We start from the raw sequence: 112,497 nt of genomic DNA, 5'->3' as shown, positions 1-112,497 counted from the left end.
GAGCGCGCAGCGTGGTCGACTTGCCGCAGGCGTTGGGTCCGACGATGACGGTGACGCGGCCGTCGGGGACGGCGAGATCGAGGTCGTGGACGACGGTGCGGTCCTCGTAGGCGAGGGTGAGCGCGCTGGTGCTGAGCCGGGTCACCGGTTTCCTCCCGTGCGGCTGCGGATGATGAGCCAGATCAGGTACGGCGCCCCGACGGCGGCCGTGAGGACACCCACCGGGAGTTCGGTGGGGGAGAACAGCCGCCGGGCCAGCAGGTCGGCCACGACGACGATGAACGCGCCCAGGAGCGCCGAGCACAGGAGCGGGATCTGGGCGGTGCGGGTCACACGGCGGGCGATCTGCGGGGCGAGGAGCGCGACGAAGTCGACGGGTCCCGCGGCGCCGGTCGCGACGGACGCGAGGACGACGCCCAGGAGTACGAGGCCGAGGCGCACGCGGCCGAGGCGCACGCCGAGCGCGGTCGCCGTGTCGTCGTCCATGGCGACGGTGCGCTGGGCGCGGGCGGCCCACGCGACGAACGGGACGAGGACGAGGAGGGTCCAGCCGAGCGGGGCGGCCTCCGCCCAGCCGCGGCCGTTGAGGGAGCCCGTCATCCAGATCTGGGCCTGCTGGGCGACGAGGTAGTCGCCCTTCGTCATGAACAGCGTCGTCACCGACCGCAGCGCGATGGCGAAGCCGATGCCGATGAGGACGAAGCGCGTCGCGTGCAGCCCGCCGCGCCAGGCGAAGGCGTACACGAGGAGCGCCGCGAGGAGGCCGCCGAGTACGGAGAGGTAGGGCAGGACCGCGTACGACGTGACGCCGAACGTCATGGCGCCGACGGTCAGCGCGCTCGCGCCCTGGCTGATGCCGATGATGTCGGGGGAGGCCAGCGGGTTGCGGGCGACGGTCTGGATGAGCGCGCCCGCGACGCCGAACGCGGCGCCGACGAGGAGCCCGACGACCATGCGGGGGGCGCGCAGCGTGCCGACGACGAGTTCGTCCGGGGACGGCCGGCCGGTGATGACCTTGAGGACCTCGGCGGGGGCGATGAAGGACTCGCCGACGCAGAGATAGGCGAGGCAGGCGGCCGCGAGAAGGACCACGAGGAACACCGCGACGCCGGCGGCCCTGCGGTGCAGGAGGAACGCGGCGCGTCCCGCGCGGACGACGGAGTACCCGGCGGGGCGGACCCGGGGCGCGATGGTCGTACTCATGCGGGGACCGCCTTGCGCCGGACCAGGGTGACGAGGAACGGGACGCCGATCAGCGCGGTCATCACGCCCGCGGGCACTTCGCTCGGCGGGAAGACGACGCGGCCCACGGTGTCGGAGACGAGGAGCATGACGGGGCCGATGAGGGCCGCCATCGGCAGGACCCAGCGGTGGTCGCTGCCCACGACGGCCCGGGCTATGTGCGGAACGGCCAGGCCGATGAAGGCGATCGGTCCCGCGGCGGCCACTCCGACGCCGGTGAGGACGGTCGCTCCGAGGCCGCCGACGATCCGTACGGTCGCGACCCGCTGGCCGAGCCCCTTGGCGACGTCCTCGCCGAGCGCGAGCGCGTCGAGCCCCCGGGCGACGGACAGCACGAGGAGCACGCCGACGACGAGGAACGGCCAGACCTGGCCCACGATGTGGGCGTCCCGGCCGGACAGTGAGCCCACCTGCCAGAACCTGAACTCGTCCATGGCGGACGCCTTCGTGGTGAGGACGGCCGTGGTGACGGAGACCAGGAGCGCGTTGATCGCGGCGCCGCCGAGCGCGAGTTTCACCGGCGTCGCGCCGCCGCGCCCGCTGGAGGCGATGGCGTAGACGGCGACGGAGGCGAGCGCGGCGCCCGCGAACGCGAACCAGACGTAGCCGGTGAGCGTGTGGATGCCGGCGAAGGCGATCGCGAGGACGACGCCGACCGACGCGCCCTGGCTGATGCCGAGGATCCCGGGGTCGGCGATGGGGTTGCGGGTGATGCCCTGGAGGACGGTCCCGGCGAGGGCGAGCGCGGCGCCGACCATCAGGCCGACGAGCGTGCGCGGTAGCCGCAGGCCCCTGATGACCTCGGCGTCGTCGCTGTGGCCGCCGTGCACGAGCGCGTCGAGGACCGCGGACGGGGCGATCGCGCGGGCGCCCACGGCGAGGCTGAGCAGGACCGCGAGAACGAGGGCCACGAGCGCGGCCGCCGTCCAGACGATGCGTCGCCGCGCGGCGGGGGCGGCTGAGATCTGACCCATGGACCAATCCGAGGTTGGTAAGGCTTAGCTAAGCGGTAATCGTACGCCCAGGCACAATGGCCCTCATGGGTGCACACGAGAGCGCGAACGGATCAGCCGCGGGACCGACGGTCGGCTTCGACCTCGACATGACGCTGATCGACTCACGGCCGGGGATCAAGGACACCTGGCTGGAACTCGCCGACCGTACGGGCGTGCAGCTCGACGCCGATCTCATCGTGAGCCGGCTCGGCCCGCCGCTGGAGCAGGAGCTCGCGTACTGGTTCCCCGAGGAGCGGATCCCGGAGCTGGCCGACCTGTACCGGGAGCTCTACCCGGCGCACGCCATCACCGGGACGTACGCGATGCCGGGCGTGCACGAGGCCGTCGCCGCGGTGCACGCGGCGGGCGGCAGGGCGATCGTCGTCACGGCGAAGTACGAGCCCAACGCGAAGCTCCACCTCGAACACCTGGACATCGCCGCCGACGAGGTCATCGGCAACCTGTGGGCCGAGGGCAAGGCGACGGCGCTGCGCGAGTACGGCGCGTCCGTGTACGTCGGTGACCACACCGGCGACGTGCGCGGCGCCCGCACCGCCGACGCGCTGTCCGTGGCGGTCACGACGGGGCCGTGCGACGCGGCGGAGCTGCGCGAGGCCGGCGCGGACGTCGTGCTCGCGGATCTGACGGAGTTCCCCGCCTGGCTGGAGCGCTACGTCGCCGAGCGGGCCTGACGGCGCTGCACGGCGATCCCGCGCAGCACTCCGGCCGCGGAGATCAGGAAGCCGACACCCATCAGCATGCACACCGCGTAGGCGACGGGCGGGAACGGGTCGGTTCCGAGGAACAGAGGGGCCATCGTGGCCAGGGTGGCCACGGCTCCGACGATGAAGACGATGCCGCCGGCCTTGACGAGGCCGTCGCCGGGCCCGGCGGAATTCGCTTGGGTTTTGTCACGCACCCGACCAGGGTAGTTCCCAGCGCGAAGGAACAATCCGGGTTCCTCGGGCCGTCTTGTCACGGGCTCCTGGGCCATTAGCCTGGTGCCGGCGGGTCGGGCGGCCCGCTGCAGTGCTATCCAGAGCCGTTTCCAGCGCCGTTCTTCATCGCACGAGACGGCATGACGAGTACGAGGACGAGGACTTCACGTGCCTACCGGCAAGGTCAAGTGGTTCAACAGCGAGAAGGGCTTCGGCTTTCTCTCCCGCGACGACGGCGGCGACGTCTTCGTGCATTCCTCCGTACTCCCGGCCGGCGTGGACGCTCTCAAGCCGGGCCAGCGTGTCGAGTTCGGCGTCGTCGCGGGACAGCGCGGCGACCAGGCGCTCTCCGTGACCATCCTCGATCCGACCCCGTCCGTGGCCGCGGCGCAGCGCCGCAAGCCGGACGAACTGGCATCGATCGTCCAGGACTTGACGACGCTCCTCGAGAACATCACGCCGATGCTGGAGAAGGGCCGCTACCCGGACAAGGCCTCCGGCGCGAAGATCGCGGGCCTGCTGCGAGCGGTGGCCGACCAACTGGACGTCTGACCGCCCCTACGGGAACGCGAGCGCGCCCGGGCCGAGGCCGGGAACGACCCCCTCGGCCGCGGCGCGCGTCTGGGGCCGCGGATCGCCGCGGCCCTTCTTCTCCCCTTCTCTGCCGCCCTCGCGCCGCTTCGCGGGCTTCGGGCGGCTGTGCCGGACTCCGTCCGGCCGCTGGGTTCAGGGGAACGACAGGGCGCCCGGGCCGAGGGCGGGCACGATCCCCTCGGCCGCGGCGCGCGTCAGGAGGCCGCGGATCGCCGCGTAGCCGTTCTCGCCCAGGTCGGCCGTGAACTCGTTGACATACAGGCCGATGTGCTGGTCCGCCACCGACGGGTCCATCTCCTGGGCGTGTTCCTGGACGTAGGGGCGGGAGGCCTCCGGGTCGTCCCAGGCCATGCGCACCGAGGTGCGGACCGCCTCGGCGAGTCCGCGCAGCCGGTCCTCGCCCAGGCTCCGCTTCGCGATGATCGCGCCGAGCGGGATGGGCAGCCCGGTCGTGTTCTCCCAGTGCTCGCCCATGTCGGCGAGGGAGTGCAGTCCGTAGTTCTGGTACGTGAAGCGGGCCTCGTGGATGACGAGTCCGGCGTCGACCTTGCCGTCCCGCACGGCGGGCATGATCTCGTCGAACGGCATGACGACGACCTCGCCGACCCCGCCGGGCACGACGTCCGCGGTCCACAGGCGGAACAGCAGGTACGCCGTCGACTTCTCGCTGGGGACGGCGACCGTCTTCCCGGTCAGGTCGACGCCCGCCTCACGCGTGAGCACGAGCGGGCCGCAGCCCCGGCCCAGCGCGCCGCCGCAGGGCAGCAGCGCGTAGTCGTCGAGGACGTACGGCAGGACGGCGTACGACACCTTCAGCACGTCGAATTCGGGGGAACGGCGTTCGGCGACGCCGTTCGTGATGTCGATGTCGGCGAAGGTCACGTCGAGGGCGGGCGCCCCGGGGACGCGGCCGTGGGCCCACGCGTCGAAGACGAACGTGTCGTTCGGGCAGGGCGAGAAGGCGATCCTGAGATCTTCGGGGTGCGTCATGTGCGGTTCCAACTCTCCAGTACGGGCACGGACTTCCCGAACGCCTCGGTGAGCGCCGCGAGCGCGTCACCGATGCGCCAGGCCGCGCGGTCGCGGGGGCCGACGGCGTTGGAGACCGCGCGGATCTCCAGGACGGGCACGCCGTGCGCGGCGGCCGCCTCGGCGACCCCGAAACCCTCCATCGCCTCGGCGGCGGCGCCGGGGTGACGGTCCAGCAGCTCGGCGGCGCGGGCCGCGGTGCCGGTCACGGTGGAGACGGTCAGGACGGTGCCGGTGAGCGCGCCGGTGGCCGTGGCGACCTCCCGTACGAGGGAGGGCGGCGGGAGGTGCGTGACCGTGCCGAAGCCGAGTTCGGTGACGGGCAGGAAGCCGTCGGGGGTCTCGGCGCCCAGGTCGGCGGCGGTCAGCGCGTCGGCGACGACGACGGAGCCGATGGGCGCGTCCGGCTGGAATCCGCCGCCGATCCCGGCGGAGACGACCAGGCGGTACGGCCGCCCCGACAGGGCGGCGGTGGTGAGGGCGGTGGCGGTACCGGCCGCCGCGGCGGCGGGCCCGACGCCCACCGCGACGACATCGACGGCAGGGTGCGCGACGCCCGCCCCGGACAGGCCCCTGGCCACCGCGTCCCGCTCCGCGGGGACGGCGGTGGCGATCAGGACCCGCCCGCGCTCCGTCAGGCGTCCTTCTTGAGCTTGAACGACCACAGGCCGGTCGCGTTCGAGCCGCTGCCCTCGACGATGGAGACCGTCGTGGAGGTGCCCGTGGCGCCGTACTGCTGGTTGAAGAACACGCTGCCCGGGACGGTGCGATAGGTCTTCTTGCTGGCGTCGGTCAGCGGCTGACCGTTCATCAGCAGGGTCCAGCCCTTCTCCGCGATCTTCGGGTCGACGCCGAAGCGGACCGTCGCGTCGGGGTCGACCTTGATGGACTTGATGTCCTTGTTCTTGAGGCAGTCCTTCAGCGCGGAGGCGTCGAGCGCCTTGCCGTCGTTGTAGCAGGCGGCTTCCGACGTCACCGTGGAGCGGCCGACCGTGATGGTCGCCAGCGGCGTCGGCTTGTCGCAGGCCGAGAGGACGAGCAGCCCGGCAGCGACGGCGCCGGCGGCTGCCACGGTGCGGCGGTTGCGCACGGTGAAACGCAGGGAGGTCATGCGGGCAGGCTATCTGGCGGCCCGCACACACTCGCCATGCGGGTACGGCGTGCCGCATGCTCACGCCATCCGTGGTGGATCTCCCGCTCTCCCGGCCGTCCCTCACGCCACGCGGCTGCGTGCCTGGCCGCCGTGGCGCGCGGCGGCCAGCAGGCCCCGTACGGTCGTCAGCCAGCCCGTTCCGACGATCGCCGCGGCGACGCCGAGGCCCAGTGCTCCGTTCAGGGGCAGTGCGATGCCGATGGCGCCGCCGAGGACCCACGCCATCTGGAGGAGGGTCTCGGAGCGGGCGAACGCGGAGTTGCGGACCTCTTCCGGGACGTCGCGCTGGATCAGGGCGTCCAGGGACAGCTTGGAGAGGGCCTGCGCGAACCCGGCGACGGCCGCCAGACACGCCGTGAGGGCAGCGCTGAAGAACAGCGTGGCCGTGATCGCCACGCCCAGGACCGCCGCCACCACCGTCACGATGATGATCTCCGGCGCCCGTGATTTGAGCCACGCCCCGACGGCCGTGCCCAGCGCGTTGCCCGCGCCCGCCGAGATGCCGACGATGCTGAGCGACACGGCGGCGCTCTGCCCCGGCATGGGGTGCTCGCGCAGCAGGAACGCCAGGAAGAAGATCAGGAAGCCGGAGAGGCAGCGCTGCGAGGCGTTGACGAACAGCGCGTGCGTCACGGCCGGGCCGACCGTGCGCAGACCGGGGCGCTTCTGCTTGGTCGTCTCCTTGTGCGGGCCGTGCAGATGCCGCTCGTCGGCCGCGAGGAGGGCCCTCCCCTCGCCCTTCGCGGAGTCCACCTTGTGCGGCAGCTGAAAGGACAGGACCATCCCCGAAATGAAGATCACGAAGGCGCCGTAGAGGGGCCAGCGCGGCCCGAGCATCTGGAGCCCGGCGCCGACCGGCGCGGCCACACCGGTGGCCAGGAGCCCGCCCAGCGTCACTCGGGAATTGGCCTTGACCAGGGAGAAGCGGGGTGGCAGCAGGCGCGGCACGACGGCGCTGCGGACCACGCCGTACGCCTTGGACGCCACCAGGACGCCCAGCGCCGCCGGGTACAGCTGCACGCCGCCGCTGATCACCGCCCCGGACAGCACGATCGCGAGCAGCGCCCGCGCCAGCATCGAAGCGGCCATCGCGGCGCGCCGCCCGTGCGGCAGCCGGTCCAGGAGCGGCCCGACGACGGGCGCGAGGAGGGTGAAGGGCGCCATCGTGATGCCGAGGTACAGGGCGACGCGCCCGCGCGCCTCGTCCGTCGGCACGGAGAAGAACACCGTGGACGCGAGCGCGATGGTGATCATGACGTCGCCGGCGCCGTTCACCGCGTGCAGTTCGATCAGTTTTCCCAGACCCGACTCGCCCGCGCCGTGCGCGTGGGTCGCTTTGCGGATCCCGCGCGCCGTGCCGGTGAACGGCAGGTGCAGGGCGCGCCCAAACCCGCGGACCGCCCTGCGTACCGGGCCCGATCCGCCTGCTGCGCGCGACGACGACCTCGCGGAAGTCACTCAGCCATAGTGCCCCCGGAAGGTGGTGACTAGTGCCGATATCGGCGGAGCGGGTCGCCGCCGCGGCCCCCCGGAACCGCCCCGCCACGTGGTGCAGGACACAGCTACTTGTACGTCGGTGTGGGCGCACGGGCCGGGAGAAGGTAGCGTGCGTAACGCGCCTGCGGCAGCTGTGCTCGGCCGCGCGCCTCTCGGTCATCCCGCAGAATGGGTGACGTAGGTGCGCCCGAGGACGTTCGGGCGCGGACGTCGACGCGGCCCCCTGGTCCGCTCCGTCCGTACCCCCGCGCAAGGGTGGCGCACTCGTGAGACGGCGTAGGAGAGAAGCGATACCTGTGAGCGCAGCGACAACGCGAAGCCGCACCCCTGACCGTCTGTGCGCCGAGGCGGTAGGCCTCGCGCGGACCGCGGCCGAGGAAGCCGCCGCGCCAGGAGTCGTGGGCGAGCACGTCGACGTGGTCGTCGAGGGCGACCGGGTCGTCACGCACCTCTTCGAGTGCAAGGAGTTCGGCTACCGCGGCTGGCGGTGGGCCGTGACGGTCGCGCGGGCCTCGCGCGCCAAGGTCGTCACCCTCGACGAGACGGTTCTGCTGCCCGGACCCGACGCGCTCCTCGCCCCCGAGTGGGTGCCGTGGAGCGAGCGTCTGCGGCCCGGCGACATGGGCCCCGGGGACCTGCTCCCGACCGACGCCGAGGATCTTCGGCTCGAGCCCGGCTATTCGGGTGAGGACGCCCCGCCGCCGAACTCCGTGGTGTCCCATGAGATGGCCGAACTCGTCGAGGCGGAGGACGCCGAGCTGACGGTGGGACCGCCCGCGGAACTGCCCGTCGCGCCCGAGCGCGGCTCCATCGCGTCGGTCGCCGAGGAGCTCGGCATGCGACGCGCCCGGGTCCTGTCCCGATACGGCCTCCACATCGCGGCCGACCGCTGGGACGAGGCGTACGGGGCGAAGACACAGATGGCTCAGGCGGCGCCCGCCACCTGCGTGTCCTGCGGATTCCTCGCCCCGATCGGCGGCTCGCTCGGCCAGGCCTTCGGTGTCTGCGGCAACGAGTTCTCCCCGGCGGACGGCCGGGTCGTCTCCCTCTCGTACGGCTGCGGCGGCCACTCCGAGGCGGCCGTCATGCCGAAGCCCCCGCGCCCGGCCCCGCCGGTGATCGACGAGACACGCGTGGACCCGTTCCCGCTCCGCCCCGCGGCGGACTCGGGCTCGGTCCCGAGCGCCCCGGACGGTACGGAGGACCTGGGGCACTCGTAGCCCTCGCAGTTCTCTTTCCGCCCGCGCGGTAGCGTCTGCGTCGCCAGGGTTGGCCTGGGTGAACGGCAGAGGGAGACCACACCGTGAGCGTGAGCAAGATCGTGCGCCCGGCAGCCGAGGGGATGGACCCGTTCGGGACGGCCCGCCTGCGGCGTGGGGTTCTCGATGCCTGGGCGGGCAGCCCGGCCCGCTTCCGTGAGGACGCCAACGCCGAGGAGGACCTCGCCCTCGGCGGCTACCGCGACCGCCTCGTCGTCGAGCTCGCCCAGAACGCCGCCGACGCGGCCGCCCGCGCAGGTGGCACCTCAGGTGGTCGCTTCTCCCTGACCCTGCGCGACGGAGTGCTCGTCGCCGCGAACACCGGCGCGCCGCTGGACGCCGCCGGTGTCGAGTCGCTGTCCACGCTGCGTGCCTCCGCCAAGCGCGAGCAGGGCGCCGGCGCGGTGGGCCGGTTCGGCGTCGGGTTCGCCGCCGTCCTCGCCGTGACCGACGAGCCCGCGGTCGTCGGCCGCACGGGCGGGGTGCGCTGGTCGCTCGCCGAGGCGCGCGGCCTCGCCGCCGACACGGCGCGGCACAGCCCCGGCCTCGGCGACGAACTGCGCCGCCGGGACGGCCATGTGCCGTTGCTCAGGCTCCCGTTCGCCGCGGAGGGCTCGGCCCCGGACCCGTACGAGACCGTCGTGATCCTGCCGCTGCGCGACGCCGCGGCACAGGCGCTCGCGGCGCGGCTCATCGACGCCATCGACGACTCCCTCCTCCTCGCCCTGCCCGGTCTCGACGAGGTCGTCGTGGAGACCGAGTCGGGGACGCGCATCCTGCGCCGCAGGACCGACGGGCCGTACGTGGCGGTGGACGACGTGCGCGAGGACGCCGCGTCCGGCGGGCGCGAGAGCGTCACGACCCGCTGGCGTGTCCTCGTCCGCAACGGCCCGCTCGAAGCCGCGCTCCTCGCCGACCGGCCCCTCGAAGAGCGCCTCCGCCCGCACTGGTCCGTGACCTGGGCCGTGCCGGTGGACGCGGACGGCGCCCCCGAGCCGCCCCGCAGCGCGCCCGTGCTCCACGCGCCGACCCCCAGCGACGAGCCGCTCGGCGTGCCCGCGCTGCTCATCGCCTCGTTCCCCCTCGACACGACCCGGCGGCACGCCGCCCCGGGACCGCTCACCGACTTCCTGGTGGAGCGCGCCGCCGACGCCTACGCCGAACTCCTCGCCGGATGGCGCCCGGTGAGCACCGCCGTCCTCGGCCTGGTGCCGGGCCCGCTCGGCCGGGGCGAGCTGGACGGCAGCCTGCGCGGGGCGATCCTGGCCCGGCTGCCGCGCACCGCGTTCCTGCCGCCCGCGCTGCCGCGCACGAAGGACGACGCCGACGGACTGCCCGAGACGCTGCGGCCGCGCGAGGCCGAGGTCGTCGAGGGCGCCGGCGCCGAGACCGTGCAGGTCCTCGCCGAGGTCCTGCCGAGCCTGCTGCCCGCCGGACTCGAACGCCGCGTCGAGCTGCGGACCCTGGAGGTCGCCCGGGTCCCGCTGACGGAGGCGGTCGACCGGCTCGCCGGTCTGGAGAAGGAGCCGGGCTGGTGGCGGCGCCTGTACGACAGCCTCGCGGGCGTCGACCCGGACCGGCTCACCGGGCTCCCGGTGCCGCTGGCGGGAGGGCGTACGACGATCGGGCCGCGGCAGGTGCTGCTGCCCATGCCGGACGCGACACCGGGTGAGACGCTCGCCCGGCTCGGCCTCAAGGTCGCCCACGTGGACGCCGCGCACCCCCTGCTCGAGAAGCTGGGCGCGCTGCCCGCGACGCCCCGAGCCGTCCTGACGACGCCTCAGGTGCGGGCGGCCGTCGCCGGTTCGCTGGACGACGACGCCTGGTCCCTCGACGACGACGGCCCGGTCGGCGTGGACGAGCTCGCCGAGCTGGTCCTCACCCTCGTACGGGACGCGAACCTGGAGCCCGGGGACGAGCCGTGGCTGGGCGCGCTCGCGCTGCCCGACGACGAGGGTGAGCTGGCGCCCGCCGGTGAACTCCTGCTGCCCGGAAGCCCGTTCGCGCAGGTCGTCCGCGAGGGCGAACTCGCCATGGTGGACGGCGACCTCGCCGAGCGGTGGGGCGAACAGCCCCTCGCCGCGTGCGGCGTCCTCGCCGGGTTCGCCCTGGTCCGCGCCGCCGACGTGGTCCTCGACCCGGACGAACTCGACCCGCGCGACAGCGACTTCGCGGAGCCGGACGACGCGGGCCTGCTCGACGCCGTCGACGTGTGGTGCGAGGACGTACTCGACCGGCTGCCCGACACCCCCGTGCCGCCCGTCGCCACCGAACTCGTCGCCGTGCGCGACCTGGACCTCGTCGACGACGACCGCTGGCCCCAGGCCCTCGCCCTGCTCTCCCGCCCGCCGCTGCGCGACGCCCTCACCCAGCCCGTACGGGTCCTGCTGCCCGACGGCACGCACGAGATCGTCCGCCCGTACACGGCCTGGTGGCTGCGCGACCACCCCGTCCTCGACGGCCGCCGGCCGGCCGGCCTGCGCGCGGCGGGCGGCGACCCGCTGCTCGCCGGGCTCTACGACCCGGCGGACGCGACCGGGTTCGAGGACGAGCAGGTGCTGCGCGCGCTCGGCGTACGCACCTCCGTCGCCGCGCTCCTCGACGAGCCCGGCGGCGCGGCCGAGCTCCTCGACCGGCTCGCCGACCCGGAGCGCGAGGTCGGCGCGGCCCAACTCCACGGCCTGTACGGGGCGCTGGCCGACCTGGACCCGGAGCAGGTGACCCTGCCCGACGAGCTGCGGGCCGTGGTGGACGGAGAGGTCAGGGTCGTGGACGCGGCCGACGCCGTCGTCGCGGACGCGCCCGATCTGCTGCCCCTGGCCGGAGGGCTGGCCCTGCTGCCGGTGAGTCCGGGGCGGGCCGCGGACCTGGCGGACCTGTTCCAGGTGCGACGGCTGAGCGCGACCGCGGACGCCGAGGTCACACAGGAGGGCGCCGAACATCCGGTGCCGGAGTCCGTACGGACCCTGCTCGGACCGGCGACCCCGCAGACGTACGTCGAGCACGAGGAGCTGTTCGTCGCCGGGGTGGAGGTCGACTGGCGGCGCACGTCCGACGGCACGGTCCACGCCTCGACCCTGGAGGGCGTGGCGGCGGGCCTGGCGTGGGCGGCGGGCCAGTGGCCGCGCCGCTTCGAGGTCGCGGCCCTGCTGGAGGACCCTTCCCGCACAGCGGAGTTGGCCCGGGACCGCTGGTTCGACTGAGGCGGAATTTTGTGATCGTAAACCGGTCACAAAATCTTCACCCCGCGTACAACCAGAGGCCCGCATCGCTCGTCTGATCTTCCGAGTCAACAGACTCCTAGATCACTTGGGTCCCGCGTGACAGCAGCAGCACCGCGGGACCCCTTCTCCAACTTGGGGAACACATGCGCATCCGTGCCACTGTGGCCGCCGCGACCGTCTCCGGCGCCCTGGCTCTCACCGCGTTCGCCGTGCCCGCCGCGCAGGCCGCGGACCAGCCCACCCCGGCGCAGGCCCGCGCCCTGGTGCAGCAGCTGACGGCCCAGAAGTCGGGCCAGCAGGCGAAGTCGCTCCGCGCCGCCGACGACACCGCCACGCCGTATCAGCTCGACCTGTCCTTCTCCAAGGTGAGCGTCAACGGCGGCAAGCCGATCGTCGCCGGCACCACCAAGCAGGTCACTGTCCCTGTCACCTACACCGTGACCCACGGCGCCGATGTCGACATCTTCGCCGACGACTTCATGCTCGACGTGGACATCTACCGCGGCACGATAGACGCCCCGGACAACGTCCTCATCGGCGACAACTGGCCTGCCTGCTCGGTCGTCTCCTCGACCGTCGCCACCTGCAAGGGCACGCTCGACATCTACCCGCAGGAGGAGCTGATCAACGACGACGCCGGCGCCAAGTGGAAGGCCGAGGGCTACGCCATCGCCTTCAACGGCCAGGACCCGGACGCCGCCGACTTCGACGCGAGCAAGGTCGGCGTGGCCGAGCAGTACGGCCTGACCGCCCCTGCGCTGCAGCGTTACTCCAAGCTGACCACCAACGCCGCCCCGGAGCCGGTGAAGAAGGGCAAGACCATCACGGTCACCGGCTCGCTCACCCGCGCCAACTGGGACACCAGCAAGTACATGGGCTACACCAAGCAGTCCGTGAAGCTCCAGTTCAAGAAGAAGGGCGCCGCCAGCTACACCACCGTCAAGACGGTGACGTCGTCCTCGACCGGCGGCCTGAAGACCACGGTGACGGCGGCCACGGACGGGTACTGGCGCTACAGCTTCGCCGGCACCTCCACCACCCCGGCCGTGACCGCCACGAGCGACTTCGTCGACGTGCAGTGACCACCCCGCGGTAACCCCTGACGGGGCCCCCTCGCTGACGGGGCCCCTCACACGGGAAAGCGGCGGTCGACCCAGCGCCATGCGTATTCCAGGGCGACCGCCGCCACCGCCGCGATGCCGACCGCCGTCCACGGCATCGACGCACCCACCAGCTTCAGCGCGAAGAAGTCCTGGAGCCACGGCACCACGAGGACGAGCAGGAACGCCGCGCCCATCGCGGCCACCAGGCACACCCGCCACCACGTGTAGGGCCGCGCGATGATCGCGAGGACCCACATCGAGACGAGGAACAGCGTCAGCGTCGCCGAACTCGTCTCGGCGTCGAGCGCGCCGGAGCCCGTGTAGTAGTGCCGGGCGATCACGTACGTCACGAAGGTGGCGGTCCCGGCGACGACGCCGCCCGGGATCGCGTACCGCATCACGCGCCTCACGAACTGCGGTTTGGCCCGCTCCTTGTTGGGCGCGAGCGCCAGGAAGAACGCGGGGATGCCGATCGTCAGCGTCGACAGCAGCGTCAGGTGCCGGGGCAGGAACGGGTACTCGATCTGGAAGCAGACCACGAGGACGGCGAGCAGTACCGAGTAGACCGTCTTGACCAGGAACAGGGACGCGACGCGCGTGATGTTTCCGATGACGCGGCGGCCCTCGGCGACGACCGACGGCAGCGTGGAGAAGCTGTTGTTGAGGAGCACGATCTGCGCGACGGCGCGGGTCGCCTCCGAGCCCGAGCCCATGGAGACGCCGATGTCGGCGTCCTTGAGGGCGAGCACGTCGTTCACGCCGTCGCCCGTCATCGCGACCGTGTGCCCGTGGGACTGGAGGGCGCCGACCATGTCGCGCTTCTGCTGCGGGGTGACGCGACCGAACACGGTGTTCTCGTCGAGGGCCTTGGCCATCCCGGCCTGGTCGGCGGGGAGCGTGCGGGCGTCGACCGTGTCCTGGGCACCCGCGAGGCCCAGCTTCCCGGCGACGGCGCCCACCGACACCGCGTTGTCCCCGGAGATGACCTTCGCGTGGACACCCTGGTCGGCGAAGTACCGCAGCGTGTCCGCCGCGTCGGGCCGCAGCCGCTGCTCCATCGCGACCAGGGCGACGGCCTCGGCGCCCTTCTCGACCGCACGGTCGTCGAGGTCGCCGCGGGCGCGGGCCAGGAGCAGGACGCGCAGGCCGCGGTGGTTGAGCTCTTCGGTCTCGGCGAGCACCGGGTGCCCGGCCGGCAGGAGAACGTCGGGCGCGCCGAGCAGCCACGCGCTGGTGGTGCCGTCGCCCTCGCTGAACGCGGCGCCGCTGTACTTGCGGGCGGAGGAGAAGGGCAGCGACTCGGTGCAGCGCCACTCCTCGCTGTCGGGGTAGGCGTCGATGATCGCCTGGAGCGAGGCGTTGGGCCGCGGGTCGGACTCGCCGAGCGCGCCGAGCACCTTGCGTACGTAGCCCTCGTCGGCGCCGCCGAGCGGACGCAGCTCGGTGACGTCCATGCCGCCCTCGGTGAGGGTGCCCGTCTTGTCGAGGCAGACGGTGTCGACGCGGGCGAGGCCCTCGATGGCGGGGAGTTCCTGGACGAGGCACTGCTTGCGGCCGAGGCGGATCACGCCGATCGCGAAGGCGACGGAGGTGAGCAGGACGAGCCCCTCGGGGACCATCGGCACGATGCCGCCGACGGTCCGCGCGACGGAGTCCTTGAAGTCGTTCTCCTTGACCACGAGCTGGCTGATGACGAGGCCGATCGCGGTCGGGACCATCATCCAGGTGACGTACTTGAGGATGGTGGAGATGCCGGTGCGCAGCTCGGAGTGGACGAGGGTGAAGCGGCTGGCCTCCTCGGCGAGCTGCGCGGCGTAGGCCTCGCGGCCGACCTTCGTGGCGGTGAAGGCGCCGCCGCCGGCGACGACGAAGCTGCCGGACATGACCTGGTCGCCGTGGTGCTTGACGACGGGGTCGGCCTCGCCGGTGAGCAGGGACTCGTCGATCTCCAGCCCGTCGGCCTCGGCGCACACACCGTCCACGACGATCTTGTCGCCCGGCCCGATCTCGATCAGGTCGCCGAGGACGATGGCGGAGGTGGAGATCTCGGTGGCGCGCCCGTCGCGGCGGACCGTCGGTTTCGCCTCACCGATGACGGCGAGCGAGTCGAGGGTCTTCTTGGCGCGCAGCTCCTGGATGATGCCGATGCCGGTGTTCGCGAGGATGACGTAGCCGAAGAGGCTGTCCTGGAACGGCGCGACGAACAGCATGATCAGCCAGAGGACGCCGATGATCGCGTTGAACCGCGTGAAGACGTTCGCGCGGATGATCTCGGTGGTGGAGCGGGAGCTGTGGACCGGTATGTCGTTGATCTCGCCGCGCGCGACGCGCTCGGCCACCTCGCCGGTGGTGAGCCCCCTCGCCCGCTGGGGGAGCGGCACCGGGTGGACGGGGTCCAGCTCGGAGCCCGCGTCGATGTGCGTCATGCAAACGACAGTACGGGCGGATTTGCGGCTTCACCCCTCGGGTGCGCCAAAGATCCGACTCCGGGAGGACGTGGCGGGGCGGGGACCGGTCCCGTGGTCGTACGCGGACGGGGCGCCGGCCACTGCCCGGGGGCCGGGCAGGCCGCTACTCGGGTGCCGGGCCCGCTTCGGCGGCCGCGCGCTTGAGCGCCGCGTCGCGTCCCCGTACGTACCAGATGCCGATGAGTCCGAGTCCGGCGCCGGCCAGGCAGGTCCACACCCACCAGGTGTGGCCGTGGTCGTCGAACCAGCCGTAGAACGGCAGCTGCACCAGGAAGAGGACGAACCACAGGATCGTGCCGCCCGTGATGGTGGCGACCACGGGCCCTTCAAGGGGCTCGGGTGCCTCGTGCTTGGGGGTCCACTTCTCCATGGGCACAGCTTACGAGGAGCACGAAACGACATCTTCAGTCGCCCCGGAACCCTTATGGGTCAAGGGTCTACGCGCGGAGATAGCGAATTCTTGCTCATATGTTCATACTGAAACGGCCTGAGTCTGGCCACTTCTGTTCGTAGAAAACGCCAAACAGCGCCCCCACAAGCACACGATCCAGAGGTCATCCATGTCCAGCTCGGCCCCCGCCCCGGTCGATCTCATCGAGCCGCCGTCGGCCCCCAAGAACGGCCTCGACCGCTTCTTCAAGATCTCCGAGCGGGGCTCGACGGTCAGCCGGGAGATCCGTGGCGGCTTCGCCACCTTCTTCGCGATGGCCTACATCATCGTGCTGAACCCGATCATTCTCGGCAGCGCGAAGGACATGTACGGGCACCAGCTCGACAACGGCCAGCTGGTCACCGCGACCGCGCTCACCGCCGCCTTCACGACCCTGCTCATGGGTGTCATCGGCAACGTCCCGATCGCGCTCGCCGCCGGCCTCGGCGTGAACACCGTCGTCGCCCTCCAGCTCGCGCCCCGCATGTCGTGGCCCGACGCGATGGGCATGGTCGTCCTCGCGGGCTTCGTCGTGATGCTCCTGGTGGCGACCGGTCTGCGCGAGCGCGTCATGAACGCCGTGCCGCTCGGCCTGCGCAAGGGCATCGCGATCGGTATCGGCCTGTTCATCATGCTGATCGGCCTGGTCGACTCGGGCTTCGTCTCCCGTATCCCGGACGCCGCGCACACCACGGTGCCGCTCCAGCTCGGCAGCGACGGTCACCTCAACGGCTGGCCCGTCCTCGTCTTCGTGCTCGGCGTGCTGCTCACCCTCGCGCTGATCGTGCGCAAGGTGCCGGGCGCCATCCTGATCTCCATCGTCGTCATGACGCTCGTCGCGGTGTTCATCGAGGCGGTCGCCAACGTCCCGAGCTGGGGCCTGACGACGCCCAAGTGGCCCGGCAACCCGGTCGAGATGCCGGACTTCGGTCTGGTCGGCCAGGTCAGCCTGTTCGGCGGCTTCGACAAGGTCGGCCTGCTGACCGGCATCCTCTTCGTCTTCACCGTGCTGCTGTCGTGCTTCTTCGACGCGATGGGCACGATCATGGGTATCAGCGACGAGGCCAAGCTGACCGACGAGAACGGTCAGATGCCCGGCATGAACAAGGTCCTCTTCATCGACGGCATCGCCGTCGCCGCGGGCGGCGCCTCGTCCTCGTCGGCCACCACCTGCTTCGTGGAGTCCACCGCCGGTGTCGGCGAGGGCGCCCGCACCGGTTTCGCCAACGTGATCACCGGCGGTCTCTTCGCCGTCGCGCTGTTCCTCACGCCGATCGCCACGATGGTCCCGTCCCAGGCCGCCACGCCCGCGCTGCTCGCGGTCGGCTTCCTGATCCTGTCGGGGTCGATCGGGGCCATCGACTGGAGCGACTACACGATCGCCATCCCGGCCTTCGTGACGATGCTGATGATGCCGTTCACGTACTCGATCACCAACGGCATCGGGATGGGCTTCATCACCTTCACCCTGCTGCGGGTCGCGGCGGGCCGCGCCCGTTCGGTGCCGGTCGCGATGTACATCGTCGCGGGGGTATTCGCCTTCTACTACCTGATGCCGGCGCTGGGTCTGACCTGAGCGCCCTGACGGGGCGCGGGAAACCGCGCACCCGGCTCCTGACGGCCCGCAGGTCCTACGCGGCCCCGTAGAAAGCCTCTGTCTTCTCGACGGACGTCGCGAAGCGTTCGTCGAAGTCGTCCCGAATGAGCGTCCGGACCACATAGTCCTGGACGCTCATTCCTCTTTTGGCGGCGTGGGCCTTGAGCCGCTCGAGCAGCTCACCGTCTATCCGCAGGCTGAGCACTGTCGATCCCATGCGCAACAGGGTCGCGGGCCCCTGTCCGCCCGCGTGTCACTTTTCGTGGCCACGTCACTCATATGGGTGACGGAGGGGGTCGCGGAGGGTTCAGTGGGCGGAGTCACGGGAATCCGAGTGGTCTTTAGAAAGAGTAATGAGTTAAGCTAAGGACATGCCGGACCTCTCCCATGGCGACGACGCAGCCGCCGTGAACGCCTTGCGCTCAGCGGTGATGCGCCTGTCGCGCCGACTCAAGCACCAGCGGGTCGACGAGTCGCTGAGCCCCACAGAAATGTCGGTGCTCGGCACCCTCGCCCGCTGCGGCAGCGCGACTCCGGGCGAACTCGCCCGCAAGGAGCACGTGCAGCCGCCGTCGATGACCCGCATCGTCGCGCTGCTGGAGGCCAAGGGGCTCGTCCGGCTGGAGCCGCATCCCGAGGACCGGCGACAGAAGGTCGTCACCTCCACCGAGCAGGCCGAGGCCATGCTCGAAGAGAGCCGCCGCAAGCGCAACGCGTGGCTGGCCTCGCTCGTGGAGAACCTGGACGAGGACGAGTGGGCCAAGATCCGCGCCGCCGCCCCCGTCCTGGAGAAGCTCGCCCACCTGTAAGCCCCTGTGCCATGCCCTTCGGGGCGTCGTCGACCTGCCGTTCACGGCCGCCAAGGAGGCGAACCCGCATTGAGTACGGGACCCGGAGCAGACTCCGCCCCCGCACCAACCGCCCTCGACAAGACCGACCGCCCCCGCAAGAGCTCGATGTTCAGCTCGCTGAAGATCCGTAACTACCGGCTCTTCGCGACCGGGGCCGTCGTTTCCAACACCGGCACCTGGATGGCCCGCATCACCCAGGACTGGCTGGTGCTCAGCATCACCGGCTCCTCGGCGGCCGTCGGTGTCACCACGGCCATGCAGTTCCTGCCGATGCTCCTGTTCGGCCTCTACGGCGGCGTCATCGCCGACCGTTTCGCCAAGCGGAACCTCCTGTTCGTCACCCAGGGCGCCATGAGCCTGTCCGGGCTCTTCCTCGCCGCGCTCACCCTCACCGGGAACGTCCAGGTCTGGCACGTCTACCTCGCGGCCTTCTTCACCGGCCTCGTCACCGTCGTCGACAACCCGACCCGCCAGTCCTTCGTCTCCGAGATGGTCGGCCCCGACCAGGTCCGCAACGCGGTCAGCCTGAACTCGGCGAACTTCCAGTCGGCACGCCTGATCGGTCCCGCGGTCGCGAGTGGACTCACCGCTGCCGTCGGTCCGGGCTGGGCGTTCCTTGCCAACGGCCTCTCCTTCCTCGCCCCGCTCACCAGCCTCTGCCTGATGCGCACCCGCGAGCTGCACCACACCCCCCGCGCCCCGCGCGGCAAGGGCCAGCTCCGCGAGGGCCTCGACTACGTCTCCAAGCACCCCGAGCTGATCTGGCCGATCGTCCTCGTCGGATTCGTCGGCACCTTCGGCTTCAACTTCCCGATCTGGCTGAGCGCCTACGCCGACGACGTCTTCCACGGCGGGGTCGGCATGTACGGCGTGTTCAACACCCTCATGGCCCTCGGCTCGCTGGCCGGTGCGCTGCTCGCCGCGCGGCGCCGCTCCACCCGGCTGCGCGTCCTCGCGGGAGCCGCGGTCGGCTTCGGTGTCCTGGAGGTCGTGGCCGCGTTCGCGCCCGACGTCTGGGTCTTCGCGCCGCTGATCGTGCTGCTCGGCATCCTCGGCCTCACGGTCAACGTGACCGCGAACTCGTCCGTCCAGATGGCCACCGACCCCGAGATGCGGGGCCGCGTCATGTCCCTGTTCATGATGGTGTTCACGGGCGGTACGCCGCTCGGCGGGCCCCTGTTCGGCTGGATCGCCGACCAGTACGGGGTCCGGATCAGCTTCGCGCTCGGCGGCCTCGTGTGCGCCACGGCCGCGGTCGGCGTCGCACTGATGCTGGCCCGCGCCGCGAACCTGCGGCTGAAGCTCGACCTGCGCCGCGGACAGCAGCACGTGCAGTTCGTACCGCGCGAGCAGCTGGCCACGGCGGCGTGAGCCGAGGGGCCTGACCGTCAGACGCGCCGGGCGAGCACCTGGCCCGGCCAGACGCCGTCGGGCCCGATGAACGACTCGGTGCGGACGAAGCCGTTCGCCTCGTAGAACGCGACGAGCTTGCCGTCGTCGCCCGCGTAACAGTCGACGCGCAGGAGCGGGACGCCCGCCCTGCGCGTCTCCTGTACGGCGTGGGCGAGCAGCGCGGCGCCCGCCCCGCTGCCGTGCCGGGCCGCGAGCAGGTGGACGTAGCGCTCGGGCTCACCGGCCGGCTCCACGTACGAGCCTGGCCCCTTCGAGAGCGTCAGCGTGCCGACCGGGGTGCCGTCGATCTCCGCGATCCACGGTTCGCCCTTGGCCACGTACTCCTCGACCATCTCCACGGCCCGCGGACGCTGCGACCACGGCCTCTCGCCCCACTGCCCCGTACGTCCCTGTGACACCAGCCACTCCATGGCCCCGTCGAACAGGCCGACTATCGCCGGGATGTCCGCTGCGCCGCCCTTTCTGATCTCCATACGGGGACACTAACCCCGTGAGACTTTTCGCAGCAGTGCTTCCGCCGGACGAGGCGGTGGCCGAACTGGAGCGCGCCGTCGACCAGTTGACAGGTTCCGAGGGGGCCGAGGGCCTGCGGTGGACCGGCCGCCCCGGCTGGCACTTCACGCTGGCCTTCTACGGCGAGGTACCGGACGAGACCGTGCCCGAGCTGTCGAGGCGCCTGGAACGGGCGGCGGCCCGCACCGCGCCCTTCCCGCTCGCCCTGCGCGGCGGCGGGCACTTCGGGGACCGGGCCCTGTGGGTGGGCGCGTCCGGTGACGTGGCGGCGCTGCGGCGGCTCGCCGAGCGGGCCGGGGCCGCGGCCCGCAAGGCCGGCCTCGACACGGAGGACCACCGCCACTACCGGCCGCACCTCACGCTGGCCCGTGGCTCCGGAGCCGTCCACCTCACGCCGTACGCGGCGGCCCTCGACACCTTCACCGGCGAACAGTGGACGGTCGGCGAGCTGGCACTCGTCCGCAGCCGGCTGCCGACGTCCGGGGTACGCGGCGAGCGGCCCCGCTACGAGAAGGTCGGCGGCTGGCCTCTTTCGGCCACGGGTTAATCTCGAAGCGTGGACCCGAAGAGCCGTAACCGGATCATGGCCGTTGTGCTGGTACTGATGTTCGCCGTCGTCGCGGTGGCGGCCGCGGTCGGAAAGTGACCGCGGCCGCGCCGCGCCGTACCCGCAGCCGCACCGCTACCAGGCCGCGCGAGGCCCCGGCTCTACCAGGCGAACGCCTCCGGTGAGGGCCCCGGGCCCGGGAAGATCTCGTCCAGGCCCGTGAGGACCTCCTCGCTCAGTTCCAGCTCGACCGCGCGCAGCGCCGAGTCGAGCTGCTCCGAGGTACGCGGGCCGACGATGGGCCCGGTGACGCCGGGACGGGTCAGCAGCCAGGCCAGCGCCGCCTCGCCGGGCGCGAGGCCGTGCTTGTCGAGCAGGTCCTCGTAGGCCTGGAGCTGGGCGCGCGTCTCCGGGTTCGCGAGCGCGTCCGCGGCCCGGCCGCTCGCGCGACGCCCGCCCTCGACCTCCTTCTTGATGACCCCGCCCAGCAGACCGCCGTGCAGCGGCGACCAGGGGATGACCCCGAGGCCGTACTCCTGCGCGGCCGGGATGACCTCCATCTCGGCGCGGCGCTCCGCGAGGTTGTAGAGGCACTGCTCGCTGACGAGCCCGAGGGTGCCGCGCGCGGCCGCCTTCTCGTTGGCCTGGGCGATCTTGTAGCCGGGGAAGTTCGACGATCCGGCGTACAGGATCTTGCCCTGCTGGATCAGGACGTCGACGGCCTGCCAGATCTCCTCGAAGGGGGTCTCACGGTCGACGTGGTGGAACTGGTAGATGTCGATGTAGTCCGTCCCCAGCCGCTTGAGGCTGGCCTCGACGGCGCGGCGGATGTTGACCGCGGAGAGCTTGTCGTGGTTGGGCCAGGGCGAATCGGTGCCCGCGCCGGCCATGTTGCCGTAGACCTTCGTGGCCAGGACCGTCTTGTCCCGCCGGTCGCCCCCCTGGGCGAACCAGCTGCCGATGATCTCCTCGGTGCGGCCCTTGTTCTCGCCCCAGCCGTAGACGTTGGCGGTGTCGAAGTAGTTGATCCCCGAGGCCAGCGCCGTGTCCATGATCGCGTGGCTGTCGGCCTCGTCGGTCTGCGGACCGAAGTTCATCGTGCCGAGAACGAGCCGGCTGACCTTGAGTCCTGTGCGTCCGAGCTGCGTGTACTTCATGAGTCCCCAGCCAACGGCGTGGAGTGGACTCTAGGCAAGGCCCCCGGGCCGGGCGTTCAGCGGACCCCACGCCTGCCGCATCGCCCGCGCGAACGTGTCCGCGAGCTTGCGCTCACCGCTCGCGTTCGGGTGCGTGCCGTCGTACGTGTCCACGTGGATGTCGTACGACTCCGGCACCGATGCGAGAAGCAGGGGGGAGTGGCCCGAGTCGAGGTCGGCGACCGCCTTCGCGAGGAGGGTGTTGAAGTGCGCGACCTCCGCGGCGAACGGCGCGTCCGTCTCGGCGCGCACGTTCGGGATGACCGGCAGCAGGACCATCCGCACCCGCGGGTTCGCGGCGCGGGCCCCGGCGACGAAGCGACGCACGTTCTGCGCGGTCTGCTCCGCATTCGTGTAGAAGCCGAGATCGATCAGGCCGAGCGAGATGAGCAGGACGTCGGTACGCGCGAGCGCGACCGCCTCCTCGATGACGGGCGCCATGTGCAGCCAGCCCTCGCCCCAGCCCGCGAGGTGGGCGCGCGGGAACGCGGGGTCCGCGTCCGCGTAGTCGTGCGACACCGCGGCGTTCGCCGTCTTGTCGTAGAGCGTCTCGCGCGGCCCGGCGATCTCGAACACGCCGTCGCCGTACGCGGCCCGCAGATGCTGCCACATCCGGTAACGCCAGGTGAGTTCGCCCGCGCTGCCTATCGTCATCGAGTCGCCGACGAAAGTGAACCTGAGCATCCGCTCATCATCGCGGATCACGGGCGGGCGGAGTGTGTGACGCTGAGCACGCCCTGGCAAGCTGGGGGCATGCGTTCGTTTCTGGGTGCGGCCGGAGCCGCCGTCGTTCTCGCGTTCGGTGCCACCGCTCCCGCCGTGGCGGACGACCCCGGCAGCGACGGGTTCACCATCAAGGACCCCCGGATCACCGAGTCCAGCGGCCTCGCCGCGTCCCGGATCCACCCGGGCATCTACTGGACCCACAACGACAGCAGCGACGGCGCGTACCTGTACGCGATCGACGGCAGGACCGGCGAAACCGTCGCCACCCTCACCCTGACCGGCGTCGGCGCCCCCCGTGACGTCGAGGCCATCTCCATCGGCCCCGACGACAACCTCTACGTCGGCGACATCGGCGACAACCTCGGCGGCAAGTGGTCCCACGTGTGGATCTACAAGCTGCCGGAGCCGAAGGAACTGCGCGACCAGACCGTGCGGGCCACGCAGTTCACCGTCCAGTACGCGGACGGGCCCCGCAACGCCGAGGCGCTGATGGTCCATCCGAAGACCGGGCGCGTCTACATCGCCGAGAAGAACGAGGACGGCGGCGGCCTCTACGAGGGCCCCCAGAACCTGTCCGCGTCGGGCACGAACGTCTTCCGTCGCGTCTCCGGCATCGACCTGTGGGTGACGGACGGCGCGTTCTCGCCCGACGGCAAGCACCTCGCCCTGCGCGGCTACTTCGGCGGGATCTCGTACGCCTGGAAGGACGGCAAGCCCGAGCGCGAGGGGCAGTTGAACGTGCCGATGCAGCCCCAGGGCGAGTCCGTCACGTACACCGTCGACGGGAAGACGCTGCTCTACGGGAGCGAGGGCCGGGGCAGTTCGGTGGAGCCCGTACAGGTCGGCGGCGAGTCCGGGGACGACTCGAAGTCACCCTCGGGGAGCGGCGATTCGGGCGACGGGCGCATCGGCACGGGCCTCAGCGCGAGCGCGGTCGGGCTCGTCGCCGTGGTCATCGTCGTCTTCGGGATCGGGCGGCTGCTGAGGCGGCCGAAGAAGTAGCGCAGCCGGGGCAGGCACTCCCCGGGCGCTCTGTCACCCTCTACGCGGATGGGGCGCCCGGCGAAGTGCCGGGCGCCCCATCCGCGTAGAACCGGTGCGACTAGAGCTTCTCGATCACGTAGTCGATGCACTTCGTCAGTGCCTCGACGTCCGCCGGGTCGATCGCCGGGAACATCGCGATGCGCAGCTGGTTGCGGCCCAGCTTGCGGTACGGCTCCGTGTCGACGATGCCGTTGGCGCGCAGCACCTTGGCGACCGCGGCCGCGTCGATCTCGTCCGAGAAGTCGATCGTGCCGATGACCTGCGAACGCTTCGCCGCGTCCGTGACGAACGGCGTCGCGTACTTCGAGTCCTCGGCCCAGCCGTACAGGCGCGACGAGGAGTCCTTGGTGCGGGCCGTCGTCCAGGCGAGACCACCCTGGCTGTTCATCCACTCCAGCTGCTCACCGAGCAGGAACAGCGTCGCGAGCGCCGGGGTGTTGTACGTCTGGTTCTTGCGGGAGTTGTCGATCGCCGTCGGCAGCGAGAAGAACTCCGGGATGTGACGGCCCGACGCGTGGATGCGCTCGGCGCGCTCCAGGGCGGCCGGCGAGAACGCCGCCAGCCACAGGCCGCCGTCCGACGCGAACGACTTCTGCGGAGCGAAGTAGTAGACGTCCGTCTCGGCGATGTCGACGGGCAGACCGCCGGCGCCGGAGGTCGCGTCCACCAGGACGAGGGCGCCCTCGTCGGCACCCGCCACGCGCTTGATCGGGGCGGCGACACCGGTGGAGGTCTCGTTGTGCGTGAGGCCGTACACGTCGACGCCCGCCTCGGCCTGGGGCTCGGGGTGCGTGCCGGGCTCGGAGGCGATGACGGTCGGCTCGGCCAGCCACGGGGCCAGCTTCGAGGCCTTCGCGAACTTGGAGGAGAACTCGCCGAAGTTCAGGTGCTGCGACTTGTTCTCGATCAGGCCGTGCGTCGCCACGTCCCAGAAGGCGGTGGAGCCGCCGTTGCCCAGGATCACCTCGTAGCCCTCGGGGAGCTGGAAGAGGTCCTTGACCCCTTCGCGCACCCGGCCGACCAGGTTCTTGACCGGGGCCTGGCGATGGGAGGTGCCGAGCAGGGACGTGCCGGTGGCGGCCAGGGCGTCCAGCGCCTCCGTGCGCACCTTGGAGGGGCCCGCGCCGAAACGTCCGTCGGCGGGCTTGATGTCAGCGGGAATCTGGATCTCAGCCACGGGGCGAGCCTAGCGGCTCGCGGGAGCCTGGAATCACCGTGTCCGCCCGGTGAGACTCATGGTCCCGTCACGGGGCTCCGCCCCGGACCCCGCTCCTCGAACACCGGAGGGGCTGAAATGACGTCCCGACGATTCGCGTCAGCCGAACAGCCGTACCGGCAGCTCGAACAGGTCGTTCTGGGTGACCACCGGCTTGTTGCGCAGGGCGGTGGGCGGGACGGCGAGGGTGAGGTCGGGGAAGCGGGCGTACAGGGCGGGCAGCGCCACCGCCGCCTCCAGGCGCGAGAGCGCCGCCCCCGGGCACACGTGCGGGCCGTGACCGAACGAGATGTGCCGGTTCGGGGAGGTGCGGGTGATGTCGAAGTCACCCGCGCCGGGACCGTGGGCGGCCTCGTCCCGGCCGATCGCCCCGTACGACACGATCAGCGCGTCGCCCTTCGCGATCACCTTGTCGCCGACCGGTACGTCCTCGGCGGCGAAGCGGATCAGGACGTGCGACGTCGGTGTGGCGTAGCGCAGCGTCTCCTCGACCACGGCCTCCCACGGCACCTCGCCGGAGAGGACCTGGGCGAGCTGCTCGGGGTGGACGGACAGGTTCACCACGGCGTTGACGATCAGCGAGATCGTCGTCTCGTGGCCCGCCGCGACCATGAGCTGGAGCGTGGAGACGATCTCCTCGTCGGTGAGCCGGTCGCCGTCGTCGCCCGCCGCCAGGATCAGCGCGCTCGTCAGGTCGTCGCCGGGCTCGGCGCGCCGGGCCGCGACCGTGGCCGCCATGATCCCGGCCAGCTCCGTCAGCGTCGCGACGACCTCCGCGGGCGGGGTCTGCGTCGAGAAGAACTTCTCGAACAGGACCTTCAGGCGGGGCAGCGCCGAGTCGTCGATGCCCATCAGGTCGGCGATCACGTACATGGGCAGGGGGTAGGCGAACGCGGCCTTGAGGTCGACGGTGGTGCCGTCCTTGGGCAGGGCGTCCAGGAGCTCCCCGGTGCGCCGCGCGATCCGGTCGCGCATCAGCTCCACCCGGCGGGGCGTGAGGGCCTGCGCGACGAGCGTGCGCAGTCTGCGGTGGTCCTCGCCGTCGACCGTCAGCATGGAACGGCCCGGGTTGGCGAGCCCGATCAGCGGCCAGTCGGCCGGGATCTCGCCGCGCCGCCACGCGTCCCACACCTCGATGTCCTTCACCAGGCGCCGGTCCGTGAGGAGTTGGCGCGCCTCCGCGTGGTGCGTGACGGCCCATACGGGTACGCCGCCGGGCAGCTCGGCCTCGGCGAGGGGTCCCGCGGCGCGCAGTGCGGCGCTCTCGGCGTCAAGGTCGGTGACGAACGGGTCGAGGGCTATGCGGGGCATGGGCGTTGCTCCTGTCGTGGCGAACTGTTGTTGTTCCCGGGGGAGATGCATGCTGGGGGACATGGCTGCCACCGTGGGAAACCAGGACCCGGAAGGTATCGCGAGGGCATTGCGCGGCGTCGTGCGCGGAGAGGTCGACTTCTCCGCTGCCGCGCGGGCCCTGATGACCATGGACGCGTCGAACTACCGGAGAGTTCCCGTCGGCGTCGTGGCGCCGCGTGACGCCGAGGACGTGGCGGCCGCGCTCGCGGTCTGCCGGGAGCACGGGGTGCCGGTCGTGGCGCGCGGGGGCGGTACGTCGATCGCGGGGCAGGCGACCGGGACGGGCGTGGTCATGGACTTCACGCGGTACATGAACCGCATCGTGGACGTTGATCCGGACACGCGAACTGCCGTGGTGCAGCCGGGAGTTGTGCTCGACCGACTCCAGGAGGCGGGCGCGCCGCACGGCTTGCGGTTCGGGCCCGACCCGTCCACGCACAGTCGGTGCACGCTCGGCGGCATGATCGGGAACAACTCGTGCGGGTCGCACTCGGTGGCCTATGGAACGACAGCTGACAATATCCGTTCTCTGTCATCTGTCATCTGTCAATCCAACGGTGACATTCGTCAGCGCACCCTGGCCCGTGGCTGGCAGGGCGCCCCCGACGGCCTCCGCCCGTTGATCGAGGGCGAGTTGGCGCTCCTGCGCACCGGATTCCCCGACCTGCCGCGCCGTATCTCCGGGTACGCCGCCGACGCCCTGCTTCCCGAGAACGGGGTCGACCTGGCCCGTTTCCTCTGCGGCACCGAAGGCACCCTCGGCATCGTCACCGAGGCGACCGTCCGGCTCGTCGAGGCGCCACGCGCGTGTGCCCTGGCGGTACTCGCCTACGCCGACGAGAGCGCCGCCGCCGAGGCCGCCGCGGGGCTCCTGCCGCACGGGCCGCTCACCGTGGAGGGCATGGCCGCCGACCTCGTACGGGAACAGGCCGGCCTGCCGAAGGGCGGCGCCTGGCTGTTCGTCGAGACCGGTGGCGACACCCCGGCGCAGGCACGCGCGCACGCCGAGGCGATCGTGCGGGCCGCGGCCGACGGCACCACGGACTCCCTCATCGTCGACGACGCCGCGGGCCGGCGCGCCCTGTGGCGCATCCGCGAGGACGCCTCCGGCACCGCGACCCGCATGCCCGACGGCACCGAGGCCTGGCCCGGCTGGGAGGACTGCGCCGTGCCACCCGCCCGCCTCGGCCCGTATCTGCGGGACTTCCGGGGGCTCCTGTCCCAGCACGGCCTGCGCGGCACCCCGTACGGGCACTTCGGCGACGGCTGCATCCACGTACGCATCGACTTCGACCTGCTCGGCGAGGCCGGTGTGCGGCGCTTCCGGCAGTTCTCCGAGGATCTCGCCGAACTCGTCGTCGCCCACGGCGGATCGCTGTCCGGGGAGCACGGCGACGGGCAGGCCCGCGCCGAACTCCTGCCGAAGATGTACGGGCCCGAGCTGGTGGACCTCTTCGGGCGGATCAAGGACGTGTGGGACCCGGACGGCCTCCTCAACCCCGGCGTCCTCGTGCGCCCCGCCCGCCTCGACGAGAACCTGCGCTTCGCCGTCCTGCCGCGCGGCCCCGTCGACGTCGAGTTCGCCTACCCGCACGACGGCGGCGACTTCTCCGCCGCCGTACGCCGCTGCGTGGGCGTCGCCAAGTGCCGTACGGAATCGGCCCCTTCGGGTGGTGTCATGTGCCCGTCCTTCCGGGTGACCGGTGAGGAGGCGCACTCCACGCGCGGGCGCGCGCGCCTGCTGCACGAGATGCTCGCCGGCGAGGTCGTCACGGACGGCTGGCAGTCCACGGAGGTACGGGATGCGCTCGACCTGTGCCTGTCGTGCAAGGGGTGCCGTACGGACTGTCCGGTCGGCGTCGACATGGCCACGTACAAGGCGGAGTTCCTGCACCACCACTACGAAGGCCGCAGGCGCCCCGCGGCGCACTACTCCATGGGGTGGCTGCCGCGCTGGCTGCTTCTCGTGCAGCACGCGCGCGCGGCGGGCGTCGTCAACACCCTCGCGCGCGTGGGGCCGTTGGCCGCTCTCGGCAAGCGGCTCGGCGGGATCGCCTCGGAGCGGAGGATTCCGCGGGTGGCCACCGAGACGTTCAGCGCGTGGTGGCGGCGGGATCTGCGGCGAAGGGTGCGGGTGGCCCGGCGGGGCGGTGCGGCGCGGTTCGGGGGTGACGGGCCCGAGGTGGTCCTGTGGCCGGACACGTTCACGGAGCACCTCGCGCCGCAGGTCGGGCAGGCCGCCGTGCGGGTCCTCGAAGAGGCGGGGCTCTCCGTCCTGCTGCCCCCGACGCGCGTCTTCGATTACAGGCCGGACGGGCTCTCGGCGGTCGCCGGGCTCCTCCCGTCGCGCCGCGGCCGTGTCTGCTGCGGCCTCACCTACGTCTCCACGGGCCAGCTCGACCGCGCCCGCGCCGTCCTGCGCCGCACCCTCGACCTGATGCGGCCGGTCATCGACTCGGGCCTGCCCGTCGTCGTCCTGGAGCCGAGCTGCGCTGCCGCGCTGCGCACCGACCTGCCGGAACTGCTGCCGGACGAACCGCGCGCCCGGCGTCTCGCCGAATCGGTCCTCACCTTCGCCGAGGCCCTCGAGCGGCTCGCCCCGCACTGGGACCCGCCCCGCGTCGACCGCCCCGCCGTCGGCCAGACCCACTGCCATCAGCACGCGGTCCTCGGCGACGCGGCCGAGCGCCGCCTGCGTGAACGGGCTGGTCTGGACGGTGAGTTGAGCGGCGGCTGTTGCGGCCTCGCGGGCAACTTCGGCTTCGAGGAGGGGCATTACGACGTGTCGGTGGCCTGCGCGGAGGAGCAGCTCCTGCCGGCCGTCCGCGCCGCCGGCGACGGGGCGGTGGTCCTCGCGGACGGCTTCTCGTGCCGCACGCAGCTGGAGCAGCTGGAGCGCGAAGGGGGCCGGCCGGGGCGGCATCTGGCGGAGGTCCTCGCGGAGGCGCTGGGGATCGCTCCGTAGGGCGCGCGTTCCGTCGGACGGGCTTGTCTTCTTGGGGCACTCCAGGGGGCGCGTTCCGTCGGACGGGCTTGTCTTCTTGGGGCACTCCGGCGGGCGCGTTCCGTCGGACGGGCCTGTCCTCCTGGGCCGCTCCGTGGGGCGCGTCTCGCCCCGGGCGGCACGCCTCCCCGCGTCACTCCGTAGATCGCGCCCCGTCGGACGGCACGACCTCGTGGGCGAGTGCGACCAGGTCCCGCACGGCCGGGTGGCGTGGGCCGTCGCGCCAGGCGAGGACGACGGGCAGGTCGGGGGCGTCGGTCAGCGGGACGTAGACGACGCCCGGGTGCGGGTGCATGCCGGGAGTGGCCGTCGTCGTGACGCCCACCGCGCGGTCGGCCGCGATGGCCGCGAGCCAGTCGTCCGTGTTCGCCACGGTGATCGTCGCGGTGGGCCGGGCGGCGGGCGGCCAGAGGTCGAGGGCGGTGGTGCCGGAGACGGTGTTCACGGCGATGGTGTGGCCGGAGAGGTCGGCGAGGGTGAGCGCGCCGCGCGCGGCGAGGGGGCTGTCGGACGGTACGGCCGCGACCCGGCTCTCCGTGTGCAGGAGTTCAGTGATCAGGCCCGGCGCGTCCACGGGCCCGCGCAGCAGTGCGAGGTCGACGGCGCCGCGGGTCAGCCCGGCCGTGCGGTCGTCGATGCGCAGGAGTTCGAGCGGCACGTCGGGGTACCGCTCGCGCCAGCGCCGCAGCAGGGGTGTGGTGTACGGGCCCGCCGCCGACCAGGCGTGCCCGAGCCGCAGCGGGCGCCGCACGGCGCGGACGGAGTCCAGGGCGTCCTCGAACGCGGCCACGGCCGCCGCCGCGCTCTCCTGGAACGCGCGCCCTTCGGCGGTCAGGGCGAGGTGGTGGGTGGAGCGGTCGACGAGCCGGACGCCGAGCGCGTCCTCAAGGGTCGCGAGGGTGCGCGAGACGGCGGGCTGGGTGAGTCTGAGCCGGGCGGCGGCGCGTGTGACGTTGCCCTCCTCGGCGATGGCGAGGAAGCAGCGCAGATGGCGCAGCTCCAGCGAGTGGAGGGCATACGGACCGCTCATGCCTGCGGAGCATAACGGGAGCACAGTCGGCATTTCACGGACCGCGCGGGGCGGTCTTAGCGTGGCAGGAGGGCTCGCGTCGCGCCGAACGTACCGGCGGTGGAACGTCAGCCGTAAAAGGGGTCCACGATCATGACGTGGTGTACTACCTTGGACGTTGAAGTCCACCCTATTGAACTGTGAGGGGTGGCGGTGAAAGGGAAGGCTCAGACGTGAACGTCTCACGGACCGACCGGGCGGCGACCGGCGCCGACGCGGCGGCCGCCGCACTGGTGCAGCCGGAGGTCGCGGTGGCGCAGCCGGAGGTGGCGGGCGCTCCCGCCGCACCCGAGGGCGCGCCGAACGGCTCCCGCTGGGGCGCGCTCGGCCCGGTCGGACTCGTGCTCGGCGGCTGTGTGTCGGTGCAGTTCGGCGCGGCCGTCGCGGTCACCCTGATGCCGCGCGCCGGTGCGGTCGGCGTGGTGACCCTGCGGCTCGTGTTCGCCGCGATCGTGCTGCTCATCGTGTGCCGGCCGAAGCTGCGCGGTCACTCGCGCGCCGACTGGGGCACCGTCGTCGCCTTCGGCGTCGCCATGGGCGGCATGAACATGCTCTTCTACCAGGCGGTGGAGCGGATCCCCCTGGGCCCGGCCGTCACCCTGGAGGTGCTCGGCCCGCTCGCCCTGTCGGTCTTCGCCTCCCGCCGTCTGGTCAACGCCGTCTGGGCCGGCCTCGCGCTCTGCGGCGTCTTCCTGCTCGGCGGGGGCGGTTTCGGCGGACTGGACCTGGTCGGCGCGGCCTTCGCCGTCTCGGCGGGCGGCATGTGGGCGGCGTACATCTTCTTCAGCGCCCGTACGGGGCGCAGGTTCCCGCAGGCGGACGGGCTCGCCCTGGCGATGGCGGTCGCGGCTGTGATCTGCCTGCCGCTCGGCATCGCGGAGTCCGGCTCGAAGCTCGTCGTGCCGACGACGCTGGCCCTCGGCGCGGCCGTCGCCGTCATGTCCTCGGTCCTCCCGTACACCCTCGAACTCCTCGCGCTGCGCCGCATGCCCGCGTCCACCTTCGCGGTCATGATGAGCCTCGAACCGGCCATCGCCGCGCTCGCCGGATTCCTCATCCTCGACCAGGCCATGTCCGCCCTCGGTGCCCTGGCGATCGCCCTGGTCATCGCGGCCAGCATCGGCGCGGTGCGCACGCAGGTCGGGCGGGGGCGGGCGAAGATGCCCGAGCCGGAGGCCAAGAACGTGCCCGCGCCCGAGACCAAGGGAATGCCCGCGCCGGAGACCAAGTAGCCCGAGGGCCGAAGTGGGCCGAGCGTCAGGCTGGTTGACGCGCGGGTGCGGCGGACGTCGGTGAAGGGCTGAGCAGGGCCCCCGACGTCCGCCGCACCCGTTTCGCACCCCCTCCCTCTGGCCAATTTTCATACAAGCACGCTTGATTGTTTCTCCGGGCGCTGCCATGCTCCGGGGCACGCCGTCGTGCCCCGAGGGGAGCGCATCGTGTCCGACCCGTTGGCCGTGCTCGAGGATCTGCGCAGTGAGAGCGCCGAACTCGACCGGATCGTCAGTGAACTGAGCGAGGACCGATGGGCCCTCGCCACGCCGGCGCCCGGCTGGAGCGTGGCCCACCAGATCGCGCATCTGGCCTGGACCGACCACTCCGCCCTGCTCGCCGTCACGGACGCCGACGCGTTCGCCGCCCTGGTGCGGGAGGCTGTCGCGGCGCCCGACGCCTTCGTCGACGCGGGGGCGGAGGAGGGCGCCGCGCTGCCGCCCGCCGAACTCCTCGCCCGCTGGCGCACGGGCCGCGAGGAACTGCTCCGGGCCCTGGTCGCCGCCCCCGCGGGGACGCGTTTCCCCTGGTACGGGCCACCCATGTCGGCCGCCTCCATGGCGACGGGACGCCTCATGGAGACCTGGGCCCACGGGCAGGACGTGGCCGACGCGCTGGGCGTCGGCCGCAAGCCCAGCGACCGGCTGCGGCATGTGGCCCGCATCGGGATCCGGGCCCGCGACTTCGCCTTCGCCGTACGCGGGCTGACCCCGCCCGCCGAGGAGTTCCGCGTCGAACTGACCGCCCCCTCCGGCGACCTGTGGACGTACGGGCCCGAGGACGCGGCGCAGCGCGTGACGGGATCCGGGCTCGACTTCTGCCTCCTTGTCACCCAGCGGGCACACCGCGACGACGTCGACGTGCGGGCCGAAGGCGCCGACGCCGACCGGTGGCTGGACATCGCCCAGGCCTTCGCGGGACCGCCGGGACCGGGCCGTGAGGCGAAGGGAGACGGGCGGTGACCGAGGACGTGCTGCGCATAGGCAACGCCTCCGGCTTCTACGGCGACCGCTTCGACGCCCTGCGCGAGATGCTCGAAGACGGCCCCCTCGACGTCCTGACCGGCGACTACCTCGCCGAACTGACCATGCTCATACTCGGCCGCGACCGTCTGAAGGACCCCGCGCGCGGCTACGCCCGCACGTTCCTGCGCCAGCTGGAGGGGACCCTCGGCCCGGCGCTCGACAGGGGCGTGCGGATCGTCGCGAACGCGGGCGGGCTCAACCCGGCCGGGCTCGCCGACGCCCTACGGGAGTTGGCGGGCCGGCTCGGTCTCCATGCGCGCGTGGCGCACGTCGAGGGCGACGACCTCTCCCCGGGCGGGCGCTTCCCGGGCGCCCTCACCGCCAACGCCTACCTCGGCGGAGCCGGGATCACCGCCTGTCTCGCCGCCGGCGCCGACATCGTGGTCACCGGCCGCGTCACCGACGCCGCCCTGGTCACCGGGCCCGCGGCCTGGCGCTTCGGGTGGGAGCAGGACGCGTACGACCGGCTCGCGGGGGCCGTCGTCGCCGGGCACATCCTGGAGTGCGGGACCCAGGCGACGGGTGGCAACTACTCCCGCTTCGCCGGGCGGGCCCGCGATCTGCGGCGCCCCGGCTTCCCGCTCGCCGAACTCCACGCGGACGGCTCCTGCGTCATCACCAAGCACCCCGGCACGGGCGGGCTCGTGACCGTGGGGACGGTGACCGAACAGCTCCTCTACGAGACCGGCGGCGCCCGCTACGCCGGACCGGATGTGACGGCGAGACTGGACACCGTACGGCTCGCGCAGGAGGCCCCGGACCGCGTCCGCGTCGACGGCGTACGCGGCGAGGCCCCGCCCCCCACCCTCAAGGTCGGCCTCAACCGGCTCGGCGGCTTCCGCAACGAGGTCGTGTTCGTGCTGACCGGTCTCGACATCGAGGCCAAGGCGGCGCTCGTGCGGGAGCAGATGGACGAGGCGTTCGGCCGTGCCAAGTCCCGCCCTGATCAGGTCACTTGGGAGCTGGCGCGCACGGATCGGGCGGACGCGGACACGGAGGAGACCGCGAGCGCGCTGTTGCGGCTCGTCGTCCGGGACGGCGACGCGGACGCGGTGGGCCGCACGCTCAGCAGCGCCGCGATCGAGCTGGCCCTCGGCAGCTACCCCGGCTTCCATGTGACGGCCCCGCCGGGCAAGGGCGCGCCGTACGGGGTGTTCGAGGCGGCGTACGTGGACCGGGCCGAGGTCGAGCACGTCGCCGTACTGCCGGACGGGGAGCGGAAGGTGATCACGTACGGCGGCGCCACCCGCGCCCTCGCGGACATGGCCGCACCACCCCTGCCCGCACCTCTGCCACCCGGCCCCACCCGGCGCGCCCCCCTCGGCCTCGTCGCGGGCGCCCGCAGCGGCGACAAGGGCGGGGACGCGAATGTGGGGGTCTGGGTGGGCGGAGACGGGGTCGGCAGCGGGGACGGAGGCGGCAACGGGGACGGCGCCGGCAATGGGGGCGGGGCCGGCGAGGGGGACCGGGCCTGGCGGTGGCTCGTCCATGAACTGACAGCTGACAGATTTCAGAGTCTGATATCTGAAAGTCGTCATCTGACAGTTGTCCGGCACGTGCTGCCCAACCTCCGCGCCCTCAACTTCACCGTCACCGGCCTCCTCGGCCAGGGCGTCGCCTCCCAGCACCGTTTCGATCCTCAGGCCAAGGGGCTCGGCGAGTGGCTGCGCTCCCGTCATCTGGACATACCGGAGGTCCTGCTGTGACCGTTCTCGCCTCGGCTCTGGACGTCGGCGGTGCCGACTTCGCCGTTCACCGCGAGGCCATGCTCGGCAAGCTCGACGCGCTCGAAGCCGAGCACGCCAAGGCGCTCGCGGGCGGTGGTGAGAAGTACGTCCAACGGCACCGCAAGCGCGGCAAGCTGCTCGCCCGCGAACGTATCGAGCTGCTTCTCGACCCCGATACCCCCTTCCTCGAACTGTCCCCCCTCGCGGCCTGGGGCAGCGACTACACCGTCGGCGCCTCCCTCGTCACGGGCATCGGGGTCGTCGAGGGCGTCGAGTGCCTGATCACCGCGAACGATCCGACGGTGCGCGGCGGAGCCAGTAACCCGTGGTCCCTGAAGAAGGCCCTGCGCGCCAACGAGATCGCGTTCGCCAACCGGCTGCCCTGCATCAGCCTCGTCGAGTCCGGTGGCGCCGACCTGCCGTCCCAGAAGGAGATCTTCATTCCGGGCGGCGGCATCTTCCGTGACCTCACGCGCCTCTCCGCCGCCGGGATCCCCACCGTCGCCGTCGTCTTCGGCAACTCCACCGCCGGCGGCGCCTACATCCCTGGCATGTCCGACCACGTGATCATGGTCAAGGAGCGGGCGAAGGTCTTCCTCGGCGGGCCGCCCCTGGTGAAGATGGCGACCGGCGAGGAGAGTGACGACGAGTCGCTCGGCGGCGCCGAGATGCACGCCCGTACGTCCGGGCTCGCCGACTACTTCGCGCTCGACGAGCGGGACGCGATCCGGCAGGCCCGCCGCGTCGTCGCCCGCCTCAACCACCGCAAGGCGTACGCGGATCCACAGCTTGTGGAGCCGCCCGAGTACGACAGCGACGAGCTCCTCGGCATCGTGCCCGGCGACCTCAAGGTCCCCTTCGACCCGCGCGAGGTCATCGCCCGGATCGTGGACGGCTCCGACTTCGACGAGTTCAAGCCGCTGTACGGGTCGAGCCTCACGACCGGCTGGGCGTCGCTGCACGGCTATCCGGTCGGCATCCTCGCCAACGCGCAGGGGGTCCTGTTCAGCGAGGAGTCGCAGAAGGCCGCCCAGTTCATCCAGCTCGCCAACCAGCGCGACATCCCGCTGCTGTTCCTGCACAACACCACCGGCTACATGGTCGGCAAGGAGTACGAGCAGGGCGGCATCATCAAGCACGGCTCGATGATGATCAACGCGGTCAGCAACAGCCGTGTGCCGCACCTGTCCGTCCTCATGGGCGCCTCCTACGGCGCCGGGCACTACGGGATGTGCGGGCGGGCCTTCGACCCCCGTTTCCTGTTCGCCTGGCCGAGCGCCAAGTCGGCCGTGATGGGGCCGCAGCAGCTCGCCGGCGTGCTGTCGATCGTGGCCCGCCAGTCCGCTGCCGCGAAGGGGCAGCCGTACGACGACGAGGCGGACGCCGCGCTGCGCGCGATGGTGGAGCAGCAGATCGAGTCCGAGTCCCTGCCGATGTTCCTGTCCGGGCGGCTGTACGACGACGGGGTCATCGACCCGCGCGACACCCGGACCGTGCTCGGCCTGTGCCTGTCCGCGATCCACACGGCGCCCGTGGAGGGCGCGCGCGGTGGATTCGGCGTGTTCCGGATGTGAGGCCCATGACCACGCGAATGATCACCTCTGTACTCGTCGCCAACCGCGGCGAGATCGCCTGTCGTGTCTTCCGCACCTGTGCCGAGCTGGGCATCCGGACCGTCGCCGTGTACTCGGACGCCGACGAGGACGCCCTCCACGCGCGGGTGGCCGATGCCGCCGTGCGGCTGCCCGGGGCGTCGCCCGCCGAGACGTATCTGCGCGGCGACCTGATCGTGAAGGCGGCCCTGGCCGCGGGCGCGGACGCCGTGCACCCCGGGTACGGGTTCCTGTCCGAGAACGCCGACTTCGCGCGGGCCGTCGCCGACGCGGGCCTGACCTGGATCGGCCCGCCGCCCGAGGCGATCGAGGCGATGGCCTCAAAGACGCGCGCCAAGGAACTCATGGGCATCGAGCCCCTGAAGACCGGTGACATCACGGCGGGAGACCTGCCCGTCCTCGTGAAGGCGGCGGCCGGCGGCGGCGGTCGCGGCATGCGCGTCGTACGGGAACTGACCGATCTGGAAGAGCAGTTGGCAGCCGCCGGCGCGGAGGCGCTGAGTGCCTTCGGGGACGGTGAGGTGTTCGTCGAGCCGTACATCGAGGGCGGCCGGCACGTCGAGGTGCAGGTCATGGCCGACGCGCACGGCACCGTGTGGGCGTTCGGCACCCGTGACTGCTCGCTCCAGCGGCGCCATCAGAAGGTCATCGAGGAGGCGCCCGCGCCCGGTCTCACTCCTGAACTGGAGGCGTCTCTACGGGAGATGGCCGTGCGGGCCGCCCGCGCCACCGACTACCGGGGCGCCGGGACCGTCGAGTTCCTCGTCGCCGACGGCAAGGCGCACTTCCTGGAGATGAACACCCGCCTCCAGGTCGAACACCCCGTCACCGAGGCCGTGTTCGGCGTCGACCTCGTGGCGCTGCAACTGCGCGTGGCCGAGGGTGAGCCCCTGGACGAGGAGCCGCCCACCGCGCGAGGCCACTCGGTCGAGGCCCGTCTGTACGCGGAGGACCCGGCCGCCGGCTGGGCCCCGCAGACCGGCACGCTGCACCGGCTGTCCGTCCCGGAGGCCGTACGCCTGGACACCGGGTTCACCGACGGCGACCCGATCGGGGTGCACTACGACGCGATGCTCGCCAAGGTCGTCGCCCACGCGCCGACCCGCGCCGAGGCCCTGCGCAAGCTGGCGGGTGCCCTGGAGCGGTCCGTGGTGCACGGCCCGGTCACCAACAGGGAGCTGCTCGTACGGTCGCTGCGGCACGACGAGTTCATCGCGGGTGGCGCGGACACCGGGTTCTACGACCGGCATCTGGCCGCGCTCACGGCGCCGGGCCCGGACCCATACGCACCGCTCGCCGCGGCCCTCGCGGACGCGCACGGCCGGTCCCGGTTCGGCGGCTGGCGCAATGTGGCCTCGCAGCCGCAGGTCAAGCACTACCGCACCGAACCCGACGGGACCGAGCACGAGGTGCGTTACCGGCACACCCGCGACGGTCTGGCCGCGGACGGTGTACGCGTCGTCCGCGCGACGCCGGCGCTCGTCGTGCTCGAAGTGGACGGCGTGGTGCGGAAGTTCGACGTCGCGGTCCACGGGGAGCGCGTGTACGTGAACGGTGCCGCACTCACCGCCCTGCCCCGCCTGCCCGAGCCCGTCGCACGCCAGGAGCCGGGATCCCTGCTCGCGCCCATGCCCGGCACCGTCGTCCGGCTCGCCGAAGGCCTCGCCGAGGGCGTCACGGTCGTCGCGGGACAGCCCCTCGTCTGGCTGGAGGCGATGAAGATGGAGCACCGCATCACCGCTCCCGCCTCCGGCACGCTCACCGCCCTGCACGCCGCGCCCGGCCGCCAGGTCGAGGTCGGCGCCCTGCTCGCCGTCGTACAGGAGGATCAGTCGTGAACGCTCCCGTCCTCGAATCCGAGGAGCACCAGGCCCTGCGCTCCGCCGTCGCCGCTCTCGGCAGCCGCTTCGGCCGCGACTACATGACCCGCGTCGTCCGCGAGGAGGGCCACCCCGAGGAGCTGTGGGCGGAGGCCGCGAAGCTCGGGTACCTGGGCGTGAACCTGCCCGAGGAGCACGGCGGCGGGGGCGGCGGCATGTACGAACTGTCGCTGGTCCTGGAGGAGTTGGGCGCCTCTGGTGCGCCGCTGCTGATGATGGTCGTGTCGCCCGCGATCTGCGGCACCGTCATCTCCCGCTTCGGCACGCCCGGGCAGAAGGCGGCCTGGCTGCCGGGTCTCGCCGACGGCAGCCGCACGATGGCGTTCGGGATCACCGAGCCCGACGCGGGCTCCAACTCGCACCGCATCACCACCACCGCCCGCCGCGACGGGGACAGCGGCGACTGGATCCTGTCCGGGCGCAAGGTGTTCGTGTCCGGCGTGGACATAGCCGACGCCACCCTCGTCGTGGGCCGTACCGAGGACGCCCGTACGGGCAGCCTCAAGCCGTGCCTGTTCATCGTGCCCCGCGACGCCGAGGGGTTCGGGCGGCGGCGGATCGACATGGAACTCCAGGCGCCGGAGAAGCAGTTCGAGCTCGTGCTCGACGACGTACGGCTGCCGGCGGACGCGCTCGTCGGTGACGAGGACGCCGGCCTGCTCCAGCTGTTCGCGGGCCTCAACCCCGAGCGCATCATGACGGCCGCGTTCGCGATCGGCATGGGCCGCTTCGCGCTGGCCAGGGCCGTCGGGTACGCGAAGGAGCGCAGCGTCTGGAAGTCGCCCATCGGCGCGCACCAGGCCATCGCGCACCCGCTCGCGCAGGCCCACATCGAACTGGAGACGGCCCGCCTGATGATGCAGAAGGCGGCCCACCTGTACGACGCGGGCGACGACATCGGGGCGGGCGAGGCCGCGAACATGGCGAAGTACGCGGCCGCGGAGGCCTGTGTGCGGGCCGTCGACCAGGCGGTGCACACGCTGGGCGGCAACGGGCTCACTCGCGAGTTCGGCCTGGCCTCGCTCATCACGGCGTCCCGCGTGGCCCGCATCGCTCCCGTGAGCCGGGAAATGATCCTGAACTACGTGTCCCACCAGACCCTGGGACTGCCGAAGTCGTACTAGCGACCTGAGCCGGAGATCCGGGCCCCTGGGAGTGTCCGGCGGATCGTGGCCGGGCTCTCCCCGTGGGGCGCCGTGAAGTACGTCATAGTTCCGTCGGCGGATCGTGCCGGTCCCTTCGTGGCTGTCATCGGCAACGGCCCACTCCCGTAGGTGAATCCGAGGCCGCCCCGTCGACCGGCCGGGCGGCATATCACTCCCGGTCACGGCGGGGCGACTTAGGTAACCCTTCCCTGTGGTCGGGGGTGCCTGGTACTGATGGTCGGGTTCTGCTCAGCTCATCGGAAGTCTCGCCATGAACCAAGACAATTCCCCTGGCCTCATACCCTTCACGATCGACCTGACCTTCGAGGAGGCCCGGCGCCGTGCCGAGGTCGTGGCCGCGCTCGGCCCCGACTGGGATCCGGTGGCCGTCCTGCGGGGCGAGGACGAGGCGCACGCCCTCCTCTACTCGGGTCTGGACGCCGGGCAGCAGCGCACCTACGACCTCTTGGTGGAAGCCGGTGTCCTGCCGGGAGAGGAGCCGGGCCGTGCGGCTTCCCATTGATCCGCAGGCGGACATCGCCCGGCGCGCCTGGGTGGCCTGCCCCGTCTGCGACGACGCCCGCCACTGCACACCCTGCGCCGACCGCCGCAACTGCCGAGAGCACTGGCGCTACCTGATCTCCAATCAGGGGCCGGTCCTCCACCTCCAGTGCCCGCAGTGCACTCATATGTGGTCCCTGAACACCCGGCCGGGCGTGACCGGGCCCGACGGCAGAACACTCTGACCCGCGGCCGGACGGCCGGATCCTGATTCATGCAGGCATGCTTGATTGTTTCTGTGCCCGCTGCCACCCTCTGAACGTCACGCCCACGTGACCGGAGAGGGGCCGTGCCGCGCGCCGCCTCGGGAAAGATCCTCCGCCGACAGCTCAGGGAGACATCGTGAGCACGGAAAAGACCCTGGTCCACTCCTCGCACGAGCGCGGGATCACCACCCTCACCCTCGACTCCCCGGCCAACCGCAACGCCCTCTCGGCAGCGCTCGTCGCCGAGCTGGCGGACGCGCTCACGGCGTGCGGCAAGGACGACGCCGTACGGGCCGTCGTCCTCACCCACACCGGCAACACGTTCAGCGCGGGCGCCGACCTGAAGTCCCCGCCCCCGCCCGAGGCCCTGGTCGCTCTCCTGCGGCAGATCGTCGCGCTCGACCGGCCCGTCGTCGCGCGGATCGCCGGGCATGTGCGCGCGGGCGGGCTCGGTCTGCTCGGGGCCTGCGACATCTCGGCCGCCTCGCACGCCGCCTCGTTCGCGTTCACCGAGGTCCGCATAGGGGTCGCGCCGGCCGTCATCTCGCTGCCCCTGCTGCCCCGCACCGACCCGCGCGCCGTCGCCCGCTACTACCTGACGGGTGAGCGCTTCGACGCGGCGGAAGCGGTCCGCATCGGGCTCCTGACGACGGCCGGCGACGACGTCGACGTGGCCCTCGCCCCCGTCCTCGACGGGCTGCGCAGGTCGTCCCCGCAGGGCCTGGCCGAGACGAAACGGCTGCTCACGGCTAAGGTGCTGGAGGCCTTCGACCGGGACGCGGCCGACCTGAGCGTGCTCTCGGCCCGGCTGTTCTCCTCCGCGCAGGCAAGCGAAGGGATGACGGCCTTCCTCGAACGACGGGATCCCGCATGGGTGCTGTGACCTCATCCGGTACGGCGGTGGAGCGCGCCCCCAAACAGGACCGCAGCCGCGCCACCCGCCGGCGGCTCCTCGAAGCGGCCGTGTCGTGCCTCGCCGAACGCGGCTGGTCGGGGTCCACGGTCTCCGTCGTGGCCGAACGGGCCGGGGTCTCGCGCGGCGCCGCCCAGCACCACTTCCCGACCCGCGAGGACCTGTTCACGGCCGCCGTCGAGTACGTCGCCGAGGAGCGCTCGACCGCGCTGCGCGCCCTGCGTCCCCGTGGCCGCACCGAGGTCGTCGCCGCCCTCGTCGACCTGTACACGGGCCCGCTGTTCCGGGCGGCCCTGCACCTGTGGGTGGCCGCGTCGAACGAGCCGCAGCTGGGCGGCCGCGTCACCGAACTGGAGGCCCGCGTCGGCCGCGAGACCCACCGCATCGCCGTGGAACTCCTGGCCGCCGACGAGTCGCGGCCCGGCGTCCGCGAGACCGTGCAGGGGCTCCTCGACATGGCGCGCGGCCTCGGCCTCGCGAACCTCCTCACCGACGACGGGCCGCGCCGCGAGCGGGTCGTCGCGCAGTGGGCCGCGATTCTGGACGGGGCGCTGGGGTGACCCGGGGCAGGTGACGCAGGGGAACGGCGCCGCACGGGAATCCGCGCGGCGCCGCTCGCTCCGCCGAGGGCGCTGCTCAGCCCGACATCTCCCCGTACCCCTCGATGTCGCGCGGGTCGCGGGTGCCCGGCCCGATGTAGCGGGCCGAGGGGCGTACGAGGCGGCCCGTGCGCTTCTGCTCCAGGATGTGCGCCGACCAGCCGGCCGTGCGGGCGCACGTGAACATCGACGTGAACATGTGCGCCGGGACCTCGGCGAAGTCCAGCATGATCGCCGCCCAGAACTCCACGTTCGTCGCCAGGACCCGGTCGGGCCTGCGGGCGTGCAGCTCCGCGAGGGCCGCCTTCTCCAGCGCCTCGGCGACCTCGAAGCGTGGCGCGCCCAGCTCGCGGGCCGTGCGCCGCAGCACGCGCGCGCGGGGGTCCTCGGCGCGGTACACGCGGTGCCCGAAGCCCATGAGGCGCTCGCCCTTGTCGAGCGCCCTCCGGACGTACGCTTCCGCGTCGCCCGTGCGCTCGATCTCCTCGATCATGCCGAGGACGCGGGAGGGCGCGCCGCCGTGCAGGGGGCCCGACATGGCGCCGACGGCGCCCGACAGGGCGGCCGCGACATCGGCGCCCGTGGAGGCGATGACGCGCGCGGTGAACGTGGAGGCGTTCATGCCGTGCTCGGCGGCGCTCGTCCAGTACGCGTCGACGGCGGCGACATGCTTCGGGTCGGGCTCGCCGCGCCACCGCTTCATGAACCGCTCGACGACGGTGTCAGCCTTGTCGATCTCGCGCTGCGGCACCATCGGCCTGCCCTGCCCCCGGGCCGACTGGGCGACGTACGAGAGGGCCATGACGGCGGCGCGGGCGAGGTCCTCGCGGGCCTGCGCCTCGTCGATGTCGAGCAGTGGTTTCAGGCCCCACACGGGCGCGAGCATGGCGAGCGCGGACTGTACGTCGACGCGGATGTCGCCGGAGTGGACGGGGATGGGGAACGGTTCGGCGGGCGGCAGGCCCGGGTTGAAGGCCCCGTCGACGAGCAGGCCCCAGACGTTGCCGAACGAGACCTGGCCGACCAGATCCTCGATGTCGACGCCCCGGTACCGAAGGGCGCCGCCCTCCTTGTCCGGTTCGGCGATCTCCGTCTCGAACGCGACGACTCCCTCGAGGCCGGGCACGAAGCCGGGGGCACTGCCGGGGTCAAGGCCGGGGTCGGACATCAGGCGGCTCCTCTGAATGTGTACGACTCTGCGGGTGTACGGCTTCTGCGGTGTACGGCTCTGCGGGTGTACGACGCAGGACCGCGGCGGTCGGGTGCGGTCCGCATGGGCGTAACCGTTCTGCGGCGGTGAACTCACGGGCCGGATCGGTCACCCCGGTGATGCCCCGTTCGGCAGGCGGTCACCCAACCGAAGGGGCGGCGGGACCGACGACGATATCCGTTGGTGCCACCCTTGGGGAGAGCACGCGGCACTCAGTGCCACTCAGTGATGAACTCCACGCGGCCGACTGCCCCACGCGTACGGCAGGATGACCGCGTGAGCGACCACGACCACCACGCACCCCAGAATCCCGCCGTCATGCGTGCGCAGTACCGCCCGCCGGGTGAGGGACTCCTGGAGGAGGACGTCCCCGCTCGCCCGATGGAACTGTTCGAGCTCTGGTTCAACGAGGCCACGCGGGCGCGCGGCGTCCTGTACGAGCCGAACGCGATGGTGGTCTCCACGGCGGACGCGGCCGGCCGGCCGAGCTCACGCACCGTGCTGCTCAAGGCCTACGACGACCGGGGCTTCGTCTTCTACACGAACTACGGCTCCCGCAAGGCCCGCGACCTGGCGGCGAACCGCGAGATCGCGCTGCTCTTCCCCTGGCACCCGATGGCCCGCCAGGTCATCGTCTCCGGCACCGTCGCCCACACGAGCCGCGAGGAGACGGCCGCGTACTTCCGCTCCCGCCCGCGCGGCTCCCAGCTCGGCGCGTGGGCCAGCGCCCAGTCGCAGGTCCTCACCTCACGCGCCGAACTCGACACCGCGTACGCCGAACTCACCGAGCGCTACCCGGAGGGCGAGAACATCCCGGTGCCCGACCACTGGGGCGGCTTCCGCGTCACCCCGCGCACGGTCGAGTTCTGGCAGGGCCGCGAGAACCGCCTCCACGACCGGCTGCGCTACGTCCGCGAGCCGTCCGGCGCCTGGCGCGTCGAACGCCTCGGCCCCTGACCCCCGGGTCGGCCGCTACGAGGTTCCGCCGCTGGTGAGCACGCCGTCCAGGAAAGGCTCGATGGCGGAGCGCAGCGCCTCCGGCCGGTCGTAGTGGACGAGATGCCCGGCGTCCGCGATCTCCGCGTACTCGCCCCTGGGCAGGACGCGGACCATCTCCTGCGCCTCGGCGCGGCCCAGCTCGCCGTCGAGGCCGCGGACGACGAGGGTGGGGCAGCGGACCTGGGCCAGCTCCTCCCAGTGCGCGTCGTAGACCCACGTGGCCCGGGAGACCAGCATCTGCCGGTGGTCGAACACGGGCCGCCAGCCGTCGGGGCTCTCCGTCATGACCTCGGCGTAGAACTCACCGCGCGAGGGCTGGGGCCGCTCCACCCACGGGTCGTCCTCGCCGAACCACTTCCGTACGTCGGCGAGCGTGGCGAAGGGCGAGGGCCAGGCGTCGAACCAGTCCTCCCACTCGCGCTGGGACGCCGCCCCGAGCGCGGAGGCCCGCATGTCGCAGATGATCACGGCCCGGACGAGGTCGGGGCGGCGCGCGGCGAGCTGCCAGGCGGTGAGCGCGCCCATGGAGTGGCCGATGACGACGGCCGGCGCGAGGCCGAGCTGGACGAGGGCGGCCTCGGCGTCCTGGATGTACGCCTCGCGGTCGTAGGGGCCCTCGGGGGGCTTCTGGCTCTGGCCGTGGCCGCGCTGGTCGAGCGCCACGGCACGGTGGCGTTCGGAGAGCCAGCGGGCGGTGCCCGCCCAGTGCGAGGCCCGGCCCATCAGGCCGTGCAGTAACAGCACGCCGGGGGACTGGTCGACCTCGCCCGTCTTGGGAGGGTCGGCGAACTCCCACGCGGCGAGACTCACGCCGCCCGCCCCGGTCACGTCGATACGCCGCGCCATAGGCCCTGGCACCCCCTTGTGGTCGCGCCTGCAATCGCGTACCCGCGCACGTTATCGAACTCTTTTTCGAAAACGCGGTCGTTCTCGGCAACACCCCTCGTTCGAGTGACCACGCTCAAGGATTGACCGCCGCCGCCGAGGGGAGATCTTCAACGGGAGGCGGACCGCTCGGGGAAATCGGTCCGAAGGGGATGACCCTGGGAGCTCGGGGCTCCGGGTCAGCACAGGGGAGGACAGGCCCCGGCGCCGTAAGGCGCCGGGGCCCTCTGTCTGTCTGCGCCCTGTCTGTCTGCGCCCCGTCTGGGTACGTCGGCACATCGTCCTGCCCCCCTCCCCGCCCGCGCGGCCGGACCGGTGGGGACCCGAAACCGAGACGGTCAAGAGTCCTCAGGTCATATGCCTCTCGCGACAGCCTTGCACGCAAAACGTCCGCGCGCTGCGATTCCGCGCAGTGAATCTTGGTTTCTGCGAGAGTTCTCGGGGAATGCGAGGAGGTCCCAACTGCGCCTGTGGGAACAGGAGTTGACGCGCCAGTAAGTTACCCCGGGTCAGGGCGCCCGGCGCCGGCTCAGCGCTTGGCGACGAACACGTGCGAGGCGATGTCCGCCTCCAGCTCCGCCGCCTCACCGCTGCTGCCCACCAGGACCCCGCCCGGCGACGCCGTCACGCTGACCACGGAGCCCGGCTGGATGCCCGCACGCCGCAGCGTGTACATCAGCTGAGCGTCCGTCTGGATCGGCTCACCGATCCGGCGCACCACGACCGTCTTGCCGTCCGTGCCCGGGTCGAGATCGGCGAGGGACACCATGCCCTCGTCGAGGAACGGGTCCGCGCCGTCCTTCTCGCCCAGCTCCTCGAGCCCCGGGATCGGGTTCCCGTACGGCGACTCGGTCGGGTGCCGCAGCAGCTCGAGCACGCGGCGCTCGACCGCCTCGCTCATCACGTGCTCCCAGCGGCAGGCCTCCGCGTGCACCTGCTCCCACTCCAGGCCGATCACGTCGACGAGCAGACACTCGGCGAGGCGGTGCTTGCGCATCACGCGCGTGGCCAGCCGGCGGCCCTCGTCCGTCAGCTCCAGGTGGCGGTCCGTGGCCACGGCCACCAGGCCGTCGCGCTCCATGCGGGCCACGGTCTGGCTCACCGTCGGGCCGCTCTGGTCCAGCCGCTCGGCGATCCGGGCGCGCATGGGGACCACACCTTCCTCTTCGAGCTCGAGGATGGTGCGGAGATACATCTCCGTGGTGTCGATCAGTCCGGACATACGTGCCCCTCGATTAGCTCTGCTAGCTCACCGCTAGCTCGTGCGCTGGCCCTGAACCCAATTCTGACGCATAGCGCTGACAACCGTGCCGCGCCGGGGGAACCGGGCTCCGTACGGCAGGAACGTATTGACAGGGCACTGGTCCGGACCGCAACGTGATGCGCGGCATGCGGGCAGTAACGACGAAGGGGCTCCGCCGATGAGCGACAGCAAGCTGGCCGGTCAGTACCTCGACGCCGCGATCGGCCTGCTGAGGCGGGTGCGCGACGAGGAGGACCGCAACATCGCGGCCGCCGGCACGCTGCTCGCCGACACGGTCGCCGACGGCGGCCGGCTCTTCGCGTTCGGCGCGGGGCACTCCTCGCTCGCCGCGCAGGACGTCGTCTACCGCGCGGGCGGCCTCGCCCTGATGAACCTGCTGTCCGTACCCGGGGTCGTCGGAGTGGACGTCATGCCCGCCACGCTGGGCTCCGCCCTGGAACGCGTCGACGGGCTCGCGGGCGCCGTCCTGGACTCCAGCCCGGTCCGCGCGGGCGACGCCCTCGTGATCATCTCGCTGTCCGGCCGCAACTCCCTGCCCGTGGAGATGGCGATGAACGCCCGCGCGCTCGGCCTGCGCGTGATCGGCGTGACGTCCGTGGCGTACGCCGAGGAGACGAAGTCCCGCCACGCGTCGGGCACGTTCCTCAAGGACCACTGCGACATCGTCCTCGACTCCAAGATCGCGGTCGGCGACGCGGAGCTCACGTACGACACCGTCGACGCCCCCTTCGGGCCGGCCTCCACGATGGTGGCCAGTGCCCTGATGCAGGCCACCATGGCGACGGCCGCGGCCGAGCTCGCCGACCGCGGCATCCAGCCGCCGCTCCTGCGCTCGGGGAACGTGGACGGCGGCCACGAGTGGAACGGCCGCGTCTTCAGCGAGTACGGCGACCGGATCTTCTACCGCCACTGACGGCAGGGGCGCGGCTACCGGTCGAGGACCCGCGCCAGGTCGAGCGTCCCGGCGATCCGGGCCGCGACGCTCTCCGCGTACGTGGCGTCGGCCCGCTCGAACTGTGTGCGGCTGGGCCCGCGCAGGAACGTCACCACGCCCAGCGTGCGCGCCCGGCTGCGCAGCACCGCGCACAGGGCGTGCACCGTGCCCTCCGGCCACTGTCTGGCCTCGGCCCACTCGTGCGCCCGCGCCGCCTCACGCCCGCTCGCGCTCGCCCGGACCGAACCCGTGCGCTCCACGCACTGCAGCGCCGGGTGGCCCTCCGGATAGCGCACGGGCAGCGTCGTGCGCGACACCAGCAGGCTCGGCCCCGGCGCCCCCGAAGGCGTCGCGGCCGCCCGCGCGAGGCGCACCGGACCCGTGGGGTCCCCGTCGGCGTCGCGCTCCGACCGGCCTGCCTGCTCGTCGCCGACGACCAGGTCGATCAGCGCGTGGTCGGCGAACCCGGCCAGCGCGAAGTCCAGATGGATGGTCGCCGCCTCCGCCGGGTCCTCGCACTCGGCGGCGGCCCGCGTGGCCCGGTGCAGCTGGTTGGCCCGGAACCGCAGCTGCGCCGCCTCCTGCTCCGTCTGCTTGGCCTCGGTGACGTCCTGGAACAGCCATCCGACGCCCAGCGGTACGGGTTCCTCGGCCAGGGGTGAGGCGAGCCGGACGAAGCCGCTGCGCCAGCACCTGCGCGCGTCGCCCTCCGGGAGCCGCACCGTCACCCACAGCTCGGCGGGGGCCGGCGGGGCGCCCTCCGCGAGCACATGGGCGAGCACGCTCTCCAGTTCCTCGACGCCCTGCGAGATCAGGTCGCCGAGGGGGCGTCCGAGCAGCGCGGTGCGGCCGGAGCCGAGCGCCCGCGCGGCATGGACGTTCACGACGGCGGGCCGCAGGTCGGCGTCGACGAGGACGACTCCCCAGGACGCGTCCTCGAAGAGGGCCTCGCTCAGGGCGATCGACCGTTCCAGGTCGATCTGCGTGTGGACCTCGCTGAACGCGCAGTACAGCCCGGCCGGCTTGCCGTCGGGCCCGCGCACCGCGGCGGACTGCGTACGTACGAGGATCCGCCCGCCGGCCTTGGTGAGCAGCGCGAACTCGTGGACCTGCCGGCCCGGCGCCCGCATCGCGGCCATCAGCCGGGCCTCGACGTCGTCGGCGTCGGCGGTGCGCACCGCCCACCCGGAGAATCCGCGCCGTCCCACGGCCTCGGCCGCGGACCAGCCGAGGATCCGCTCGGCCTCCCGGTTCCAATGCGTCACGATCCCGTCGGCGTCGAACGCGCAGAGCGCGGCGTCCATCCCGTCGAGCAACGCGGCAAGAAGATCGGCCCCGTCCCGCTCGGGCTCGTCGGGCCCGAGCTCGTCGGTGGCCCCACTACGCCGGGAAGCACTCACCTGGCACCCCCTGCAGGCTGTGTCCGCGTGTTCCGCACTTCAGATCATTCAACTCGAACGTGACGCAGCACACACGGAGTTCGGGGAAATCGTTGCGTCCCGGAGGTCCGGGGGAACGTTCCTTCCTTGATCACAGCCTACGACCTCGGGCACGGGCCCAGCGGTGGGCCCGTTAATTCGCTTGAAGGCTGCCCGGACCCTTCTTAGGGTGGGGGTACACACGAAGGGAGGTGGTTCGGCAGATGTATGCATACCGGACGCGTGAGGTGACTGCGGGCTAGCAGCCCGGCGTCGCATCTCGGTTTCGGCGCCGGACCAGCACGTGAGAGTTGCGTGCAGCCGGCCCAATCCCAAGCAGTCGCCCGACCCGCGAGCCGCCGGTACGTCCGGCCGGCTTCCGCCCGTCCCGTACGGGAGGAGACCTGGCTCGCGGGTCGTCTGCGTGTGCGGACGGCCCCGCCCACCTGAGATCAGGTGAAGACGACCGTCCGGCGCCCGTTCAGCAGGATCCGGCGCTCGGCGTGCCACTTCACGGCGCGGGCCAGTGCCTGGCACTCCACGTCGCGGCCGATCGCCACGAGCTGGTCCGGCGTCACGTCGTGGCCGACGCGCTCGACCTCCTGCTCGATGATCGGGCCCTCGTCGAGGTCGGCCGTCACATAGTGCGCGGTCGCGCCGATCAGCTTCACGCCCCGTGCGTGTGCCTGGTGGTACGGCTTGGCGCCCTTGAAGCTCGGCAGGAACGAGTGGTGGATGTTGATGATCCGCCCGCTGAGCTCCTTGCACAGGTCGTCCGAGAGGACCTGCATGTAGCGGGCCAGGACGACCAGTTCGACGCCCTCGGCACGCACCAGGTCGAGGATCTGCGCCTCGGCCTCGGGCTTGTTGTCCTTCGTCACCGGGATGTGGTGGAAGGGGATGTCGTACGACTTCACGAGCTCCGCGAAGTCCGTGTGGTTCGAGACGACCGCCGCGATGTCGACGGGCAGGGCGCCGATCCGGGCGCGGAACAGCAGGTCGTTCAGGCAGTGGCCGAACTTCGACACCATCAGGACGACGCGCATCCGCTCCGCGGAGCGGTGGATCTGCCAGTCCATGTGGAAGGAGTCGCCGATCGCGGCGAAGCTGGCCCGCAGCTTCTCCGCCGTGACGGGCGCGTCCGCCGAGAAGTGGACCCGCATGAAGAACAGGCCCGTGTCGTGGTCGCCGAACTGCTGGCTGTCCTCGATGTTGCAGCCGGTCATGAAGAGATAGCTCGACACGGCGTGCACGATGCCCTGCTTGTCGGGGCAGGAGAGAGTCAGGACGTACTGCTCGGCGCCGGACGCGGGGGACTGCTCATTCATGCAGGCAAGGGTCCCATACACGTAACCCCCGCGGGGCCGCCGTCCCGCTGTTCGGACGGCAGCCGGGCGGCGCTCAGGCCGCGCGCGTCATGATCCGCAGGACTTCGAGGGTGCGGGGCGCCGCGTCGGGGTCGTCGCCGTCGCTCGTGGCGAGCGCGACGTGCGCGGCCCGCGCGGAGTGCACCGCTTCCGGCCACGCGTGATGGTCGAGATAGGCGGAGACGGGGGCGTCGGGGCCCACCTGGTGCATGATCCGCAGCACGCGCAGCACGGCGGTGTCGACGAGCTGAGCCTCCTGGGAGTCCCGGAAGATCGTGCCGACGTACTTCTCGGCGGACCAGTTGTCGAGCCAGGTGTCCTCGACCAGGCGGTACACGGCGTCGGTGACGTCCCCGAACCCGTCCACACCCGCGAGCCAGACGTTTCGCTGGAACGCGGGGTCGGAGAGCATGTGCAGCGCGGAGCGCACATTGCTGCGCCAGCGCCACCACGGCATGTCGTTGAGTGGCATGCCGCCCATGGTGGAGGAGCGACGGCCGCGACGGGAAGACTTCTCCGAGCTTTGCACGGTCATCGATCGTACGTGCCGTCCCCTTCGGCCCGTCCCGCCCCCCGTAATTCACCTCCGCGTCACCGCACGTTGACCACAGGTCACTCGCAGGTTAGGGATGCGGCGGAATCGTGCAGGTTCATGACTGGCCGGCGTCGCACCACTGTCCCGCGTACCTCCCGCACCCTTCGTTCCACCGTGCTTTCGGCGGCGGTGTGGGCGGCTTGTGCGTCGCTCGCCGCCGGATGCGGAATCGTCTCCGACGTCACGGGGGGCTCCAAGGACCCCGTCACGGTGATGACATGGGCGCCCGAGAAGACCCAGGCGACCAACATGCCCGGCATGCCCGCCATGGCACGCGCCTACGCGCGCTGGGTCAACGCCCACGGCGGCATCGGCGGCCGCGACCTCAGGGTCATCACCTGCAACGACAACAACGACACCGTGGGCGCCGCCCGCTGCGCCAGGGACGCCGTCGAGCAGAAGGCCGTCGCGGTCGTCGGCTCCTACAGCCAGCACGCGCGTTCCTTCCTCGGGCCCCTGGAGTCCGCCGGCATCCCCTACATCGGTGGCTACGGCGTCACCGACGAGGAGTTCGCCAGCCCCCTGTCGTATCCGGTCAACGGCGGCCAGCCCGCCCTGATGGCCGGGAACGGCCGGCAGCTGGCCGCCGCGGGCTGCGACCGCACCTCGCTCGTGCGCCCCGACACCGTCGCCGGCGACCAGTTGCCGCTGCTCCTCGACACGGGCCTGTCCGCGGGCCGCAACCGCGCGTCCGACGTGCGCGCCGCCGAGGACGCCACCGACTACACGGAGCAGGCCCGCCAGGCGCTCCTGCGGGCCGGCGCCGACCCGGTCGGGAAGGGCTGCGTCACGGCGGTCCTCGGCGACCGCACGGACACGTTCTTCGACTCGTTCCGCCGCACCCGCGACTCCTATCCGAAGGTGCGGATCTCGACCGTCCTCGGCAGCGTCGACCAGACGGTCATAGACCGCTCGGGCGGCAAGTCGGGCGTCTACGAAGGGGCGTACGTCACCGGCTGGTACCCGGTGGCGACCGACCGGCGGTGGGCGACGATGCGCAAGGTCATCAGCGAGCAGGCGTTCGGCGACAACCGGATCGACCCGGCGGACGCGGGCGTGCAGACGACATGGATCGCGTACACCGTCCTGAAGCAGGTCGTCGAGTCGCTCGGCGACGGTGACGTGACGGCGCGCACGGTGCGCGGGGCGCTCGACGGCGGCCTGAAGGTGCGCACCGGCGGTCTCACGCCCACGTTGAGCTGGCGCTTCGAGGACATGATCGCGGCCAGCGGCTTCCCGCGGCTCGTCAACGCCGACGTCACCTTCCAGGTGGTGCGCGACGGGCGGCTCGTGGCCGCGCGCCGCGGACTCGTCGACGTGTCGCGGACGCTGGAGGCGACCCCCACGGGCTGATCCCGCCCAGGCCGCCTCCGTACCGGTCGGAGCCGGCACATCGGCTAGAGCTGGTACGGCTTGCGCTGCGGGAGGTTCCACTGCGTCGCGATGCTGTTCCACAGCTTCGACGCCTGGGTCTTCTGCGTGGAGGCCGTGCCGCTGGCCTGGTCGCCCGCGCGGCGCTGCGGGGTGGGCTTGGCGTGGCCCTTCTTGCAGCCGTTCTTGCCCGCGGCCTGGTCGGCCCACGCCGCGTAGTGGCTGTCCGCGGAGGCGGAGGCCTGCCACGCCTTGGTGAGGGCCTGCGTGAGCGCCGCGTTGTCGGGCAACTTGTCCACTTCGAGCGCGGCGAGCCGGGTCACGAGCCCGGTGCGCTGGGTGGCGGCGCCGCGCAGGTCGCCGGCGGCCTTGCCGAGGTCCTTGCAGGCACCGATGTTCGCGACGGCCCTGATCACTGTGTCGCGGCTGTTGTTCGAGTCGGCGAGGAGCTTGTCGAGCGCGACGGCCTGCGCCTTGGCGGGGTCGGCGGGCGTCGGGGACGAGCTGTCCGGGGCACCGGTCGCGGCGGCCGGCTTGGCGTCGTCGCCCTTGTTCTCGTCGCCCCCGCTGCTGATGAGGGCGCCCGCGCCGATGCCCACGACGAGGATGCCGACGCCGACGGCGGCGATGAGCGGCACCTTCGAGCCGGTACGGCTCTGACCCTTGCGGGCGGCGGCCCGCCCGGTGGGCTCGTACGGGGCCTGCGGCTGTCCGGCCGGGCCGGGTCCGCCCGGTCCGCCGGGGCCCGCGGGTGCGCCGGCGCGCGGGTCGAAGCGGGGCATCTGCTGCGTCGAGGCGGGCGCGTCCGGCTCCGGCTCGGTGCGGAAGAGACTGTCGAACTCGGCCGGGGGCTGGCGGTCACCGGGGGCGCCGGGGCGGATGCCGTAGGGCGCGCTCGGCGGCGGCGACGAGGGCACGGGCGCGATGTACTGCGTGGCGTCGCTGTCGGTGCCCGCGGGCGGCACGGGCGCGGAGCCGTACGGCTGCTGCTGGGGCGGCATCTGGCCGGGGGCGTTCGCGCGGCCCAGGTACTGGGTGGCGTCGGCGGGCACCTCGGGCGGCAGGGCCCCGGGCGCGACCGGCGCGATGTACTGCGTGGCGTCCGCGTCGGAGGGCGCGGTCGGGGCTATGTACTGCGTCGCGTCCGAGGCGGAGGCCGGCGGCATGGGCGCGGAGCCGTACGGGGCGTCCGTCGGCAGCGGGGCGGCCGGGGCGCCGGCGGGCGGCAGCGGCGCGGAGTAGTGCTGCTGCGGCGCGGCCGGGGGCAGCGGGGCCGCGGCATGCGGCGCGTTCTCACCCGGCAGCGCGGGCGACGCGGACGGCGCGCCCCACTCGTACGTGGGCATCGGGCCGCCGGAGGCCGCCTGCGCGGACTCGGGGCCCCACGGCTGGCCCCAGGGGCTGCCGCCCGAGGGGGCGACGTGCGACTGGTCGCCGAAGGTACCCGGCAGCAAGGGCTCGCTGCCGTCGGCGGGCAGCACGACGCCTTCATGTGCCTGCCGCACCGAGGGAAGGTGCGGATCCTCGCCCTGTCCGCTCTGCTGCGTCACCGGGACTCCTACGACTGGGGGACCTTCGGAATCGTCGGCTCACGCTACCGGGTCCCCGCACAGACGTGCCACGCAGCTCAGAACCCCACAGCCTCCCCACACCCTCAAGTAACAAAACAAGCCCGCGGAACGCTGATTAGCGCTCTCCCCAAGCGGGTTGAGGCGTCCGTCACACAAGCTTCACGCGTACGTCTCCTGCACGCCGCTCACAACTCCTCACGCCGCCTGAAGATCGAGGCGCGCACCGAACTCCCGGACCACGGGTTCGTCCCGGTACGGCTCCAGGCGCTGCCGGAAGTCGTCCAGGTACTCGGCGCCCCGGTTCGAGCGCAGCGTGCCGAGGAGTTCCACCGCGCGCGTCCCCGTCTGGCAGGCCTGCTCGACCTCACGCTGCTGTACCTGCGCCGTGGCGAGCAGCACCAGACCGATCGCCCTGCGTCGCGCCCGCGACTGAGGGTGCCCGGCCAGGGACGCCTCGGCCTGCCGACGCGCCGCCTCGGCCTGCCCCAGGTCCCGGTAGCAGTGCGCCAGTTCGTCCGCGAGATACGCGGCGTCGAAGTGCGCGATCCAGGCCGGGTCGTCGCCCGAGTCCGGCTCGGCCCGCTCCAGCGCGGCCAGCGCGCTGCCCGCCACCGCCTGCGTGGCCCGCGCGTCCCCGAGCAGGGCGTGGCCGCGCGCCTCGGCCGCGTAGAACATCGCCTCCGCGCGAGGGGTCACCCGCCCGCGCGCCCCCTCCTGCGCCGCGCGCGCCAACTGGGCGATCTCGCGTGGGTTGCCGAGCTGCGCCGCCAAGTGGCTCATGGACGCGGCCAGTACGTATCCGCCGTACCCGCGGTCCCCGGCGGCCTGGGCGAGGCGCAGCGACTGGATGTAGTACCGCTGGGCGAGGCCCGGCTGTCCCGTGTCGACGGCCATGTACCCGGCCAGCTCCGTCAACCGGGCCACCGCCGCGAACAGTTCACGTCCCACGGCCTCCCGGTACGAGCCCGCGAGCAGCCCCGACACCACACTGTTCAGATAGTGGACGACCACCGGCCGCACGTGTCCGCTGCCGTACTGGTGGTCAAGGTCCGTCAGCGCCTGGGTCATCGCCCGCACGGCCGCCACGTCCGACGTCCCGACCCGCGGCCCCGCCGACCGGGCGACCTGCGAGTCGGGCACGGAGATCAGCCAGTCCCGGCTCGGCTCGACCAGGGCGGACGAGGCCACCGACGACCCGGACAGGAAGTCCCTGCGCCCCACGTCGCTGCGCCACAGCTCGCACACCTGCTCAATGGCGCCGAGGACGGTCGGCGAGAACTGGAGGCCGACGCCCGAGGCGAGGTTCTTGCCGTTGGCCATGCCGATCTCGTCGATCGTGACCGTGCGGCCGAGCTTGCGGCCGATGGCCTCGGCGATGATGCCGGGCGCCCGGCCGCGCGGCTGCTGGCCGCGCAGCCAGCGCGCCACCGACGTCTTGTCGTAGCGCAGGTCGAGGCCGTGCTCCGATCCGCACATGTTGACCCGGCGGGCCAGTCCGGCGTTCGAGCAGCCGGCTTCCTGGATGAGCGCCTGCAGCCGTTCGTTGGGCTGTCGCGCTACGAGAGGCCTTGCGGCCATGGCGTACCCCCTGTGTGCACCGTGGACCATCGGGCGGACTCGGGCCTGTCGTCACGCTCCCGGTCGGGCCCGCCTTGAGGTGATCAATGCCCTGAGATCAAACGGAAGATGCGCCACAAAGAAGGGCAAAAGAAGCAAGAGCCCCAACTGGTGGCCGGTCGGTGGACAGCACCCTCGTCTGGTCCTCCGGGCTGGCTACCCCCCGGCCGGGGCCGTTCCTCCCGCGCGCCCCCGCCCATGCATCCATGCGCCCCACGTGCAGGATCGGTGCTGCGGGCCCCCGCGCGCGTGCGCCCGTAACCCCGGGTGGCGGCGGGAGTTGAGAACGTCGTGGAAGAGACCATCGGAGTCACCTCGGCAGTCACCTCGTCCGTCACCTCGCCTCCCCAGATCCCCCAGCAGCGCGGAGAGGCCCTCCTCGACGCCGCCGTGCGCTACGCGGAGGAACGCCACTGGGACGTGTTCCCCGGCACCTGGCTGGAGGTCGACGAGGGCAGGCAGCACTGCTCCTGCGGCGACGCCAGGTGCGCGGCCCCCGGTGCCCACCACGCGCGCGAGGACTGGGCGAACCAGGCCACCGGGAGCGCGACCGCCGCCCGCCGGCTGTGGTCCAAGCAGCCCGCCGCCTCGATCCTGCTGCCGACGGGCCGCACGTTCGACGCGATCGACGTGCCCGAGACCGCCGGGTTCCTGGCCCTGGCCCGCATGGAGCGCATGGAACTCACCCTCGGCCCGGTCACCTGCACCCCCGACCGCCGGATGCAGTTCTTCGTCCTGCCGGGCGCCGCCGCGAAGGTCCCCGACCTGGTCCGCAAGCTGGGCTGGCCGCCCGCCTCCCTCGACCTGGACGCGCTCGGCGAGGGCTCCTACGTCGCCGCGCCGCCCACCCGCTTCGGTGGCCGGGGCGCCGTCCAGTGGGCCTGCCGCCCCACCGCCGCGAACCGCTGGCTGCCGGACGCCGAGGAGCTCATCTCCCCACTGGCGTACGCGTGCGGGCGGGAAGGCCGCCGCTAGAACACAGCAGCGCGTCCCGCGGCCACGTATCGTGCGGACGGGCCCCTGCTCGCGCGGAGTTCGAGAGCTTGGGGGAGGGCGACGGCGACGAAGGACGGCGGGCTGCACAGTGACCGAGGCGGGGACCGAGGCCGGTGCGCCGGCCGTACGCGTGAAGGACCTCTGGAAGGCGTTCGGCCAGAGCGTCGCCGTCGCGGGGATCGATCTCACCCTTCCCGCGGGCAAGTTCATCGGCCTCGTCGGGCCGAACGGCGCGGGAAAGACGACCACCCTGTCCATGGTCACCGGACTGCTCCGGCCCGACCGGGGCGCCGTCGAGGTCGTCGGCCACGACGTGTGGCGTGACCCCGTCGAGGTGAAGGCCCGCATCGGCGTGCTCCCCGAGGGCCTGCGCCTGTTCGAGCGGCTCTCGGGGCGCGAACTTCTCGCGTACACGGGCAGGTTGCGCGGCCTGCCCGGCGCCGAGGTCGACAAGCGCGCCGCCCAGCTCCTCGACGTGCTCGACCTCTCCGGGGCCCAGCACAAGCTCGTCGTCGACTACTCGACCGGCATGCGCAAGAAGATCGGGCTGGCCGCCGCTCTCCTCCACAATCCCGAAGTCCTCTTCCTGGACGAGCCGTTCGAGGGTGTCGACCCGGTCTCCGCGCAGACCATCCGCGGCGTCCTGGAGCGCTACACCGGTTCCGGGGCGACCGTCGTCTTCTCCTCCCACGTCATGGAGCTCGTCGAGTCGCTCTGCGACTGGGTCGCCGTCATGGCCGCCGGCCGCATCCGCGCGCAGGGGCCCCTTGCCGAAGTGCGCGGCGACGCGCCCTCCCTCCAGCAGGCGTTCCTCGAACTCGTCGGCGCGAACGGCCGCGACACGATCTCCGACCTGGACTGGCTGGGAGGCGGCCGGTGACCACGACGACCGTCACCCTGGTCCGCCTCAAGCTGGCACTCCTGCGCAACGGCCTGCGCGGGTCCACGGGCCGCCGCGCCGCCTACATCGCCACGCTCGTCGTCGTACTCCTCGTCGCCGCGCTCCAGCTCATCGGCCTGATCGCCCTGCGCGGCAGCGCGCACGCGGCGACGCTCTGCGTCATCCTCACCGCCGTACTCGCCCTCGGCTGGGCGGTGATGCCGCTCTTCTTCCCCTCCGGCGACGAGACCCTCGACCCGACCCGCCTCGTGATGCTCCCGCTGCGGCCGCGTCCGCTCGTGAGGGGCCTGCTCATCGCGTCCCTCGTCGGGATCGGCCCCCTGTTCACGCTCTGTCTCGCGGTCGGCGCGGTGATCGCCCTGGCGCACGGGGCGGCCGCGTCCGCCGTCGCGGTGGTGGCCGTCGCCCTCACCCTGCTCACCTGCGTCGCCCTCGCCCGCGCCGTGGCCGCCGCCAACATCCGGCTGCTCACCAGCCGCAAGGGACGCGACCTCGCCGTCCTCAGCGGGCTCGTCATCGCCGTCGGCGCCCAGGTCGTCAACTTCGGTGCGCATAAGCTCGGTTCGTCCGGCGGGCTCGGGGCGCTCGACCCGGCGGGCGACGTACTGGCCTGGATCCCGCCGGCGTCCGCGATCGGCGCCGTCGACTCGGTCAGCCACGGCTCGTACGGTGTCGCGGCGGCCCGCCTCGTCCTGTGCGCGGCCGCCCTCGCCGGACTCCTGTACGCCTGGCAGAGCGCCCTGACGCGCCTCATGACGTCCCCCGACGGCTCCACGCTCCAGGCCGCCGAACCCACCCGCCGCAGGCGCACGTCCCGCGGCCCCCGCCTCCTGCCCGACGGCCGCACCGGCACGGTCATGGAGCGCGCCCTGCGCTATGTGTGGCGCGACCCGAAGACGAAGGCTGCCTGGGTGACGTCCCTCGCCATCGGCCTGATCGTGCCGGTCTTCAACGCGCTCCAGGGCACCGGCTCCATCTACTTCGCGTGCTTCGCCGCCGGAATGCTCGGCATCCAGATGTACAACCAGTTCGGGCAGGACACCTCGGCGTTCTGGATGGTCGCCATGACCATCTCCTCGCCGCACGACGCCTATGTCGAACTGCGCGGCCGCGCCCTCGCCCTCCTGACGATCACCCTGCCGTACGCGACGCTGGTCACCGTCGTCACGACGGCGATGCTCGGCGACTGGCGGGCCCTGCCCGAGGTCCTCGGCCTCTCCTTCGCGCTGCTCGGCGCGATGCTCGCGACCGGCGCCTGGTCGTCGGCCCGCTTCCCGTACTCGATCCCCCAGGAGGGCTACAAGAACGTCGCCCCGGGGCAGGCGGGCCTCGCCTGGATATCGATCTTCGGCGGGATGGTCGCGGCGGCCCTGCTGTGCGCCCCGGTCATCGCCGTCGCGATCTGGCTGCACGTGTCGGGTGCCGGGTCCGCGGCCTGGCTGCTGCTGCCGGTCGGCGCCGCGTACGGAGCGGGGATCACCCTGGCGGGCCTGCGCCTGGCCGCCCCGCGCACGGCGGCCCGCCTGCCGGAGATCCTCGCGGCGGTCAGCAAGGGATGACGCGTGCCGCGGGGCGCCGTCACATCCTGCTGAGCGACGCCGTCGCGTAGAGGACGTCGTGGATCGCCTCGCGGTCGCCGTCCTGTCCGGCGGCCGCCTCCTCCGGCGTGACGTGACCGGCCGCCAGGCGGCAGAACTCGACGCCGTCCAGGGCGACATGGGCCACCTCGTGCTCCGCCGAGCCGACCGCGCCGGGGGAGTCCAGGGAGATGAGCCACTCGCCGCCGCCCGCCCCCTCGACCTCGAGGCGCAGGCTGCGGCCGGGCGCGCCCGCGGCGACGAGGCCGCGGGCGGGTGCGGCGAGGCCCGCGCGGCGGCGCCCCGCGAGCGAGTCGGGAAGCAGCCGGGCCGCCAGGTCGATCATGCGGTTCAGATGGCGGGGCGACGGCGGCTCGTACGGGTAGTCCACCGCCTCGGCGATGTCCTCGGCGTGCACCCAGCACTCGAAGGCGCGGTCCAGCATCGAGTCGCGCAGTGGCAGGGTGAAGTCCCCGTACGGGACGGCCAGCTGACCGGACGTGCGGGTGCGGCCCGCGGAGCCGCTCGTGTCGGCCGCGAACGACACCGTGCGGATCACGGCGTGCGACTGCTCGCGCCAGGGGCCGCGGACGGCGCGGGTCGGCGGGAAGTGCGAGGCCTGCCAGAACGTCTCCGTGCGGCTCTCCGGGGTACGGCGCTCCTCGGGCGTGACGCCGAACAGAGGGTCGTCGAGGCCGAGTGCGACGGCGACCAGGCCGTCCACGCTCATCAGGTGTGTGAGCACCCCGGCGACGGTCGTCTTGCGGCTGACCCGGTCGTCGCCCTCGTACCAGCGAAGCCGTATGGGCGCGTGCCACTCGGAGTCGCCGATGTCCTGGAGCAGGGCGTCGAGGCGGGCGGTCTCCGCGTCGTACGGAGCGGCCCACTCGGGGACCGGGATGCGGGGCGGACGCCGGGTCAGGCAGCCCTCGAGGACGCGGGAGCGCAGCATCGGGTCGAGGTCGAGGCTCTCCTCGGAGTGCAGCAGGCCCACGGCGTCCCGCAGCCGCAGCGCCTCCTCGGCGCACGGGCCGCAGCCGCCGAGGTGCTCCTCCACGGCGACGCTCTCCTCGGCCGAGCACGCGGCCAGCGCCCACGCGCCGAGGAGGGACTTCAGGACACGGTGCTCCAGCACGAGCGGCTCGGGGACGTGGTCCGGCAGCGGGCGCCCGGTGTCCTCCACGGACGAGCGCGGCGTCGGTATCCGGGCGCTCGCGGCGGCGTCGGAACGCCCGGCGCCCCCGGGCTCGCCGGAGCCGTCACGGTTGTCGGGGTCGTCGGGCTGTTCGGCGTTGCCGAAGGGGTGGGGCCCGCTCACAGCGCCCTCCCGTGTCCGTGAGGCCCCGGCGGGGTGCCGGAGGTTCCGCTGTCGTGGGCCGTGGACAGGAGCTGGAGGCCGAGGCGCAGACGGCGGCGCGCCTCGTCCTCGGTGACGCCGAGGTCGACCGCGGTCTGGCGGTAGTCCCTGCGCTGGAAGTAGGCCAGCTCGAGCGCGGCGCGCAGCGGGGCGGGCATCGACGTGACGATGTAGTCGGCGCGGGCGGCGGCGGAGGCGTGCCGCACCCTGCGCTCCAGATCCTCCGTGGTGCCCTCTCCGCTGCGGACGAGCGCGGCGGACTCGGTCTGGCGCAGGCGGTGGACCGCGCGCCGGTGGGTCAGCGTGGCGATCCAGGAGCGCAGCGGCCCCTGCTTGGGGTCGTACGCGTCGGGGTTCTCCCAGACATGGGTGAAGACGTCGCGCGTGATGCGGTCGGCCGCGTCCTCGTCACCGAGCACGCGGTGCGCGAGCCCGTGCACGAGCGACGCGAAGCGGTCGTACAGCTCGCCGAGCGCGGCGGCCTCCCCGTGCGCGAGCCGCTGCTGCATCCTCCGGTCCCACCGGGTCGGAGTCTCCTTGGCCATGCGGCCCCCTCACCGTGTGCCTTCCCTCGAATGTAGTCGGGCCCGCCGACAACGCACGTGTCTTTGTGGCAAAGGTCGACCTGCCCGGATGCGGATGGTAAGGAGACGGTCACGATGCGCGGACCTTTGGCGCCGGAAGCGACCCAAAATCCGATCACTTGGGTCTTAACCGGGCCATATGTGATACGTCTGCAGTGGTGTTTCAGCGCCACGCGGTCGGGCAGCCGCGAAAGAAGACAACCGTAAGCAGGGGTTCCGGATCAACGAGAGGCGTAGCGCGTGACGCTCAGAGTGACCGAGGGACAACAGGATGGCTGGGCCGTCGTGCGGGTGTCCGGCGAGATGGACATCGCCACCTCTCCCGCGCTGCGCCAGCAGGTGCACGACGCGGTCGCGGACGGCCGGCACAGTCTCGTCCTCGATCTCTCGCAGGTCCTTTTCTGCGATTCGAGCGGGGTCGGCGTGCTGATCGCGGCCCGCCGACTGATGCGTTCGTGCCGCGGCGAGCTCCGGCTGATCCTGCCCGCCAAGGGAGCCGAGGACGGCTCGCACGTCAACCGTGTCCTGTCGGCGCTCGGTGTGCGCCGCCTCTTCGAGGTGTACCCGGACGTGCTGACCGCCGTGAACGACGAGGCGTCACCTCTCTCTGCCTGACGCACACCCGCGCGTCCGGGCGGCCGAGCACGGAAGTTGTTGCGGAATTCCTCCGGTCTTGGCACAAGCGTCGCGGTGAGGGCCCCCGCCGCCGCTCCACGACGTACGCTCCCTGGCGAGAGGACGGGCAGAACCCGTACCACCACCGATGCGAGAGGCGGTCGAGGGGACATGGACCACGCCGAGAGCACCGATCACGCCGAGTACGAGCGCAGGATCACTGCCCGCTTCGCCGGCTTCGACCAGGACGGCAACGGCTACATCGACCGCGAGGACTTCGTGACGGCGGCCAAGGGCCTGCTCGCCGAGTTCACCACGACGGCGCGCTGCGACAAGGGCCAGGCGCTCTACGCCGGCGCCGAGGCCTTCTGGCAGGGCATGGCCGGCATAGCGGACGTGGACGGCGACCAGCGCGTCACCCGCGAGGAGTTCGTGACGGGCGCGGTGAAGCGGCTGCGGGACAACCCGGACCGGTTCGCGGAGATCGCCCGCCCCTTCCTGCGGGCCGCCATCGCCGTCGCGGACCAGAACGGCTCGGGCTTCACCCCCACGGCCGCGGAGCGCGTCCTGCGCGTCCTCGGCGTCGACCCGTCCCTGGTGGGACCGGTCGCCGCCGCGCTGGACGCGGACGGCGACGGGCGGATCTCCGAGGAGGAGATCGTCACCGCCTTCGCCCACTACTTCACCGTTTCGGAATAGCGCTCTCCGGGCTTGTGCCCGCATAGCGCTCGCGCAGCTTGTACTTGAGCACCTTGCGCAGGGTGTCGTTGCGCGGAAGGGCGTCCACCAGCTCCAGCTGTTCCGGCAGCTTGTGCGTGGACAGCCCTTCCGACCGCAGATGGGACGCCATCGCCTCCAAGGTCAGCGGCTCGGTGCCGTCGCGCTGGACGACGACCGCGCACACCCGCTCGCCGCGCTCGGGATCCGGGAGCCCGACGACCGCCGCGTCACCCACCGCGGGGTGCGCGTGCAACAGGTCCTCGATCTCCTTCGCGGAGATGTTCTCGCCCTTGCGGATGATGATGTCCTTGGCCCGCCCGGTGAGCACCAGATGCCCCGTGTCCCTCACGTGTCCGAGGTCGCCGGTGACGAGGAATCCGTCGCCGTCGAAGGCGGCCGCCGACTGCACGGGGTCCAGATAGCCCTGGCAGACGGCCTCCCCGCGCAGCCTGACCTCGCCGTCCACGCCGCATGGGACCTGCTTGCCGTCCGCGTCCGTGACCCGGATCTCCATGCCCTCGGGGGGCTTCCCCTCCGTCGTCGCGAGGTTCTCCGCGGTGTCGTCGGGGGCGCCCATCGTGATCATGGGGACCTCGGTCATGCCGTATCCGTGGGTGAGCTGACAGCCCATCTCCCGTACGACCGCGTGGTAGATCTCGGGCGGCTTGGGCGCGCCGCCGCCCGCGAGGAGCCGCAGCGTCGGGATGAGCCGGTCCGCCGGGGACTTGCGCTGTTCGGTCAGGAACATCGAGTAGAAGGCCGTGGAGCCGCCCGCGACGGTGACCCCGTGGCGCCGGTAGCCGTCGAGCGCGTCCGGCAGCGCGAACTGCTCGAACATCACCGCGGGGAACCCGTACAGGAGCAGCATGACCGTGTAGTCGGGGCCCGCTATGTGCGCGAAGGGGAACGCCATCGAGCCCACGTCGGACGCCGACAGGTGCAGGGCGTGCGCGAGGCAGGAGCCGCCGGCGATCAGTGAGCGGTCGGTGTGCAGGACGCCCTTGGGGTCGGAGGTCGTGCCGGAGGTCCAGTAGATCCAGCGCACGGACGTGCCGTCGGAGGGCGGTGGCGGCAGTACGGACGGGTCGCCGTCGGGCAGCGTGTCGTACGCCTCGAAGATCCCGCGCGCGCCGAGGCGCCGGGCCATCTCCGTGTGGTCGAAGCCGCGCCACACGCCCGGGGTCGCGAAGAACTCGGCCTTCGACTCGCGCAGCGCGAAGCCGACCTCGCGGTCCCGGTAGAAGGGGATGACGGGGGACTGGACGGCGCCGATGCGGGCGAGGGCGAAGGACAGCAGCGCGGTCTCGATGCGGGTCGGGAGCTGCCAGGCGACGACCGTGCCGGGGCGTACGCCCATGTCGTACAGGCCGGCGGCGACCCGCTCGCCGCGGTCGCGCAGCTCGCCGAAGGTCAGGCGCCGGTCGTCCTTCGCGTCGGGGGCGGACTGGATCAGTACGGGGGTGTGGGGGGTGAGGGCGGCGCGGCGCTCGATCAGCTCCCAGAGCGTCCCGGCGGCGCCCAGGGCGTGTGCGGTGTCGTTCACTGCTCCCCCTCGGAAAGACAGGCCGTACCTGACGGATAGTCAGATCGTGCGGAGAGCGTAGAGCGCTGCGCCTTGTCGGTCCAGGGGTGCGGGGCTAGCCTGCTATCTGACGACCCATCAGAAACAGTGCCAGAAGCAGCATCAGAAACGCCATCAGAAACTGTCAGGTGAGGGGACACGATGGACCCGATGGAACTGCCCCGGATCATCAGCGTCGACGACCATGTGATCGAGCCCGCGCACCTCTTCTCGACCTGGCTTCCGGCGAAGTACCGGGACCGGGGGCCGCAGCCGCTCACCGCCGGGATCGGCGAGCTCGCCTACGTGGCGGGCAAGTACCAGATCACCATGGACCCGGACGGGCCCCCGACGGACTGGTGGATCTACGAGGACCTGAAGTTCCCGTACAAGCGCAACATCGCCGCCGTCGGCTTCGACCGGGACGACATGACCCTCGAAGGCATCACGCGCGCGGAGATGCGGCGCGGCTGCTGGGACCCGAAGGCCCGCCTGGCGGACATGGACCTCAACCATGTCGAGGCCAGCCTCTGCTTCCCCACCTTCCCGCGCTTCTGCGGCCAGACGTTCGCCGAGGCCAAGGACAAGGAGGTGGCGCTCGCCTGCGTGCGGGCCTACAACGACTGGATGGTCGAGGAGTGGTGCGGCGACAGCGGGGGCCGCCTCATCCCGCTCTGCATCATCCCCCTGTGGGACATCGACCTCGCCGTCGCCGAGATCCGGCGCAACGCCGCGCGCGGCGTCAAGGCCGTGACGTTCTCCGAGATCCCCACCTACCTGGGGCTCCCGTCGATCCACTCCGGCTACTGGGACCCGTTCTTCGCCGTGTGCCAGGAGACCGGGACGGTCGTCAACATGCACATCGGCTCCAGCTCGCAGATGCCCGCCGCGTCCCCCGACGCCCCGCCCGCCGTGCAGGCCTCGCTCAGCTTCAACAACGCGATGGCGTCGATGATGGACTTCCTCTTCTCCGGGGTCCTGGTGAAGTTCCCGACGCTCAAGCTCGCCTACTCCGAGGGCCAGATGGGCTGGATCCCGTACGCCCTGGAGCGCGCGGACGACGTCTGGGAGGAGCACCGGGCCTGGGGCGGGGTGCGCGACCTCATCCCCGAGCCGCCGTCGACGTACTACTACCGTCAGATGTTCTGCTGCTTCTTCCGCGACAAGCACGGGGTGGCGTCCCTCGACGTCGTCGGCCGGGACAACGCGACCTTCGAGACGGACTACCCGCACGTCGACTCGACCTTCCCGCACACCAAGGAGGTCGCCCTCGACCATATGAAGGGCCTCGACTCCGAGACGGTCTACAAGCTCATGCGGGGCAACGCGATCCGCATGCTCGACCTGGACCTCGACAGGTAGCGGGCCGCGCCGTGGATCTCACGTACACGGACGAGGAAGAGGAGTTCCGGGCGCGGCTGCGGGAGTGGCTCGCGTCCGTGCTTCCGGGGCTCCCCCCGAAGCCGTCCCCCGACGACTGGCCGGGCAGGCGCGCCTACGACCTCGGCTGGCAGCGCAGGCTGTACGACGCCGGGTACGCGGGCCTGCACTGGCCCGCCGACGCGGGCGGCCGCGGTGCCACGCCCACGCAGCACCTCATCTTCCTGGAGGAGACCGAGAAGGCGGGCGCGCCCTATGTGGGGGCCAACTTCGTCGGGCTGCTGCACGCAGGGCCGACGATCGCGGCCGAGGGGACACCGGAGCAGCGGGCGCGCTGGCTGCCGCCCGTCCTGCGCGGCGACGAGGTGTGGTGCCAGGGGTTCAGCGAGCCCGACGCCGGGTCCGACCTCGCGGCGCTGCGCACGCGCGCGACCCGGGACGGCGACCACTATGTGGTGAGCGGGTCCAAGATATGGACCTCGCACGCGGAGGTCGCCGACTGGTGCGAGCTCCTCGTGCGCACCGATCCGTCCGCCCCGAAGCACCGGGGCATCTCCTGGCTCGCCATGCCGATGGACGCGCCCGGGATCACCGTGCGGCCGCTGCGCACGCTCGCCGGGTCCGCCGAGTTCGCCGAGATGTTCCTCGACGACGTACGCGTCCCGGTCGCCAACCGGGTCGGTGAGGAGAACGACGGCTGGCGCGTGACGATGGTGACGCTGTCCTTCGAACGGGGCACCGCGTTCGTGGGCGAGGTCGTCGCCTGCCGCCGCGTCCTCGGCGAACTGGCCGCGCAGGCCCGCAAGAACGGCCGCTGGGACGACGCCGTACTGCGCCGCAGGCTCGGCCGCCTCAACGCCGAGTTCCGCGCCCTGTGGCGGCTCACCCAGTGGAACGTCAGCGAGGCGGAACAGGCGGGCGGCGTACCCGGCACCGGCGGCTCGGTCTTCAAGCTGCGGTACTCGCACGCCCGTCAGGAACTGTTCGACGCCGCCGCCGAGGTGCTCGGCGTCGCCGGAGCCCTCGACACGGACCACGAGTGGACCCTCGACCGCCTGTCGTCCCTCTCGTACACGATCGCCGCCGGCACCTCCCAGATCCAGCACAACATCGTCGCCGAACGCATCCTCGGTCTGCCGAAGGACCGGCCGAAGGATCTCCAGAAGGGAGGGCGGTGAGCATGCGCTTCCAGCTCACCGACGACCAGCGCGCCCTGCGCGACGGCGTACGCGACCTGCTCGCCGGCCGCTTCGACCGCGACGCCCTGCGCACGGCCGTGGACACGCCCGGGCACCTGGACCGGGCGCTGTGGCGGGCCCTGGGCGACGCGGGGTTCTTCGCCCTGTGCCTGCCGGAGGCGGACGGCGGCGTCGGCCTGGGGCTGCCCGAGGCCGTCCTCGTCTTCGAGGAGGCGGGCCGGGTCCTGCTGCCGGGCCCGCTCGTCGCCACGCACCTCGCCGCGGGCACCGTGCCGGGTGCCGCGACCGGCGAGAGCGTCGTGACGGCGCCCGCCGGGGAACTCCTGCCGTGGCGCGACGCGTCGGACGTCGTCCAGGGCGACGCGACCGGCGCCGTGCCCCTGTCCTCCGTCGACCCGCTCACGCCCCTGCACAAGCTGCCGGGCCCGCACGCGCCCCGCAGCCCCGAGGCCGTACTCCTCACCGCCGCCGAACAGCTCGGCTCCGCCACGCGCACCTGCGAGCTGGCGGTCCGATACGCCGGTGAACGCGAGCAGTTCGGGCAGCCCATCGGCGCGTTCCAGGCCGTGAAGCACCTGTGCGCCCAGATGCTCGTACGGGCCGAGCTGGCCCGTGCGGCCGTGTACGCGGCGGCGGTCACGGCCGACCCGGTCGAGATCGCCACCGCCGAGCTGCTCGCCGACGAGGCGGCCGTGCGCAACGCGCGCGACTGCGTCCAGGTGCACGGCGGCATGGGCTTCACCTGGGAGGCGGACGTGCATCTGCATCTCAAGCGGGCCTGGGTGCGTGCCGCCGCGGGCCGTACGACGCGCGAGACGGAGGAGGAGCTGGCGGCGGCGCTGTGACGTCCGGGGCCGTGTACGGCGCGGGGCGAACCCGTGTACGGACGGTCACGGAACGTCGATATCGGGTTGTGTCCTGCGCGGGACTCGTCACGGCACGGAGTCGGGGTCCCGCTCGGGTACCTTGTGTGGGATGCGAGTGGTTCCGAGTCCGAGCCATCCCGGTGTTGCCCCTGAGGCGGCTCCGGATCCGGCGATGCGCGCCGTTCGCAGCGCACGGGAGGGCCGCGCGCCTGCCCGTTCGACTCCCCACAGCACGCGTCGCACAGTATGGCGCACGCGTACTCCTTCGCGCTGGAATATGCCCGAAGCGCTTGTTGGGGTGACTGTACGTCAACCATGCTGTCTTCCAAGGGGATCACGGTCCGTGAGCTCCTTGACTTGTCACAGTCCCGAGGCGATGTGTCCGCCGGTTCGGATGGTGTGAGCGGTGCAGGTGCTTCAAGTTCAGCTGGAGGTCGGGGCGGATCCCGCGGAGGTGGGCCGAGCCCGCAGGTGGGCGCGCTCGCGCCTCGCAGGGTCCGGGATAGAGGCCGATGAGCCACTGGCGGAGACGCTCATCCTGATCGTCTCCGAGCTCGTCACCAACGCCGTGGTGCACACCGGCTGTCCGGCCGTGCTGCGCATGCTGCTGCCGGGCGTCCCGGCGGAGGCCAGTATCGGCACGGTCCGCGTGGAGGTGGCCGACGCCAGCGACCGGCCCCCCGCGCCGCGGCACGCCGACGGGGAAGAGACCAACGGCCGCGGCCTGGAACTCGTCGACGGCCTGGCGGACCGCTGGGGCTGGCGGCCGGAGGGCACGGGCAAGGCCATCTGGTGCGAGATCGACCGCTGCGGCGCTCAGGGCGCGGGGGCGGGGGCGTATCCGGGGATGGCGTACGAGGCGGTGTAGTTCGCGCTCCCGGTGCCTCTCGGGGTGGCAGTGGGCGTCCCCGTGCGCCCGAGTGCGCCTGAGTGCGTCGGTTCGAGCCGGGCGTGCGCCGTCATAAATGTCACATAACTGGCAAATCTCCTTGCGGGTGTTGACGCCGAGTGTCCGTTTGATCACGCTTGTGGTCAGCGATTCGTGGCGAGGGGACGCCAAGGGTTCCGGTGACGGGAGCCCTCGGCGAGTACGGGTCGTGCCGCGGCGGCCGGCTCTCCCAGGGGCCGGGGGAGCAGGGCCCGGGCGCCGGGGGCCGGGCGGCGGTGCGGCTCGCATCGCCGTCCGGTTCTGAACTCCCGTACGGGACAAGCCACTTGCGCCCTACAGGATCGCGACCGGGGCCACGGGTGTGCCGGTGCCGCCGACGAAGGGCTCGGGCATCGCCGACAGCAGGAACGCGTAGCGCGATTCTTGTGCACAGGCTGTGGACAAGTTCTCCAGATTCCAGTTCTGGCCCTGGAGCATGCCCATGTCGACCAGGTCGAGGGCGTGCACCGGCAGCCAGAGGTTCTCGATCTCCGGCGGGAAGATCTCGAAGGTGAGGGTGTCGTTCGCGACCGCGGCCACGTCGCGCGCGTGGAACCACTCGGGTGTGCGCACGGACAGGCCGGGCGACGGATAGCCGTACGCGTGCTTGTCGCCCGCCAGGTACGTCTGGATCTGGCCGGTGCGGACGAGGACGATGTCGCCGGCGCGGACCGTGACGTGGCCGAACTCCGCTGCCTCGTCCAGGTCTTCGGGTGTCACGGCGTGGTCGCCGGGCAGCCGGTCCACGCCCTTCGCCGCGGCGACGTCGAGCAGGACGCCGCGCGAGACGATGTGCGGGGCCTTGTCGATGCCGCTGAACTGCGCGCCGCCGTGCGCCGTGATCGTGTCGGCGGGGCGGCCGTTGTAGATCCGGCCCGAGTGCGAGACGTGTGTCAGGGCGTCCCAGTGGGTGGCTGTCTGGAGCCCCATGGTCACCGCGTCGTCGCTGGTGGCGACGGTTCCGGGGCCGAACAGTTCGTGGTTGATCTGGACCATGGTGTGGAGCGGGTTGACGCGGCCGGGGATCATCCCGGTCTGCACCCCGTCCTCCTTGAGGGGCAGTGCGAGCGGAATCCGGCGGCCGGTGCGGACGGTCGCCGCGGCCTCGCGCACGACCTCGTCGGTGACCAGGTTGAGCGTGCCGATCTCGTCGTCGGCGCCCCAACGGCCCCAGTTGTTGACGCGCTTGGCCATCTCGTGGAACTCGGCAGGCAACGACATGAGTGCTCCCCGGGGGCTTGTCTTCGGGTATCTGACGGGTCATAGAATCTAACGATCCGTCAGAAACCGCGGGAAGGGGCCGGACGTGGGGAACTTCTTGGCAGGCAAGGTGGTGGCCGTCACCGGGGCCGGACGCGGCATCGGCAGGGCCGTCGCGCTCGCCTGTGCCGCCGAGGGCGCACGGGTCGTGGTCAACGACTACGGGGTGTCCATCGAGGGCGGCGAACCGGCGAGCGAGATCGCCGAGTCCGTCGTCAAGGAGATCGAGGCGGCCGGCGGCGAGGCCGTCGCCGTCGCCGACGACATCTCGACCATGGCGGGCGGACAGCGGATCGTCGACGTGGCGCTCGCCCATTACGGACGGATCGACGGCGTCGTCTGCGTCGCCGGGATCCTGCGCGAGCGGATGCTGTTCAACATGTCCGAGCAGGAGTGGGACCCGGTGGTCGCCACGCACCTGAAGGGCACGTTCACCGTGTTCCGGGCCGCGTCCGCCGTCATGCGCAAGCAGGGGTCGGGCACGCTCATCGGCTTCACCAGCGGCAACCACCAGGGCTCCGTGGCGCAGGCCAACTACAGCGCCGCCAAGGGCGGGATCATCTCGCTCGTGCGCAGCGCCGCGCTCGGACTGCACAAGTACGGGGTGACGGCGAACGCGGTCGCGCCCGTCGCCCGTACCCGTATGTCGGCGAACGTGCCCATGGAGCTCAAGGAGATCGGGGAGCCGGAGGACGTCGCCGCGCTCGTCGTCTATCTGCTCAGCGAGCGCGCCCGCGCCGAGAAGATCACCGGGCAGGTGTACACGATCGCCGGGCCGAAGATCGCGGTGTGGGCCCAGCCGAGGGAGCTGCGCTCGGGCTACGCGGAGGGCGGCTGGACCCCGGACAAGATCGCGGACTTCCTGCCGGGCACCGTCGGCGTCGATCCGATGCCGATGCTCGCGCAGCTGGAGGCGATGGCCGAGGCGGCCGCGGCGAAAGCGCGGCCCAATCAGTGACGTCGAGGCCGGGGGCGGAGGCGCGTTGTGGAGTTCGGGTTCGAGGATGAGGACGAGGCGTTCCGGCGGGAGGCCCGCGCGTGGCTCGCGGAGCACCTCACCGGCGAGTACGCCGTCGCCCGGGGGCGCGGCGGGCCCGGGAGCGAGCACGAGGACGCCGGCGTACGGCGGTCCTGGGAAAGGGAGTTGGGCGCGTCCGGGTGGATCGGGCTCGGCTGGCAGCGGGGCGGGTACGGCAACCGGGTCGCCTCGCTGACGCAGCAGGTCGTCTGGGCCGAGGAGTACGCGCGGGCCCGGGCGCCCGCACGCCACGGGCACATCGGCGAGAACCTGCTCGCCCCGACCCTGATCGCCTACGGCGACGAGGCGCAGCAGCGGCGCTTCCTGCCGCCCGTCGCCTCCGGCGAGGAGCTGTGGTGCCAGGGGTACAGCGAGCCCGGCGCCGGTTCCGACCTCGCGAACCTGCGCACGGCCGCCGTGCGCGACGGGGACACGTACCGCGTGAGCGGGCAGAAGGTGTGGACGTCGCTCGCGCACGAGGCCGACTGGTGCTTCGTGCTCGCCCGCACCGAGGCGGGCTCGCGGCGCCATCACGGCCTGTCGTTCCTCCTCGTGCCGATGGACCAGCCGGGCCGGATCGAGGTGCGGCCCATCCGGCAGCTGACCGGCACGAGCGAGTTCAACGAGGTGTTCTTCGACGGGGCGCACGCGCGCGTGGAGCACGTCGTCGGCGGCGAGGGGAACGGCTGGCGGGTCGCCATGGGGCTGCTCGCCCTGGAGCGCGGCGTCTCGACGCTCGCCCAGCAGATCGGCTTCGCCGCCGAGCTCGCCGAGGTCGTACGGACCGCGGTGCGTACGGGCGCGGCCGACGACCCGCTGTTCAGGGACCGCCTCGTGCGGCAGTGGGCCGAGCTGCGCGTCATGCGGTTCAACGCGCTGCGCACGCTCGGCGGCGCGCAGGACCCGGGCGCCCCGAGCGTCGCCAAGCTCCTGTGGGGCCGCTGGCACCAGCGCCTCGGCGAACTCGCCGTCCGGGCGCGGGGCGCGCTCGCCGCCGCCGGGCCCGGGGACTGGACGCCCGACGGTACGTACGAACTCGACGCCGCACAGCGGCTGTTCCTCTTCAGCCGGGCCGACACGATCTACGGCGGCTCGGACGAGATCCAGCGCAACATCATCGCCGAGCGCGTGCTCGGGCTGCCCAGGGAGACGAGGGAGTCGTCATGAGGGGTGTCGTGTTCGACGGGGTCCGGGCCGACGTGGTCGACGATCTCGAGATACGCGATCCGGGGCCGGGGGAGGTGCTCGTCGCCGTCGCGGCCGCGGGGCTGTGCCACAGCGACCTGTCGGTGATCGACGGGACCATCCCGTTCCCGGCGCCGGTCGTGCTCGGGCACGAGGGCGCGGGGGTCGTGGAGGCCGTCGGCTCGGGCGTCACGCATGTGGCGCCCGGGGATCATGTGGCGCTGTCCACGCTTGCCAACTGCGGCGCCTGCGCGGACTGCGACCGTGGGCGGCCGACCATGTGCCGCAAGGCGATCGGGAGGCCCACGCAGCCGTTCTCGCGGGGCGGCACGCCGCTCTACCAGTTCGCCGCGAACTCCTCGTTCGCCGAACGGACCGTCGTGAAGGCCGTGCAGGCCGTGCCGATCCCCGCGGAGATCCCGCTGACGTCGGCCGCGCTCATGGGGTGCGGGGTGCTGACCGGCGTCGGGGCCGTCCTCAACCGGGCGCGCGTCGGCCAGGGCGACACCGTCGTCGTCATCGGGACCGGCGGGATCGGCCTCAACGTGCTCCAGGGGGCGCGGATCGCGGGCGCTTCTCGGATCGTCGCCGTCGACGCGAACCCCGACAAGGAGGCGGTGGCACGGCAGTTCGGCGCGACCGACTTCCTGACCTCGGCCGACGGGGTCAGGGACGTCCTGCCGACCGGCGCCGACCACGTCTTCGAGTGCGTCGGCCGCGTCGAGCTGGTCCGTCAGGCCGTCGACCTCCTCGACCGGCACGGCCAGGCCGTACTCCTCGGCATGCCGGGCGCCGACGCGGAGGCGTCCTTCGTCGTCGCCTCGCTCTTCCTCGACAAGTCCATCCTGGGCTGCCGCTACGGCTCCTCGCGGCCTCAGCGCGACATCAGGCTCTACGCCGACCTGTACCGCCAGGGCCGGCTGCTGCTCGACGAGCTGGTCACGGAGACGTACCCCGTCGAGGACTTCGCGAAGGCGGCGGAGGACGCGCAGCAGGGGAGGGTGGCGCGGGGGGTGCTGGTGTTCTGACCCGCGCCTGCGCTGCCTGATCAGCGCCTACGTCGGCTGACCGTACCTACGCCGGTGACCCGCCCCTACGCCGGCCGGCCCGCGCCCGCGTCGGCCGACGGTGCCTGTGCTGTCCGGCCCGTGCCCTGCGGGTTCGTCGCGTGGAACGTGCGGCGGTAGGCCGTGGGGGTCACGCCCAGCGCCGTCTGGAGGTGCTGCCTCATCGACTGCGCCGTGCCGAAGCCCGACTCGCGCGCCACCTGGTCCATCGACAGGTCGCTCGACTCCAGCAGGTGCCTGGCCCGCTCCACCCGCTGCTGGGTCAGCCACTGGCCCGGGCTGACGCCGGCCTCCTCGCGGAAACGGCGCGTGAAGGTGCGGACCGACATTGCCTCCTGGGCGGCCAGGTCCCGCAGCTGGAGCGGTTCGTGGAGGCGGGCCAGGGCCCAGGCGCGGGCCTTGGTCGTGGTCGCGAGCTGGGGTTCGGGGACGGGGCGGTGGATGTACTGGGCCTGCCCGCCGTCGCGGTGGGGCGGGACGACGGTGCGGCGGGCCACCTCGTTGGCCACCGCGGCGCCGTGGTCGCGGCGGACCAGGTGCAGGCAGAGGTCGATGCCCGCGGCGACCCCGGCCGACGTCAGGACGTCCCCGTCGTCGATGTAGAGGACGTCGGCGTCGACCTTGATCTTGGGGAAGAGCCGCTGGAAGTGCTCCGCCGACGCCCAGTGCGTGGTCGCCGGGCGCCCGTCCAGATAGCCCGCCGCGGCGAGAACGTAGCTGCCGGTGCAGATCGACACCATCCGCGTGCCGGGCCTGACCCGCGCGAAGGCCGCCGCCAGCTCGTCGGTGAGCACGCCCTCGTCGAGGACGGGCCCGTGCTCGTACGACGCGGGAACGACCACCGTGTCCGCGGTCGCGAGCGCCTCCGGGCCGTTCCTGATCAGGACGGCGAAGTCGGCGTCCGTCTCCACGGGGCCGGGTTCCCTGACCGAGCACGTCACGACCTCGTACAGCGGCCGGCCCTCGGGGTCCTTGGCGCGGGTGAAGATGCGCTGGGTGATGCCGAGTTCGAAGGGGAGCACGCCGTCGAGGGCCAGGACGACCACGCGGTGGGGGCGCCGGGTGCGGGCTGCGGGAGTCTCGGGCATGACTCCGAGTGTATGGCCCGATCCTAACGAAGGCTGTCTTTCGGGCCACTCGTCCGGGGTGGGCCCGTGATCCGATGCTGTCTGCTGTGACGCACCCAACGGACATGACACCGACCACCGCGGCCGAGGGCTCGCCCGGCGCGGGCGCCTCCCGTCCGCCGCGCCCCCGTCCCCGTATCCACCGCGCCTGGTTCGTGGCCGCCGTCACCTTCGTGACGATCATCGGCGCCGCCGCCTTCCGGTCCCTGCCGGGGCTGCTGATCGACCCGCTGAACGCGGAGTTCGGCTGGTCCCGCGGCACCATCGGGCTCGCCGTCTCCATCAACCTCGCGCTGTACGGGCTGACCGCGCCCTTCGCCGCCGCCCTCATGGACCGGTTCGGCATCCGGCGCGTGGTCGCCGTCGCCCTGGTCGTCATCGCGGCCGGCTCCGGTCTGACCGTGTGGATGGACTCGGCATGGCAGCTCCTGCTGTGCTGGGGCCTGCTGGTCGGGCTCGGCTCCGGCTCGATGGCCCTCGCGTTCGCCGCGACCGTCACCAACCGCTGGTTCACCGCCCGGCGCGGGCTCGTGACCGGCATCCTCACGGCCGCGTCCGCGTCGGGGCAGCTCATCTTCCTGCCGCTGCTCTCATGGATCGTCGAGACGCACAAGTGGCGGCCGGCGGCCGTGACGGTGGCGCTCGCGGCGCTCGCCGTCGTGCCGTTCGTGTGGCTGCTGCTGCGCGACCACCCGGCCGACGTGGGCACCACCCCGTACGGCGCCGAGGAGTTCGTCGAGAAGCCGCCGCCCGTCACCGGGGCCGCCCGCCGCACCGTGGGCGTGCTCTTCAAGGCCGTCCGTACGGGACCCTTCTGGCTGCTCGCCGGGACCTTCGCGATCTGCGGCGCCTCCACGAACGGGCTCGTGCAGACGCACTTCGTGCCGGCCGCGCACGACCACGGGATGCCGATCACCGCGGCGGCCTCGCTGCTGGCCGTGGTGGGGGTCTTCGACGTCGTCGGAACGGTGGCGTCGGGCTGGTTCACCGACCGCTTCGACGCGCGGCGGCTGCTCGCGGTGTACTACGCGCTCCGCGGCATCTCCCTGCTGTTCCTGCCCATGCTCCTCGCGCCGTCCGTCCACCCGCCGATGATCTTCTTCATCGTCTTCTACGGGCTCGACTGGGTCGCCACCGTGCCGCCGACCCTGGCCCTGTGCCGCGAGCACTACGGGGAGGACAGCGCGATCGTGTTCGGGTGGGTGCTCGCCTCGCACCAGGTGGGCGCCGCGCTCGTCGCCTTCCTCGGCGGCGTCGCCCGTGACACGTTCGGCTCGTACGACGTCGTCTGGTACGCGTCCGGCGCGCTGTGCGCCGCGGCGGCCCTGATGGCGCTGGTCATCCGGCGCCGGAGCGCACCCGGCCCCCTGGTGGCCGGACTCGCCTGATCACTGCTCGAAGCGGCCGAACGCGCCCTTGTGGAACAGCAGCGGGGACGCCTCGCCGTCCCCCGTCCCGAGCGCTTCCACCCGGCCCACCACGATGAGGTGGTCGCCGCCCGTGTGGACGGCGTGGATCGTGCAGTCGACCCACGCGGGCGCGCCCGCGATCCGCGGCGAGCCCGTCACGGGCGCCGCGTCGTGCTCGACGCCCGCGAACTTGTCCGCGCCGCTCACCGCGAAGGACCGGCACAGCGCGCCCTGGTCCGCGCCCAGTACGTTCACGCAGAAGACGCCGGCGCTCGCGATGCGCGGCCAGGTCGTGGACGTGCGGGCCACCATGAACGCCACCAGCGGCGGGTCCAGGGAGAGCGAGGAGAAGGACTGGCAGGCGAAGCCCGCGGGGGGAGCGCCTGGATGTGCGGGCGGCGCCGTGACGACGGTGACGCCGGTGGCGAAGTGCCCGAGGACGCGGCGGAACTCGCCGGGGTCCAGTGGCGCCCGCTCGTCCTCGCCCACGGCCCGTAGCTCCGGACGCGGCAGTGCGTCCACCGGCTCGGCCGACGTGGGCGCACCGACCGACCGGAGGTACCTGACCACCGTCGCTGCCATTCCTGCGTGTCCCATCACACCTACGATTGAAGCTGACGATGCGTCAGATAGGAAGTGGCGGGCCTGAATTCGATGACGGCCACCGGCCGCGGAGTCGGCTACCGGCCCTCGTACGTCGCCTCGCGCCGCTCCTTGAAGGAGGCGACGCCCTCCTGCGCGTCCGCCGTCGTCATGTTGATCTCCTGCGCCGCCGCCTCCGCCGCGAACGCCGTCGCGCGGTCCGACTCCAGGGACGCGTTGACCAGCTGCTTGGTCATGGCGATGGCCCGGGTCGGACCGCTCGCCAGACGCGCCGCCCACTCCTGGGCCGTCTTGCGCAGCTCCCCGTCCGGGACCGTGCGGTTGACCAGGCCCAGACGTTCCGCGTCCGCCGAGGAGAGCGCGTCGCCGAAGAACATCAGCTCCTTGGCCCGCTGCGGCCCGATCAGGCGCGGCAGCAGATAGGCGCCGCCCCCGTCCGGGACCAGGCCGCGGCGCGCGAAGACCTCGATGAACCGGGCCGACTCCGCCGCGAGCACCAGATCGCAGGCGAACGCCAGGTGCGCGCCGATGCCGGCCGCCGTCCCGTTGACCGCCGCGACGACCGGCTTCTCGCAGTCCATGACCGCCGCGATCAGACGCTGCGCGCCGAGCCGGATCGTGCGGGCGACGTCGCCGGGCACGCGGGGCCCGGTGGCCGGAGCGCCCCGCAGGTCCGCGCCGGCGCAGAAGCCCCTGCCGGTCGCCGTGATGACGACGGCGCGCACGTCCGGGTCGCCGGAGGCGCTGTTCAGGATGCCGATGATCTCCTCGCGCTGGTCCCAGGTCAGCGCGTTCATGGCCTCGGGGCGGTTGAGCGTGATCCAGGTGACGGCGTCGGCGGTCGTGCACTCGATGGTGGCGGACATGACCTCTTCTTCTCTGTGCGGAGGGCGGGCACGGGCGGTGGGCGGTACCGGCGGATCTCAGTGGCAGACGGCGAGCGCGTCGAGCGCCACCGCGCCCTGGCCCCGGGGGAGCACCATGAGCGGGTTGATGTCCAACTCGGCGAGTTCGTCGCCCAGTTCGAGGGCCATGCGCTGGACCCGCAGGACGACCTCGACCAGCGCGTCCAGGTCCACGGACGGCGCCCCCCGCATCCCGTCCAGGAGGGGCCTGCCCCGTAGTTCGTCGAGCATCGCCCGCGCCTGGTCCTCCGCGAACGGCGGCACCCTCACCGCCGTGTCCCGCAGCACCTCCACGAGTACGCCGCCCAGGCCCACCGTCACCGTCGGGCCGAACAGGTCGTCCTGGGTGACCCCGACGACCATCTCGACGCCCCGCTCGACCATCTGGCAGACCAGGACGCCGTCCAGGTCGAGACCCTCGTAGCGGGCGATGTCGGTGAGTTCCCGGTAGGCGTCCCTGACCTGGCTGGCCGAGGTCAGGCCGACCTTGACCAGGCCCAGGTCCGACTTGTGGGCCAGCCGCGCGCCGGACGCCTTCATGACGACGGGGTAGCCGACCTGCCCGGCCGCCCGTACCGCCGCCGCGGCGCTGGTCACGAGCTGCTCGCGCGGCACGCGGATGCCGTACGCGCGCAGGAGCTGCTTCGCGGCGTGCTCGCTGAGCTGGCGGCCCGGACGCATCAGGGCCTGCGCCTTGCGGAAGGAGGGGGAGGGCGTGCGGGGCGCGTCGGTGAACGGGGAGCGGTAGGCGGCGGTGAACCGGTGGTGGTCCAGATAGGCGCGGACGGCCGTGATGCAGTTCCCGAACGTGCGGAACGTGGCGAGGCGCGAGGAGCCGAGGAGCGTCTCGCGGTAGGCGTCCTCGGTGCCGAGGGGCGAGCCCCAGACGACACAGATCAGCTTGTCCGTGCGCTCCGCCGCCTCCGCCAGGTCCCGGGCCAGCTTGTCGCTCATCGGCGGGAACGGGCCGGTGATCGGGCAGATCAGCACGCCTATGGACGGGTCCTGGAGGATCGACTCGATGATCTTCGGGCCGCGCCAGTCGCCGACCGGGTGGCCGCCGTTGTCGATCGGGTTCGCGACGTTGAGGTACTCCGGGATCCACTGGTGCAGCTCCTGCTGCTTCGCCTCGGACAGCGAGGGCAGGGTCAGGCCGGCGCGGGTGGCCAGGTCGGCGAAGTGGGCGCCGGTGCCGCCCGATATCGAGTAGACCGCCACCCCGTCCGCCCGCGGGGGCCTGGCCCGCGCCAGCAGGGCCGAGGTGTCCTGGAGTTCGTCGAGTCCGTCGACCCTGATCACGCCGAACTGCCGCATCGCCGCGTCCACCACCGTGTCCGCGCCGGTGAGCTTGCCCGTGTGCGAGGCCGCCATGCGGGCGCCCGTCTCGGTCCGGCCGACCTTGACGGCGACGACGGGTACGCCGCCTCGCGCCGCGCGGTCCGCCGCGAGGAGGAAGGCGCGGCCGTCCTTCAGGCCCTCCACGTAACACGCGATCGCCCCGACCTCGGGCTGCTCGGCGAAGTACGAGATGAAGTCCGCCGTCTCCAGGTCCGCCTCGTTGCCCGTGGGCGCCCAGTGCGAGAGCCGTACGCCCAGCTCCTGCATCGTGTAGAGCGGACGGCCCTGGTGGCCCGACTGCGTGATGAGGGCGATCGCGGGTCCGTCGAGGTCGTCGCGGAACTCGGAGAACGCGTTCAGGTTTGTGTTCGGGCCCAGCAGCCGCATGCCCGAGCGGCTGACCGCCGCGGACAGGGACGACTGCGCGGCCGCCCCTTCCTCGCCGGTCTCCGCGAAGCCCGACGCGAACGCCACCGCGAACTTCACCTTGGCCTGGGCCAGTTCCTCGATGACCGGCAGCGGGTCCGAGATGAGGAGTACGGCGAGGTCGACGGGTTCGGGCAGCGCGGAGACGCCCGCCGAGCACGGGATGCCGAAGACGGTCTCGCGCGTGGGGTGCACGGGGTGGAGGCGGGCGCCCACGCGCTCCGCCCACGCGATCAGCTGGCGCGTGATGCCCGTGTTCGGGCGGCCCTCGGCGTCGGACGCGCCGATGACCGCTATCGCTTCGGGCCGGAAGAAACGGTCCAGGTCGGGCACCTCGCGGTGCAGTGGCCTGCCGCTCACGTCCAGGTCGTCCGCCCTGCCGTGCACGGCAGGTGCCGGCTGCTCTCCGCAGGCGATCGTGCGGGCCCGGCGGGGGTCGGTGGTCAGGGTGCCGTATGTCGATCCAAGCATCGGGTCCGCCCGCTCCTCGACTGGTGCTCACTAACTGACGTAGTGTCAGATTACTGAACTGACGCTGTGTCAGGAACAGGGCTGCACGCAAAGGCTGTTACGGGTGTTCCCACGGGCGGGCGGGTTGGAACGGCGGGATGTGGCCACTGTGGGCGGGTGTGGCGGAGGGGATGCGGGCGGATGACGCCATGCGGGCATGCGGGCATGCGGCCCTGCGGGCGTGACGGCGGGCATGTGGAGAGGTGACGGGGTGGCGGTGGCCGGGGTCAGCCCGCGATCGCCTTCGCGATCTTCCGTGCGTCCAGGGCCAGTTCGCGGAACATGCCGCTGATCGGGTTCGAGTACCCCGTGAAGTAGAGGCCGGGCGCGGCGGGGTTCGTCCGCCGGCCGTGCGTGGTCGGGCGGCCCCGGTCGTCCAGGACGCCGAGGTGACCGACCAGGTCCTCCAGTGCGCGGCGGTAACCCGTCGCCGCGATCACCGCGTCGGGGGCGATGTGCGTGCCGTCTGCGAGGACCACCTTGCCGTCCTCGAACGCCTCGACGGCCGCGACGGGTTGGACCTCGCCCGTGCGCACGGCGTCGATCAGGCCGACGTCCTGCACGGGGATCGCGCCTTCGCGCGCCCGCGAGTAGAGGCCGGTCGTAGGTCTGGGCAGGCCCTGTTCCGTCAGGTCGGGCACGCTGAGCCTCGCCATGGGGCGGGCCAGGCGGTCCACGATCGCCACGGGCAGCCTGCGGCACAGGATGCCCGTTCGCTGCGCGGGCCAGCCCGCGGTGGACCGGCGCACGATGTGGGGCGCCGTGCGGACCGCGAGCCTGACGCGGGACGCGCCGCCCTCGGCCAGGTCCACGGCGATCTCGGCGCCCGTGTTGCCGACGCCGACGACGAGCACGTCGCGGCCCGCGTACGGCTGGGCGTTGCGGTAGTCGCCCGCGTGGAGGAGCTCGCCCGTGTACGAGGAGCGGCCCGGCCAGTCCGGCAGGCGCGGGGTGTGGTTGTAGCCCGTGGCGACCACGACGGCGCTCGCGGCCAGTTCGCGCCCGCCCGAGGCGCGTACGAGCCAGCCGTCCTCCGTGCGCTCCACGCGGGAGACGGTCACGCCGGTGACGATCTCCAGCCGGTGGAACTCGGCGTACTTCTCCAGGTAGCGCACGACGTCGTCGCGGGACACCCAGCGGCCGAAGCGGCGCGGGATCGCGAGGCCGGGGAGCCCGGAGAGCTTGCGGGTGGTGTGCAGGTGGAGGCGGTCGTAGTGGCGGCGCCAGGACGCCCCGACGTGCTCCGACTTCTCCAGGATCACGGCCCGTACGCCCCGCTCGCGCAGTGCCGCGGCCGCGGCGAGGCCGCCCGGGCCGCCCCCGATGACGTACACGGGGCGGTCCTGGGGGCGTGCGGCGGGCGCGGGCTCGGTGACCATGAGTGCGAGCGTAATCACGGTTCGATTTGATGGGTCTCGGTCAAGACCGGAATCGGTTGCGAATTCATCACGGCGTACGCCCCTTGCGGTGGTGCCCCCGCGTGCGCTGAACTGACGTTCCGTCAGAAACGGAGAGGAGGGCCCCGGTCGTGGACTCGATCTGGCTCGACGGCGTCGAATGGCTGGCCGTGCTGCGCATAGGCCTCGGACTGTGGTGGCTGGAGAGCTGGCGGCACAAGGACAAGAAGGGCTGGTTCGAGCGGGGCACCGGCATCGCCTGGGCCGCCGACGTCGCCGCGAAGCACCGGTGGAACGCCGTACGCAGCGGCTTCGGCGCGGTCGTCACCCCCCGGCCGAAAGCGATGGCGTACATCGTCGTCTACGCCGAACTGGCCCTGGGACTCGGGCTCGTGGTGGGCCTGCTGACACCCGTGGCCCTCGTCGGCGGGCTGCTCCTGAACCTCCTGTACCTGGTCCTGATGATCCACGACTGGGCCGAGCAGGGACAGAACGCGATGATGGCCCTCATCTCGCTCGTGGCGCTCTTCGCCATGTCCTGGCAGGCCTGGTCCCTCGACGCGGCGATCGGACTGTTCCTGTGACTCTTCCCGCGACCGTACGGTTCGACCTCCCCGAGCCCGACGCCTTCACCCGCCCCTACTGGGACGCGGCCGCCGACGGGACGCTGCTGCTCCGCCGCTGCCGCGCGTGCGGGCGGGCCCATCACTATCCGCGCGAGTTCTGCCCGCACTGCTGGAGCGAGGACGTCGTGTGGGAGCGGGCGTCCGGGACGGCCGTCCTCTACACCTGGTCCGTCGTCCACCGGAACGACCTGCCGCCCTTCGGCACCCGCACCCCGTACATCGCGGCCGTCGTCGACCTCGCGGAGGGCCCGCGGATGATGACGGAGATCGTGGACGCCGACGGCGACGAGCTGCGCGTGGGCATGCCGCTGGAGGTCACCTTCCGTCAGGTGGACGACTTCTCCGTCCCGGTATTTCGCTCGCGGACGTGAGGGGACGGGCGGCACCATGCGGGCATGACAGAGAGCCCCGCGTCCGTGCCCGGCTGGCACCTTACCGCTGACGTCGACGACTTCCTCGCCCGCGCGGGCGGCTACCTGCGCGCCGAGCCCGCCCTGCACACGGTCGTCCTCAGCGTCACCGCGAGCCTGCGGGAACGGGGGCCGGCGGTGTACGGGGCGCAGGGGCAGCTCTTCGGCGTGCTGTACGGACCGGACGGCGGCGTGTGCGGGACGTTCCTGTGGACGAAGCCCTTCCGGCTCCATGTCAGTCCCCTGGACAGGGAGCAGGCGGACGCGCTCGCCGTCGCGCTCCAAGGGCGTGCGGTGACCGGTGTGTTCGGGGTCGACTCGGCCTCCGCCGCCTTCGCCGACGCCTGGCAGTCCCGCACGGGAGCGGGGGCCCGCCGGGCCATCGAGCAGCGCCTGTACCGGCTCGGGGACCTCACCCCGCCGCTGCCCGCACCCGCCGGGCGGCCCCGCGTCGCCACCGAGGCGGACCGGGAGCTGCTGGTCCGGTGGCGCACCGCGTTCGACGCGGACACCGGCACTCCGGGCGGCGCCTCGCAGGAGTGGGCCGACGAGCGGATCTCGTACGGCGGCGTCACCCTCTGGGAGACCGCGGACGGCGTGCCCGTCTCCATGGCCGGCGTGACCCGCCAGGCCGCCGGAGCGGTCCGGGTCGCACCCGTCTACACACCGAAGGAGCTGCGCGGCCGCGGCTACGCGGGAGCGGTCACCGCCGAGGTCAGCCGCGCCGCCCGGGCCGCGGGCGCGAGCGAGGTGCTCCTGTTCACCGACCTCGCCAACGCGACGAGCAACGGCCTGTACCTGCGCATCGGCTACCGCCCCGTGCGGGACTTCGCCGTCCACACCTTCACCGCACCCGAGAACGGCTGACACCTCGTGATCGACACCTTTGAGATACGTGGCCACGGACTGCTTCTGCGCGGCTGGCGGGCCGGGGACGAGGGGGATGCGGCCGCGGTGCTGCGCGGGCTCGGTGACCCCGAGTTCCGGCGCTGGAACACCCCTCTCGTCCCGGTCGACGACCTCGCCGCCGCTCACGCGTACCTGCGCTCACGCCAGGAGGCGCTGGCGAGCGGCGAGTCCGTGGCGTGCTGCGTCACCGACGAGAGCACCGGGGAGGTGCTCGGGAACGTCGCCCTCAGCGCGATCACGCCCGCGTTCCGCAGCGCCCGCGTCGGCTACTGGGTGCTGCCCGAGGCGCGCGGGCGCCGCGTCGCGACCCGCGCGCTGAGCCTCGCGTCGCGGCTGGCCTTCGGCGAACTCGGCCTCTACCGGATCGAACTCGACCACGCGCTCGGGCACGAGGTGTCCTGCAAGGTCGCCGAGCGCGGCGGATACCGGTACGAGGGCACGCTGCGGGGTGCGATGTTCGAGGCGGGGCGGCGGGACGCCTTCCGGGACATGCACCTGCACGCCCGCCTCGCCACGGATCCCGAGCCCCCGGTGGCGTGAGGCCGCCCGGTCACGGCCAGAGCAGCTCCCGTACCCAGCCCGCCTTCGTGGAGCGGTACCTGAGGCGGATGTGGCGGCGGCGGGCGTCGCCCTGGAAGAACTCCACCTCGCGCGGCGCCAGCGCGTAGGCCGTCCAGGTCGGGGCGGGGGCGGTCGGGTCGGCCTGCGCGCGCTCCCAGGCGGCGGCCGAGGCCGAATCCAGTTCCTCCTGCGAGCCGAGGACCTCACTCTGGTGGCCGACCAGGGCCGCCGCCAGCGCTCCCGTCGAGCGGACGTGGAGGTCGGCCTGGCTCACCTCGGGCGACTCCGCGGTGACATCACCGCGTACGCGGATCTGGCGGCCCCGCGCCGGCCAGTAGAAACCGAGCGCGGCCCGCGGGTGCGCGGCGAGCTGGCGGCCCTTGGCGCTGCCCACGTGGGACGCGAAGTGGAAGCCGTCCTCGTCGGCGCCGTGCAGCATCACGGTACGGATGTCGGGCAGGCCGTCGCCGTCCACCGTGGCGAGGGACGGGGTGTGCGGCTCGGTCTGGCCCGCGGCGACGGCCTCGGCGAACCACTCGACGAAGAGCGGCAGCGGGGCGGACGGGGCCGCGGACGGGTCGAACCCGGGAAGTTCGGTGTCCCAGACGCGCAGGGACTTCAGGATCTCTCGCAGTTCCGGCATGCACCGATTCTGGCGGTACACGCGATCGCCCCGCCGACCGGTCCGACAGGAAGGCGGGGCGACGCGTACGCCGGACGGCCGAAGCCCGTCGGGCGAGGCCCGTCAGATCAGGTCCATCGCCGCGACCTCGTCCGGGCTGCCGTAGCTGACCGGGCCCTGGAAGCGGCGGCGGGCCGTCGCGAACCACCACACCGTCGCGATCACGAGGACGGCGACCAGTGCGATCGGCGCGTAGTTGAACGACGTCGCGTTGATCGGGGACGCCTGCGGCAGCATGAACAGGACGCTGCTCGCCACGATCCAGACCACCGCGACCGCCGCCACCGGCTTGCCCCAGCGGCCCAGGTTCCACGGCCCCTGCTGGAAGTCGTCGTGGCGCAGGCGCAGATAGATCGGGACGGCGTACGCGAGGTAGAGGCCCACGACGTTCACGCTCACGATCGCGGTGAACGCCGTGTGCGACCACCAGCCCGGCACCACGAGGACCAGCGAGCAGGCCGCCGCGAGCCACACGGCCTTCACGGGCGTGCGCGTACGCGAGGAGACCGAGTGCCACCAGCGCGAGCCCGGCATGGCGCCGTCACGCGAGAAGGCGAAGATCTGGCGGGTGTTGCTCGTCATGTTGGCCAGGCCGCAGAACAGCATCGAGCCGATGACGATCAGCAGCAGGAGCTTCGCCGTCGTCATGCCGAGCGCGTCGATGAGGATCTGCACGGGCGGCGCCGACGCGCTCGCCTCCGCCGCGTAGTCGCCGATCGCGAAGACGAGGGCCAGCATCAGGATCAGGCCGGTGACGGCGGAGTAGCCGATCGACCGCATGATGCCCTTCGGCGCATTGACCGTCGCCTGGACCGTCTCCTCCGACATGTGGAAACTGCCGTCGAAGCCGGTGAACGTCCAGCTGGTCACGAGGAGGCCGAGCAGGGCCGCGTAAATCCCGTTGGAGAAACCGGTGTTGTTGGTGAACTGCGTGACGACCGACGCCGACTGGTGGTGGTCCGGTACGGCGATCAGCGCGACGACGATGACCACCATGCCGATGAGGAGCCACCACACGGAGATCCGGTTGACCAGCGCCACCAGCTGCACCGTGTACGTGTTGGCGAGCGCCTGGAGCAGCAGGATCACCGCCGTGATGAGGACCGTCTGCTGCGCCGTCGCGTGGTACGACGGCCACTGCATGACGAGGAACGCCTGGATGAACGTCGCCGCCGCGTAGCCCGTCGCCGCGGTGCCGCCCACCTGCCCCACGAAATTCAGCCAGCCCGTGTACCAGGACCAGGCGCCCTTGTGCCGTTTCGCCAGCTTCCCCGCCGAGAAATAGAGCGCTCCGCTCGTCGGATACGCCGATGCAATTTCGGCCATCGACGCCCCGACGGAAAGCACCATGGCCGCGACGGCTATCCAGCCGAACACGAGAATGCGCGGCCCTCCGGCGTTCATTCCGAACCCGAAGGACGAGAAGATCCCGGAGATGATGTTGATGATCGTGAACGAAATCGCGAAATTGTCGAACGCCTTGAAGCGCCGGGTCAGCTTCCGCGGGTAGCCCATCGCGTGCAGCGTCGCGTCGTCGTCGAGCGCGGCGGCGGGCCGCCCGGATCTGCTCGGGGACGTGGGGGGAGTGGGTGCGCTGGTCAGGGGGTCGGACACCATCTCGGCCTTCCGGTGTGGGGGAATTTCCGAAACCTGTGGGGCGGTCGGGGGTCAGGTGCTGTGGGGGACCGGCAGGCCGCACGCGCGCCGCGCCCTGCTGAGCTGCTCCTCGGGGTCGCCGAAGACGCTCCACGGCATCCGGGACGCGTAGGGGCCCATGGCCGTGAACACGGCCCGCGCCTCGAAGGCGCACTGCGCCATGTGCAGCGCGTGCGCCAGGTACGCCAGGTCGAGGACCGGCGTGAAGCGGTAGCCGGCCACCTGCGGCAGCCAGTTGCGGTACGCGCCGAGCGCCGTCGCCTTCCACTGCGGCTGGTCCCAGGTGTGCTCGGCGAGGAGGTGCGCCGGGTTGTGGCCCTCGACGAGGGTGACCAGGGGCAGCAGGCGCAGCGGGGACGAGGCCGGGGCGCGCTGGCTCAGATACGCGGCCACGTCCCAGGCCGCGTTCGTGCTCCCGCCGTGCCGGGTGAAGAAGAACGCCAGGAACTGGTGGTGGGCCTCGCGGTGCCAGGGGTCGAGGCGCGTGACGTGTTCGAACTGGGCCCACGGGCCGCGGGGTTCGGTGAGCAGGCCCTGCGGCGCGCGGTCGCGTGGCCGCTGGAGGCGGGCCAGGGAGAGCCGGGCGGCCCACGGGGTGGGGTCCTTGGGCGCGAGGTCCGCGGCCCGGTCGCAGGCGGCGAGCGCTATCCGGCCCAGTGCCCCGATGCGCCGGTCGTGCGACTGGGCGGCGCGCAGGGTCCGGAACACGGCGACGCGTGCCCACAGCAGGGCGGCGTCGGGGCCGGGTTCCTCCTCGAGCCAGCGTTCCGCGAGGTCGGAGTCGGCGGCGACGGAGGCCAGGACGAGGGAGCGGTGGGCGCGCAGCCCGAAGTCGCCGTGCGTCTCCTTGAGGACCGAGTGTGCGCCGAAGTAGCGGCCCGCCCGCAAATCCGTGCAGGCCCTGGCCAGCTCTCGGTCGTCGGCGGCGGGATGCCAGACGTACTGTCCTTCGAACGAGCCGGCGGTCATGCTCCCCTGCCACTGTTCTGCTTTTCCTACGGACGACGGGGAGCACCCTACTCAGGAACATGCCCTACGGAAACTGTGCATCCGAAATAACAGGTTCCGGGTTGTTTATTCCGCGGCGCAGGAGTGGTCCGCGGTCGGTTTATTGAAATTGCAAATTTGTTGTGCCGATTCCCGGATTCTTATGGACGCGGCCTCGCGGGTGCGGACTCAGGACGTCCCGAGCACCACCGTTCCCGAGGAGCAGAACCATCCACCCGTACCGGACGCCACCGCGAGCCGCGGAAGCCGCCCGCCGGCCTTGCGCACCTGGCGCTCCCCGGCCTCGCCCCGCAGTTGCCGCACCGCCTCCACCAGCAGGAACAGCCCGCGCATTCCCGGGTGTTGGGCCGAAAGTCCGCCGCCGTCCGTGTTCGTCGGGAGTCCGCCGTCCCGCAGCAGCCGCCCCTTCTCCACGAACGGTCCGCCCTCGCCCTTCGCACAGAACCCCAGGTCCTCCAGTGTCACCAGCGTCATGTAGGTGAAGGCGTCGTAGATCTCCGCGAGGTCGATCTCGTCGGGTGTGACGCCCGCCCGCTCGAAGGCGAGCTTCCCGCTGACGGCCGCCGGGGACACGGTGAAGTCGTCCCACTCGGACATCGTCGCGTGTGACACGTACTCGCCCGAACCGAGCACCCACACCGGGGACTTGGCGCAGTCGGGCAGCAGGTCCTCGGCGACGAGCAGCACGGCGGCGCCGCCGTCCGAGCGTATGCAGCAGTGCAGTTTCGTGAACGGGTCCGCGACCATCGGCCCGTCGAGCACGTCGTCCACGGTGACCGGGTCGCGGAACATGGCCTCCGGGTTCGGCGCCGCGTTCGCCCGCGCCTGCACGGCGACCTCGGCCAGCTGTTCCAGGGTCGTGCCGTACTCGTGCATGTGGCGTCGCGCGGCCATCGCGTACTTGGCGATCAGCGAGTGCCCGTACGGCACCTCGAACTGGAGCGGTCCGCGGGCGCCGAAGCTCAGGTTCGACGTGCGCCGTCCGGCCTTGATGTCGGCGCGGGCCGTCGACCCGTAGACGAGCAGGACGGCGCGCGCGTGACCCTGGGCGATGGCGTCCGCGGCGTGCGCCGCCATGACCTCCCAGGTGGAGCCGCCGACCGAGGTCGAGTCCACCCAGCGGGGCTTGAGGCCGAGATACTCGGCGACCTCGACCGGGGCGAGGATGCCGAGGCCCGCGCCGGCGAACCCGTCGACGACGTCGGGGGTGAGCCCGGCGTCGGCCACGGCGCGGCGGGCGGCCTGGGCGTGCAGGGCGTACGGAGTGGCCTCGTCCACGCGGCCGCAGTCGGAGAGGGCGATGCCGGCGATGGCGACCCGGCGGGAACCGTGAAGTGCGGCAGTCATAAATCTGACGGTACATCAGATTTCCGAATCCGCCAGACGCTCTCTCCGTGCACATCTCTGTGCTTCCCGACCCCGCCGCCCTAACATGACGCCCCGTCAGAACAGGGGTTCCGGGGTCGCCGGACCCCGGGGAGGAGCCCGTATGGACGCCGCCTTCACCGCGGAACAGGACGAGATCCGCCGCACCCTGCACGAACTCATGAACAAACGCTGCGGCCCCGAAGAGGTCAAGGCCGCCGTCGGCACCCCCGCCGGCTACGACCCGGCCCTGTGGTCGGCCCTCGGCGGCGAACTCGGCCTGCCCGGCCTGGCGCTCCCCGAGCGGTACGGCGGAGTCGGCTGCGGAACCACCGAACTCGCCCTGGCCTGCGAGGAGTCGGGCCGCGCGCTGGCCCCCTCCCCGCTCCTCGCCACCGCGGCGCTCGCCGCCCCGCTCGTCCTCGCCCTCGGCACCGAGGCGCAGCGTGCCGACCTGCTGCCCCGTATCGCGTCGGGCGCCCTGACCGCGACGCTCGCCGTCCCCGGCGAGGGTCTCGCCACCGCGCTCGGCCTGACCGGTGACAACCGCGGCGACTGGTCGGGCGGCGGTCGCGCGGGCGGCGTCCAGGCCAGGCAGGACGACCGCCATGACGGTGGCTGGCGCCTGTACGGGCAGGCCGACCAGGTCCTCGACGGACACAGCGCAGGCCTCCTGATCGTCGCCGCGCACACCGGCGGCTTCGCCCGCTCGCGCACCCTGCTCTTCCTCGTGCACGGCGACGCGGAGGGAGTCGTCAGCACCCGCCGGACGTCCCTCGACGAGACGCGCCCCCGCGCCCGGGTCGAACTACGGCACGTGGCGGCCGAGTTGCTCGGTTCCGGCGAGGGCGACGAGGTGGCCGCGGCGCTGGCGGCCATGGGCGACGCGGCCGCGACCGTACTCGCCGCGGAAGCCGTCGGAGCCGCCGGGCGCGCCCTGGAGCGGACCGTCGAGCATGTGCGCCAACGCGAGCAGTTCGGGCGGCCCATCGGCTCCTTCCAGGCGGTCAAGCACCGCCTCGCGGACGTCTACGTCCAGGTGCAGGCGGCGCGCTCAGCGGCGTACTACGCGGCCTGGTCGGCGGGCTCAGGGAGCGGGGAGCGGACCGGCGGCCTCGCCCTCGCCCAGGCCCTGGAAGCGCTGCGCACCGCCGCGTCCGAGGCTGTACAGCTGCACGGCGGCATCGGCTTCACCTGGGAGCACGACGCCCACCTCTACCTCAAGCGCGCCACCGGCGACGAGCTGCTCTTCGGCCCCGTCCACCTGCTGCGCGCCCGCGCCGCGGAATCCGCCGAGCTCTTCACCCGTCAGGAGGTGACGGCCTGATGGCGCCACCTGGAGTGAGACTGCTGCAGAAGGTCTCGTCGACCCGCGCCTTCGCCCGCGTCGCCCCCCACTTCATCCCCGCGATGGACCGCGCCGTGCACCGGCTCACCCGGGGAAAGGTGCTGCTCAGCGCCCAGATGCTGCCGGGGGTCATCCTGACGGCCCGGGGCGCGAAGAGCGGACTCCCGCGGCGTACGCCACTCGCGTGCATGCCCGAGCGGGAGGCGGGCACCTGGCTGCTGATCGGGTCCAACTTCGGCCGCCCGGGGCATCCCGCCTGGACGGCGAACCTGCTGGCCCATCCGGACGCCGACATCAACTGGAAGGGCGAGGACGTCCCGGTCACCGCGCGGCTGCTCGACTCCGCCGAGCGGGAGGAGGCCTGGGCGGCGGTGCTGAAGTTCTGGCCGCCGTACGCGACGTACCAGGCGAGGGTGGAGCGGGAGATCAGGCTCTTCCGGCTGGAGCGCCGATAGGGCGGACCGGAGCATGACGGAACTGCAACAGCGGCGGCTCACGTGACACGCGAACCGCCGCTGCTCGACAGGAACTGGAAAACCCGAAGGACTGCTCCAGGGCTACTTCGTCGGCTTCTTGCCGGTGACGCCCAGGTGTACCAACAGGGCCAGATTGGGCTTGAGTTCGGCCTGCTTGACGCCCCAGGTCTGGAAGCCCTTCTGGTGCGAGGCCACCGCCGCGAGCATCGCGACGAGTGAACCGGCCATCGCGGCGGGGCTGACGTCCTTGTCGACCTTGCCCTTGGCCTGGAGCTCCTTGACCGTGTCCGTAAGGGAGTTGTTCACGGAGTTCAGGATCTTCATGCGGATCTTGTAGAAGCGCTTGTCGCCCTCGGCCGCGCCGAGGTCGACGACGCGCAGGATCGCGTCGTTCTTCCGCCAGAACTCGAGGAATCCGTCGACGAGTTCCTGCGAGGTCTGCCAGCCGGCCTTGCCGACCCATGAGCGGCCCTCGAGGAGCTGGGTCAACCCGGCGCCCTCCGCGGCCATTTGCTCGGCGATCTCCAGAACGGCGCCCTCGACGTCCGGGAAATACTGGTAGAAGGTCGCCGGTGAGGTGCCTGCCTTCCGGGCCACATCAATGACTTTGACGTCCCGGTAGGGCGAGGAGCTGAGCATCTCGCCGAGGCACTCCAGCAGCTTCTGACGCGTCGCCTGACCACGCCGCCCGGCCACGCGGCCGTCGACGGTACGTACTTGTCCTGTCATGCCGTCAGCTTACCGAGGGGTGATCGGAGCGCGATTCGGCCGACTGCAAATGGGGTTGGGGGCTCCGGCACATGGGTTGATGAGGGGTCGCCCGGGGCTTTCGCGCATGTGGGGGCCGGTGAGGCCGCACAAGTTATCAACAGCCTGTGGAAAACCCGGTGGATAGAATTGGCCAAGTGTTCGAATTGGCCGTGCCTCCGGCCCCCGGACGCGACACCCTGCCACCCAGGGGACACCCCTCCCCGCAGTGACGCACGGCACACCCGTGTACGGCGGGTGAACAGGAAGGACGCGCGCCGATGGAGTTCGCCGAGGGCGCCCCCTGCTGGGCCGACGCCGCGCTCCCCGACGTGGAGTCGGGCAAGCGCTTCTACGGCGACCTCTTCGGCTGGACCTTCGACGAGGGGGCGGGCGCCGAGTACGGCTACTACACCCAGGCCTACAGCCACGGAAGGAACGTCGCGGCCCTCGCCCCGGACCGCGACGGCCGCACGCCCACCGGGTGGACCGTCTACTTCAAGGCCCGCGACGCCGAGGCCGTCGCCTCCGCCGTGAGGGACCGCGGCGGACAGCTCCTCGTCGAACCCCTCTCCGTCGGCCCCTTCGGCACCATGGCGCTCGCCGCCGACCCCGAAGGAGCCGTCTTCGGCCTCTGGCAGGCAGGCACCCACACCGGCTTCGAGGCGCAAGGGGAACCCGGCACGTTCCGCCGTGCCGAGCTCCACGCGCGCGACAGGGCGACCGTCGCCCCCTTCTACGCGTCGGTCCTGCGACAGGGCGCCGCTGACCTAGGCATATCCGCCGCCGCCGGCGACGCCCCGGCCCGCTTCCTCGTCCACTTCGCCGTCACCGACTGCGAGGTCACGGCCGACGCCGCCACCCGCCTCGGCGGCCGCGTGAAGGAAGAACCGTTCGACGCCCCGTACGGACGCGTGGCCGTCCTCACCGACAACCAGGGCGCCGCGTTCGCCGTCCACCAGGGCTGAACAGCCCCTCCCGCCTCCCGCCCGGCCCCCTTCCACTCCCGCGGAACGCACCCGTAATGCGGTACCTCTCCCGGGACACCCCGATTTGCCCCCGGGTTCGCAACCGGAGCCCCGTACAGGAAGAATCGGGGTGCGTGCCGCCGTAGCGCTTCGGTGGTGAGACGCTGACCGGGGACTGTGCACAGCGACCCGGTCCCGTACGGGGAGGCAGGCAAGTGGTGGATCAGCTGACGCAGCACGATCCGAGGCGGATCGGCCCGTTCGAGGTCCTGGGACGGCTCGGCGCCGGCGGCATGGGACTCGTGTATCTCGCGCGCTCGGCATCCGGCCGGCGCGTGGCGATCAAGACCGTGCGGACCGAACTCGCCGAGGACCAGCTCTTCCGCGTCCGCTTCACCCGCGAGGTCGAGGCGGCCCGCGCCGTATCCGGCTTCTACACGGCGGCCGTCGTCGACGCCGACCCGCGCGCCGCCGTGCCGTGGCTCGCCACCGCCTACGTTCCCGCGCCCTCCCTCGAAGAAATAGTGAACGAGTGCGGGCCGCTTCCGGCCCAGGCGGTGCGCTGGCTCGCCGCCGGAATCGCCGAGGCCCTCCAGTCCATCCACGGCGCGGGCCTCGTCCACCGCGACCTGAAGCCGTCGAACGTGCTCGTCGTCGAGGACGGCCCCCGCGTCATCGACTTCGGCATCGCCTCCGGCGTCTCCAACACCCGCCTGACCATGACGAACGTCGCCGTCGGCACCCCCGCCTACATGTCGCCCGAGCAGGCCAAGGACTCCCGGAGCGTCACCGGGGCCTCCGACGTCTTCTCCCTCGGCTCCACCCTCGTCTTCGCCGCCACCGGACACGCACCCTTCCACGGCGCCAACCCCGTCGAGACCGTCTTCATGCTGCTGCGCGAAGGCCCCGACATCGAAGGACTGCCCGCCGAACTGCGGCCTCTCATCGAGTCCTGCATGAAGATGGAGGCACCGCTGCGGCCCTCGCCCGCGGATCTCCAGGCCCAGCTCGCCCCGCACCTCTTCGGCTCCGGCAGTGACGACAGCGGCACCGCGTCCGCCTGGCTCCCCGAGCGCTCCGTCGCGCTCATCGAGGAACGCAGGGGCGGACGGCCCCCGGTCAGGAGCAGCGGTCCCGGCCGCGGCGGCAGCGGCGGCCGTGGCGTGCACGGCGGCGGCCCCGGCCCCATGCCGGCCATGCCCGCACAGCCCCCGGGCCCACCCCCGTCCCACGCCCCCGGCACCGGCGGCTGGCGCCCCGCGCCCGTACCCCCACCCGTCGCCGCCACCGCGGGCCTCGCACCCGACGCCGGACCCGTGCGCCTGGCCGGGGCACAGGTCCCGATCGGCCCCGGCCCGCGCGTCGCCGACGCCCGCGCCGCCGCCGTGAAGGCACCGCCCGCCGACGCCGGCCTCGCCGCGTCCTGGTCCCGCCCCAAGACCGGCGTCAACGGCACCACCGACCCCGTGGTCCCCGCCCCGGCCCCCGAGGCGGGCGCCGCCTGGCGCCCCTGGCGCTTCCGCATGTCCAACGACGTGTGGGGCACCCCGTCCGTGGCCGGCGACCTCGTCTACGTGACCTCTTTCGAGGTACACGCACTCGACGTCTCCACCGGCCGGCGCCGCTTCAAGACGCGTGACGTCGCCTGGTCCATGGCGGTGGCCGACGGCCGGATCCACGCCTCCGACGGCCCCACCCTCTACGCGCTCGACGCCCGCGAGGGACACGACCTGTGGCGGCTCCAGACCGACGCCTGGGTGTACTCCCTCAAGGCCGACCGCGGCACCGTCGTCACCGGCACCCGCGGCGGCGGCGTCCAGGCCTGGGAAGCCGTCAACGGCGACAAGCTGTGGGAGATCACCGGCGCCCAGACCGACTTCGAGTCGCCCGAGGCCGGACCCGTCATCCACGACGGCACCGTCTACGTCTGGCAGGACGCCCGGCTGCGCGCGCTGGAGGCCCGTACCGGCGAGGAGCGCTGGTCGTACCCGATCGGCGACGCGGCCTCCTGCGGCGGCGTCCCCGTCCGCCTCACCCAGGCCTCCGACGGCTACGTCTACGTGGCCGCCGGCACCCGCGTCCTGGCCGTCGACGTCGTGAGCGGCCATGTCCGCTGGCACTTCGAGGCGCCGGCCGTGTTCCTCTGCCCGCCCGCCTTCGCCCCCGGACCCGCCGTCACCGGCGGCGGCGTCTACCTCGCCGACCACCTCGGCACCGTCTACGCCCTCGACGCCACCGACGGCCGCGACCGCTGGCGCATCGCGACGGAACCCCGCCCCTCCTCCATCGAACCGGTCCTCGTCTCGCACGGCCACGTGCACGTGGGCAGCGGCCAGGGCCTCTACACCCTCGACGCCGTCACCGGCACGCCCAAGTGGCGCTTCCAGGCGGGCGGCGAGGTCGTCGGCTCACCCGTGGTCGCCGACAACCGCATCCACTTCGGCGCCACCGACCACCTCCTGTACACCCTCAAGGCCGACGACGGCCGCCTCCGCTGGAAGCTCGCCACCGGAGGCGAGATCACCGGCGCACCCGTGGTCAAGGACGGTGTGGTGTACGCGTGCAGCAAGGACCGCTGCGTGTACGCGCTGGACGCGGAAAAGGGCACCGGGACGGCCCCGGCGCGCTAGAGCCTTCAGGGCTTGTCGCCGGGCCGCCCGCCCGGGTGCCCCTGCTGCCCCTCCTCGTACGGGGGCTCCTCGTAAGGGGGATCGGGGTACGGGGGCTGCTCGGCGTACGGCTGCATCGGGCCCTCCAGCGTGTGCTGGGGGCCGTCGAGCGTGTGCGGCGGGGGTGGCACCGGGTCGGTGAAGTGCGTGGGCTCCGGGCCGCCGTCGTCCGCGTACTCCGGGAGCAGTGGCCGCCGCTTGTGCCGCCCGCTCATCACGGCCGCACCGAGCAGCAGCAGGGCGCCGCCGACCCCCGCGCCGGCCACCCCGAGACCGAGCCCGGAACCGTCGCCGGCGACCACCATCCGCCCCTCCGCCTGCCCCACCCGCACCATCCACAGCACGGTGAACGCGAGCACCACCACGCCCGCGAACGCGACGAGCAGCCGCGACCGCAGCACGACCCCGATCAGCGTCGCGGCGGCGGCCACCACGAACGGCAGGAGGAGGGAACCGAACAACTCCGCGCGCGCGTCGGTCACTCCAGTACCCGTGAACAGGTCACCGAGGCGGTAGTAGCGCCCGTGACGGCCGTCGTACCACGCACGGAAGGGGCTGGAAACGGCGGCCGTCGCTCCGAGGAGAGCGAGGATCGACCCAAGGACGTTGCGGACCATGCGCAGCCTCCTGAATGCGGCCCGGTTCGGCTCTCGGTCCCGACGCTACGCCGGGACCACACCCCTCGCCACGCGGCGCTGCTACGGTGTCGGGTCGCCGAACGGAACGCAAGGATCACCATATTTTCGGGGGAGCAGAAGGATGCTGCGACGAGGGTTGAAGCTCACGGCACTGGCGGCCGTGGTCGTACTCGCACTGACCGGATTCTCGACGGGCCGCGGCCACGGGTCGTCCAAGAGCAGGGGACACAGCAGCAGTGGCGGAGGTGGCTGCTCCAGCTCGAAGCAGAACCACAGCGGATCGTCGTCGAGCACGACAGGCGGTTCGAGTTACGACGATGACGACGACTCGTACGGCAGCTCCGGCTCGGGCTCCTCGGGCTACACGTCGGGCGGCAGCAGCTACAACAGGCGCCCCAACCGCACCCCCAGCACCTCCAGCACCTCGGGGAGCGGCCGGAGCGCCGACATCACCGCGAAGGTCCTCAAGTGCGCCGGCAAGGACTCCGCGTACGCGTCCGTCGAGCTGAGGAACCGCGGCAGCCGGGAGGGCCGCTACAACCTCACCCTTCACTTCCAGGACGCGAGCGACATCACCGTCATCGACGGCAGGACGTCCGTCACCGTCCCGGCCAACAGCACGAAGGTCGCCAAGGTGAAGCCCGGCGGCGGCGCGGACCTGCTCCAGTCGATCGACCACTGTCAGCTCGACGGCGCTCCGGCCCCGAGCTGAGGCCCCGCTTCCCCGCGGCCGGTCACCGCACCCGGAACCCGCCCGGCCGCCGCGCCGAGAACAGCTCCGCCTGCCGCTCCGGAGGCAGATTGCCCAGGGCGATCAACTGCGGCGCGTGCGCGAGGGCCTGCGTGCGCGCCGCCTCCTTGGCCGCCCACACCGCCCGCACCGTGCCCTGCACGGCCTCGGTCGGATACGACGCGATCGTCTCGGCGCAGCGCACCGAAGCCGCCAACGCGCCGCCGGGTTCGGTCAGTTCGGACACGAGCCCGGTCTCGTACGCGCGCCGGGCCGAGATCCGTTCGGCGGTCCCCATGAGCGCCATCCGTGCCACCTCGCCGAACGGCATGCGCTGGGCGAGATGGATGGTCTCGTAGGCGCTGACCATGCCGTAGGCCGTATGCGGGTCGAAGAACGTGGCGCTCTCGTCGGCGACGACGAACTCGCTCTCGCCGATGAGATAGAACGCCCCTCCGCACGCCATCCCGTTGACAGCGGCGACGACAGGCTTCCACAGATCGTTGGCCTTGGGCCCGACCGTGACGAGCGGATCGTCGATGCTGTACGGGGACTGCGGCTGCGGCACCTCGGCGTCGCGGTCGATGCCCGTACAGAAGGCCCGGTCACCGGCGCCGGTGATGACGACGGCGCGCACCGAGTCGTCGAACCTGAACCCCCGCCAGGCGGCGATGAGTTCATCGACGGTCGCCAGGTCGATCGCGTTGTGGCGCTCGGGCCGGTCGAGGGTGACGACGGCGACCCCGGTCTCCTTGTCGGTCTCGACGCGCACGCTCACGGCCGCTCCAGGACCCAGCGTGGCATCGTCACACCGTCGACGTCGGTGAAGACGACCTGTACCTTCGCGCCGATGCGCAGCCGCCCGGGGTCGACGGAGTTCAGGGCCGCGTCGGCGGAGGCGACCAGATTCCCGACGAGCCGGATCCGGGGCGCGTCCGCCAGTTCGACGATGATCGCGTTGTACGGGGCGACGGCGGCGTACGCGGGCAGCAGCGGCGGATGCGGGACGACGTAGGACCAGATCCGCCCCCGCCCGCTCATGAGCCGCCACTCGCTCTCGAACGACCCGCAGTGCGGGCAGCAGGGACGAGGCGGGAAGCGCAGCTCACCGCAGGCGGGCGAGGCGCAGGCCTGCATGCGGAGTTGGGATTGGGCGGCGTAGCGCCAGAAGGGTGCACCGTCGTCATCGATGACAGGTGACAGATAACAGATTTCAGATTCTGTCATTGGTCAATCCAACTTCCCTTTTTGTCATGGGTAAGTCCAACTCCGCCAGGGCAACGCTCACGGCGCCGATCGCGGCGACCCGCAGCGGCCTCACCGCCCCGGCTCACCCCTCGCGGCTCGCGGCTCACGCCCCCCGAAGCAGCAAGGCCGACGTGGGCACCCCCTCGCCCGCCGTCACCAGGCACGTCCCCGCCCCCGGTACCTGCGCCGTGCTGATGCCGCGCAGTTGTTTCACGCCCTCGTTGATCAGGTTGAAACCGTGGACGTACGCCTCGCTGAGCCCGCCCCCACCGGTGTTGAGCGGCAGCCGTCCGCCGATCTCCAGCGCTCCGCCCTCCGTGAACGCCCCGCCCTCGCCGCGCCCGCAGAACCCGTACCCCTCCAGGGACAGCGGGATCAGTGGCGTGAACGCGTCGTAGATCTGGGCGACGTCCACGTCGTCCGGCCCGAAGTCGGCCTGTTTCCACAGGTGTCGGGCCGCGGTCCACGCCGGCCCCGTCAGCGGATCGTCGTTCCAGTAGTTGACCATCCCGTGGTGCTGGGACGGCAGCCCCTGCGCGACCGAGTGCACGTACACCGGTTTCTGGCGGCAGTCGCGCGCCCGCTCGGCGGAGACGATGACGCACGCCAGCGCGCCGTCCGTCTCCAGGCAGTTGTCGAAGAGGCAGAGCGGCTCGCTGATCATGCGGGCCGTCATATACATGTCGCGCGTCAGCGGCCGCTCGTACATCATCGCGGCCGGGTTCTGGTTGGCGCGGTTGCGGCAGGCGAGCGCGATGTTGAAGAGGTGGTCCCTGGTCGCCCCGTACTCGTGCATGTAGCGCCGCGCGAGCATCGCTATCTCGTCGGCGGGGCGCAGCAGCCCGTACGGGCGCGTCCACTGCGCCGGTGTCGGCAGCTGGACCGTCGTGTTCTTCCACGGGCGCGGCCCCGACCCCCGCTTGCGCGACCGCCACGCGACCCCGACGCTCGCCTGCCCGGTGGCGACGGCGGCGGCCAGATGCGCGACGGTCGCGCACGATCCGCCGCCCCCGAACCCCACCTTGCTGAAGAAGGTCACGTCCCCCGCGCCGACGGCCTTGGCGACCTCGACCTCGTCGGTCTCCTCCATCGTGTACGAGGCGAAGGCGTCGACCTCGGACGGCGCGATCCCGGCGTCGTCGAGCGCGGCGAGAATCGCCCGGCAGGCCAACGTCTTCTCGTTCTCGGGGAGTTGTTTACCGAAGGCCGTCTGCCCGATCCCCACTATGGCCGTCGCGTCCTTGAGCCCCGCCATCGCAAGCCACCTCCGCGCGTCGTGATGCCACCACGATCGTCCCGTCTGCTGACAGCGCGTCAGGCTACCGTTAATCTGACGGATAGTCAGCTACGGGTCGGCTACGGGTGTGGAGGTCGTGCGATGCGCGGGGACCTGGAGTGGGGCACCGTTCCCCAACTGGTGCATGCGGCAGCCGAACGGTACGGGGAGCGTGAGGCCGTCGTCGAGGGCCGTACGCGCCTCTCGTACGCGGAACTCGGCGACCGCGTCGAACGGGCGGCCGCCGCGTGTATCGCGAGCGGCGTCGAACCGGGTGACCGGGTCGCGGTCTGGGCGCCCAACACCCTCGACTGGATCGTCTCCGCCCTCGGCGCGGTGAGCGCGGGCGCGGTCCTCGTCCCCCTCAACACCCGCTTCAAGGGTACGGAGGCGGCCTACGTCCTGGCCCGCTCCCGCGCGAAGCTCCTCTTCGTGACGGGCACGTTCCTCGGCACGTCCTACGTGGCGTCACTGCGCCGGGCGAACACGGAACTCCCTTGGCTGGAACAGGTGGTTGTCCTGGCCGACACGGCCCCCGACACATCGTCCGACCACGAGGACCCGCGCGTCTGGCGGACCTGGAAGGACTTCCTGGCGGGCGGCGAGGGGGTCTCGGGCGAGACGGTCCGGGACCGCGCGGCGGGAATCGCCCCGGCCTCCCCCTCCGACATCATTTTCACCTCGGGCACCACGGGCCGCCCCAAGGGCGCGGTGATTACCCACGCGCAGACCCTCCGCGGCTACGCGATCTGGTCCGACCTGGCCGGCCTGCGCGAAGGCGACCGCTACCTGATCGTGAACCCCTTCTTCCACACCTTCGGCTACAAGGCCGGCATCATCGCCTGCCTGATGCGCGGCGCGACCATGGTCCCGCAGCCGGTCTTCAACGTGGACACGGTCCTCGCCAACATCGCCGCCGAACGCATCTCCGTCCTCCCCGGCCCGCCCACGCTCCACCAGTCACTCCTGGACCACCCGAACCGCACCGCCCACGACCTGTCGGCGCTACGGCTCGTAGTGACGGGAGCGGCAGTGGTCCCCCTGCAACTGGTGGAACGCCTGCGCGGGGAACTCGGTGTGGACACGGTCCTGACGGCGTACGGCCTCTCCGAGGCGAGCGGCATCGTGACGATGTGCCGCCGCGGCGACGAAGCGTCGGTGATCGCGTCGACGTCCGGCCGGGCGATACCCGGCACGGAGGTACGGGTGGACTCGCCCGGCCCCGGCGAACCCGGCGAGGTCCTGGTCAGGGGCTTCAACGTCATGAGCGGCTACTTCGAGGACGAGGACTCGACGCGCGAGGCGTTCACGGAGGACGGCGGCTGGCTGCGCACGGGGGACGTGGGCGTCCTCGACGAGTCCGGCAACTTGCGCATCACCGACCGCATCAAGGACATGTTCATCGTCGGCGGCTTCAACGCGTACCCGGCGGAGATAGAGCAGCTCCTCGGCCTGCACCCGGACGTGGCCGACGTGGCGGTGATCGGCGTCCCGGACCCGCGCCTCGGCGAGGTCGGCAAGGCGTACGTGGTGCGCCGCCCGTCATCGGTGACGACGTCCGACGACCTGATCGCGTGGGCACGCCGGGAGATGGCGAACTACAAGGTGCCGCGGGTGGTGGAGTTCGTGTCCGACCTGCCGCGGAATGCGAGCGGGAAGGTGGTCAAGGGGGAGCTGCGGGGGCGGTGACGCGGTCGGGGGCAGGGGCGTGGCGTCCCCGATGACGCGGGACAACGGGACAAGGGGTCCCGCAGGCTCGGTGTCTCGGTGTGCTGTGTGGTCATCCTGATCCTCCCTGAGCGCTGAGCCGTCTCCGCCGCACGTCCGGCTCGCGTGGCTACGCAGGGTGTTCAGCGGCTTCTGGGCGGGGAGGGTGCAGAGGTCCCAGGCAGCTCGCGGGTTCGTAGCCGCAGGAGGGCGGCGCGGATCTGGTCGATGACGTGCGAGGGGCGATGGAGGACGTCCTCCGCGGTGTGGCGGAGGAGTGCGCGGATCTCCGGGCATGCGAGGAGTTCGTTGAAGCGGGCGACGTCACGGCGGTGGTCGGCCCGGCTGCCGTGGTAGGCGTAGCCCTCGATCTCGACGGCGAGTCCCTCCGCCCGGAAGAGGAAGTCCGGGTAGCGGCGACCGCCGGTGGGGGTGATGACCTCGGCCTGGCTTTCCGGGTGCAGTCCGGCGTCGTGCATGTGGAGGCGGGCGAGGGTTTCTACGGGGGAGCCGGAGCGGGGGTCGGCGAGCAGGAGCCGCTTGCGGGCTTTGGCGGCGCCTTGGACAGGTGCGTCGAGCGCGGTGGCGACGGCGGCGAGGCGGGTCAGGGGCGCACGGCGTACGCCGTCCACGGTGCGGCGGGAGAGCGCGGAATCGAGGGCGACGAGGGCGTCGTCCCTGGGCCTGGTCCGTAGGAGGTCGGCGAGGGTACGGGAGACGTCCGTCAGCCGTAGACCCCAGTGGGAGACGGTCTCGCGGCGGGTGAGGGTGGCGGTCCGGTAGACGCGTAATCCGCTGCCCGTTCCGCTGGAGGACTCGGGGTCGGTGAACTCCAGCGGCCCGGCGCCGGGTGACGTGAGCTGCTCGATCCGCCAGAGCGCGGCGGCGGAACGATGACTGACGACGAGGCGTGGGGTGAGGAGCTGGGCGGCGAGGAGGCGTGTACGGAGGTCCACGCGGCGTCCGGGTGCGGCCCAGGCGCCGGCCCGGATCCGGGTCCACCCCTCCGCACGCAACGCGCGGGTCAGGCACCGCGGAGGCCATCCGGCGTCGAGGGCGCGCGCGGTGAGGAGGACGCCGTGGTCGGCGGCGAGGGCGTGCAGGTCCGGGCTCACGCCCCAACTCTGTCGGGTCGACCGGATCCGCGCTGAGCCCTGTGGACAACGGGGGATTGGCGGGTTCGGGCGGGGGTGGGTGCGGGCGGGGCCCGTGTTTGCGGGGGTGTGAGCGGGGGGCGGGTGCCCGAATCCGCCAAAGTCCGGGTTTGGCTGCCCGGCTGCCCGGCTGTGTGGCTCGCTCAGGGGCGCTTCAGGGTTGCTACGAAGGCTGCCCAGGCGGGGGTGCGGAAGAGGAGGACGGGGCCGCCGGAGCGGGCGGTCTTCGAGTCCCGGACGGGGACGAGGGCGGGGTGGCCTTGGGCTACCTCGACGCAGTTCCCGCCGTCACCGTTGCTGTAGCTGCTCTTTCTCCAGCGCGCGCCGCTCAAGTCAAAGTCGTTGCTTGCCATTTCGGTAGTCCTCAGCCGCTTCCTCGATCAGGGCGAGGGACGCCTCCGGCGGCAGAGCGGCGGCCCTGAGCCGATCGTATGCCTTGCGGTATTGCTTCACGAGGGCCGGATCGTCGAGGGTGTCACCGCTGTACGGCGACTCCGTGTAGACCAGCGGTGGGGCGTCAGGGAAGGCCAAGACCGTGATGGCGCCGAGCATCAGCGGATGCGCCCCGCAATTCCACGGAAGGATCTGTGGAGTGATCCGGTGCCGGTTCGCCAACGCGGCGATACGGTCAAGTTGTTCGGCCATTTCCTCGGGCGGGAGGATGGGCAGCCGTAGTAGCGACTCGTGAAGGACCGCCCAGTACTCGGGCGTCGAGTGGTCGTCGTCGAAGAGGCGGGCCCGCGCCAGGCGGGCGTTCACCTTGGCGTCGGTCCTCTCCTGGGGTTCGAGAGGATGCGTTGCCCGTACGACGGCACGGGCGTAGGCCCCGGTCTGCAGGAGGCCCGGGATGAGAGTCGGGCACCACTCCTCGATGGCCTCCGCGTGCTTCTCCGCCTCCAGGACCTTCTCGAAATAACTGGCGTGGCCCGCCCGTCGGGCCTTGCGCACCTCCTCGCAGCGCCGCCCGAAGAAGCCGTCGGTCTCAAGGGCCCGATCTACGTGTTCGGCGAGGTCGCGCGGCATGCGGCGTTCGCCGCGTTCGATCTCGCTGAGGTGGCTCTGGCCGTAGAAGCTGCCCTCCACGAGCTGTTGGAGCGTGAGCCCGGCCGCCTCCCGTTTCCACCGCAGCTCCTTGCCGTAGAAGCAGGGGACGCTCTCCGGGCCGTCGATGTCCTTGCGTCGCACCATGCGCTACCGCCGATTCCACAACTGCCGGGCCCAGTTCCACAGTTCGGGTCCGGGAACCCAAACCCTTTTACGGTACGCCGCCCGCCGCCACTGTGTGACTGATTCATCACGGAGTGCACTCGACGGGAAGGCGTACGCATGCACCACCAAACCCCCACCGCTGCCGGCGCGGAGGTAGTGAGCCCGCCCGAACTGGCCGTCGAACTGCTCGCCGTTCCGAAGGCCGTGCCCGAGCTGCGCAGGGCGGTGCGGGGGTACTTGGGTGCGGCCTGCTCCGAAGTGCAGCTCTGTGTGAGTGAGTTGCTGGGGAATGTGATCCGGCATGTGGGGGAGGGGACGCCGGTACGTGTGCGGGTGGTGCGGGTGGAGGGCGGCGGGATCCGGGTCGAGGTCACGGACCCCGACCCACGCGTGCTCCCCGTACTGCTGCACGCGACGGGGGATGACGAGTCCGGGCGGGGCCTCGTGCTGCTCGACGCGGTGGCGCGGCGATGGGGCGTGGAACAGGGCGCGGCGTCGAAGACGGTGTGGTGCGAGGTCGAGGCGGGGGAGGAGTAGTGCTGACGGCGCTGCTCGGGTGGGTGCTTGCGTGGCTGCTGCCGGGCGGGGGCACCCGGCGCCGGGCCTTCACGGTGACGGAGCCGGGGCCGGTCGCGCCGCAGGCCCCGCGTGTGCGGCCCCGTAGCCCGTACGCCCGTGAGGCGGCGGCGGACTACCGGGTCGACGTGAGCGACGAGCCGCTGACCCGGCCCTACTACCGCCACTACCGCTACTGCGGCGCGACGGAATCCGTGTGCGTCGGTTGATCGGCTTGGGGAACACTGCCCGGATGAGTACCGACGCCGCCCGGACACCGCAGGAACGGGCCCTTCGGCATGTGGCGTCAGTGGCGTCGGGCCCGCCGGTGGACCCGTCGCTGCGGGTGACGCTCAACTTCCACCCGGACCGCCTGCTTCACGGCAAGCCGATCCTGGACGCTCTGGCGGACGACGGCGTCTACCGCTCGCAGTTCGTGACGGGCACGAGCAACGGCGGCCTGACCGCGCATCCCGGCGGGGACCGGTGGCGCTGGGAGAGCCGGATCTTCGACGGTTCTTATGACGAGGCGCCTGCTCACGAGAGGCCGGTGTACGGGGCGTTGAACTTCCGGCGTAAGGCGGTCGGCGGGGCGCCGCGGTTCGGTTCGGCTCACTTCCGGCTGACTGCGCGGACGGTGGCGCGGACGACGTTCTGCTACCCGGACAGTTTCCTTGAGCCCTCGGATTTCGGTGTCGCCGATCGCATGGGGCTCATCGACCTCGCTCTGGCCGACACGGACAGTCGGGACGACCTCGACGACTACATCGAGGCGCAGGTGCATGGACCGGTCCGGCTGAACTGCCATGTGGAGGCGGTGGTCCTGGACCCGTGCTACCGCGACTCCCCGGTCGAGGCCGCGGCGCTGCGCCTCGGCTGCCCGGTGGAGTGGCACGGCGGCTTCCGCCTCGGGGTCGAGGAACTCCGCCGTCACCCGGACTACCGGGGCCAGGAGTACGTCGACCTGGCCGCGCGGATCGCCGTGGGCGGCACGCTCGATCCCCGAATCATCGGAGACGCGGCGCGCGGCGGCTGCCATGACCCGCAGTCGGTCAAGAAGGTGTGGCACTACCTGGCCCGCTTCGGGGCGCCCCGCGCTTAGGACGCGGGCACGACGATGGGGCCGAGCTCGGTGAGCCCGGCCCCATCGAGAGGGTGCCGCATTAGGGCATGTGGCTGCTGCGGCGCCAACGACCACGCAGCGGTGACGAGGATCCGGCCTGAGCGAGTCGCCTCGCCCGGACACGACTCGGCCGCGACGGCTCCCCCTCCGCGCCGCCGCGGCCGATCCCCGTCGGGAAGAAAGTCTTAGGCGTCCTTGGGCGGCGCCGGCATGTGGCTGTCCAGGGTGACTATCGCGTCGTCGCTCGGCGGCGCGGGCATGTGGCTGTCCTGGGTGGTCACCTTGCCGTCGCTCGGCGGCGCGGGCATGTGGCTGTCCTGAGTGGTGATCTCTTCGCTCTTCTTCTTGGCGTCGCTCATACTCGCGAACTCCCATGGATTGACGGTGTGCTGGGTGGGAAACGCCCGTTCGGCAACTCCCCCGTGGGTCGCCGAACGGGCATTCCGGGGCCGCTCACCCTATCTGTGAGGCCCGTGACAATCCGTCTGCCCCCCGACGCGACGGATCGATGAATCGAGAGTCGCAGCTGCCCATAAACGTTCGATGAACGCCCGCCCATTGCGTCAGGCGGCGGCGACCGGAGTAAGAAGCTGACGCAGCTCTACGACCTCGGGAGCGTCCGACAGCTCATGGATGGCCAAGGCCTCTCGCCAGCAGGCTCGCGCTCGGTCGACCTGGGCAAGGGTGTCGAGAGAACGGCCAAGAAGCGTCAGCACGTTGGCGCGCATCCACTCGCCGCCTATGCAGCCGGTAGCGAGGGCCTGTTCCGCGTGCTGTGCGGCTTGCGCGGGTCGATGGGCCGAGAGATGTACCTGGGCGAGGCGGTAATGCGTCGTGCCTTCCCACAGCCGCTGCCGGTTCTCCACGAAGACCTTCAGCGCCTCGGTGAGTTCTTCCAGTGCCTCGGCTTGCTCCCCCTTGTTGCTCAGGGCGATTCCCAGGGCGTACCGGGCGTTGGCGAGGCGAAAAGTCAGCCCCAGTTCGTCGTAGATGGTCACACCTTGGCGAGCCAGTTCGATGGCCGCTGTTGTGCGGCCCATGGAGACAAGAACCCGAGAGAGGTTGCAGACAGCGCTGGCCTCACCGGGACGATTCCCATCTGCCCGGAACGACTCGATCGCCGTGAGCAAATGGGTTTCGCTCAGTGTCGGCTCGTTTCGGAGAGCAGCGATGATCCCCTGTTCGTTGGGGGCGTTGCCGCTGGTCCATGGGTCGCCGGACCTGTGCCCAAGAGCTATGGCCTGGTCGGCCTCCGCGCCGGCTTCGTCGAACCTTCCGGCCCTGCTGAGAACTTGTGCAAGCGTCGTACGAGCTCGGCCCTCGGCGTGCGCTTCGCTGACGCCAGCCGCCGCGTCTCGCGCAGCCATGGCAACGACTTCGTAGCGCAGTGCACTGACTCCGGACTCGGCCAGGTCTTTCGAAGCCAGCAGGAGATCGACTGCCCGCCGCAGTGTGCCGGCCCCCAGCGACTGCTGAACGCAAGCCAGAATGCAAGCCGCCTCGGCGTGAAGCCAGTCCAGCGCCTTGCCGTCGTCCGTGAATTCCTGGCCCGGGTGGCGGGTCGCTTCCAAGTGATCCACCGTCCGATCCCCCGGCCGCTCAATCGCATAAACCCTGGCCGCCGTAGCCAGATAGAAGTCCAGCAGTCGGGACATGGCCGCCTCTCGCTCCTCCGGAGGCAGCTCGTCCCGTTCCGCGCACGCACGCGCGTAGAGGCGGACCAAGTCGTGGTAGCGGTAGCGGCCGGGGGCCGCGGACTCCAGGAGGGACGTGTCGACCAAGGACTCCAGGAGGTCCTCCGTCGGCTCGACCGGGAGGTCCAGGACCGCTGCCGCCGCTGCCAGGGAGATGTCCGGGCCGTCCGCGAGGCCCAGGAGGCGGAAGGCGCGGGCCTGGGCCGGCTCCAATTGGCCGTAGCCCAGTTCGAACGTCGCCTTGACCGCGAGGTCGCCCGCCTGGAGTTCGTCCAGGCGGCGGCGCTCGTCGGCGAGCTTCGCCGCGAGGACCGAGACCGTCCACGTGCGCCGCGCCGCCAGGCGCGACGCCGCGATGCGGATGGCGAGAGGGAGGAAGCCGCACGCGGCGACCACGTCGAGGGCCGCCTCCCGCTCGGAGGCGACCCGTTCCGCGCCCACGATCTTGGTGAAGAGCTGGAGCGCTTCCTCCGGCGACATCACGTCGAGGTCCACGAGATGCGCGCCGACCAGGTCGACCATGCGGACGCGGCCCGTGATGAGCGCGGCGCAGCCCTCCGTGCCGGGGAGCAGGGGGCGGACCTGGGCGGCGTCGCGGGCGTTGTCCAGGAGGATCAGGACGCGGCGGCCGTCGAGCGTGGAACGGTAGAGCGCCGATCGTTCTTCCAGGGAGTCGGGGATCGCCGAGTCGGCCGTCCCGAGTGCGCGCAGGAACGAGCCGAGGACCGTCTCCGGTTCCGCCGCGCGCGGGCCCGCGCCCTGGAGGTCTACGTAGAGCTGGCCGTCCGGGAAGGACGGGCGGGCGGCGTGGGCCACGTGGACGGCGAGCGTCGTCTTGCCCACGCCGCCGATCCCCGCGACCGCGGAGACGGCCATGACCTGGCCCTCCCCGTCGGGGGACGACGCGGAGGCCAGGATGTCCCGAAGTTCGGTCACGAACGAGGCCCGGCCCGTGAAGTCCGGCACCGTCGCCGGGAGTTGCGCGGGGCGGAGGGGGGCCGCAGAGGGTTCCGTGGCCGGCGTGGACGGTTCCGCGAGGGCCGGGTCCGCCTGGAGGATGCGCTGCTGGAGTTCGGCGAGGCCGTGGCGCGGGTCGACGCCGAGTTCGTCGGCGAGGAGGCGGCGCGTGTCGGCGTAGACGGCGAGGGCCTCGGCCTGGCGGCCGGAGCGGTAGAGGGCCAGCATGAGGAGCTCGCGCAGGCGTTCGCGCAGGGGGTGCGCGGCGGTGAGGGCGGTGAGTTCGGAGACCGCGTCCGCGTGGCAGCCCTGCTCCAGGTCCATGTCGAGGCGGGATTCGAGCAGGCCGAGGCGCCATTCCTCCAGGCGGGCGCGCTGGGTCTCGGCGTACGGGCCGGGGATGTTGGCGAGCGGCTCGCCGTCCCACAGGGCCAGTGCCCGGTTGACCAGCTCGCGTGCCTTGCACAGGTCCCCGGCGCCCCGGGCCTTCTCCGCGTCGGAGCGCAGCGCCTCCGCCGCGGCCAGGTCGAGCGCGTCGCCGCTCACGAAGCGGATCGCGTAGCCGCCGGACTCGCTGACGAGGACGCCGGGGTCGAGGATCTTGCGCAGCCGGGAGGCGTACGTACGGACGGCGGCGAGGGCCTGCGACGGGGGTTCGTCGCCCCAGAGGGCGTCGATCAGCTCGGCGGCGGTCGCGGTGCGTCCCTCGCGCAGCAGGAGCGCCGCGAGCAGGGCGCGCTGCTGTGGGGAGCCCGTCGTCAGGAGCTCGTCACCGCGCCAGGCGCGCACCGGGCCGAGCACACTGAAGCGCAGGCCCGCCGGGACCTCCGTGGCCTCGGGCAGCTCAGCGCTCCCGGTGCTTTTGGAGGTCCCGGCGTACCGCTGCTCCGGTACTCGCGGTACACCGTCCATCGCTGCCCCCTGCCGCACGCGTCGGATCCAAAGACGACGAGGCCAGTTTGCCTTGTTCATGGCGGATGCGTCAGCCACGCGAGACAGCCATCACAGACACCTCACGTCAGGTCGCCGCTGTCCGGAGAGCTGACGGGTCGTCAGATCGGCGCTACCGTGGTCGACATGGAGACCAAGGAGACCAAGGAGAGCCCGCGGGGCTTCCCCCGGATCATTTCGGTGGATGACCACACTGTGGAACCGCCCGGCGTCTGGCAGGACCGCCTCCCGGCCAAATTCCGGGACGAAGGTCCGCGCATCGTGCGCGCCCCCCTGAAGGAAATGACGTTCCTGGGCGGCAAGTTCGCGCCGGTCATGGGCGCGCCCGGGGACGAGGGGCCGATAGGCGACTGGTGGGTCTACGAGGACCTGCACCGGCCCCTCACCCGCCTCGACACCGCCGTCGGCTACGACCGTGACGAGATCAAGCTCGAGGTCATCACGTACGAGCAGATGCGTCCGGGCTCGTACGACGTGCCGGCCCGCCTCGCCGACATGGACGTCAACCACGTCCAGTCCGCGCTCTGCTTCCCCACCTTCCCGCGCTTTTGCGGACAGACGTTCACCGAGGCCAAGAACCGTGAACTCGGGCTGCTCGGCGTGCGCGCGTACAACGACTGGATGGTGGAGGAGTGGTGCGGGCCGCAGGCGCAGGGGCGGCTCATACCGCTCACCCTCGTCCCGCTGTGGGACGCCGAGCTCGCCGCGGCGGAGGTGCGACGCAACGCGGCCCGGGGCGTGCGGGCCGTCGCCTTCTCCGAGATACCGCCCCACCTGGGCCTGCCCTCCGTCCACACGGACGAGTGGGACCCCTTCCTGCGGGCCTGCGACGAGACCGGCACCGTCATCGCGATGCACATCGGGTCGTCCAGCAAGATGCCGTCGACCTCGCCCGACGCGCCGCCCGCCGTCGGCTCGACCATCACCTTCGCCAACTGCTGCTTCTCGATGGTCGACTGGCTGATGAGCGGCAAGTTCGAGCGCTTCCCGAACCTGAAGATCATGTATGCCGAGGGCCAGATCGGCTGGATCCCGTACATCCTGGAGCGCGCGGACGTCGTCTGGGAGGAGAACCGCGGCTGGGGCGGCGTCGCCGACAAGGTCCGCAAGCGGCCCTCCGAGTACTTCACCGACCACGTCTACGGCTGCTTCTTCGACGACGCGTTCGGGCTCAGGAACCTCGACGCGATCGGCGTCGCGAACGTGCTCTACGAGACGGACTACCCGCACTCCGACTCCACCTGGCCGAAGTCCAAGGAGGTCGGCGAGGCGCAGATGGGGCACCTGGACGCGGACGTCGTCGAGCGCATCGTGCGCGGCAACGCCATCGACCTGCTGGGGCTGACCGACGACGGACTCTGGGCGGGGCAGCGGTGAGCGGCCGGGCGCCGGGGCGGCTGACCTACGGCATCCAGCTCCCGGTCCAGTCCCAGTCCACGATATACGCGGAGGGCTGGGAGGCCGGGGCCGGCGCCGCCGACCTCGCCGAGATCGCCCGCACCGCCGACCGCACCGGCTTCGACTACGTCGCCTGCTGCGACCACGTCGCCATCCCGCGCCGCCTCGCGGACGCGATGAGTACCACCTGGTACGACCCGGTGGCCACGCTCGCCTACCTCGCGGGCATCACGCGGAACGTGCGCCTCATGAGCCATGTCGCGATCGTCGGCCTGCGCCATCCGCTGGCCACCGCCAAGCAGTACGCCACCCTCGACCATCTCTCCGGGGGCCGGCTGATCCTCGGGGTCGGGGCAGGGCACGTACAGGAGGAGTTCGAGGCGCTCGGGGTCGACTTCGCGCGGCGCGGGGCCGTGCTCGACGAGGCCGTGGACGCGCTGAAGGCGGCGCTCGGGCCGGAGGAGTATCCGTCGTTCAAGGGGGAGCGGTACGCCTTCGAGGGGCTCGGGCAGCGGCCGCGTCCCGCGCAGAGCCGGGTCCCCGTGTGGGTGGGCGGTTCCTCGGCCCCGGCGGTGCGCCGCGCCGCCGTGAAGGGGGACGGATGGCTGCCGCAGGGGGACAGCCGTGAGCAGCTGCCCGGACAGATAGCCAAGGTGAGACGGCTGCGGGAGGAGGCCGGTATCGAGACTCCCGTCACCGTGGGCGCGATCGCCGAGCCCCTGTACGTGGGCGTACCCGCGTGGCACGTCGGGCGGCGCACCCTGTCCGGCGCCCCGCAGGCCCTCGCCGAGTCGCTGCGCGCGTACGGCGCGATGGGCGTGGACCAGATCCAGGTCCGGTTCCGCTCCCGGAGTCTCGGTGAACTCACCGACCAGATGGCGGCGTTCGCCGCCGACGTCGCTCCGCATTTGAACGACTAGGCACCTCAACGACCAGGCACCTCACCGATTGGGAGTACCGGCATGGGCAAGCTGGACGGGCGCGTCGTCGTCATCACGGGCGCGGCGCGCGGGCAGGGCGAGCAGGAGGCGCGGCTGTTCGCCGCGGAGGGCGCCAAGGTGGTGCTCGGGGATGTCCTCGACGACCAGGGTGAGGCGCTCGCCAAGGAGATGGGCGGGCTCTACGTCCATCTGGACGTGAGCCGCGAGGACGACTGGGTGGCCGCCGTCGCCGCGGCGAAGAAGGCGTACGGGAAGATCGACGGGCTCGTGAACAACGCCGGGATCCTGCGGTTCAACGAGCTGGTCAGCACGCCCCTGGACGAGTTCCAGCAGATCATCCAGGTCAACCAGGTCGGTGCCTTCCTCGGGATCAAGACCGTCGCGCCCGAGATCGAGGCGGCCGGCGGGGGCACGATCGTGAACACGGCCTCCTACACGGGGGTGACGGGCATGGCGTACGTCGGCGCGTACACCGCCACCAAGCACGCGATCGTGGGGCTGACGAAGGTGGCGGCCCTTGAGCTGGCCGCCAAGAAGATCCGCGTGAACGCCGTCTGTCCCGGCGCCATCGACACCGCCATGAGTAATCCCTCGCAGCTGGACCCGGGCGCGGACACCGAGGAGGCCTCGCAGGCGCTCGACGAGCTGTACCGCAAGCTCGTGCCGCTGGGGCGGGTCGGGCAGCCCGAGGAGGTGGCGCGGCTCGCGCTGTTCCTGACCTCGCAGGAGGACTCCGCGTACATCACGGGCCAGCCGTTCGTCATCGACGGCGGGTGGCTGGCGGGCGTCAGCGTGTTGTGATCCCACCAGATCTGACGCTGCATCAGTATTGACGCTGTACGGGCACGGTGAAACAGTCGGCACATCGAATCTGACGGTACGTCAGAAAGAGCGCAGGAGCTTCTGACGCAGCCGCCGGTCACAGACAGGGGACGGTGAACCTCCTTGGAATTCGGGCTCTTTGTACAGGGATATGTGGGCAAGCGGGCCGAGACCGACCCGCTCGCCGAGCACAAGGCGCTGATGGAGGAGACCGAGTACGTCATCCAGGCGGACAAGTCGGGCTTCAAGTACGCCTGGGCGTCCGAGCACCACTTCCTGGAGGAGTACTCGCACCTCTCCGCCAACGACGTCTTCCTCGGCTACCTCGCCCACGCCACCGAACGCATCCACCTCGGCTCCGGCATCTTCAACCCGCTCGCCCAGGTCAACCATCCGGTGAAGGTCGCCGAGAAGGTCGCGATGCTCGACCATCTCAGTGAGGGACGCCACGAGTTCGGCAGCGGGCGCGGCGCGGGCAGCCACGAGATCCTCGGCTTCATCCCCGGCGTCACCGACATGAACTACACGAAGGAGATCTGGGAAGAGACCATCGCCGAGTTCCCGAAGATGTGGCTCCAGGAGGAGTACGTCGGGTTCAAGGGCAAGCACTGGCAGCTGCCGCCGCGCAAGATCTTCCCCAAGCCGTACGGGAAGGCGCACCCGGCCATGTGGTACGCGGCCGGCTCCCCGCCCTCGTACGCGATGGCCGCCAGGAAGGGCCTCGGCGTCCTGGGCTTCAGCGTCCAGAAGGTCTCCGACATGGAGTGGGTGCTCGACCAGTACAAGTCGAACATCGGCAAGGCGGAGCCCGTCGGGGCGTTCGTCAACGACAACGTCATGGTGACCTCGACCGCGATCTGCGCGCCGACCCACGCGGAGGCCGTACGGATCGCCGCGACCGGCGGGCTGCACTACCTCCAGTCGCTCGTCTTCCGCTACCACGACACGTTCCCGCGCCCCGAGGGCTTCCCCGTGTGGCCCGAGACGCTGCCCGAGTTCAACGAGGAGATCATCGAGCTCCTCATCGCCGAGGAGCTGCTGATCTGCGGCGACCCGGACGAGGTGCTCACGCAGTGCAAGCGCTGGGAGCAGGCGGGCGCCGACCAGCTGGCGTTCGGCATGCCGATCGGCATCTCCAAGGAGGACACGCTCCAGTCGATCAAGCTGATCGGCGAGCACGTCATCCCGAAGATCGACACGGATCCGGTGCACCGCACGACGCGCTTCCGTGAGGCCGTCTGATCCGGCCCGGCCCATGGACCGCCCCGGCCCCTCCTTTCCCGGACGGGGGTCGGGGCCCCTGGGGTTGCGGGTCATGGGCGACCGACACGGGGCTGTGCCCCGGACCCCCTGTCGCCCTTCGGGCTCGTCCCCGAGCGCCGGACGGTCTGGATGGAATGCCTGCGAATCCCCGGACGTCCGGACGGCTGGATGGGCGGCCCGAATCCCTGGACTTCCGGACGGGCGGCCCGGTCGTGAACCCGCCGCCACTCACCCTTCAGGACCGTCAGTACTCACCCTTCAGGAGGGGGACGACCTCGTGCTCGACCACCTGATCAAAGGAGCGACCGTAGTCGACGGGACGGGAGCCCCCGCCTACGTCGCCGACGTGGGGATACGCGACGGGCGTATCGCCGTCATCGCCGAGCCCGGGGCCGTGACCGAGCCCGCCGCGGGCAGCGAGGACGCGCGCGGGCGGATCCTCGCCCCCGGCTTCGTCGACCCGCACACCCACTACGACGCCCAGCTGTTCTGGGACCCGTACGCGACGCCGTCCCTGAACCACGGCGTGACGACCGTCGCGGGCGGCAACTGCGGCTTCACGCTCGCCCCGCTGCACCCGGAGCGGCCCGAGGACGCCGACTACACGCGCCGGATGATGTCCAAGGTCGAGGGCATGTCGCTGGTCGCCCTCGAGGAGGGCGCGCCCTGGACGTGGAACTCGTTCGGCGAGTATCTCGACGCCCTCGACGGGCGGATCGCGGTCAACGCCGGCTTCATGGTGGGGCACTGCGCGCTGCGCCGGTACGTGATGGGCGCGGACGCGGTCGGCGGGCAGCCGACGCCCGAGCAGCTCGATCAGATGCTCGCCCTGTTCCACGAGGCGATGGACGCGGGCGCCTGGGGATTCTCGACCACCCAGTCCTCGACCCACTCGGACGGCGACGGGCAGCCGGTCGCCTCGCGGCACGCGCGGCCCGAGGAGCTGCTCGCGCTGAGCCGCGCCGTCGCCGAGCACGAGGGCACGCAGATCGAGGCGATCGTCGCCGGGTGCCTCGACCAGTTCAGCGACGACGAGATCGACCTGTTCGTCGAGATGAGCGCGGCCGCCGGGCGGCCCCTGAACTGGAACGTCCTCACCATCGACGCGGCCGTCCCCGAGCGGGTGCCGCGCCAGCTGATCCCCAGCGAGCGGGCCCGCAAGGCCGGCGGCCGGATCGTCGCGCTGACCATGCCGATCCTGACCCCCATGAACATGTCGCTCGGCACGTTCTGCGCCCTGAACCTCATCCCCGGCTGGGGCGAGGTCCTCTCCCTGCCCGTCGACGAGCGGATCGCGAAGCTGCGCGACCCGGACGTGCGAGCGGAGATGCTGCGGCGCGCGGACAGCAAGGAGGCCGGCGTCTTCCGGCGGCTCGCCCACTTCGGGCGGTACGTCATCGGGGACACGTACTCGGAGGCGAACGAGGGTCTGACCGGGCGCGTGGTGAACGACATCGCGGCCGAGCGCGGCCAGGAACCCTTCGAGTGCATCGTCGAGATCTGCGCCAACGACCGCCTGCGGACGGTTCTTTGGCCCATGCCCAGCGACAACGACCCGGACTCGTGGGCCCTGCGTGCCGAGACCTGGCAGCACGAGGACGTGCTCCTCGGCGGGTCCGACGCGGGGGCGCACCTGGACCGCATGTGCGGTGCGCCGTACACGACGCGGTTCCTCGGGGACTGTCTGCGCGGGCGGAAGCTGGCCGGGATCGAGGAGGCGGTGAAGATGCTCACCGACGATCCGGCGCGGCTCTTCGGGCTGCGGGAACGCGGCCGGATCGCGGAGGGCTGGCACGCGGACCTCGTCCTGTTCGACCCGGAGCGGATCGACGCGGGCAAGGCCA

General features: G+C 72.0%; 103 protein-coding genes (2 of these 103 running past the window's edge). 55 read left to right on the top strand and 48 right to left on the bottom strand.

Annotated elements, in window-relative coordinates; genetic code table 11:
* The 3 genes in view from LGI35_RS21305 to LGI35_RS21295 are tightly spaced (each overlapping or abutting the next) and all read right to left on the bottom strand, a layout consistent with a single transcriptional unit that may run on beyond the window.
* Window positions 1-145 carry the 5' end (the start) of an ABC transporter ATP-binding protein gene (locus LGI35_RS21305; RefSeq protein ID WP_227295479.1) on the bottom strand. The gene continues 695 nt to the left of window position 1, outside the view, so 145 of the gene's 840 nt are visible here — the first part of the coding sequence; its start codon is at window positions 143-145; its stop codon lies off the left edge, out of view.
* Window positions 142-1,203 (bottom strand): FecCD family ABC transporter permease, encoded by a 1,062-nt coding sequence (locus LGI35_RS21300; RefSeq protein ID WP_227295477.1) that lies wholly within the window; start codon window positions 1,201-1,203, stop codon window positions 142-144. The genes LGI35_RS21305 and LGI35_RS21300 overlap by 4 nt, the downstream gene beginning before the upstream one ends.
* Window positions 1,200-2,216 (bottom strand): FecCD family ABC transporter permease, encoded by a 1,017-nt coding sequence (locus LGI35_RS21295; protein ID WP_227295475.1) that lies wholly within the window; start codon window positions 2,214-2,216, stop codon window positions 1,200-1,202. The genes LGI35_RS21300 and LGI35_RS21295 overlap by 4 nt, the downstream gene beginning before the upstream one ends.
* A 65-nt stretch (window positions 2,217-2,281) precedes the next feature.
* Between LGI35_RS21295 and LGI35_RS21290 the strand changes: the two genes are divergently transcribed.
* Window positions 2,282-2,929 (top strand): HAD family hydrolase, encoded by a 648-nt coding sequence (locus LGI35_RS21290; protein WP_227295472.1) that lies wholly within the window; start codon window positions 2,282-2,284, stop codon window positions 2,927-2,929.
* On the opposite strand, the gene LGI35_RS21285 is transcribed toward LGI35_RS21290, so the two are convergent.
* Window positions 2,908-3,189: a hypothetical protein gene (locus LGI35_RS21285; RefSeq protein WP_376223070.1), complete on the bottom strand. Its 282-nt coding sequence runs from the start codon at window positions 3,187-3,189 to the stop codon at window positions 2,908-2,910. The genes LGI35_RS21290 and LGI35_RS21285 overlap by 22 nt on opposite strands.
* Before the next feature lie 154 nt (window positions 3,190-3,343).
* Here LGI35_RS21285 and LGI35_RS46290 point away from each other — a divergent pair, with 154 nt between their 5' ends.
* Entirely contained in the window at window positions 3,344-3,727 is a 384-nt protein-coding gene (locus LGI35_RS46290) for a cold-shock protein (protein ID WP_116512381.1), read from the top strand.
* Between the two features lie 174 nt (window positions 3,728-3,901).
* Here the strand turns inward: LGI35_RS46290 and LGI35_RS21275 are convergent, their stop codons facing one another.
* The 4 genes from LGI35_RS21275 to LGI35_RS21260 all read right to left on the bottom strand — a co-directional run bounded on the left by LGI35_RS21275 (window position 3,902) and on the right by LGI35_RS21260 (window position 7,409).
* Complete coding sequence (locus LGI35_RS21275; RefSeq protein ID WP_227295470.1) at window positions 3,902-4,759, bottom strand: 1,4-dihydroxy-6-naphtoate synthase; 858 nt, start codon at window positions 4,757-4,759, stop codon at window positions 3,902-3,904.
* Window positions 4,756-5,463 carry a futalosine hydrolase gene (locus LGI35_RS21270; protein ID WP_227295468.1) on the bottom strand — a complete coding sequence of 236 codons (708 nt, stop codon included), beginning with the start codon at window positions 5,461-5,463 and terminating at the stop codon, window positions 4,756-4,758. Before LGI35_RS21270 ends, LGI35_RS21275 begins: the two co-directional genes overlap by 4 nt.
* Complete coding sequence (locus LGI35_RS21265; RefSeq protein WP_227295467.1) at window positions 5,433-5,909, bottom strand: DUF2771 domain-containing protein; 477 nt, start codon at window positions 5,907-5,909, stop codon at window positions 5,433-5,435. Before LGI35_RS21265 ends, LGI35_RS21270 begins: the two co-directional genes overlap by 31 nt.
* Window positions 5,910-6,011: 102 nt before the next feature.
* Window positions 6,012-7,409, bottom strand: coding sequence for an MFS transporter (locus tag LGI35_RS21260; protein ID WP_227295465.1), 1,398 nt, complete (start codon window positions 7,407-7,409; stop codon window positions 6,012-6,014).
* A 335-nt stretch (window positions 7,410-7,744) separates the two neighbouring features.
* On the opposite strand from LGI35_RS21260, the gene LGI35_RS21255 reads away from it, so the two are divergent.
* The 3 genes from LGI35_RS21255 to LGI35_RS21245 all read left to right on the top strand — a co-directional run bounded on the left by LGI35_RS21255 (window position 7,745) and on the right by LGI35_RS21245 (window position 13,013).
* Entirely contained in the window at window positions 7,745-8,668 is a 924-nt protein-coding gene (locus LGI35_RS21255; protein WP_227295463.1) for a DUF3027 domain-containing protein, read from the top strand.
* An 89-nt stretch (window positions 8,669-8,757) separates the two neighbouring features.
* A complete protein-coding gene (locus LGI35_RS21250) occupies window positions 8,758-11,910 on the top strand; it encodes a sacsin N-terminal ATP-binding-like domain-containing protein (protein ID WP_227300421.1) in 3,153 nt (1,050 codons plus the stop codon).
* A 164-nt stretch (window positions 11,911-12,074) separates the two neighbouring features.
* Window positions 12,075-13,013 carry a hypothetical protein gene (locus tag LGI35_RS21245; RefSeq protein ID WP_227295461.1) on the top strand — a complete coding sequence of 313 codons (939 nt, stop codon included), beginning with the start codon at window positions 12,075-12,077 and terminating at the stop codon, window positions 13,011-13,013.
* Window positions 13,014-13,060: 47 nt separating this feature from the next.
* Here LGI35_RS21245 and LGI35_RS21240 read toward each other — a convergent pair whose 3' ends face one another.
* Together LGI35_RS21240 and LGI35_RS21235 are read right to left on the bottom strand one after the other, a co-directional pair.
* A complete protein-coding gene (locus LGI35_RS21240; RefSeq protein WP_227295459.1) occupies window positions 13,061-15,460 on the bottom strand; it encodes an HAD-IC family P-type ATPase in 2,400 nt (799 codons plus the stop codon).
* 145 nt (window positions 15,461-15,605) lie between these two features.
* Window positions 15,606-15,872, bottom strand: coding sequence for a DUF2530 domain-containing protein (locus tag LGI35_RS21235; RefSeq protein ID WP_227295457.1), 267 nt, complete (start codon window positions 15,870-15,872; stop codon window positions 15,606-15,608).
* A 190-nt stretch (window positions 15,873-16,062) separates the two neighbouring features.
* On the opposite strand from LGI35_RS21235, the gene LGI35_RS21230 reads away from it, so the two are divergent.
* Window positions 16,063-17,508, top strand: coding sequence for an NCS2 family permease (locus LGI35_RS21230; RefSeq protein WP_227295455.1), 1,446 nt, complete (start codon window positions 16,063-16,065; stop codon window positions 17,506-17,508).
* A 55-nt stretch (window positions 17,509-17,563) separates the two neighbouring features.
* Here LGI35_RS21230 and LGI35_RS21225 read toward each other — a convergent pair whose 3' ends face one another.
* Window positions 17,564-17,746 carry a BrnA antitoxin family protein gene (locus LGI35_RS21225; protein WP_227295453.1) on the bottom strand — a complete coding sequence of 61 codons (183 nt, stop codon included), beginning with the start codon at window positions 17,744-17,746 and terminating at the stop codon, window positions 17,564-17,566.
* 154 nt (window positions 17,747-17,900) lie between these two features.
* On the opposite strand from LGI35_RS21225, the gene LGI35_RS21220 reads away from it, so the two are divergent.
* Both LGI35_RS21220 and LGI35_RS21215 read left to right on the top strand, forming a co-directional pair.
* Window positions 17,901-18,338 (top strand): MarR family winged helix-turn-helix transcriptional regulator, encoded by a 438-nt coding sequence (locus LGI35_RS21220; RefSeq protein WP_100595753.1) that lies wholly within the window; start codon window positions 17,901-17,903, stop codon window positions 18,336-18,338.
* A 69-nt stretch (window positions 18,339-18,407) separates the two neighbouring features.
* The gene (locus tag LGI35_RS21215; protein ID WP_116512391.1) at window positions 18,408-19,751 is read left to right on the top strand and encodes an MFS transporter; all 1,344 of its coding nucleotides are present in this window, start codon (window positions 18,408-18,410) and stop codon (window positions 19,749-19,751) included.
* 17 nt (window positions 19,752-19,768) lie between these two features.
* On the opposite strand, the gene LGI35_RS21210 is transcribed toward LGI35_RS21215, so the two are convergent.
* Window positions 19,769-20,266 (bottom strand): GNAT family N-acetyltransferase, encoded by a 498-nt coding sequence (locus LGI35_RS21210; protein ID WP_227295451.1) that lies wholly within the window; start codon window positions 20,264-20,266, stop codon window positions 19,769-19,771.
* 17 nt (window positions 20,267-20,283) lie between these two features.
* On the opposite strand from LGI35_RS21210, the gene thpR reads away from it, so the two are divergent.
* The gene (gene thpR, locus LGI35_RS21205; protein WP_227295450.1) at window positions 20,284-20,853 is read left to right on the top strand and encodes an RNA 2',3'-cyclic phosphodiesterase; all 570 of its coding nucleotides are present in this window, start codon (window positions 20,284-20,286) and stop codon (window positions 20,851-20,853) included.
* Window positions 20,854-21,014: 161 nt separating this feature from the next.
* On the opposite strand, the gene LGI35_RS21200 is transcribed toward thpR, so the two are convergent.
* Both LGI35_RS21200 and LGI35_RS21195 read right to left on the bottom strand, forming a co-directional pair.
* Entirely contained in the window at window positions 21,015-22,010 is a 996-nt protein-coding gene (locus tag LGI35_RS21200; protein WP_227295449.1) for an aldo/keto reductase, read from the bottom strand.
* A gap of 30 nt (window positions 22,011-22,040) precedes the next feature.
* The gene (locus tag LGI35_RS21195) at window positions 22,041-22,733 is read right to left on the bottom strand and encodes an SGNH/GDSL hydrolase family protein (RefSeq protein ID WP_227295448.1); all 693 of its coding nucleotides are present in this window, start codon (window positions 22,731-22,733) and stop codon (window positions 22,041-22,043) included.
* A gap of 69 nt (window positions 22,734-22,802) precedes the next feature.
* On the opposite strand from LGI35_RS21195, the gene LGI35_RS21190 reads away from it, so the two are divergent.
* Window positions 22,803-23,777: a WD40 repeat domain-containing protein gene (locus LGI35_RS21190; protein ID WP_227295446.1), complete on the top strand. Its 975-nt coding sequence runs from the start codon at window positions 22,803-22,805 to the stop codon at window positions 23,775-23,777.
* A gap of 100 nt (window positions 23,778-23,877) precedes the next feature.
* On the opposite strand, the gene serC is transcribed toward LGI35_RS21190, so the two are convergent.
* Together serC and LGI35_RS21180 are read right to left on the bottom strand one after the other, a co-directional pair.
* Complete coding sequence (gene serC / locus LGI35_RS21185) at window positions 23,878-24,996, bottom strand: phosphoserine transaminase (RefSeq protein WP_227295444.1); 1,119 nt, start codon at window positions 24,994-24,996, stop codon at window positions 23,878-23,880.
* Between the two features lie 138 nt (window positions 24,997-25,134).
* Window positions 25,135-26,346: a cytochrome P450 family protein gene (locus LGI35_RS21180; RefSeq protein WP_227295442.1), complete on the bottom strand. Its 1,212-nt coding sequence runs from the start codon at window positions 26,344-26,346 to the stop codon at window positions 25,135-25,137.
* Window positions 26,347-26,407: 61 nt separating this feature from the next.
* Here LGI35_RS21180 and LGI35_RS21175 point away from each other — a divergent pair, with 61 nt between their 5' ends.
* The gene (locus tag LGI35_RS21175) at window positions 26,408-29,353 is read left to right on the top strand and encodes an FAD-binding and (Fe-S)-binding domain-containing protein (RefSeq protein WP_227295440.1); all 2,946 of its coding nucleotides are present in this window, start codon (window positions 26,408-26,410) and stop codon (window positions 29,351-29,353) included.
* A 172-nt stretch (window positions 29,354-29,525) separates the two neighbouring features.
* Here the strand turns inward: LGI35_RS21175 and LGI35_RS21170 are convergent, their stop codons facing one another.
* Window positions 29,526-30,455 carry a LysR family transcriptional regulator gene (locus tag LGI35_RS21170; RefSeq protein ID WP_376220456.1) on the bottom strand — a complete coding sequence of 310 codons (930 nt, stop codon included), beginning with the start codon at window positions 30,453-30,455 and terminating at the stop codon, window positions 29,526-29,528.
* Window positions 30,456-30,694: 239 nt separating this feature from the next.
* Here LGI35_RS21170 and LGI35_RS21165 point away from each other — a divergent pair, with 239 nt between their 5' ends.
* The 10 genes from LGI35_RS21165 to LGI35_RS21120 all read left to right on the top strand — a co-directional run bounded on the left by LGI35_RS21165 (window position 30,695) and on the right by LGI35_RS21120 (window position 41,363).
* The gene (locus LGI35_RS21165) at window positions 30,695-31,693 is read left to right on the top strand and encodes an EamA family transporter (protein WP_423835773.1); all 999 of its coding nucleotides are present in this window, start codon (window positions 30,695-30,697) and stop codon (window positions 31,691-31,693) included.
* A gap of 207 nt (window positions 31,694-31,900) precedes the next feature.
* The gene (locus tag LGI35_RS21160; protein ID WP_227295437.1) at window positions 31,901-32,695 is read left to right on the top strand and encodes a TIGR03084 family metal-binding protein; all 795 of its coding nucleotides are present in this window, start codon (window positions 31,901-31,903) and stop codon (window positions 32,693-32,695) included.
* Window positions 32,692-34,464 (top strand): acyclic terpene utilization AtuA family protein, encoded by a 1,773-nt coding sequence (locus LGI35_RS21155; protein ID WP_227295436.1) that lies wholly within the window; start codon window positions 32,692-32,694, stop codon window positions 34,462-34,464. Before LGI35_RS21160 ends, LGI35_RS21155 begins: the two co-directional genes overlap by 4 nt.
* Window positions 34,461-36,059, top strand: a complete 1,599-nt coding sequence (locus LGI35_RS21150) for an acyl-CoA carboxylase subunit beta (protein WP_227295435.1) — start codon at window positions 34,461-34,463, stop codon at window positions 36,057-36,059. The genes LGI35_RS21155 and LGI35_RS21150 overlap by 4 nt, the downstream gene beginning before the upstream one ends.
* Before the next feature lie 17 nt (window positions 36,060-36,076).
* Window positions 36,077-37,936 carry an acetyl/propionyl/methylcrotonyl-CoA carboxylase subunit alpha gene (locus LGI35_RS21145; RefSeq protein WP_227300417.1) on the top strand — a complete coding sequence of 620 codons (1,860 nt, stop codon included), beginning with the start codon at window positions 36,077-36,079 and terminating at the stop codon, window positions 37,934-37,936.
* Window positions 37,933-39,102 carry an acyl-CoA dehydrogenase family protein gene (locus tag LGI35_RS21140; protein WP_227295434.1) on the top strand — a complete coding sequence of 390 codons (1,170 nt, stop codon included), beginning with the start codon at window positions 37,933-37,935 and terminating at the stop codon, window positions 39,100-39,102. Before LGI35_RS21145 ends, LGI35_RS21140 begins: the two co-directional genes overlap by 4 nt.
* A gap of 292 nt (window positions 39,103-39,394) precedes the next feature.
* The gene (locus LGI35_RS21135; RefSeq protein WP_227295433.1) at window positions 39,395-39,646 is read left to right on the top strand and encodes a DUF6400 family protein; all 252 of its coding nucleotides are present in this window, start codon (window positions 39,395-39,397) and stop codon (window positions 39,644-39,646) included.
* Window positions 39,630-39,869 carry a hypothetical protein gene (locus LGI35_RS21130; RefSeq protein ID WP_227295432.1) on the top strand — a complete coding sequence of 80 codons (240 nt, stop codon included), beginning with the start codon at window positions 39,630-39,632 and terminating at the stop codon, window positions 39,867-39,869. The genes LGI35_RS21135 and LGI35_RS21130 overlap by 17 nt, the downstream gene beginning before the upstream one ends.
* A gap of 157 nt (window positions 39,870-40,026) precedes the next feature.
* Entirely contained in the window at window positions 40,027-40,773 is a 747-nt protein-coding gene (locus LGI35_RS21125; protein ID WP_227295431.1) for an enoyl-CoA hydratase family protein, read from the top strand.
* Entirely contained in the window at window positions 40,761-41,363 is a 603-nt protein-coding gene (locus LGI35_RS21120; protein ID WP_227295430.1) for a TetR/AcrR family transcriptional regulator, read from the top strand. The genes LGI35_RS21125 and LGI35_RS21120 overlap by 13 nt, the downstream gene beginning before the upstream one ends.
* A 76-nt stretch (window positions 41,364-41,439) precedes the next feature.
* Here the strand turns inward: LGI35_RS21120 and LGI35_RS21115 are convergent, their stop codons facing one another.
* Complete coding sequence (locus LGI35_RS21115) at window positions 41,440-42,570, bottom strand: citrate synthase 2 (RefSeq protein WP_227295429.1); 1,131 nt, start codon at window positions 42,568-42,570, stop codon at window positions 41,440-41,442.
* Window positions 42,571-42,930: 360 nt separating this feature from the next.
* Here LGI35_RS21115 and pdxH point away from each other — a divergent pair, with 360 nt between their 5' ends.
* Window positions 42,931-43,569, top strand: coding sequence for a pyridoxamine 5'-phosphate oxidase (gene pdxH, locus LGI35_RS21110; protein WP_227300415.1), 639 nt, complete (start codon window positions 42,931-42,933; stop codon window positions 43,567-43,569).
* A 15-nt stretch (window positions 43,570-43,584) separates the two neighbouring features.
* Here the strand turns inward: pdxH and LGI35_RS21105 are convergent, their stop codons facing one another.
* Both LGI35_RS21105 and LGI35_RS21100 read right to left on the bottom strand, forming a co-directional pair.
* Window positions 43,585-44,457, bottom strand: coding sequence for an alpha/beta fold hydrolase (locus LGI35_RS21105; RefSeq protein WP_227295427.1), 873 nt, complete (start codon window positions 44,455-44,457; stop codon window positions 43,585-43,587).
* A gap of 568 nt (window positions 44,458-45,025) precedes the next feature.
* Window positions 45,026-45,718 carry an iron-dependent transcriptional repressor DtxR gene (locus LGI35_RS21100; protein WP_227295425.1) on the bottom strand — a complete coding sequence of 231 codons (693 nt, stop codon included), beginning with the start codon at window positions 45,716-45,718 and terminating at the stop codon, window positions 45,026-45,028.
* 199 nt (window positions 45,719-45,917) lie between these two features.
* On the opposite strand from LGI35_RS21100, the gene LGI35_RS21095 reads away from it, so the two are divergent.
* The gene (locus LGI35_RS21095) at window positions 45,918-46,673 is read left to right on the top strand and encodes an SIS domain-containing protein (protein WP_227295423.1); all 756 of its coding nucleotides are present in this window, start codon (window positions 45,918-45,920) and stop codon (window positions 46,671-46,673) included.
* A 14-nt stretch (window positions 46,674-46,687) separates the two neighbouring features.
* Here the strand turns inward: LGI35_RS21095 and LGI35_RS21090 are convergent, their stop codons facing one another.
* The 3 genes from LGI35_RS21090 to LGI35_RS21080 form a co-directional block, all read right to left on the bottom strand.
* Window positions 46,688-48,094 carry a PAS domain-containing protein gene (locus tag LGI35_RS21090; RefSeq protein WP_227295421.1) on the bottom strand — a complete coding sequence of 469 codons (1,407 nt, stop codon included), beginning with the start codon at window positions 48,092-48,094 and terminating at the stop codon, window positions 46,688-46,690.
* Between the two features lie 470 nt (window positions 48,095-48,564).
* The gene (gene purU, locus LGI35_RS21085) at window positions 48,565-49,440 is read right to left on the bottom strand and encodes a formyltetrahydrofolate deformylase (protein WP_116512415.1); all 876 of its coding nucleotides are present in this window, start codon (window positions 49,438-49,440) and stop codon (window positions 48,565-48,567) included.
* A 73-nt stretch (window positions 49,441-49,513) separates the two neighbouring features.
* Window positions 49,514-50,014, bottom strand: a complete 501-nt coding sequence (locus LGI35_RS21080) for an SCO4402 family protein (RefSeq protein WP_227295419.1) — start codon at window positions 50,012-50,014, stop codon at window positions 49,514-49,516.
* A gap of 117 nt (window positions 50,015-50,131) precedes the next feature.
* On the opposite strand from LGI35_RS21080, the gene LGI35_RS21075 reads away from it, so the two are divergent.
* Entirely contained in the window at window positions 50,132-51,427 is a 1,296-nt protein-coding gene (locus LGI35_RS21075) for an ABC transporter substrate-binding protein (RefSeq protein ID WP_227295417.1), read from the top strand.
* Between the two features lie 44 nt (window positions 51,428-51,471).
* On the opposite strand, the gene LGI35_RS21070 is transcribed toward LGI35_RS21075, so the two are convergent.
* Both LGI35_RS21070 and LGI35_RS21065 read right to left on the bottom strand, forming a co-directional pair.
* Window positions 51,472-52,995: a hypothetical protein gene (locus LGI35_RS21070; RefSeq protein WP_227295416.1), complete on the bottom strand. Its 1,524-nt coding sequence runs from the start codon at window positions 52,993-52,995 to the stop codon at window positions 51,472-51,474.
* Window positions 52,996-53,211: 216 nt separating this feature from the next.
* Entirely contained in the window at window positions 53,212-54,594 is a 1,383-nt protein-coding gene (locus tag LGI35_RS21065; protein WP_227295414.1) for an NsdA family TPR-like regulatory protein, read from the bottom strand.
* A gap of 330 nt (window positions 54,595-54,924) precedes the next feature.
* Between LGI35_RS21065 and LGI35_RS21060 the strand changes: the two genes are divergently transcribed.
* The 3 genes from LGI35_RS21060 to LGI35_RS21050 all read left to right on the top strand — a co-directional run bounded on the left by LGI35_RS21060 (window position 54,925) and on the right by LGI35_RS21050 (window position 58,089).
* Window positions 54,925-55,608 carry a bifunctional DNA primase/polymerase gene (locus LGI35_RS21060; RefSeq protein WP_227295412.1) on the top strand — a complete coding sequence of 228 codons (684 nt, stop codon included), beginning with the start codon at window positions 54,925-54,927 and terminating at the stop codon, window positions 55,606-55,608.
* A gap of 109 nt (window positions 55,609-55,717) precedes the next feature.
* Window positions 55,718-56,509: an ABC transporter ATP-binding protein gene (locus tag LGI35_RS21055; RefSeq protein ID WP_227295410.1), complete on the top strand. Its 792-nt coding sequence runs from the start codon at window positions 55,718-55,720 to the stop codon at window positions 56,507-56,509.
* Entirely contained in the window at window positions 56,506-58,089 is a 1,584-nt protein-coding gene (locus tag LGI35_RS21050) for a transporter (protein WP_227295409.1), read from the top strand. Before LGI35_RS21055 ends, LGI35_RS21050 begins: the two co-directional genes overlap by 4 nt.
* 19 nt (window positions 58,090-58,108) lie before the next feature.
* Here LGI35_RS21050 and LGI35_RS21045 read toward each other — a convergent pair whose 3' ends face one another.
* Both LGI35_RS21045 and LGI35_RS21040 read right to left on the bottom strand, forming a co-directional pair.
* A complete protein-coding gene (locus tag LGI35_RS21045) occupies window positions 58,109-59,425 on the bottom strand; it encodes a zf-HC2 domain-containing protein (protein ID WP_227295407.1) in 1,317 nt (438 codons plus the stop codon).
* The gene (locus LGI35_RS21040; protein WP_116512423.1) at window positions 59,422-60,009 is read right to left on the bottom strand and encodes a sigma-70 family RNA polymerase sigma factor; all 588 of its coding nucleotides are present in this window, start codon (window positions 60,007-60,009) and stop codon (window positions 59,422-59,424) included. The genes LGI35_RS21045 and LGI35_RS21040 overlap by 4 nt, the downstream gene beginning before the upstream one ends.
* 279 nt (window positions 60,010-60,288) lie before the next feature.
* On the opposite strand from LGI35_RS21040, the gene LGI35_RS21035 reads away from it, so the two are divergent.
* Window positions 60,289-60,663, top strand: coding sequence for an STAS domain-containing protein (locus LGI35_RS21035; RefSeq protein ID WP_227295405.1), 375 nt, complete (start codon window positions 60,289-60,291; stop codon window positions 60,661-60,663).
* A gap of 171 nt (window positions 60,664-60,834) precedes the next feature.
* Window positions 60,835-61,362, top strand: coding sequence for an EF-hand domain-containing protein (locus LGI35_RS21030; protein ID WP_227295403.1), 528 nt, complete (start codon window positions 60,835-60,837; stop codon window positions 61,360-61,362).
* Here the strand turns inward: LGI35_RS21030 and LGI35_RS21025 are convergent.
* Window positions 61,346-62,926 (bottom strand): class I adenylate-forming enzyme family protein, encoded by a 1,581-nt coding sequence (locus LGI35_RS21025; RefSeq protein WP_227295402.1) that lies wholly within the window; start codon window positions 62,924-62,926, stop codon window positions 61,346-61,348. The genes LGI35_RS21030 and LGI35_RS21025 overlap by 17 nt on opposite strands.
* Before the next feature lie 189 nt (window positions 62,927-63,115).
* Here LGI35_RS21025 and LGI35_RS21020 point away from each other — a divergent pair, with 189 nt between their 5' ends.
* The 4 genes from LGI35_RS21020 to LGI35_RS21005 all read left to right on the top strand — a co-directional run bounded on the left by LGI35_RS21020 (window position 63,116) and on the right by LGI35_RS21005 (window position 67,257).
* Window positions 63,116-64,306, top strand: coding sequence for an amidohydrolase family protein (locus tag LGI35_RS21020; protein ID WP_227300413.1), 1,191 nt, complete (start codon window positions 63,116-63,118; stop codon window positions 64,304-64,306).
* Between the two features lie 11 nt (window positions 64,307-64,317).
* Window positions 64,318-65,502 (top strand): acyl-CoA dehydrogenase, encoded by a 1,185-nt coding sequence (locus LGI35_RS21015; RefSeq protein ID WP_227295401.1) that lies wholly within the window; start codon window positions 64,318-64,320, stop codon window positions 65,500-65,502.
* A 2-nt stretch (window positions 65,503-65,504) separates the two neighbouring features.
* On the top strand, window positions 65,505-66,368 hold the full coding sequence (locus LGI35_RS21010) for an acyl-CoA dehydrogenase family protein (protein ID WP_227295400.1): 864 nt from the start codon (window positions 65,505-65,507) through the stop codon (window positions 66,366-66,368).
* Window positions 66,369-66,795: 427 nt separating this feature from the next.
* Complete coding sequence (locus LGI35_RS21005) at window positions 66,796-67,257, top strand: ATP-binding protein (protein WP_227295398.1); 462 nt, start codon at window positions 66,796-66,798, stop codon at window positions 67,255-67,257.
* 354 nt (window positions 67,258-67,611) lie between these two features.
* Here the strand turns inward: LGI35_RS21005 and LGI35_RS21000 are convergent, their stop codons facing one another.
* Window positions 67,612-68,538 carry a cyclase family protein gene (locus LGI35_RS21000; RefSeq protein WP_227295396.1) on the bottom strand — a complete coding sequence of 309 codons (927 nt, stop codon included), beginning with the start codon at window positions 68,536-68,538 and terminating at the stop codon, window positions 67,612-67,614.
* Between the two features lie 85 nt (window positions 68,539-68,623).
* Here LGI35_RS21000 and LGI35_RS20995 point away from each other — a divergent pair, with 85 nt between their 5' ends.
* Genes LGI35_RS20995 through LGI35_RS20985 form a run of 3 tightly spaced genes read left to right on the top strand, consistent with a single transcriptional unit; the run spans window position 68,624 to window position 71,808 of the window.
* The gene (locus LGI35_RS20995; RefSeq protein ID WP_227295394.1) at window positions 68,624-69,535 is read left to right on the top strand and encodes an SDR family NAD(P)-dependent oxidoreductase; all 912 of its coding nucleotides are present in this window, start codon (window positions 68,624-68,626) and stop codon (window positions 69,533-69,535) included.
* A 27-nt stretch (window positions 69,536-69,562) separates the two neighbouring features.
* Window positions 69,563-70,762, top strand: coding sequence for an acyl-CoA dehydrogenase family protein (locus LGI35_RS20990; RefSeq protein ID WP_227295393.1), 1,200 nt, complete (start codon window positions 69,563-69,565; stop codon window positions 70,760-70,762).
* Window positions 70,759-71,808, top strand: a complete 1,050-nt coding sequence (locus tag LGI35_RS20985) for a Zn-dependent alcohol dehydrogenase (RefSeq protein ID WP_227295391.1) — start codon at window positions 70,759-70,761, stop codon at window positions 71,806-71,808. Before LGI35_RS20990 ends, LGI35_RS20985 begins: the two co-directional genes overlap by 4 nt.
* A 65-nt stretch (window positions 71,809-71,873) precedes the next feature.
* On the opposite strand, the gene LGI35_RS20980 is transcribed toward LGI35_RS20985, so the two are convergent.
* Window positions 71,874-72,935, bottom strand: a complete 1,062-nt coding sequence (locus LGI35_RS20980) for a GlxA family transcriptional regulator (protein WP_227295389.1) — start codon at window positions 72,933-72,935, stop codon at window positions 71,874-71,876.
* Window positions 72,936-73,039: 104 nt separating this feature from the next.
* Here LGI35_RS20980 and LGI35_RS20975 point away from each other — a divergent pair, with 104 nt between their 5' ends.
* Complete coding sequence (locus LGI35_RS20975) at window positions 73,040-74,362, top strand: MFS transporter (RefSeq protein WP_227295387.1); 1,323 nt, start codon at window positions 73,040-73,042, stop codon at window positions 74,360-74,362.
* On the opposite strand, the gene LGI35_RS20970 is transcribed toward LGI35_RS20975, so the two are convergent.
* The 4 genes from LGI35_RS20970 to LGI35_RS20955 form a co-directional block, all read right to left on the bottom strand.
* Window positions 74,363-74,980 (bottom strand): flavin reductase family protein, encoded by a 618-nt coding sequence (locus tag LGI35_RS20970; protein ID WP_227295385.1) that lies wholly within the window; start codon window positions 74,978-74,980, stop codon window positions 74,363-74,365.
* Window positions 74,981-75,063: 83 nt separating this feature from the next.
* Window positions 75,064-75,852 (bottom strand): enoyl-CoA hydratase/isomerase family protein, encoded by a 789-nt coding sequence (locus tag LGI35_RS20965; protein WP_227295383.1) that lies wholly within the window; start codon window positions 75,850-75,852, stop codon window positions 75,064-75,066.
* A gap of 57 nt (window positions 75,853-75,909) precedes the next feature.
* The gene (locus LGI35_RS20960) at window positions 75,910-78,126 is read right to left on the bottom strand and encodes an acetate--CoA ligase family protein (RefSeq protein WP_227295381.1); all 2,217 of its coding nucleotides are present in this window, start codon (window positions 78,124-78,126) and stop codon (window positions 75,910-75,912) included.
* Window positions 78,127-78,392: 266 nt separating this feature from the next.
* On the bottom strand, window positions 78,393-79,544 hold the full coding sequence (locus tag LGI35_RS20955) for a flavin-containing monooxygenase (RefSeq protein ID WP_227295379.1): 1,152 nt from the start codon (window positions 79,542-79,544) through the stop codon (window positions 78,393-78,395).
* Window positions 79,545-79,693: 149 nt separating this feature from the next.
* On the opposite strand from LGI35_RS20955, the gene LGI35_RS20950 reads away from it, so the two are divergent.
* Genes LGI35_RS20950 through LGI35_RS20935 form a run of 4 tightly spaced genes read left to right on the top strand, consistent with a single transcriptional unit; the run spans window position 79,694 to window position 82,047 of the window.
* Window positions 79,694-80,146, top strand: coding sequence for a DoxX family protein (locus LGI35_RS20950; RefSeq protein ID WP_227295377.1), 453 nt, complete (start codon window positions 79,694-79,696; stop codon window positions 80,144-80,146).
* Window positions 80,143-80,559 (top strand): Zn-ribbon domain-containing OB-fold protein, encoded by a 417-nt coding sequence (locus LGI35_RS20945; RefSeq protein ID WP_227295375.1) that lies wholly within the window; start codon window positions 80,143-80,145, stop codon window positions 80,557-80,559. The genes LGI35_RS20950 and LGI35_RS20945 overlap by 4 nt, the downstream gene beginning before the upstream one ends.
* A 24-nt stretch (window positions 80,560-80,583) precedes the next feature.
* The gene (locus tag LGI35_RS20940) at window positions 80,584-81,465 is read left to right on the top strand and encodes a GNAT family N-acetyltransferase (protein ID WP_227295373.1); all 882 of its coding nucleotides are present in this window, start codon (window positions 80,584-80,586) and stop codon (window positions 81,463-81,465) included.
* Window positions 81,466-81,471: 6 nt separating this feature from the next.
* Entirely contained in the window at window positions 81,472-82,047 is a 576-nt protein-coding gene (locus LGI35_RS20935; protein ID WP_227295371.1) for a GNAT family N-acetyltransferase, read from the top strand.
* A gap of 10 nt (window positions 82,048-82,057) precedes the next feature.
* On the opposite strand, the gene LGI35_RS20930 is transcribed toward LGI35_RS20935, so the two are convergent.
* From LGI35_RS20930 to LGI35_RS20915, 4 genes are all read right to left on the bottom strand, one after another.
* On the bottom strand, window positions 82,058-82,711 hold the full coding sequence (locus LGI35_RS20930) for a pyridoxine/pyridoxamine 5'-phosphate oxidase (protein WP_227295370.1): 654 nt from the start codon (window positions 82,709-82,711) through the stop codon (window positions 82,058-82,060).
* A 102-nt stretch (window positions 82,712-82,813) separates the two neighbouring features.
* Window positions 82,814-84,265 carry an amino acid permease gene (locus LGI35_RS20925; RefSeq protein ID WP_227300411.1) on the bottom strand — a complete coding sequence of 484 codons (1,452 nt, stop codon included), beginning with the start codon at window positions 84,263-84,265 and terminating at the stop codon, window positions 82,814-82,816.
* Window positions 84,266-84,418: 153 nt separating this feature from the next.
* Window positions 84,419-85,375, bottom strand: coding sequence for a hypothetical protein (locus LGI35_RS20920; protein ID WP_227295368.1), 957 nt, complete (start codon window positions 85,373-85,375; stop codon window positions 84,419-84,421).
* 207 nt (window positions 85,376-85,582) lie between these two features.
* Window positions 85,583-86,761: a thiolase C-terminal domain-containing protein gene (locus tag LGI35_RS20915; RefSeq protein WP_227295366.1), complete on the bottom strand. Its 1,179-nt coding sequence runs from the start codon at window positions 86,759-86,761 to the stop codon at window positions 85,583-85,585.
* 142 nt (window positions 86,762-86,903) lie between these two features.
* Here LGI35_RS20915 and LGI35_RS20910 point away from each other — a divergent pair, with 142 nt between their 5' ends.
* Window positions 86,904-88,106, top strand: a complete 1,203-nt coding sequence (locus LGI35_RS20910) for an acyl-CoA dehydrogenase family protein (RefSeq protein WP_227295364.1) — start codon at window positions 86,904-86,906, stop codon at window positions 88,104-88,106.
* On the top strand, window positions 88,106-88,582 hold the full coding sequence (locus tag LGI35_RS20905) for a nitroreductase family deazaflavin-dependent oxidoreductase (protein ID WP_227295362.1): 477 nt from the start codon (window positions 88,106-88,108) through the stop codon (window positions 88,580-88,582). Before LGI35_RS20910 ends, LGI35_RS20905 begins: the two co-directional genes overlap by 1 nt.
* Window positions 88,583-88,684: 102 nt before the next feature.
* Here LGI35_RS20905 and LGI35_RS20900 read toward each other — a convergent pair whose 3' ends face one another.
* Window positions 88,685-89,332 carry a TetR family transcriptional regulator gene (locus LGI35_RS20900; protein WP_116512450.1) on the bottom strand — a complete coding sequence of 216 codons (648 nt, stop codon included), beginning with the start codon at window positions 89,330-89,332 and terminating at the stop codon, window positions 88,685-88,687.
* A gap of 299 nt (window positions 89,333-89,631) precedes the next feature.
* On the opposite strand from LGI35_RS20900, the gene LGI35_RS20895 reads away from it, so the two are divergent.
* Window positions 89,632-90,318: a VOC family protein gene (locus tag LGI35_RS20895; RefSeq protein WP_227295361.1), complete on the top strand. Its 687-nt coding sequence runs from the start codon at window positions 89,632-89,634 to the stop codon at window positions 90,316-90,318.
* A gap of 215 nt (window positions 90,319-90,533) precedes the next feature.
* On the top strand, window positions 90,534-92,948 hold the full coding sequence (afsK, locus tag LGI35_RS20890) for a protein serine/threonine kinase AfsK (protein WP_227295360.1): 2,415 nt from the start codon (window positions 90,534-90,536) through the stop codon (window positions 92,946-92,948).
* A 5-nt stretch (window positions 92,949-92,953) separates the two neighbouring features.
* Here afsK and LGI35_RS20885 read toward each other — a convergent pair whose 3' ends face one another.
* On the bottom strand, window positions 92,954-93,604 hold the full coding sequence (locus LGI35_RS20885) for a hypothetical protein (protein ID WP_227295359.1): 651 nt from the start codon (window positions 93,602-93,604) through the stop codon (window positions 92,954-92,956).
* A gap of 142 nt (window positions 93,605-93,746) precedes the next feature.
* Here LGI35_RS20885 and LGI35_RS20880 point away from each other — a divergent pair, with 142 nt between their 5' ends.
* Window positions 93,747-94,337 carry a hypothetical protein gene (locus LGI35_RS20880; RefSeq protein WP_227295358.1) on the top strand — a complete coding sequence of 197 codons (591 nt, stop codon included), beginning with the start codon at window positions 93,747-93,749 and terminating at the stop codon, window positions 94,335-94,337.
* A 22-nt stretch (window positions 94,338-94,359) separates the two neighbouring features.
* Here LGI35_RS20880 and LGI35_RS20875 read toward each other — a convergent pair whose 3' ends face one another.
* The 3 genes from LGI35_RS20875 to LGI35_RS20865 form a co-directional block, all read right to left on the bottom strand.
* The gene (locus LGI35_RS20875) at window positions 94,360-95,133 is read right to left on the bottom strand and encodes an enoyl-CoA hydratase/isomerase family protein (RefSeq protein ID WP_227295357.1); all 774 of its coding nucleotides are present in this window, start codon (window positions 95,131-95,133) and stop codon (window positions 94,360-94,362) included.
* On the bottom strand, window positions 95,130-95,582 hold the full coding sequence (locus tag LGI35_RS20870; protein WP_227295356.1) for a Zn-ribbon domain-containing OB-fold protein: 453 nt from the start codon (window positions 95,580-95,582) through the stop codon (window positions 95,130-95,132). The genes LGI35_RS20875 and LGI35_RS20870 overlap by 4 nt, the downstream gene beginning before the upstream one ends.
* 124 nt (window positions 95,583-95,706) lie before the next feature.
* A complete protein-coding gene (locus LGI35_RS20865; RefSeq protein ID WP_227295355.1) occupies window positions 95,707-96,858 on the bottom strand; it encodes a lipid-transfer protein in 1,152 nt (383 codons plus the stop codon).
* 123 nt (window positions 96,859-96,981) lie between these two features.
* Here LGI35_RS20865 and LGI35_RS20860 point away from each other — a divergent pair, with 123 nt between their 5' ends.
* On the top strand, window positions 96,982-98,568 hold the full coding sequence (locus LGI35_RS20860; protein ID WP_227295354.1) for a FadD3 family acyl-CoA ligase: 1,587 nt from the start codon (window positions 96,982-96,984) through the stop codon (window positions 98,566-98,568).
* Window positions 98,569-98,729: 161 nt separating this feature from the next.
* Here LGI35_RS20860 and LGI35_RS20855 read toward each other — a convergent pair whose 3' ends face one another.
* From LGI35_RS20855 to LGI35_RS20845, 3 genes are all read right to left on the bottom strand, one after another.
* Window positions 98,730-99,701 (bottom strand): hypothetical protein, encoded by a 972-nt coding sequence (locus tag LGI35_RS20855; protein ID WP_227295353.1) that lies wholly within the window; start codon window positions 99,699-99,701, stop codon window positions 98,730-98,732.
* A 182-nt stretch (window positions 99,702-99,883) separates the two neighbouring features.
* A complete protein-coding gene (locus tag LGI35_RS20850; RefSeq protein WP_227295352.1) occupies window positions 99,884-100,093 on the bottom strand; it encodes a DUF397 domain-containing protein in 210 nt (69 codons plus the stop codon).
* Complete coding sequence (locus tag LGI35_RS20845; protein ID WP_227295350.1) at window positions 100,074-100,928, bottom strand: helix-turn-helix domain-containing protein; 855 nt, start codon at window positions 100,926-100,928, stop codon at window positions 100,074-100,076. Before LGI35_RS20845 ends, LGI35_RS20850 begins: the two co-directional genes overlap by 20 nt.
* Before the next feature lie 138 nt (window positions 100,929-101,066).
* Here LGI35_RS20845 and LGI35_RS20840 point away from each other — a divergent pair, with 138 nt between their 5' ends.
* The 3 genes from LGI35_RS20840 to LGI35_RS20830 are packed head-to-tail and all read left to right on the top strand — an operon-like array spanning window position 101,067 to window position 102,606.
* Entirely contained in the window at window positions 101,067-101,486 is a 420-nt protein-coding gene (locus LGI35_RS20840) for an ATP-binding protein (RefSeq protein WP_227295349.1), read from the top strand.
* Window positions 101,486-101,734, top strand: a complete 249-nt coding sequence (locus LGI35_RS20835) for a hypothetical protein (RefSeq protein ID WP_227295347.1) — start codon at window positions 101,486-101,488, stop codon at window positions 101,732-101,734. Before LGI35_RS20840 ends, LGI35_RS20835 begins: the two co-directional genes overlap by 1 nt.
* A gap of 23 nt (window positions 101,735-101,757) precedes the next feature.
* Window positions 101,758-102,606 (top strand): DUF3626 domain-containing protein, encoded by an 849-nt coding sequence (locus LGI35_RS20830; protein ID WP_227295345.1) that lies wholly within the window; start codon window positions 101,758-101,760, stop codon window positions 102,604-102,606.
* A 206-nt stretch (window positions 102,607-102,812) separates the two neighbouring features.
* Here the strand turns inward: LGI35_RS20830 and afsS are convergent, their stop codons facing one another.
* A complete protein-coding gene (gene afsS / locus LGI35_RS20825) occupies window positions 102,813-102,986 on the bottom strand; it encodes a regulatory protein AfsS (RefSeq protein ID WP_227295343.1) in 174 nt (57 codons plus the stop codon).
* A 204-nt stretch (window positions 102,987-103,190) separates the two neighbouring features.
* Window positions 103,191-106,190, bottom strand: a complete 3,000-nt coding sequence (gene afsR / locus LGI35_RS20820; RefSeq protein WP_227295341.1) for an SARP-family global regulator AfsR — start codon at window positions 106,188-106,190, stop codon at window positions 103,191-103,193.
* A 165-nt stretch (window positions 106,191-106,355) separates the two neighbouring features.
* Between afsR and LGI35_RS20815 the strand changes: the two genes are divergently transcribed.
* The 5 genes from LGI35_RS20815 to LGI35_RS20795 all read left to right on the top strand — a co-directional run.
* Window positions 106,356-107,606 (top strand): amidohydrolase family protein, encoded by a 1,251-nt coding sequence (locus LGI35_RS20815; RefSeq protein WP_227295340.1) that lies wholly within the window; start codon window positions 106,356-106,358, stop codon window positions 107,604-107,606.
* Window positions 107,603-108,547 (top strand): LLM class F420-dependent oxidoreductase, encoded by a 945-nt coding sequence (locus LGI35_RS20810; protein WP_227295338.1) that lies wholly within the window; start codon window positions 107,603-107,605, stop codon window positions 108,545-108,547. The genes LGI35_RS20815 and LGI35_RS20810 overlap by 4 nt, the downstream gene beginning before the upstream one ends.
* A 42-nt stretch (window positions 108,548-108,589) precedes the next feature.
* Window positions 108,590-109,369 carry an SDR family NAD(P)-dependent oxidoreductase gene (locus tag LGI35_RS20805; protein WP_116512463.1) on the top strand — a complete coding sequence of 260 codons (780 nt, stop codon included), beginning with the start codon at window positions 108,590-108,592 and terminating at the stop codon, window positions 109,367-109,369.
* Between the two features lie 144 nt (window positions 109,370-109,513).
* Window positions 109,514-110,632 carry an LLM class flavin-dependent oxidoreductase gene (locus tag LGI35_RS20800; protein ID WP_227295336.1) on the top strand — a complete coding sequence of 373 codons (1,119 nt, stop codon included), beginning with the start codon at window positions 109,514-109,516 and terminating at the stop codon, window positions 110,630-110,632.
* Window positions 110,633-110,930: 298 nt separating this feature from the next.
* On the top strand, window positions 110,931-112,497 hold the 5' portion of the coding sequence (locus LGI35_RS20795) for an N-acyl-D-amino-acid deacylase family protein (protein WP_227295334.1). Its footprint extends 173 nt past the window's final position; the window shows 1,567 of its 1,740 coding nt (coding positions 1-1,567); its start codon is at window positions 110,931-110,933; its stop codon lies off the right edge, out of view.

This window comes from Streptomyces longhuiensis, from assembly GCF_020616555.1.
Classification (GTDB): domain Bacteria; phylum Actinomycetota; class Actinomycetes; order Streptomycetales; family Streptomycetaceae; genus Streptomyces; species Streptomyces longhuiensis.
The sequence above is the reverse complement of the archived record's forward strand: the minus strand, read 5'-3'. Positions and strand labels throughout refer to the sequence as shown.

Excerpts from the sequence above, each read along its gene's own strand:
- LGI35_RS21300 (WP_227295477.1), bottom strand. The coding sequence starts at position 1,203 with ATGAGTACGACCATCGCGCCCCGGGTCCGCCCCGCCGGGTACTCCGTC.
- LGI35_RS21295 (WP_227295475.1), bottom strand. The coding sequence starts at position 2,216 with ATGGGTCAGATCTCAGCCGCCCCCGCCGCGCGGCGACGCATCGTCTGG.
- LGI35_RS21290 (WP_227295472.1), top strand. The coding sequence starts at position 2,282 with ATGGGTGCACACGAGAGCGCGAACGGATCAGCCGCGGGACCGACGGTC.
- LGI35_RS21275 (WP_227295470.1), bottom strand. The coding sequence starts at position 4,759 with ATGACGCACCCCGAAGATCTCAGGATCGCCTTCTCGCCCTGCCCGAAC.
- LGI35_RS21265 (WP_227295467.1), bottom strand. The coding sequence starts at position 5,909 with ATGACCTCCCTGCGTTTCACCGTGCGCAACCGCCGCACCGTGGCAGCC.
- LGI35_RS21245 (WP_227295461.1), top strand. The coding sequence starts at position 12,075 with ATGCGCATCCGTGCCACTGTGGCCGCCGCGACCGTCTCCGGCGCCCTG.
- LGI35_RS21240 (WP_227295459.1), bottom strand. The coding sequence starts at position 15,460 with ATGACGCACATCGACGCGGGCTCCGAGCTGGACCCCGTCCACCCGGTG.
- LGI35_RS21235 (WP_227295457.1), bottom strand. The coding sequence starts at position 15,872 with ATGGAGAAGTGGACCCCCAAGCACGAGGCACCCGAGCCCCTTGAAGGG.
- LGI35_RS21230 (WP_227295455.1), top strand. The coding sequence starts at position 16,063 with ATGTCCAGCTCGGCCCCCGCCCCGGTCGATCTCATCGAGCCGCCGTCG.
- LGI35_RS21225 (WP_227295453.1), bottom strand. The coding sequence starts at position 17,746 with ATGGGATCGACAGTGCTCAGCCTGCGGATAGACGGTGAGCTGCTCGAG.
- LGI35_RS21220 (WP_100595753.1), top strand. The coding sequence starts at position 17,901 with ATGCCGGACCTCTCCCATGGCGACGACGCAGCCGCCGTGAACGCCTTG.
- LGI35_RS21210 (WP_227295451.1), bottom strand. The coding sequence starts at position 20,266 with ATGGAGATCAGAAAGGGCGGCGCAGCGGACATCCCGGCGATAGTCGGC.
- LGI35_RS21200 (WP_227295449.1), bottom strand. The coding sequence starts at position 22,010 with ATGAAGTACACGCAGCTCGGACGCACAGGACTCAAGGTCAGCCGGCTC.
- LGI35_RS21195 (WP_227295448.1), bottom strand. The coding sequence starts at position 22,733 with ATGCTCAGGTTCACTTTCGTCGGCGACTCGATGACGATAGGCAGCGCG.
- LGI35_RS21190 (WP_227295446.1), top strand. The coding sequence starts at position 22,803 with ATGCGTTCGTTTCTGGGTGCGGCCGGAGCCGCCGTCGTTCTCGCGTTC.
- LGI35_RS21180 (WP_227295442.1), bottom strand. The coding sequence starts at position 26,346 with ATGCCCCGCATAGCCCTCGACCCGTTCGTCACCGACCTTGACGCCGAG.
- LGI35_RS21175 (WP_227295440.1), top strand. The coding sequence starts at position 26,408 with ATGGCTGCCACCGTGGGAAACCAGGACCCGGAAGGTATCGCGAGGGCA.
- LGI35_RS21170 (WP_376220456.1), bottom strand. The coding sequence starts at position 30,455 with ATGCCGACTGTGCTCCCGTTATGCTCCGCAGGCATGAGCGGTCCGTAT.
- LGI35_RS21145 (WP_227300417.1), top strand. The coding sequence starts at position 36,077 with ATGATCACCTCTGTACTCGTCGCCAACCGCGGCGAGATCGCCTGTCGT.
- LGI35_RS21135 (WP_227295433.1), top strand. The coding sequence starts at position 39,395 with ATGAACCAAGACAATTCCCCTGGCCTCATACCCTTCACGATCGACCTG.
- LGI35_RS21120 (WP_227295430.1), top strand. The coding sequence starts at position 40,761 with ATGGGTGCTGTGACCTCATCCGGTACGGCGGTGGAGCGCGCCCCCAAA.
- LGI35_RS21115 (WP_227295429.1), bottom strand. The coding sequence starts at position 42,570 with ATGTCCGACCCCGGCCTTGACCCCGGCAGTGCCCCCGGCTTCGTGCCC.
- pdxH (WP_227300415.1), top strand. The coding sequence starts at position 42,931 with ATGCGTGCGCAGTACCGCCCGCCGGGTGAGGGACTCCTGGAGGAGGAC.
- LGI35_RS21105 (WP_227295427.1), bottom strand. The coding sequence starts at position 44,457 with ATGGCGCGGCGTATCGACGTGACCGGGGCGGGCGGCGTGAGTCTCGCC.
- LGI35_RS21100 (WP_227295425.1), bottom strand. The coding sequence starts at position 45,718 with ATGTCCGGACTGATCGACACCACGGAGATGTATCTCCGCACCATCCTC.
- LGI35_RS21095 (WP_227295423.1), top strand. The coding sequence starts at position 45,918 with ATGAGCGACAGCAAGCTGGCCGGTCAGTACCTCGACGCCGCGATCGGC.
- purU (WP_116512415.1), bottom strand. The coding sequence starts at position 49,440 with ATGAATGAGCAGTCCCCCGCGTCCGGCGCCGAGCAGTACGTCCTGACT.
- LGI35_RS21080 (WP_227295419.1), bottom strand. The coding sequence starts at position 50,014 with ATGACCGTGCAAAGCTCGGAGAAGTCTTCCCGTCGCGGCCGTCGCTCC.
- LGI35_RS21075 (WP_227295417.1), top strand. The coding sequence starts at position 50,132 with ATGACTGGCCGGCGTCGCACCACTGTCCCGCGTACCTCCCGCACCCTT.
- LGI35_RS21065 (WP_227295414.1), bottom strand. The coding sequence starts at position 54,594 with ATGGCCGCAAGGCCTCTCGTAGCGCGACAGCCCAACGAACGGCTGCAG.
- LGI35_RS21040 (WP_116512423.1), bottom strand. The coding sequence starts at position 60,009 with ATGGCCAAGGAGACTCCGACCCGGTGGGACCGGAGGATGCAGCAGCGG.
- LGI35_RS21030 (WP_227295403.1), top strand. The coding sequence starts at position 60,835 with ATGGACCACGCCGAGAGCACCGATCACGCCGAGTACGAGCGCAGGATC.
- LGI35_RS21020 (WP_227300413.1), top strand. The coding sequence starts at position 63,116 with ATGGAACTGCCCCGGATCATCAGCGTCGACGACCATGTGATCGAGCCC.
- LGI35_RS21010 (WP_227295400.1), top strand. The coding sequence starts at position 65,505 with ATGCGCTTCCAGCTCACCGACGACCAGCGCGCCCTGCGCGACGGCGTA.
- LGI35_RS21000 (WP_227295396.1), bottom strand. The coding sequence starts at position 68,538 with ATGTCGTTGCCTGCCGAGTTCCACGAGATGGCCAAGCGCGTCAACAAC.
- LGI35_RS20985 (WP_227295391.1), top strand. The coding sequence starts at position 70,759 with ATGAGGGGTGTCGTGTTCGACGGGGTCCGGGCCGACGTGGTCGACGAT.
- LGI35_RS20980 (WP_227295389.1), bottom strand. The coding sequence starts at position 72,935 with ATGCCCGAGACTCCCGCAGCCCGCACCCGGCGCCCCCACCGCGTGGTC.
- LGI35_RS20975 (WP_227295387.1), top strand. The coding sequence starts at position 73,040 with ATGACACCGACCACCGCGGCCGAGGGCTCGCCCGGCGCGGGCGCCTCC.
- LGI35_RS20970 (WP_227295385.1), bottom strand. The coding sequence starts at position 74,980 with ATGGGACACGCAGGAATGGCAGCGACGGTGGTCAGGTACCTCCGGTCG.
- LGI35_RS20965 (WP_227295383.1), bottom strand. The coding sequence starts at position 75,852 with ATGTCCGCCACCATCGAGTGCACGACCGCCGACGCCGTCACCTGGATC.
- LGI35_RS20960 (WP_227295381.1), bottom strand. The coding sequence starts at position 78,126 with ATGCTTGGATCGACATACGGCACCCTGACCACCGACCCCCGCCGGGCC.
- LGI35_RS20955 (WP_227295379.1), bottom strand. The coding sequence starts at position 79,544 with ATGGTCACCGAGCCCGCGCCCGCCGCACGCCCCCAGGACCGCCCCGTG.
- LGI35_RS20940 (WP_227295373.1), top strand. The coding sequence starts at position 80,584 with ATGACAGAGAGCCCCGCGTCCGTGCCCGGCTGGCACCTTACCGCTGAC.
- LGI35_RS20930 (WP_227295370.1), bottom strand. The coding sequence starts at position 82,711 with ATGCCGGAACTGCGAGAGATCCTGAAGTCCCTGCGCGTCTGGGACACC.
- LGI35_RS20925 (WP_227300411.1), bottom strand. The coding sequence starts at position 84,265 with ATGGGCTACCCGCGGAAGCTGACCCGGCGCTTCAAGGCGTTCGACAAT.
- LGI35_RS20920 (WP_227295368.1), bottom strand. The coding sequence starts at position 85,375 with ATGACCGCCGGCTCGTTCGAAGGACAGTACGTCTGGCATCCCGCCGCC.
- LGI35_RS20915 (WP_227295366.1), bottom strand. The coding sequence starts at position 86,761 with ATGACTGCCGCACTTCACGGTTCCCGCCGGGTCGCCATCGCCGGCATC.
- LGI35_RS20910 (WP_227295364.1), top strand. The coding sequence starts at position 86,904 with ATGGACGCCGCCTTCACCGCGGAACAGGACGAGATCCGCCGCACCCTG.
- LGI35_RS20905 (WP_227295362.1), top strand. The coding sequence starts at position 88,106 with ATGGCGCCACCTGGAGTGAGACTGCTGCAGAAGGTCTCGTCGACCCGC.
- LGI35_RS20900 (WP_116512450.1), bottom strand. The coding sequence starts at position 89,332 with ATGACAGGACAAGTACGTACCGTCGACGGCCGCGTGGCCGGGCGGCGT.
- LGI35_RS20895 (WP_227295361.1), top strand. The coding sequence starts at position 89,632 with ATGGAGTTCGCCGAGGGCGCCCCCTGCTGGGCCGACGCCGCGCTCCCC.
- LGI35_RS20885 (WP_227295359.1), bottom strand. The coding sequence starts at position 93,604 with ATGGTCCGCAACGTCCTTGGGTCGATCCTCGCTCTCCTCGGAGCGACG.
- LGI35_RS20880 (WP_227295358.1), top strand. The coding sequence starts at position 93,747 with ATGCTGCGACGAGGGTTGAAGCTCACGGCACTGGCGGCCGTGGTCGTA.
- LGI35_RS20870 (WP_227295356.1), bottom strand. The coding sequence starts at position 95,582 with ATGACAGAATCTGAAATCTGTTATCTGTCACCTGTCATCGATGACGAC.
- LGI35_RS20865 (WP_227295355.1), bottom strand. The coding sequence starts at position 96,858 with ATGGCGGGGCTCAAGGACGCGACGGCCATAGTGGGGATCGGGCAGACG.
- LGI35_RS20860 (WP_227295354.1), top strand. The coding sequence starts at position 96,982 with ATGCGCGGGGACCTGGAGTGGGGCACCGTTCCCCAACTGGTGCATGCG.
- LGI35_RS20850 (WP_227295352.1), bottom strand. The coding sequence starts at position 100,093 with ATGGCAAGCAACGACTTTGACTTGAGCGGCGCGCGCTGGAGAAAGAGC.
- LGI35_RS20845 (WP_227295350.1), bottom strand. The coding sequence starts at position 100,928 with ATGGTGCGACGCAAGGACATCGACGGCCCGGAGAGCGTCCCCTGCTTC.
- LGI35_RS20840 (WP_227295349.1), top strand. The coding sequence starts at position 101,067 with ATGCACCACCAAACCCCCACCGCTGCCGGCGCGGAGGTAGTGAGCCCG.
- LGI35_RS20830 (WP_227295345.1), top strand. The coding sequence starts at position 101,758 with ATGAGTACCGACGCCGCCCGGACACCGCAGGAACGGGCCCTTCGGCAT.
- afsS (WP_227295343.1), bottom strand. The coding sequence starts at position 102,986 with ATGAGCGACGCCAAGAAGAAGAGCGAAGAGATCACCACTCAGGACAGC.
- afsR (WP_227295341.1), bottom strand. The coding sequence starts at position 106,190 with ATGGACGGTGTACCGCGAGTACCGGAGCAGCGGTACGCCGGGACCTCC.
- LGI35_RS20815 (WP_227295340.1), top strand. The coding sequence starts at position 106,356 with ATGGAGACCAAGGAGACCAAGGAGAGCCCGCGGGGCTTCCCCCGGATC.
- LGI35_RS20805 (WP_116512463.1), top strand. The coding sequence starts at position 108,590 with ATGGGCAAGCTGGACGGGCGCGTCGTCGTCATCACGGGCGCGGCGCGC.